81 protein-coding genes, 3 tRNA genes and 3 pseudogenes are annotated in these 80,950 nt (G+C 67.2%); 38 read left to right on the top strand and 49 right to left on the bottom strand.

Going from position 1 to position 80,950, the window contains the following annotated elements; genetic code table 11:
• Positions 1 to 99: 99 nt before the first annotated feature.
• A complete protein-coding gene (locus KB201_RS21025) occupies positions 100 to 438 on the top strand; it encodes a hypothetical protein (protein WP_033204248.1) in 339 nt (112 codons plus the stop codon).
• A gap of 171 nt (positions 439 to 609) precedes the next feature.
• Positions 610 to 1,155 (top strand): RES domain-containing protein, encoded by a 546-nt coding sequence (locus KB201_RS21020; RefSeq protein WP_223258854.1) that lies wholly within the window; start codon positions 610 to 612, stop codon positions 1,153 to 1,155.
• 181 nt (positions 1,156 to 1,336) lie between these two features.
• On the opposite strand, the gene KB201_RS21015 is transcribed toward KB201_RS21020, so the two are convergent.
• The 3 genes from KB201_RS21015 to KB201_RS21005 form a co-directional block, all read right to left on the bottom strand.
• A complete protein-coding gene (locus tag KB201_RS21015; RefSeq protein ID WP_058253051.1) occupies positions 1,337 to 1,786 on the bottom strand; it encodes an Imm63 family immunity protein in 450 nt (149 codons plus the stop codon).
• The gene (locus tag KB201_RS21010) at positions 1,783 to 2,496 is read right to left on the bottom strand and encodes a TNT domain-containing protein (protein WP_058253050.1); all 714 of its coding nucleotides are present in this window, start codon (positions 2,494 to 2,496) and stop codon (positions 1,783 to 1,785) included. Before KB201_RS21010 ends, KB201_RS21015 begins: the two co-directional genes overlap by 4 nt.
• 120 nt (positions 2,497 to 2,616) lie before the next feature.
• On the bottom strand, positions 2,617 to 3,549 hold the full coding sequence (locus tag KB201_RS21005; protein WP_058253049.1) for an AraC family transcriptional regulator: 933 nt from the start codon (positions 3,547 to 3,549) through the stop codon (positions 2,617 to 2,619).
• 238 nt (positions 3,550 to 3,787) lie between these two features.
• Between KB201_RS21005 and KB201_RS21000 the strand changes: the two genes are divergently transcribed.
• Both KB201_RS21000 and KB201_RS20995 read left to right on the top strand, forming a co-directional pair.
• Positions 3,788 to 4,999 carry a cytochrome P450 gene (locus KB201_RS21000; protein WP_211540300.1) on the top strand — a complete coding sequence of 404 codons (1,212 nt, stop codon included), beginning with the start codon at positions 3,788 to 3,790 and terminating at the stop codon, positions 4,997 to 4,999.
• Between the two features lie 2 nt (positions 5,000 to 5,001).
• On the top strand, positions 5,002 to 6,045 hold the full coding sequence (locus KB201_RS20995) for a 2Fe-2S iron-sulfur cluster-binding protein (RefSeq protein WP_211540299.1): 1,044 nt from the start codon (positions 5,002 to 5,004) through the stop codon (positions 6,043 to 6,045).
• A gap of 43 nt (positions 6,046 to 6,088) precedes the next feature.
• Here KB201_RS20995 and KB201_RS20990 read toward each other — a convergent pair whose 3' ends face one another.
• The 8 genes from KB201_RS20990 to KB201_RS20955 form a co-directional block, all read right to left on the bottom strand.
• The gene (locus KB201_RS20990; protein WP_211540301.1) at positions 6,089 to 6,991 is read right to left on the bottom strand and encodes a prolyl oligopeptidase family serine peptidase; all 903 of its coding nucleotides are present in this window, start codon (positions 6,989 to 6,991) and stop codon (positions 6,089 to 6,091) included.
• Positions 6,992 to 7,041: 50 nt separating this feature from the next.
• Positions 7,042 to 8,610: a hypothetical protein gene (locus KB201_RS20985; protein WP_211540298.1), complete on the bottom strand. Its 1,569-nt coding sequence runs from the start codon at positions 8,608 to 8,610 to the stop codon at positions 7,042 to 7,044.
• A 202-nt stretch (positions 8,611 to 8,812) separates the two neighbouring features.
• Positions 8,813 to 9,208, bottom strand: coding sequence for a hypothetical protein (locus tag KB201_RS20980; protein WP_211540297.1), 396 nt, complete (start codon positions 9,206 to 9,208; stop codon positions 8,813 to 8,815).
• A 326-nt stretch (positions 9,209 to 9,534) separates the two neighbouring features.
• Positions 9,535 to 10,374 carry a CoA ester lyase gene (locus KB201_RS20975; protein ID WP_211540296.1) on the bottom strand — a complete coding sequence of 280 codons (840 nt, stop codon included), beginning with the start codon at positions 10,372 to 10,374 and terminating at the stop codon, positions 9,535 to 9,537.
• Positions 10,371 to 11,534 carry an acyl-CoA dehydrogenase family protein gene (locus KB201_RS20970; RefSeq protein WP_211540295.1) on the bottom strand — a complete coding sequence of 388 codons (1,164 nt, stop codon included), beginning with the start codon at positions 11,532 to 11,534 and terminating at the stop codon, positions 10,371 to 10,373. The genes KB201_RS20975 and KB201_RS20970 overlap by 4 nt, the downstream gene beginning before the upstream one ends.
• Before the next feature lie 48 nt (positions 11,535 to 11,582).
• Entirely contained in the window at positions 11,583 to 12,965 is a 1,383-nt protein-coding gene (locus KB201_RS20965) for an MmgE/PrpD family protein (RefSeq protein WP_211540294.1), read from the bottom strand.
• Complete coding sequence (locus KB201_RS20960) at positions 12,962 to 14,176, bottom strand: CaiB/BaiF CoA-transferase family protein (RefSeq protein WP_058253042.1); 1,215 nt, start codon at positions 14,174 to 14,176, stop codon at positions 12,962 to 12,964. Before KB201_RS20960 ends, KB201_RS20965 begins: the two co-directional genes overlap by 4 nt.
• On the bottom strand, positions 14,173 to 14,730 hold the full coding sequence (locus tag KB201_RS20955; protein WP_058253041.1) for a MaoC family dehydratase: 558 nt from the start codon (positions 14,728 to 14,730) through the stop codon (positions 14,173 to 14,175). The genes KB201_RS20960 and KB201_RS20955 overlap by 4 nt, the downstream gene beginning before the upstream one ends.
• A gap of 258 nt (positions 14,731 to 14,988) precedes the next feature.
• Between KB201_RS20955 and KB201_RS20950 the strand changes: the two genes are divergently transcribed.
• From KB201_RS20950 to KB201_RS20940, 3 genes are all read left to right on the top strand, one after another.
• The gene (locus KB201_RS20950; protein WP_058253040.1) at positions 14,989 to 17,067 is read left to right on the top strand and encodes a hydantoinase/oxoprolinase family protein; all 2,079 of its coding nucleotides are present in this window, start codon (positions 14,989 to 14,991) and stop codon (positions 17,065 to 17,067) included.
• 1 nt (position 17,068) lies between these two features.
• On the top strand, positions 17,069 to 18,889 hold the full coding sequence (locus KB201_RS20945; protein ID WP_082652975.1) for a hydantoinase B/oxoprolinase family protein: 1,821 nt from the start codon (positions 17,069 to 17,071) through the stop codon (positions 18,887 to 18,889).
• 68 nt (positions 18,890 to 18,957) lie between these two features.
• Positions 18,958 to 20,190, top strand: coding sequence for an amidase (locus tag KB201_RS20940; protein ID WP_231742563.1), 1,233 nt, complete (start codon positions 18,958 to 18,960; stop codon positions 20,188 to 20,190).
• Positions 20,191 to 20,211: 21 nt separating this feature from the next.
• Here KB201_RS20940 and KB201_RS20935 read toward each other — a convergent pair whose 3' ends face one another.
• The 7 genes and pseudogenes from KB201_RS20935 to KB201_RS20905 all read right to left on the bottom strand — a co-directional run bounded on the left by KB201_RS20935 (position 20,212) and on the right by KB201_RS20905 (position 24,995).
• On the bottom strand, positions 20,212 to 20,937 hold the full coding sequence (locus tag KB201_RS20935; protein ID WP_058253039.1) for a FadR/GntR family transcriptional regulator: 726 nt from the start codon (positions 20,935 to 20,937) through the stop codon (positions 20,212 to 20,214).
• A 128-nt stretch (positions 20,938 to 21,065) separates the two neighbouring features.
• Entirely contained in the window at positions 21,066 to 21,320 is a 255-nt protein-coding gene (locus tag KB201_RS20930) for a hypothetical protein (RefSeq protein WP_058253038.1), read from the bottom strand.
• A gap of 301 nt (positions 21,321 to 21,621) precedes the next feature.
• A complete protein-coding gene (locus tag KB201_RS20925; RefSeq protein ID WP_065630633.1) occupies positions 21,622 to 22,056 on the bottom strand; it encodes a hypothetical protein in 435 nt (144 codons plus the stop codon).
• The gene (locus tag KB201_RS20920; RefSeq protein WP_058253036.1) at positions 22,053 to 23,234 is read right to left on the bottom strand and encodes a globin domain-containing protein; all 1,182 of its coding nucleotides are present in this window, start codon (positions 23,232 to 23,234) and stop codon (positions 22,053 to 22,055) included. The genes KB201_RS20925 and KB201_RS20920 overlap by 4 nt, the downstream gene beginning before the upstream one ends.
• Before the next feature lie 120 nt (positions 23,235 to 23,354).
• Positions 23,355 to 23,849, bottom strand: coding sequence for an Rrf2 family transcriptional regulator (locus tag KB201_RS20915; protein WP_058253035.1), 495 nt, complete (start codon positions 23,847 to 23,849; stop codon positions 23,355 to 23,357).
• A 57-nt stretch (positions 23,850 to 23,906) separates the two neighbouring features.
• Complete coding sequence (locus KB201_RS20910) at positions 23,907 to 24,161, bottom strand: DUF2510 domain-containing protein (protein ID WP_058253034.1); 255 nt, start codon at positions 24,159 to 24,161, stop codon at positions 23,907 to 23,909.
• 80 nt (positions 24,162 to 24,241) lie between these two features.
• Positions 24,242 to 24,995 (bottom strand): annotated as a pseudogene (locus KB201_RS20905) (DUF72 domain-containing protein).
• A 132-nt stretch (positions 24,996 to 25,127) separates the two neighbouring features.
• On the opposite strand from KB201_RS20905, the gene wrbA reads away from it, so the two are divergent.
• The 4 genes from wrbA to KB201_RS20885 all read left to right on the top strand — a co-directional run bounded on the left by wrbA (position 25,128) and on the right by KB201_RS20885 (position 27,983).
• Positions 25,128 to 25,727 (top strand): NAD(P)H:quinone oxidoreductase, encoded by a 600-nt coding sequence (wrbA, locus tag KB201_RS20900; RefSeq protein WP_058253059.1) that lies wholly within the window; start codon positions 25,128 to 25,130, stop codon positions 25,725 to 25,727.
• 289 nt (positions 25,728 to 26,016) lie between these two features.
• Positions 26,017 to 26,511 (top strand): FBP domain-containing protein, encoded by a 495-nt coding sequence (locus tag KB201_RS20895; protein ID WP_065630688.1) that lies wholly within the window; start codon positions 26,017 to 26,019, stop codon positions 26,509 to 26,511.
• Positions 26,512 to 26,926: 415 nt separating this feature from the next.
• Positions 26,927 to 27,355 (top strand): nitroreductase family deazaflavin-dependent oxidoreductase, encoded by a 429-nt coding sequence (locus KB201_RS20890; protein ID WP_065630635.1) that lies wholly within the window; start codon positions 26,927 to 26,929, stop codon positions 27,353 to 27,355.
• A 79-nt stretch (positions 27,356 to 27,434) separates the two neighbouring features.
• A complete protein-coding gene (locus KB201_RS20885) occupies positions 27,435 to 27,983 on the top strand; it encodes a dihydrofolate reductase family protein (RefSeq protein ID WP_211540293.1) in 549 nt (182 codons plus the stop codon).
• Positions 27,984 to 27,989: 6 nt separating this feature from the next.
• Here KB201_RS20885 and KB201_RS20880 read toward each other — a convergent pair whose 3' ends face one another.
• Positions 27,990 to 28,424, bottom strand: a complete 435-nt coding sequence (locus KB201_RS20880) for a DUF309 domain-containing protein (RefSeq protein ID WP_211540292.1) — start codon at positions 28,422 to 28,424, stop codon at positions 27,990 to 27,992.
• 153 nt (positions 28,425 to 28,577) lie between these two features.
• Positions 28,578 to 28,663: transfer RNA gene (locus KB201_RS20875), tRNA-Leu, on the bottom strand.
• Between the two features lie 277 nt (positions 28,664 to 28,940).
• Here KB201_RS20875 and KB201_RS20870 point away from each other — a divergent pair.
• The 7 genes from KB201_RS20870 to pknB all read left to right on the top strand — a co-directional run bounded on the left by KB201_RS20870 (position 28,941) and on the right by pknB (position 38,795).
• Positions 28,941 to 30,269, top strand: a complete 1,329-nt coding sequence (locus KB201_RS20870) for a DUF3662 and FHA domain-containing protein (RefSeq protein ID WP_165629289.1) — start codon at positions 28,941 to 28,943, stop codon at positions 30,267 to 30,269.
• A 222-nt stretch (positions 30,270 to 30,491) separates the two neighbouring features.
• Positions 30,492 to 30,956, top strand: a complete 465-nt coding sequence (locus KB201_RS20865) for an FHA domain-containing protein (RefSeq protein WP_058253019.1) — start codon at positions 30,492 to 30,494, stop codon at positions 30,954 to 30,956.
• Positions 30,953 to 32,467, top strand: coding sequence for a PP2C family serine/threonine-protein phosphatase (locus KB201_RS20860; RefSeq protein ID WP_068971405.1), 1,515 nt, complete (start codon positions 30,953 to 30,955; stop codon positions 32,465 to 32,467). The genes KB201_RS20865 and KB201_RS20860 overlap by 4 nt, the downstream gene beginning before the upstream one ends.
• Positions 32,464 to 33,897, top strand: coding sequence for an FtsW/RodA/SpoVE family cell cycle protein (locus tag KB201_RS20855; protein ID WP_211540291.1), 1,434 nt, complete (start codon positions 32,464 to 32,466; stop codon positions 33,895 to 33,897). The genes KB201_RS20860 and KB201_RS20855 overlap by 4 nt, the downstream gene beginning before the upstream one ends.
• The gene (locus tag KB201_RS20850) at positions 33,894 to 35,393 is read left to right on the top strand and encodes a penicillin-binding protein 2 (RefSeq protein WP_065630651.1); all 1,500 of its coding nucleotides are present in this window, start codon (positions 33,894 to 33,896) and stop codon (positions 35,391 to 35,393) included. The genes KB201_RS20855 and KB201_RS20850 overlap by 4 nt, the downstream gene beginning before the upstream one ends.
• Entirely contained in the window at positions 35,390 to 36,757 is a 1,368-nt protein-coding gene (locus KB201_RS20845; RefSeq protein WP_211540290.1) for a protein kinase, read from the top strand. Before KB201_RS20850 ends, KB201_RS20845 begins: the two co-directional genes overlap by 4 nt.
• A gap of 91 nt (positions 36,758 to 36,848) precedes the next feature.
• Complete coding sequence (pknB, locus tag KB201_RS20840; RefSeq protein WP_211540289.1) at positions 36,849 to 38,795, top strand: Stk1 family PASTA domain-containing Ser/Thr kinase; 1,947 nt, start codon at positions 36,849 to 36,851, stop codon at positions 38,793 to 38,795.
• Positions 38,796 to 38,955: 160 nt separating this feature from the next.
• Here the strand turns inward: pknB and KB201_RS20835 are convergent, their stop codons facing one another.
• Positions 38,956 to 39,615 carry an aminodeoxychorismate/anthranilate synthase component II gene (locus KB201_RS20835; RefSeq protein ID WP_159369730.1) on the bottom strand — a complete coding sequence of 220 codons (660 nt, stop codon included), beginning with the start codon at positions 39,613 to 39,615 and terminating at the stop codon, positions 38,956 to 38,958.
• Positions 39,616 to 39,764: 149 nt separating this feature from the next.
• On the opposite strand from KB201_RS20835, the gene crgA reads away from it, so the two are divergent.
• Together crgA and KB201_RS20825 are read left to right on the top strand one after the other, a co-directional pair.
• A complete protein-coding gene (crgA, locus tag KB201_RS20830; RefSeq protein WP_010843022.1) occupies positions 39,765 to 40,055 on the top strand; it encodes a cell division protein CrgA in 291 nt (96 codons plus the stop codon).
• A 115-nt stretch (positions 40,056 to 40,170) separates the two neighbouring features.
• Positions 40,171 to 40,674 (top strand): PH domain-containing protein, encoded by a 504-nt coding sequence (locus KB201_RS20825; RefSeq protein WP_159369729.1) that lies wholly within the window; start codon positions 40,171 to 40,173, stop codon positions 40,672 to 40,674.
• A gap of 13 nt (positions 40,675 to 40,687) precedes the next feature.
• Here KB201_RS20825 and KB201_RS20820 read toward each other — a convergent pair whose 3' ends face one another.
• Together KB201_RS20820 and KB201_RS20815 are read right to left on the bottom strand one after the other, a co-directional pair.
• Complete coding sequence (locus KB201_RS20820) at positions 40,688 to 41,401, bottom strand: rhomboid family intramembrane serine protease (RefSeq protein ID WP_211540288.1); 714 nt, start codon at positions 41,399 to 41,401, stop codon at positions 40,688 to 40,690.
• Between the two features lie 209 nt (positions 41,402 to 41,610).
• Entirely contained in the window at positions 41,611 to 42,132 is a 522-nt protein-coding gene (locus KB201_RS20815; protein WP_058253011.1) for a peptidylprolyl isomerase, read from the bottom strand.
• A 110-nt stretch (positions 42,133 to 42,242) separates the two neighbouring features.
• On the opposite strand from KB201_RS20815, the gene KB201_RS20810 reads away from it, so the two are divergent.
• Both KB201_RS20810 and KB201_RS20805 read left to right on the top strand, forming a co-directional pair.
• The gene (locus KB201_RS20810) at positions 42,243 to 42,422 is read left to right on the top strand and encodes a hypothetical protein (protein WP_211540287.1); all 180 of its coding nucleotides are present in this window, start codon (positions 42,243 to 42,245) and stop codon (positions 42,420 to 42,422) included.
• 917 nt (positions 42,423 to 43,339) lie between these two features.
• On the top strand, positions 43,340 to 43,585 hold the full coding sequence (locus KB201_RS20805) for a DUF4190 domain-containing protein (protein ID WP_058253056.1): 246 nt from the start codon (positions 43,340 to 43,342) through the stop codon (positions 43,583 to 43,585).
• Here the strand turns inward: KB201_RS20805 and KB201_RS24995 are convergent.
• Together KB201_RS24995 and KB201_RS25290 are read right to left on the bottom strand one after the other, a co-directional pair.
• Complete coding sequence (locus KB201_RS24995; RefSeq protein ID WP_249146173.1) at positions 43,575 to 44,027, bottom strand: hypothetical protein; 453 nt, start codon at positions 44,025 to 44,027, stop codon at positions 43,575 to 43,577. The genes KB201_RS20805 and KB201_RS24995 overlap by 11 nt on opposite strands.
• Positions 44,028 to 44,136: 109 nt before the next feature.
• A pseudogene (locus KB201_RS25290) lies at positions 44,137 to 44,310 on the bottom strand (MFS transporter); the annotation flags it as partial.
• A gap of 294 nt (positions 44,311 to 44,604) precedes the next feature.
• On the opposite strand from KB201_RS25290, the gene KB201_RS20795 reads away from it, so the two are divergent.
• The 3 genes from KB201_RS20795 to KB201_RS20785 all read left to right on the top strand — a co-directional run bounded on the left by KB201_RS20795 (position 44,605) and on the right by KB201_RS20785 (position 46,521).
• A complete protein-coding gene (locus KB201_RS20795; protein WP_058253009.1) occupies positions 44,605 to 44,856 on the top strand; it encodes a hypothetical protein in 252 nt (83 codons plus the stop codon).
• Positions 44,846 to 45,694, top strand: a complete 849-nt coding sequence (locus KB201_RS20790; protein ID WP_211540286.1) for an SDR family NAD(P)-dependent oxidoreductase — start codon at positions 44,846 to 44,848, stop codon at positions 45,692 to 45,694. The genes KB201_RS20795 and KB201_RS20790 overlap by 11 nt, the downstream gene beginning before the upstream one ends.
• Before the next feature lie 107 nt (positions 45,695 to 45,801).
• A complete protein-coding gene (locus tag KB201_RS20785) occupies positions 45,802 to 46,521 on the top strand; it encodes a type 1 glutamine amidotransferase domain-containing protein (RefSeq protein WP_211540285.1) in 720 nt (239 codons plus the stop codon).
• Between the two features lie 61 nt (positions 46,522 to 46,582).
• Here the strand turns inward: KB201_RS20785 and rpsR are convergent, their stop codons facing one another.
• From rpsR to rpmB, 4 genes are read right to left on the bottom strand one after another with little or no spacing between them, the layout of a single operon-like run.
• Positions 46,583 to 46,846: a 30S ribosomal protein S18 gene (gene rpsR / locus KB201_RS20780; RefSeq protein WP_058253006.1), complete on the bottom strand. Its 264-nt coding sequence runs from the start codon at positions 46,844 to 46,846 to the stop codon at positions 46,583 to 46,585.
• 28 nt (positions 46,847 to 46,874) lie between these two features.
• The gene (gene rpsN, locus KB201_RS20775; RefSeq protein ID WP_058253005.1) at positions 46,875 to 47,180 is read right to left on the bottom strand and encodes a 30S ribosomal protein S14; all 306 of its coding nucleotides are present in this window, start codon (positions 47,178 to 47,180) and stop codon (positions 46,875 to 46,877) included.
• Positions 47,180 to 47,344 carry a 50S ribosomal protein L33 gene (rpmG, locus tag KB201_RS20770; RefSeq protein ID WP_058253004.1) on the bottom strand — a complete coding sequence of 55 codons (165 nt, stop codon included), beginning with the start codon at positions 47,342 to 47,344 and terminating at the stop codon, positions 47,180 to 47,182. The genes rpsN and rpmG overlap by 1 nt, the downstream gene beginning before the upstream one ends.
• Positions 47,344 to 47,580 carry a 50S ribosomal protein L28 gene (gene rpmB / locus KB201_RS20765; RefSeq protein WP_004020952.1) on the bottom strand — a complete coding sequence of 79 codons (237 nt, stop codon included), beginning with the start codon at positions 47,578 to 47,580 and terminating at the stop codon, positions 47,344 to 47,346. Before rpmB ends, rpmG begins: the two co-directional genes overlap by 1 nt.
• 104 nt (positions 47,581 to 47,684) lie before the next feature.
• Here rpmB and mrf point away from each other — a divergent pair, with 104 nt between their 5' ends.
• Positions 47,685 to 49,034 (top strand): ribosome hibernation factor-recruiting GTPase MRF, encoded by a 1,350-nt coding sequence (gene mrf, locus KB201_RS20760; RefSeq protein ID WP_211540284.1) that lies wholly within the window; start codon positions 47,685 to 47,687, stop codon positions 49,032 to 49,034.
• A gap of 37 nt (positions 49,035 to 49,071) precedes the next feature.
• Positions 49,072 to 49,329 (top strand): type B 50S ribosomal protein L31, encoded by a 258-nt coding sequence (locus KB201_RS20755; RefSeq protein ID WP_165629297.1) that lies wholly within the window; start codon positions 49,072 to 49,074, stop codon positions 49,327 to 49,329.
• Between the two features lie 19 nt (positions 49,330 to 49,348).
• On the opposite strand, the gene KB201_RS20750 is transcribed toward KB201_RS20755, so the two are convergent.
• Together KB201_RS20750 and KB201_RS20745 are read right to left on the bottom strand one after the other, a co-directional pair.
• Complete coding sequence (locus KB201_RS20750; protein WP_211540283.1) at positions 49,349 to 50,626, bottom strand: serine/threonine-protein kinase; 1,278 nt, start codon at positions 50,624 to 50,626, stop codon at positions 49,349 to 49,351.
• Positions 50,627 to 50,693: 67 nt separating this feature from the next.
• Positions 50,694 to 51,263 (bottom strand): TetR/AcrR family transcriptional regulator, encoded by a 570-nt coding sequence (locus KB201_RS20745; RefSeq protein ID WP_078114059.1) that lies wholly within the window; start codon positions 51,261 to 51,263, stop codon positions 50,694 to 50,696.
• Between the two features lie 74 nt (positions 51,264 to 51,337).
• On the opposite strand from KB201_RS20745, the gene KB201_RS20740 reads away from it, so the two are divergent.
• Positions 51,338 to 51,904 carry a dihydrofolate reductase family protein gene (locus KB201_RS20740; protein WP_211540282.1) on the top strand — a complete coding sequence of 189 codons (567 nt, stop codon included), beginning with the start codon at positions 51,338 to 51,340 and terminating at the stop codon, positions 51,902 to 51,904.
• Between the two features lie 8 nt (positions 51,905 to 51,912).
• On the opposite strand, the gene KB201_RS20735 is transcribed toward KB201_RS20740, so the two are convergent.
• Positions 51,913 to 52,845, bottom strand: a complete 933-nt coding sequence (locus tag KB201_RS20735) for a saccharopine dehydrogenase (RefSeq protein WP_211540281.1) — start codon at positions 52,843 to 52,845, stop codon at positions 51,913 to 51,915.
• A 98-nt stretch (positions 52,846 to 52,943) separates the two neighbouring features.
• Between KB201_RS20735 and KB201_RS20730 the strand changes: the two are divergent.
• Positions 52,944 to 53,550, top strand: a pseudogene (locus KB201_RS20730) (helix-turn-helix domain-containing protein).
• A gap of 121 nt (positions 53,551 to 53,671) precedes the next feature.
• On the opposite strand, the gene KB201_RS20725 reads toward KB201_RS20730, so the two are convergent.
• From KB201_RS20725 to dnaA, 9 genes are all read right to left on the bottom strand, one after another.
• Positions 53,672 to 53,747: transfer RNA gene (locus KB201_RS20725), tRNA-Ala, on the bottom strand.
• A gap of 61 nt (positions 53,748 to 53,808) precedes the next feature.
• Positions 53,809 to 53,882: transfer RNA gene (locus tag KB201_RS20720), tRNA-Ile, on the bottom strand.
• A 66-nt stretch (positions 53,883 to 53,948) separates the two neighbouring features.
• On the bottom strand, positions 53,949 to 54,839 hold the full coding sequence (locus KB201_RS20715; RefSeq protein WP_211540280.1) for a DUF3566 domain-containing protein: 891 nt from the start codon (positions 54,837 to 54,839) through the stop codon (positions 53,949 to 53,951).
• Positions 54,840 to 54,956: 117 nt separating this feature from the next.
• On the bottom strand, positions 54,957 to 57,446 hold the full coding sequence (gyrA, locus tag KB201_RS20710) for a DNA gyrase subunit A (RefSeq protein ID WP_058252999.1): 2,490 nt from the start codon (positions 57,444 to 57,446) through the stop codon (positions 54,957 to 54,959).
• A gap of 44 nt (positions 57,447 to 57,490) precedes the next feature.
• On the bottom strand, positions 57,491 to 59,557 hold the full coding sequence (gene gyrB, locus KB201_RS20705) for a DNA topoisomerase (ATP-hydrolyzing) subunit B (protein ID WP_165629304.1): 2,067 nt from the start codon (positions 59,555 to 59,557) through the stop codon (positions 57,491 to 57,493).
• A 343-nt stretch (positions 59,558 to 59,900) separates the two neighbouring features.
• Positions 59,901 to 60,485, bottom strand: a complete 585-nt coding sequence (locus KB201_RS20700; protein ID WP_058252997.1) for a DUF721 family protein — start codon at positions 60,483 to 60,485, stop codon at positions 59,901 to 59,903.
• Complete coding sequence (gene recF / locus KB201_RS20695) at positions 60,478 to 61,677, bottom strand: DNA replication/repair protein RecF (protein WP_078113877.1); 1,200 nt, start codon at positions 61,675 to 61,677, stop codon at positions 60,478 to 60,480. Before recF ends, KB201_RS20700 begins: the two co-directional genes overlap by 8 nt.
• 42 nt (positions 61,678 to 61,719) lie before the next feature.
• A complete protein-coding gene (dnaN, locus tag KB201_RS20690) occupies positions 61,720 to 62,889 on the bottom strand; it encodes a DNA polymerase III subunit beta (RefSeq protein ID WP_058252995.1) in 1,170 nt (389 codons plus the stop codon).
• A 654-nt stretch (positions 62,890 to 63,543) separates the two neighbouring features.
• Positions 63,544 to 65,052: a chromosomal replication initiator protein DnaA gene (gene dnaA, locus KB201_RS20685; RefSeq protein WP_065630839.1), complete on the bottom strand. Its 1,509-nt coding sequence runs from the start codon at positions 65,050 to 65,052 to the stop codon at positions 63,544 to 63,546.
• Positions 65,053 to 65,550: 498 nt separating this feature from the next.
• Here dnaA and rpmH point away from each other — a divergent pair, with 498 nt between their 5' ends.
• The 9 genes from rpmH (at position 65,551) to KB201_RS20640 (ending at position 74,100) form a co-directional block, all read left to right on the top strand.
• Positions 65,551 to 65,694 carry a 50S ribosomal protein L34 gene (rpmH, locus tag KB201_RS20680; protein ID WP_004020968.1) on the top strand — a complete coding sequence of 48 codons (144 nt, stop codon included), beginning with the start codon at positions 65,551 to 65,553 and terminating at the stop codon, positions 65,692 to 65,694.
• A gap of 46 nt (positions 65,695 to 65,740) precedes the next feature.
• Positions 65,741 to 66,169, top strand: coding sequence for a ribonuclease P protein component (gene rnpA, locus KB201_RS20675; protein ID WP_159371767.1), 429 nt, complete (start codon positions 65,741 to 65,743; stop codon positions 66,167 to 66,169).
• Positions 66,169 to 66,594, top strand: coding sequence for a membrane protein insertion efficiency factor YidD (gene yidD, locus KB201_RS20670; protein WP_159371766.1), 426 nt, complete (start codon positions 66,169 to 66,171; stop codon positions 66,592 to 66,594). The genes rnpA and yidD overlap by 1 nt, the downstream gene beginning before the upstream one ends.
• A 27-nt stretch (positions 66,595 to 66,621) precedes the next feature.
• Positions 66,622 to 67,827 (top strand): membrane protein insertase YidC, encoded by a 1,206-nt coding sequence (gene yidC, locus KB201_RS20665; protein ID WP_058252991.1) that lies wholly within the window; start codon positions 66,622 to 66,624, stop codon positions 67,825 to 67,827.
• A 45-nt stretch (positions 67,828 to 67,872) separates the two neighbouring features.
• Positions 67,873 to 68,562 carry a R3H domain-containing nucleic acid-binding protein gene (locus KB201_RS20660; protein ID WP_159371765.1) on the top strand — a complete coding sequence of 230 codons (690 nt, stop codon included), beginning with the start codon at positions 67,873 to 67,875 and terminating at the stop codon, positions 68,560 to 68,562.
• Positions 68,563 to 70,149: 1,587 nt separating this feature from the next.
• Positions 70,150 to 70,857: a 16S rRNA (guanine(527)-N(7))-methyltransferase RsmG gene (rsmG, locus tag KB201_RS20655; RefSeq protein ID WP_058252989.1), complete on the top strand. Its 708-nt coding sequence runs from the start codon at positions 70,150 to 70,152 to the stop codon at positions 70,855 to 70,857.
• Between the two features lie 169 nt (positions 70,858 to 71,026).
• A complete protein-coding gene (locus KB201_RS20650) occupies positions 71,027 to 71,980 on the top strand; it encodes a ParA family protein (protein WP_058252988.1) in 954 nt (317 codons plus the stop codon).
• 64 nt (positions 71,981 to 72,044) lie between these two features.
• Positions 72,045 to 73,097, top strand: coding sequence for a ParB/RepB/Spo0J family partition protein (locus KB201_RS20645; protein WP_058252987.1), 1,053 nt, complete (start codon positions 72,045 to 72,047; stop codon positions 73,095 to 73,097).
• A 148-nt stretch (positions 73,098 to 73,245) separates the two neighbouring features.
• Complete coding sequence (locus tag KB201_RS20640; RefSeq protein WP_058252986.1) at positions 73,246 to 74,100, top strand: hypothetical protein; 855 nt, start codon at positions 73,246 to 73,248, stop codon at positions 74,098 to 74,100.
• Here the strand turns inward: KB201_RS20640 and KB201_RS20635 are convergent.
• The 8 genes from KB201_RS20635 to KB201_RS20600 form a co-directional block, all read right to left on the bottom strand.
• Positions 74,045 to 75,223, bottom strand: coding sequence for an N-acetylmuramoyl-L-alanine amidase (locus tag KB201_RS20635; protein ID WP_058252985.1), 1,179 nt, complete (start codon positions 75,221 to 75,223; stop codon positions 74,045 to 74,047). The genes KB201_RS20640 and KB201_RS20635 overlap by 56 nt on opposite strands.
• 269 nt (positions 75,224 to 75,492) lie before the next feature.
• Positions 75,493 to 75,831: a thioredoxin gene (gene trxA / locus KB201_RS20630; protein WP_058252984.1), complete on the bottom strand. Its 339-nt coding sequence runs from the start codon at positions 75,829 to 75,831 to the stop codon at positions 75,493 to 75,495.
• Between the two features lie 58 nt (positions 75,832 to 75,889).
• Positions 75,890 to 76,906, bottom strand: a complete 1,017-nt coding sequence (gene trxB, locus KB201_RS20625) for a thioredoxin-disulfide reductase (protein ID WP_058252983.1) — start codon at positions 76,904 to 76,906, stop codon at positions 75,890 to 75,892.
• A gap of 146 nt (positions 76,907 to 77,052) precedes the next feature.
• Positions 77,053 to 77,826 carry a hypothetical protein gene (locus KB201_RS20620; protein WP_058252982.1) on the bottom strand — a complete coding sequence of 258 codons (774 nt, stop codon included), beginning with the start codon at positions 77,824 to 77,826 and terminating at the stop codon, positions 77,053 to 77,055.
• 201 nt (positions 77,827 to 78,027) lie between these two features.
• Positions 78,028 to 78,594, bottom strand: coding sequence for an RNA polymerase sigma factor SigM (sigM, locus tag KB201_RS20615; protein WP_058252981.1), 567 nt, complete (start codon positions 78,592 to 78,594; stop codon positions 78,028 to 78,030).
• Between the two features lie 96 nt (positions 78,595 to 78,690).
• Positions 78,691 to 79,062 (bottom strand): thiocyanate hydrolase, encoded by a 372-nt coding sequence (locus KB201_RS20610; RefSeq protein ID WP_211540279.1) that lies wholly within the window; start codon positions 79,060 to 79,062, stop codon positions 78,691 to 78,693.
• 3 nt (positions 79,063 to 79,065) lie between these two features.
• A complete protein-coding gene (scnC, locus tag KB201_RS20605; protein WP_058252979.1) occupies positions 79,066 to 79,782 on the bottom strand; it encodes a thiocyanate hydrolase subunit gamma in 717 nt (238 codons plus the stop codon).
• A complete protein-coding gene (locus tag KB201_RS20600) occupies positions 79,782 to 80,636 on the bottom strand; it encodes an SH3-like domain-containing protein (RefSeq protein WP_058252978.1) in 855 nt (284 codons plus the stop codon). The genes scnC and KB201_RS20600 overlap by 1 nt, the downstream gene beginning before the upstream one ends.
• Positions 80,637 to 80,950: the final 314 nt, after the last annotated feature.

Here is an 80,950-nt window from a genome sequence, read left to right as displayed (position 1 = left end):
GTGGGTCAAGACCGCTGACCAGATCCTCGACTCCATCGCCCACTACTGCACACGAATTAATGACTCAGAACACTAGCTGCCTACGCCGAGGCGGCTCGTATGTCGCAGCCCGAACTGGTGGCTGCGTTGCGAGATCTGCTCGGCGCGCGGCTGGTCGCCTACCTGGGTCGGGTGAGCGAGACCCGGGCGGTGCGGCAATGGGCTGACGGCACCCGCACCATCGCCAACCCCGAGGACGTCGAACGGCTCCGGATCGCCTACCGCGCCGCCCGCCTGATCACCGAACGCGACACCCCCGCCGTCGCACAAGCCTGGTTCCAGGGCCTCAACCCGGTCCTCGACGACCGGGCGCCGGCATTGCTGTTGCGCGACGGCGAGCTCGCCGACGTCGGACCGCAAGTACTCGCCGCCGCCCGCCAATTCGCCGCGGTGGGATGAACCAACCACAGCCTTCGACGATCAGCACCCCGCACGGCCCGATCACCACCAGCATCCGGACTGCCACGCCCATATATCGAGTCGGATACGCGCCCAGCCCGTGGGAGTGGACACCATGGGAGTACGCCACCGACGACCGCTTCGCCGGCCGCTGGGACGACCCCGACGGGGGTGTGGCGCACCTTGTACTGCGCCGACACTCCCCTGGCCTGCTACCTCGAAGTCCTCGCCTTCGCCCGACCCAGCCCACAACTGATCGCCGAGCTCGACGACATCGTCGTCGACGAGGAAGACGAGCAGGACTACCCCGCGCTGCCGCCCGGCCACGTTCCGCGATCGTGGTGCGATCTACGGATGATCGGTCACGGCACCCTGACCGGACGGTTCGCGGTGCCCGCCGACCCGGACAGCCTCGCCACCCTCCGGACGGTGTTTCGGCCGCTCGCGATCCGCTACGGGCTCGATGACCTCGACACCGCCGCGTTGCGGGACGGCCGGCCCCGCGGGCTCACCCAGGCCATCTCCCGCTGGATTTACGCCCTCACCGACCACGGCCATGCAGCGGTCGACGGGATCGAGTTCGACTCCCGACACGGCGACCAGCTGCGCATGTGGGCGCTCTATGAACGCGCCGCCGACCCCGACATCAGCCCCACTCCGGCGTTCTCGACCACTCCCCCATTGACGCCGCGGATCCACAACTGGCCCGCGCCCTGACCCTCTTCGGACTCGAGTGGACTCCACATAACCGGCCTGAAACAGGCTGTGCCGCATCGTCGAACGAGCATGAGGATAGCTCGACCAACCGTGGTGGTCCTACGATCGTCTTCAAGTTCGGGATAGCGAACCTGCACCGCTACGCCGCCCACACCGGTGGACGCCGATTCCCAACCTCGTCTCAGCCGGGATGCCGGCCCGGCAGTTGCGCCAGTTCACGATCGTCGGCTCCCTGGTCGACCAACCTTGTCCGGGTCCGCTCCAACCACGCACGGGCCCACTCCGGGTCGGCCGCGGTCAGCATCCGATACTGTTCTGCCCATATGCGGCGCAGATAGTCGGGCGCGCCGGGCGAGTGCAGCCGATACGACGCCGCTTCGGCGATCGCCACCGCAACCCAGCTCAGAAACTCCTCTGGATCGCTGGACTGCCGGTCGAACATCACCGTGCCGCGTTCGCGGATGATCAAGTGCCACACACCGTCCGAGTCACGCACGCACGAGGGCGTCGCGTCGTCGGGGATGTGACCCAGGCGAGGCACATCGGACGGCTCCGCCGACATCGTCGCCGCGAGATCGGCTATCCGGCTGCGCATCTCGGGGTCGAGCTGGTCGTCGGCGCCCGACGTCATCCGGGGAAGACGCTCTCGAGCACACCCGAACACAGCAACCACTGGGTGTTGACGAAACCGCTTGTCTCGTTGAAACATCCGCGATGGTCCTCGATCAACCCGGGATCGAGGAGCTGCTGGTCGATCTGATATTGAATGCCGCCGCCCGGCTGACCGAAGCCCTTGGCGATACGTCCGATCCACACCTTCACCGGGCGCATGACCACGTACACGTGATAGTTGCAGAACTGAGGGTTGTCTTTGTCGACGAGGTTCTCCGGCGGAAGCGCCCGCCTCTTGTAGTGCGTGCCCGCGGGGGCCAGGAAGCGACCATTGGCGGGACCATAGCGATCTATCCGCTTGTTCGGGTTGAGGGTGGTCACCGACTTCTTGGCGGACCCGTCGGGGTTCAGCGTGTATCCGTCGTGGTCCGGATAGTCCCACTTGTCCCCTTTCCGATACGTCTGCAGGAACTCGCTCGGACTCAGACCCGCGAGCCGGTCGTAACCCCTCAACTGCGGACCCACCGGGGCATCGGTCGCCAGAATCTTCGGACCGAACAGTTCGTCGTTGTACAACAACTGTGCGGAACATCCACCCGCCTCCGGCCCGCCCAGCGATCCGAAGTCCAACGATCTCAGGGGATTCGGTGCGGCCGCCGCGACCCCTCCCCCGGACACCGCCAGCGCAAGACTGAAGAAGATGGCGAGCAGAGCATGGCGACGTTTCATGGCCGCGCCTTTCGATGGGTACGTCCGGAGGTCACGCAGTGCGGAAACTAACCGATCGACGACACGATGGGGCCTGAACTGCAAAGGTCCGACTCAGATTCGACCGGACGTCCCAAAGGGCTACCGCCGACGGTGTTCCGACGGCGGGATGCCGTAGCGCTTCTTGTACGCGGCCGCCAGCCGACTGGGGCTCGAAAAGCCCCATCGCGCAGCAACTTCGGCCACCGTGTCGGTGTTGTCCGGTTCGGTGAGGTCGTGGTGAGCCCGGTCGAGTCGGATGTCCCGCAGCGTCTGGGTCGGACTCGCACCGACGTGTTCGGCGAAGCCCTCCTGCAGTCGTCGGAGGCTCGAGCCGCTCAGTTCGGCCATGTCCGCCAGACGCCAGTCGCGTCCGGGATCGTCGTGCAACGCGTCGAGCACGCGCTTGACCATCCGCGGGCGCAGACCGGTACCCGCCTCTTCCGGAGAGACAGCGAGGAGGAACGCGCTGCTGATCGCGCTCGCCAGCTGCGGTCCGACCAGCGGGTTCGACAGGAGGTCGGCGGGTTCGCGCACCTGAGCCGACAATGCACGCACGAGCCCGAACCATGCCTGTTGGTCGGGTCCGGCGAGATCCAGCTGATCCGGCAGCCGCAACTGTGAACGCAGCGCCGACGCCCGGACCCGGTCGGCCTCACGTTCGAGGTACTCGGCGTCGAACTTCACCCCGACCACGACGCAGTCCGCCGACCACCGGGTGATCGTCGACGGGCGGTCCGCGGTGAAGACCGTGGCCGTCCCCTCCTCGGACGTCGTCTGCACCGATCCGGCGCGCGAGTCCAGGACGCCGCGGACCGGGATGTTGATCTCGTAGGCGCCCGGATAGTCGCAGGAGATGGAGACATCGGTCCCCCAGTTGAGCTTGCCGATCGTGACCGGTCCCAGCTCGACGGTCTGCAGGTTCAGATTCAGCTGATCCGGCGACGACAGCGCGGTCAGCTCATGCGGGAAGTACACCTCTTCGACGGCACGATGCGCCGTCTCCCAGTCACTGGTGGATGTGGTGCTCCGCATGGATGTCTTCCTCGTACTCCGGTCACGCAAGGGTCCCGCGTCTCGATTCAACCCGGTGACCGGTCACACTCGCCACCCTCCTCAGAGACTGCGATCACATCGTCGCGCGATCGGTGCCGCCGGCGCGCGAACCGTATCGACCGCCGGTCCGGCGGTCCCTAGTGTCACCTCGCACCGGGTCGCCGACAGCCTGCCGGCGCACACCCCCGGCCTCGAGACGAACACAGCGGAGGAACCCATGACCAGCACCATGTCGTGGATCGACGACATCACGATGACCGAGCTCGAACGCAACCCCTACCCCGTCTACGAGCGTCTCCGCGTCGAGGCACCGCTCGCGTACATCCCGATCCTGGGCTCCTATGTAGCCACGACCGCGGACATCTGCCGGACGATCGCCACCAGCCCCGACTTCGAGGCGGTCATCACCAAGGCGGGCGGGCGGACCTTCGGACACCCGGCGGTGATCGGGGTCAACGGGGCGATCCATGAGGACCTGCGGTCCATGGTCGACCCGGCCCTGCAGCCCCAGGAGGTCGACCGGTGGATCGACGACCTCGTCCGGCCCATCGCCCGCCGATACCTGAGCGACTTCGAGGATGTGGGGCGCGCCGAGCTCGTCGCCCAGTACTGCGAACCCGTCAGCGTCCGCGCGCTCGGCGACCTGCTCGGCCTCCAGTCGGTGAGTTCCGACAAGTTGCGTGAATGGTTCCACAAACTGTCGGTGTCGTTCACCAATGCGGGAGTCGACGAGAACGGCGAGTTCACCAACCCGGACGGCTTCGCCGAGGCCGACGCCGCGAAGCTGGAGATCCAGTCGATCGTCGATCCGCTGATCGACAACTGGATCGAGAATCCCGACGACAGCGCGATCTCGCACTGGCTGCACGACGGGATGCCCGACGGGCAGACCCGCGACCGCGACTACATCTATCCGACGCTGTACGTCTACCTCCTCGGAGCGATGCAGGAGCCGGGTCACGCCATGGCGTCGACACTCGTCGGTCTGTTCAGTCGCCCGGATCAGTTCGAGCAAGTCGTCGACGAGCCGGGTCTCATCCCGCGCGCGATCTCCGAGGGCATGCGGTGGACATCGCCGATCTGGTCGGCGACTGCCCGGATCAGCACGAAGGACACCGAGGTCGCCGGAGTCCACCTGCCGGCGGGCTCGGTGGTCCTGATGTCGTACGGATCGGCCAACCACGACCACTCGGTCTACGAGGCACCGTCGGAGTACGACATCACACGACCGCCCCTGCCTCACCTGGCATTCGGTGCCGGCAACCACGCGTGTGCCGGCATCTACTTCGCCAACCACGTGTGCCGGATCGGACTCGAGGAGCTGTTCGAGTCCATCCCGAACCTCGAGCGCGACGACAGCAGCGACGTCGAGTTCTGGGGTTGGGGTTTCCGTGGCCCGACGTCGTTGCACACGGTCTGGGAGGTGTGACGATGTCCGACCCGACGACCCGGTCCGACCCGACGACCTTCCGCATCGACACGCCTACGACCTCGGTGACCTGCGGATCCGGGCAGCGGGTTCTCGATGCCCTGCTGCGTCAGGGTGTGTGGATTCCCAACTCTTGCAATCAGGGAACCTGCGGCACCTGCAAGGTACGCGTCACCAGCGGGATGGTGGACGCGCCACCGGCCCCCGACACCGTGCTGTCCGACACCGAGCGGGACCAGGGATACGTGCTGTCGTGCCAGTCGACGCCCACCACCGACATCATCGTCGAGCCACCCGCAGACGAGTCCGGCACGCGACACCACGCGTTACGCGACCTCGCCGGAACCGTCAGTTCCCTCACCACGGTCGCCGACGACACGGTGTCCGTGACGGTGTCGCTCGACGAACCGTTCGAGTTCACCGCGGGCCAGTACGTCGAGTTGTCGATCCCGGGCACAGACCAGACGCGTCCGTACTCGATGGCCAACCCGCCCAGCGAATCCCGCACCCTCGAGTTTCACATCCGCCGGCAACCCGACGGTCTGGCCACCGACGGGTGGATCTTCGATTCGCTGACCGTCGGATCGCCGGTGTCGATGACGGGACCCTGGGGTGACTTCTGTCATCGTGAGGACGAGCTGGGAGTCGGACTCGTTTTGCTCGCCGGGGGCACGGGTCTCGCCCCGCTGAAGTCGATCGCACGAGCCGCCCTGGAAGCCGACCCCGGACGTGAGATCCACGTCTACCACGGCGTCCGCACCGAGACCGAGCTGTACGACGTCGACTTCTGGCGCGCACTCGCGACCGAGCACCCGAACGTCCGGTACACGCCCTGTCTCAGTCGCCAACAGTGGTCTGGCCGCACAGGTTACGTCGGTGATGCGATGGTGGCGGACTTCGACTCCTGCCGCGACCACGCGGCATATCTCTGCGGCCCGCCCGCGATGGTCGAGGCGGGGGTCCGGGCCCTCAAGCGGCGACGGATGCCCCCGCGCCGGATCAGGCGGGAGAAGTACACGCCGGCAGCGAGTCTCGTGGCCTTCTGAGCCGGCCCCGCAGTCGCGACGGTCACGGTGGTCGAGTACCCGCTCAGGCCACGTCCTGCACGTCGGCGGCCGACGCGCCGGTGATGATGTCGAGGACACGGGGGTACTCGGGCGCGTTCGAGGTGACCACCGAACCGTGGTTGCCGCCTGGGATCAGTACGGCCTCCGCGTCGCCGCCGGCCTTCACGACGGCGGCGGCGTACCGCTGTGAGTTCGCCGGGGAGACCATTCGGTCGGCGGTGCCGTGGACGGCGACCACCGGGGTGTCGGGATCGATGTTCTGGATGGGATCGACCATCGTGTACCGCTGCGGAACCTGCGTCGGGCTGCCGCCGAGGGCGGTCACGATGCGGTCGTCGCCGTGCGTTGCCGCATAGGTCATGTCGAGCGGACCGGCGAGGGAGACAACCCGGGTCGGGCGGAACAATGGTCGGGCACCGACCTCGTCGTCCTCCAGCTTGTGCCGGGTGCCGCCCCACACCGCGAGTTGTGCACCCGCGCTGTGCCCGACGATCAGCTCGTCGTCGGTGTCGATCTGCGGGAACTGCCGGTCCACGACGACGACGTGATCGAGGGCGCTCGCGACGTCGCGGAACGTCGTCGGCCATCCGCCGCCCGAGCCGACACGGCGGTACTCGATGTTGTAGACGGCCATCCCGCGGCCGGCGAGGTCTTGCGCCAGCGGCTCGAAGATGTCCGCGCCGAGAGCGCTCTGCCACGCACCACCGTGGACGAGGACCACGAGCGGAATCGAATCGACCCGCTGCTCACCCGCGGGTAGGTACAGTTCGGCCCAATTCTGGTCCGTGTCACCGTCATCCGGCGTCGGGTAATCGACCCGGTGGACGGTCACCTCGTCGAGGTACTCGGCCGGGGCCGCCGTCGCACTGCTGGACGGGGTCGTGGTCGTCGTCGATCCGCCGGAACACGCGGACAGACCGACCACGCTCGCGACGAGAACGGCCGATGCGATGCGGCCGCCGACCGACGACGTCCTCACCGCGCGCTCAGGGGCACGGGGGTGATCGACGGACCGCTACGAACGGTCGCCGGGACCGGTCCGAACCCGGGCCACAGGTTCACCGGCACCGTGATGGTCGCGCCCGCGGGCAGCGAGATCGGCCCGGGGCTGACCGCGATGCGATCGGTGAAGGTGTCACTTCGTTCGACCTCTAGACGCAGTCGCTGCGCCCGTCCCTCCGACCGGATGGTGACACCGGTACTCCCGGTTCCGACCGACACCGCCGAACCCGGGCCGACTGCCAGCTGCGACGTCTCGGTCGACAACGAGCGCAGCGAATCCTCGGTCGCGACCTCGAACTCCGCGGTCGACGGCGCCGACGAAGTCACCCTCATCCCGTGACGCGCCGGATCGGCGTCGATCGCGGCGACAGCGCCTGCGGGCACCTCGAGATCACCCATCGCAACGACACCGCCCGCACTGAGCACCGTGGCGTCGATGTCCGCGGTACGACCCGCCTCCACCCCGTCCACGATGATCTTGAACGTGCGGTTGGCGGGCACCGTGAAGGTGGCGGAATTGTCGTTGTTGAACAGGATCTTCTTGTCGACGCCCGGGAGCGTACGACCCGCGGGGTCGGTGACCCGCACATCCCAGTCGACGTCGCCGTAGCCGCGGGCGCCACCGTTGTTGTCCGAGACGATGACCACGGTCTCGTCACTGCGCAGTTCCGGATCTTGGTGACGTGCCAGGATCGGCGCCAACGGGACCAGCATCATCTTGTTGAGCGGGGAGCCCTGGAACAGCAGGGTCGGCTCCGACGGATTGGTCGCGGTCGAGTAGTACCAGCTGTTCGCGGCGGGGTCGGCGACGATCATTTTCTCGACACCGGGGAAGTTGTTGTCGTACACGACGATGCCGCGCTTGCCCTGCCCGAGGTCGCGGATCGCGATCGGGTTGATGGCGTGTCCGGCGCTCTGTTCCTCGTCGGTGTAGATCGCCAAAACGTAGTTGTCGTTGCGCGCCCACGCCGACCGCAGACGGGACAGTGCCTGGGTGACCGTGACCTCGGACTGCGCCAGGTCGGTGGGCGGGAACCCCTGGGTGATGAACATCCGGGCGATGAGTTCGTCGAGCGGTGCCGACGGGCGGATGCTGTAGACGGACTGCCACGGCATCGCCAACGGGAACGGGTTCAGACGCTTGGTGGCATACAGTCCGGCGAGTGCGGCCATTCCGAAGCAGTGCCCGCCCGACATTGACTCGTTGAATTCCTGCTGCACGAGTTCGGCCACCGTCGTCGGCGAACACACCCCGAGCACGATACGGGCGCAGACCTCGTCACCGAAGACGGCACGCATGCCCTCGATGCTCAGGCCGCGGGTGTGCAGCGCATCATTCGGTCCCCAGTTCTCGAAGGAGAAACCGTCCCGCTTCACCTGGAAATCGGCGTGCGCGACGACCTTTCCGGCCTGAGGATTCACCACCGGCGCCGCCGCGGACGGGCCGGACGAGACGATGGACAGACCTGCGGCCACGACCAGCACAAGTGCTGCCGCGGCGAGTCGGATCTGCCATCGATTTCCGCGTGCGCCAGTGAGCATTGCTAAACATTAGCGGACATTTCCGGCGTCGCCGGACGAGCTGACCAATTCGCGAAATGATCCCGGTAATGCGTCCCGAAATCGTCGCTCAGCTCTTTCCGAAATCGCACCGGGAATGTGTGTACAAAAGGTCGACTCCCGACACAGCACACCGCCGGCCGCTCGGGAGAGCGACCGGCGGCTCGGTACCGGATGGGTCGGGTCAGCTGTAAAACGTGACGGTCTTGGTCTCGGTCGTCCCGGGCTCACCCCAGTAACCGCGGATGACGGCCCGGTACTGGGTGTCCTCGTACGCGGTGGCGAGGCTGCGGCACGTGTTGCCCGCAGTGCCGCCGGCGTAGGTGTTGCGCTCGGTGAAGTCGTGGCTCGGGCCGGGGCGACTGATGGCGGTCAGGGTGACCCGGACCGTACGGACTCCCTCGGTGTTCCACGCGAACGCACAGAACCGGTCGCCTCCGTCGTCGTAACTCGCTGTGCCACCATGGGTGCTGGTGGAGAACGAGTTCGCCGACGCAACCGGCGAGCCCACCACGCTGAGGACCGCCGCGCCCATCGTCGCGGCGACCACCGACATCTTCTTCACCACAGATCGATTCATGATGCCGACCCTAGGATCAAGGTCAGCGCATCACGAGGGGCCTCGAGCAGACTTCACCGAGCCTTCACCCGGGGTTCGTCGGTGATCCCTGCGCGTCAACCCCGGGCCCGCCGGAGTTCGCCGGAATCTGCCCCGGATGACCGCAGGTGGCCTACTTGACGCCCGAGAACACGTACTGCAGGACCGCCAGTGCCAGCTCGTTGTCCTGAATCGCCTGCCACAAGATGGTGTCCACCATGTCTGTCTCCGTTTCGATGTCGCGTGAGGTGTCGGGTCCGGCACGCCGAGCGGGAACCGCGGAGTCCCCCGACCCGGCGTCACCGATCTTACGTTGGCTGCCGGGCGAGAGTTCTCCGGGCGATCCGCGCGACGGCCTCGTCGATGAGTCGCCCGGCGCTGTCGGTCGCCGCGGCACCGCCGGCCGCGTCGAACGCGGTGAGGATGTCGCGGGCCGTCGCCACCTCGGACTCGGATGGCGCCATGCCGGATCGCGCGGGCGCGATCTGACGCGGATGGATGCAGGCCCGTCCGAAGAATCCGAGACCGATCAGCTGTCTGGTCTCGACCTCGAACGCGGCGTCATCACCGATCGAGGGCGACGCCGCGGCCAGGGGCGGACGAATCTTCGCGGCGGCTGACGCCGCGACCACTTGCGAACGTGCCCAGAGCAATTCGTTGCCGACCACTGGTGAGACTCCGAGATCCGCGGCGAGGTCGACCTCGCCGATCTGGACGAACGCCACCCGCGGGCCCGCTGCAATCGCCGCCGCGTTGCACAGGCCGGCACCGGTCTCGATGAGCGGCGACACCGGCGTTCGCGGGCCGCCGAGCTCGGTTTCCAGTTCCGTCAGCAGACCGTCCACACGGTCGAGGGTCGCTGCGTCGTCGACCTTGGGCAGCCAGACCCCGTCGGCGCCGGCCCGAACCGCCATGGTCAGGTCGCCGACCAGTTCGGGCCCCGGGTTCACCCGTATCCACGTAGGCACTCCGGCGCGGTCTCGGTTCGCCAGCCATTCGCCGACCGCGATGCGCGCGGTGTCCTTGGCCGACACGGGGACCGCGTCCTCGAGATCGAGGACAATCGCATCGGCGCCAGAACCTGCCGCCTTGTCGAACCGCTCCGGCCGGTCCCCCGGGACGTACAGGAAGATCAGCGCCGGCGTCATCCGACGGTGACGGTGCCGTTGACCAGGGCCTTGGCGATGACGGTGCGCATGATGTCGTTGGTGCCCTCGCCGATGGACATGAGCGGGGCGTCGCGGTAGTAGCGCTCGACGTTGAACTCCGTCGAGTACCCGTAACCACCGTGGATGCGCATCGCCTCGAGACTCGCGGTGATCGCCGTCTCGGACGCGAAGTACTTGGCCATGCCGGCCTCACCGTCGACGCGAGCGCCCGAATCCGCCTTCGCCGCAGCCCAGTACGTCATCAGGCGGGCGGCCTGCAGCTGGGTGGCGATGTCGGCGAGCTTGAGCTGGATCGCCTGGAAGTCCGAGATCGGCTTGCCGAACGCGGTCCGTTCCCGCGAGTAGTTCAACGCTGCGTCGTAGGACGCCTGGGCGATCCCGACGCTGCGTCCGGCGATGTTGAGGCGCCCGATCTCGAGGCCCGACAGGGCCTGCTGCATTCCGCGACCCTCGACGCCGCCGAGCAACGTCGACTGCGGGACGCGCACCTCGTGGAGGAGGATCTCGCACGACTCCGTGCCCTTGTAGCCGAGCTTGCCCATGTCGCGCTGGACCTCGAAGCCGGGAGTCGTGGTGTCCACCAGCAGGATGCTCATGCCCTTGTGTGCCGGAGTGGCGGTCGGGTCCGTCTTCACCAGCACCGGAAGCACATTCGCGTGCCGAGCGTTTGTTATCCAGGTCTTGGTGCCGCGGATGACGTAGTCGTCGCCGTCCTTGGTGGCGGTGGTCTTGATGCCCTGCAGGTCGGTCCCGGCCCCCGGTTCGGTGAGGCCGATGCCGGTGCGGCACTCGCCGCTCGCCAGGCGTGGGAGCCACTGCGCCTTCTGCTCATCGGTGCCGTGGCGAGCGATCATCCAGCAGGCCAGGTTGTGGCTGCCGAGGATTCCTGCGATGCCCATCCACCCGCGCGCGAGTTCTTCGTAGACCAGGGTGAACGACACCATGTCGAGTTCGAGCCCGCCGAACTCCTCCGGTGTGGTGATCCCGAACAAGCCCATCTCACGCAACCGGTCGACGATCTCGGTGGGATACCGGCCGGTGCGTTCCCATTCGTTCGCGACCGGGATGATCTCCTTGTCGACGAGCTGACGCAGGGCCGCCCGGAAGTCACGCTGCTCTTCGTTGAAGCTGAAATCCATTGTGTGATCCTTGATTCGAGTGGGAGGAAGGTGCGCGGCGGGGCGAGCTCAGCCGGCGACGACGGTCGCCGCGAGCGTCAGGATCGGCCGGACGGACGGTGCGTCGCCCAGAGCGAACACCGCGTGCACGAGGGCTTCCGTATCGTCGCCCCCACCGGTGTTGCCCCGGAACTTCTCGGCGACCGCGGCGTCGTCCATGGGCTGTCCCGACGTCCCGCGGCTGCACGGCACCTCGCCGACGATCCGACTGCCGTCGTCGAAGGTGATGACCGCCCGGCCGGCAGCATCGGCGGCCGGGCGGTCATCGGGTACGGAAACGACCTCGACGAGGCCGGCGGTCGTGGCTACCTCGGCACGCGCGATCGAGCTCTCGGTGTAGGTGTCCACGGTCACCGCTCCGTCATGGACGAGCGCGGCGACGCTCCAGGGCAGGTCGAACTTCGCGTCGTAGACGCTGCGCGGCGCCCGGGTGCCGGTCCCCGGCCCGCACACGATTTCCAGGCTGTCCGGATGGACGTCGGCGGTGATCGCGGCGATGCGCGCCGGAGTGACATCGAGTCCCTGCGCACCTGCGGCGTCGAGCGCCGCGGAGACGGCGTCGAGCGTGGCGTGCATGAGCTGGCAGCTCGGATATGGCTTGATGCCGATAGTCGCACTCTCCCAGCGGGTTCCGAGCTCGGCGACGATCGCATCCGGATCGATGTCACGGTCGGCGAGCGCGCGGTAGAGCCCGCGCCTGCCCTCGAGCACCGACTCGGGGCCGCTGGCGCCGGCCATGGCCAGCCGCGCGGCCAGGACGCCACTGAACCCGGCGTTGCCCGGATGCAGGGTCTTGGTGTTGGCGCCGGTGTCGAGGAACTCCAGCAACCCGCCCGACGACGACGCCGCGATACCGATCGCATCGGTGAGCACGTCGGCGTCGGCACCGTAGAGGAGTCCGGCGGCCACGGCCCCGGCGAGGGGTCCGACCACTGCGGTCGCGTGCAGGCCCCGGGCATGGAACCCGTGCGGAGCCGCCGCACCCAGGCGACACGCGACCTCGAGCCCGGCGACCAGTGCGGTCACCGCCTGCGCTCCGGTGGCGCCGACCTCTTCGGCGACCGCGAGAACCGCGGGCGCCACAACGGTCGTCGGATGCACGAGAGCGCCGGCGTGCGTGTCGTCGAAGTCGAGCGCGTGCATCAGGACACCGTTGGCGAAGGCCGCCGCCGGGGCGGAGATGGCCTCGGAGTCCCCGAGCGGATGCGCCTGCGCCGGACCGCCGAGTCCGCGCGCCACCGTCAGGCCCGGACCGCCCTGATCGCGCCGGCGGGCACCGATGCCGTTGCCGAGGCCGTCGAGCAGATGCCGGAGCGCAGCGCGGCGGGTGTTCTCGGGTATGGCGTCGACGCTCAGGCCGGCAGCCCAGCTCGCGAGCCGGCGGGCGGTCACGGCTTGGCCTGTTGGGCGACGGCACCGAACGCACCGCCGTCGACGAGGTCCCGGATGTCGTCCGCGCTGTATCCCAGCAGGGTCATCACCTCGTCGAAGTTCTCGTTACGATGTGGTGCCCGACGATACTCGGGTTGCTCGGCGCCGAAGCGCACCGGTGACGTGACCTGGCGGACCTCACCCCACACCTCGTGTTCGGTCGTCGCGATGAGTCCGCGTGCGAGCGTGTGCTCCTCGGTGAGAGCCTGCTCGACGTCGTTGATCGGTCCGGTCGGCACGCCCGCAGTGGTGAGCACGTCCACCCAGTGTTCGACGGTGCCCTCGGCAAACCGCTTCTCCAGCAACGGGAGTAGCTCGTCCTTGTGCTGACCGCGTGCGGCGAAGTCGGTGAACCGCGGGTCATCGAGCAGCTCGGCCAGGCCGATCGCCTCGGCGAGACGCACCCAGAACTTCTCCTTGGCACAGCCGACGACGAACCAGCCGTCGGCGGCCTCGAACGCCTGGAACGGGACGAGGGAGGGATGCGCGGAGTTCTTCGTCCGTCCGGGACGGTAACCCGCATTGAGGTGCCAGGCCGCCGGGTAGGTGAGCATGGAGACCGCGGTGTCGTACAGCGAGACGTCGCAGTCACCGCCGACCCCGTCGCGTCGTGCGGCGTGCAGACCGGCCAGCAGGCTCAGCGCGGCGACGAACCCGCCGGAGAAATCCACCAGGGACAGACCAGATTTCGTGGGCGGCCCGTCGGGGTCGCCGGTGAGGTCCATCCAACCTGCCAGGCCCTGCAGGATGTAGTCGTATCCGGGCTGCTTCGCCCGCGGCCCCGTCATGCCGAAGCCGGTGAGACTGCAGCACACGATCGCCGGGTTCAGATGCTTGAGATCGTCGTAGGTGATCTTCATCTTCGCCGGGACGTCGCCGCGCAGGTTCGAGTACACGGCGTCGCTGGTGCGCACCAGATCCTCGAAAACCCGCCGCCCACCGGGTGTTCCGAGGTCGAGAGAGAGGCTGCGCTTGTTGCGGTTGAAGGTCTCGAAGAACAGCGAGTCCTCGCCGGAGTTGTAGGGCGGCACGTACCGGCCGACGTCGCCGCCGGACTTCGGCTCCTCGATCTTGAGTACGTCGGCGCCGAGATCGGCGAGGTGGACGCTGCCGAACGGGCCCGCGCCGTACTGCTCGATCGCGATGATCCGGACGTCCTCGAGCGGCCTCATCGGGCGGCCTCCGCCGAGCTGCCGGCGGTCAGTTCGGTGAGCGACGGCGCCTTGACCTCGGGGAAGTAGTTCTGTCCGATGCCACTCTCGCGGGTCGCGACCATCACCGAGCGCTTCCAGGAGATGACGACCTCGCCGTCCTGGTTGATCCCGCGGGTCACCATCGACACGATCCCCGCGTAGGGACGCGACTGCGACAGGCGCAGGTCGGTGCAGATGCTCTCGGCGTAGATGGTGTCGCCGACGTACACCGGGTGCGCCAGCTTGACATCCGTGAACTGTAGGTTCGCCACCGCGTTCTGGCTCATGTCGATCACCGAGAGCCCGAGCACCAGGGCGATGGTCAGGCCCGAGTTCACGATGACCTTGCCGTCGGTGATGGGATTCGTCGCGGCCAGATGTTCGTTGAAGTGGTTCTGGTTGGTGTTCATCGACAGGCACGTGATCCACGCGTTGTCGGTGTCGGTGATGGTGCGGCCCATCGGGTGTTGGTAGACGTCGCCCACGACGTAGTCCTCGAAGAAGCGTCCGAGCGTGGCGGGATGGGTGGTCAATGGTCCTCCTGAGGGGTGCGGCGTCGTGCCAAACGAGCTGACGCCGTGACGCGGCCCACCATAAACATCTGATCTTTATGCCGTCAAGGCTCGCTCATTCCTGGCTGTTCACTGAGATTCGCGGTAAGTGTTGCCGAAACCATCAGATGTATTGCATGATGCTCCCGAGCGGACCTATGGCTCAGATCACTCCGGTCATCGTCGGCGGCCTCACCGCCCCGCACCGGGTGACAGCATGGAAAGAGGAAGCGAGTTTCGATGAAGCGAATCGGCGTGGATGTGGGCGGCACGTTCACCGACCTGGTCCTGTGGGACGACGACGGGACGGTCACGGTGCACAAGACACCGTCGACCAACCACGATCCCTCGATCGGCACGATGGACGGGATCGGGGTGCTCGCCGAACGCGCGGGCATCGACGTCGCGGACATCGAGATGTTCTTCCACGGCACCACCGTGGCCACCAACATCGTGCTGGAGCACAACGGCAGTGACGTCGGCATGATCACCACCGACGGCTTCCGGGACATCCTGCACATCGCGCGTAAGAAGCGCCCCCTGAACTACTCCAACTACCAAGACCTGCCGTGGCAGAAGTGGCAGCTGGTGCCCCGCCGCAACCGACGGACCGTCGCGGAGCGGATGGATGCGGCCGGCAACGTGCTGACGCCGCTCGACGAGGACGCCGTTCGCCGCGAGGTCGGCCTGCTCCGCGAGCGTGGGGTCGAGGCCATCGCGGTCGCGTTCCTGCACGCCTACCGCAACCCGGCGCACGAGCAGCGGGTCCGCGAGATCATCGCCGAGGAGTACCCCGGTGTGTTCGTCTCGCTCTCGAGCGACGTCGCCTCGCAGTACCGCGAGTACGAGCGGTTCTCCACCACGGCCCTCAACGCCTTCGTCGGTCCCAAGACCTCCCGCTACATCGAGAACCTGGCAGGCAAGGCCAAAGACGCGCAGGTCGGTGAGGACGTCCACCTCATGACCTCCGCCGGCGGTCTCGTCACCTCCCGCAGTGCCAGCGAGGTCCCCGTCTCGCTGCTGACCAGTGGCGTCGTCGCGGGTCTGCTCGGCGGCTGCTTCATCGGCAAGGCCTCGGGATATCCCAGCGTCATCACCCTCGACGTGGGTGGCACCTCCGCCGACATCGGCGTCGCGCCCGATGGCAAGCTCCGGATGAAGCACCTGCTCGACACCCGCATCGGCGACTACCACGCGATGGTCCCGATGGCCGAGGTCGACACCATCGGCGCCGGCGGCGGCTCGATCGCCAGCATCGACGAGGGCGGCATGTTCCGCGTCGGCCCGCGCAGTGCGGGCGCGATGCCCGGACCGGCCTGCTACAACCGCGGCGGCACCGAACCCACCTCGACCGACGCCATGGTGGTCATGGGCTGGCTCCGGGAGGACAGCTTCCTGTCCGGCACCATGGAGGTCAAGACCGAGCTCGCCACCGAGGCCGTCAAGACCCACATCGCGGACAAGCTCGGCGCCGATCTCGAACACGCCGCGATGGGCATCTTCCAGATCCTCGCACACTCGATGACCGAGGCCATCTCGCTGCACTCGGTCCGCAAAGGCTATGACCCCCGCGAGTTCTCGCTCGTCGCCGAGGGTGGCGCCGGGCCGCTCTACGCCTGGCAGATCGCCGAGCATCTGGGCATCCCGCGCGTCATCGTGCCCGGGCACCCGGGGATCACCTCGGCGGTCGGCCTGCTGACCACCGACGTCCGCTACGAGGTCCCGACCACCGTGTGGACCTCGTCGGCCGAACCGGACCTGGAGCTGCTGCGTCGCGAGATGGACCGGCTGTCCGAGCAGGCCGTCGCCCAGCTTCGGGCCGACGGCATCGCCGAGGACGCGATCACCCTCGAGCGCAGCGTCGACTGTCGTTATGTCGGACAGGGTTACGAGCTCCGGGTCCCCGCACCCGCCGGCGACATCACCGACGAATGGGTCGAGCAGACCGCGGCCACCTTCCACGAGGTCCACGGTCGTACCTACTCGCAGCGCTTCGACGACAAGCCGGTCCAGCTGGTCAACATCCGCGTGACCGGGGTGGGGGCAGTCGAACACATCCGCATCGCCGAGATCGAGAAGGGCGGCGCCGACGCCTCGGGAGCCGTCAAGGCCACCACCCGGGCGCTGTTCTGGAAGAACGACTCGGCCGACCCGGAATGGGTCGACACCCCCATCTACGACCGCGCACTCTTCAAGGCCGGCAACACCTTCGACGGCCCCGCGATCGTCCAGCAGTTCGACTCGACGACCATCGTCGGCATCGGACAGAAGGCCACGGTCGACGCCGTGGGCCACATCATCATCGAGAGGAGCGCCTGACATGGCGAAAGCTCTGATGCCCACCGACGGCGTTTCGCTTGCCGCCGAGGCCAACCGGACCTGGAACACCGTCGAGGTCGATCCGATCACGCTGCGCGTCATCGGTGGTGCGCTCAACTCGATGGCCAAGGAGATGGCCCAGGTCCTGTACCGGATGGCGTACTCGAGCCTGATCCGCGAGTCCGAGGATCTCGGTGCCGGCATCTTCGACGTCAACGGCCGGGAACTGTGCGAGTCGGATTCGACTCCGATGCACTGTGGTTCGATTCCCGCCTACATCCGCGGCGTCAACCGCAAGCTCGCCGGGACCTACAAGCCGGGCGACGTGATCCTGCACAACCACCCGTATCACGGTGCCGCGCACTCCCCCGACTACGGCGTGATCATCCCGATCTTCTGGGAGGGTGAGCACATCGGCTTCGCCGGCTGCACCGGTCACGTCTCCGACATCGGCGGCAACTTCCCCGGTCTGTGCATGGACGTCGTCGACGTCTGGGCCGAGGGCAAGCTGATGGACTCGATGAAGATCTACGACGGCGGCGTCCGCAACGACATGCTGATCCAGCACATCCTGGACAACGTGCGCACCCCGGAGCAGAACCGCGGTGACCTCGAGGCGCTGATCGCCTGCTCGCGCATCGGTGAGAAGCGGTTCGTCGAACTGCTGGAGAAGCACGGGCTCGACACCGTCATGAGTGCCGCCGACCGCTGGATGGACTACTCGGAAGAGATGCTCCGCAGCCGGATCCGGCAGATCCCCAACGGGAGCTACGAAGCACCGATCGGCTACCTCGACGACGACGGCAAGAACCGCGGTGTGCCGCTGAAGGTCGCGGTGCGCGTGCAGGTCGAGGACGAAGACGTCCTCATCGACCTCACCGGTTCCAACGACCAGGTGCCGACGGCGTTCAACGTGCCGTTCGAGGGTTCGGTGCTGCCGGTCGCGGTCAGCGCGATCCGCACGATCCTGCTCGACGAGCACCTCACCGAGGAGTTCGTCCCGCAGAACGACGGTTGCTTCCGTCCGGTGCGCGCCTACGCGCCGGAGGGCACGATCTTCAACCCGGACTTCCCGGCGTCGTGCTTCGCGCGCTTCTCCCAGGTCAACCGCATCTTCGACTCGATCAACCTGGCGCTCGCGCCGGTGCTGCCCGAGCGTGCGATCGCCGGGTCGTCGGCGGCTCTGTGCGCCATCGCCTACTCGGGACTCGCCGAGGACGGCGAATCGTACTGGGTGTACATCGAGATCAACGAGGGCTCGTACGGTGCGCGCAACGGCAAGGACGGCATGGACGCCGTCGACGCCCTGATGGCCAACACGCGCAACAACCCGATCGAGGAACTCGAGCTCAACCACGCCATGCGCGCGGAACGGTACGAACTCCGCGACGAGGCGCCTGCTCCCGGTCAGTGGCGCGGCGGCATCGGCAGCGTGCGGACCTGGTACATGCAGACCGACACCTTCCTGGGCTCGGAAGCCGACAACCGCACCGACCCGCCGGCGGGCGCCCTCGGTGGCGGCGACGGCGCGTCCGGATCGTTCATCCGCAACCCCGGCACTCCAGAAGAAGAGGTGCTGTTCTCCAAGGTGACCCAGGAGGTCATCCGCGAGGGCGAGCGTCTCGAGATCCGGATGCCGTCGGGCGGCGGCTTCGGCGAGCCGTTCCTGCGCGACCCGTTCGCCGTCCTCTCGGACGTGTGGGACGAGTACCTCACCGCCGAAGAGGCACGCCAGGACTACGGTGTCGTCGTGAACACCGACGACTGGACGGTCGACGCAGCGGCCACCGAGCAGCTGCGTTCGTCGCGGGTGGCGTCCTGAACAGTGACATCGGAAGGGCCGGCAACACTGCCGGCCCTTCCGGCGTGTCCGAAAGCTGTTCTGCCGACGTGCTTTCCGTCGCCGAGCGCTTGAACACGGTCATCTCCTGGGTCCCCGACGAGTTGCGTTCCGATCCGGCTGCGGCGCCGGGTCCGCTGTCCGGGGTGCGGATCGGCGTCAAGGACAACATCGAGGTCGGCGGAGTGCTGTCCACCTGTGGGTCGGAGTATTTCGCCGACCGGGTGGCCGAGTCCGACGCCGCCTGTGTGGGCGCGCTGAAGCGTGCGGGCGGGGTGATCACATCGACGTTGAATCTCGCCGAGTTCGCTGTCGGGGTGACGAGTCAGAACTCGGCGGCGGGTGGTGCGGTGAACCCGTGGAGCCCGTCGCGGGTGCCGGGCGGTTCGAGCGGCGGGTCGGGTGTCGCGGTGGCTGCGGGAGTCGTCGACGTCGCGCTCGGTACCGACACCGGCGGGTCCATCCGCCTGCCCGCCGCGTGCTGCGGCGTGACCGGTCTCCGGCCGTCGGTCGGACTACTCGACATGTCCGGGATCTTCCCGGTCAGTGCGGATTTCGACACCGTCGGTCCACTGGCACGATCGGCCGTTCAGGTTCGGGAGACGTTCGCGGTGCTCGCGGGCGCTGATCCGGTTCCGCTGCGGACCGGTCCGCTGCGGATCTCGATGCCGTGGCCGTTCGTCACCGATGACGTGGATCCGGCGGTGCGGGACGCGGTGAGAGTTGCCGCGGAACTGCTTCGCGAACTGGGCCACAGCGTCGTCGACGTACCGGTCCGTCACAGCGAATCGGCGCAGGACGTCGTGTACACCCTCATCTACTCGGACCTGGCGAAGACCCACGCCGAACGCTTGCGGGACGAGCCGGAACGCTTTCAGCCGGCCACTCGTGAGCGAATTCGGCTCGGCCTCAGCATCTCCCACGACCAGGTCGTCGCTGCTCGGCAACAGCGTGATGTGTTCCGCGCCGGGACTGCTGAGTTGTTCGACGAGGTCGATGTGGTGCTCACACCGGCGATGCCGGGCGACGTCCCACACCTCGGCGGCGGCGACGCCGTTGTGGCGCAGGCGCGTCGGATGGGACAGCTCACGTACCCGTGGTCCCTGCACGACGGACCGACGCTCGCCCTGCCGGTGGGTACCCATCCGTCCGGCATGCCGATCGGGGCGCAGTTGACCGCGGTGAAGGGTGGCGAGGGAACGCTGTTCGCTCTCGCCGAGCAGTTCCAGGCGCAGACGGACTGGCATCGACGGCTCCCGCCGGTCCGGGTCGGTGTGGGCTGAACTCGGGCGGGGCGGGCCTGCTCAGCCCTGGCGTCTGAGCAGGTCCATCTGCTTGTAGACGTCACCCAGGTGGTCGAGGTGGCGTCGCATGAGGGTCATCGCCGTCATGGAGTCCCGCTTCTCTACCGCATCGAGGATGGCGCGGTGGTCCTCGTCGACGCACTTCCAGAAGTCCTCGGGCGCGGCGTCGCGGCTGAATCGACTGCCGATGACGCGGAAGACCGGCACGGTGATCAGGTCGAGAAGCGGATTGTCCGCGGCCCGGAGCAGCACGCGGTGGAACTCCTGGTTGTTCGCATACACCTCCGGACCGATCTCGCCCGAGGCGTCGAAGATGGTGGCGCGCAACTCTTCCAGGTGTGCGTCGGTGTGGCGGTACGCGGCCACGCCGGCGGCCGGGACCTCGGTGAGCTGCCGGACCTCCATCAGTTGGTCGACAGTCACGCCCTCGGCCGCCGCGAGCAGCGTGACCCCGGCTTCGAGGTGAGCGCTCAGTTGACTGATGTCGGGGGTGGCGACAAACGTTCCACCGGTGACCCCGCGCGTGGTGTGGACCAGGTTCTCGCTGGCGAGCGAGCGGATGGCCTCGCGGACGGTGCTCTGTCCCACGCCGAACTCGGCCCGCAACTCTGTGTCGGGTGGCAGCCGGGTACCGGGGGTCAGTTCACCCGCCAGGATACGTACGCGAAGCGCGTCGGCCACGACCTGGTACGCCGGTCGCCGGGCCGACTTATTCGCTTCCGTCACAACATCTTCCGATCGTGGATGGGGTGTGATCCAACTTACCAGATCGGCGAGGCGGAGACGACGCTGCGCCAAGGGTTTTCGGATGCGGCCTGGCGGGGGTGGACCCCGGCGTGGTCAGCTCCGGTACGTCACGCCGGTCGTCGGCGCCCTGCTCGTCGAGTCGACGCCTCCACCTCGGCAATCGCGGAACGGAGCATCTCCGCGAAGTGGCTCCAGTACGCGGCCTCGTCGTCGTAGAACCGGATGGTCCGCGAATCGGCTGCTACCAACCGGGCGCCGTTTGCTCGGCTCTGCCAGTTCTCCCACTGGTCCTCACACACTTCGAGATAACCGGCGAGCGTCGCAGCGTCGTGGTTCTGAAATGCAGCGATCCTGCTCGGCATCGAAGTCCCCTCGTCCCGGTGTCAGTCGTGCACACGCTATGCCGTGGGTACGACAATTCTGAGGTGCGAGCGAAGCGAGCCAACGTCTGCTCCCTGAGGTGCGAGCGAAGCGAGCCACGAAGGGTCTCGCAAGGCGTCTCACCAGGCCCTTCGTGGCTCGTCGCTATCGCTCCTCGCACCTCAGGGAGCAGGGGGTGGGTCGCTTGCGCTCCTCGCACCTCAGGGAGCAGGGGGTGGGTCGCTTGCGCTCCTCGCACCTCAGGGATCAATGGTCATGTCGTTCTTCCGGATTGGGGAGGGATCAGCCAGCACCGATCAGCACGGCGGTACCAAGCCAGACGAGCGCGACGACCTTCAGGACCTCGAAGCCGACGTAGACGAGGTGGGCGTGACTTCGAGGTCCGTCGTGTCCGGCGAGCACTGCGTCGGACCGCTTGGTCAGTGCCGGTCGGACGGCCACCAACTGAACGGCGAGCGCGGCAATCGCCACACCGGCGGTGATCGGCACGGCAGCGCCGGACCACGAGCCCCACACAACCGCGATCAGAATGCCGACCGCCCAGACGATCTCAGCCGCATTCAGCGCCCGGAACACCAACCGGCCGATGCCGAGACCGATGGGCAGAGTCACCCCGGGGGCACGGAACTTGAGCGGCGCCTCGATGAACGAGATGGCGAACACCATTCCGAGCCACAAGAAGGTCAGCGCGGTCACCACCGCGCCCGCGGTGCTCATCGGGCGCCGGTCCGGAGCAGTTCCGGTCCGAATGTCTCGTAGTGAATCCGGCTCTCGTCGACGTCGCGACCGACGAAGGCCTCACGCATCGACGACAGGAATCCGGTGGGACCGCAGAGCATGATGTGAGCATCCCTCTCGACGTCGAGGTTGTCGAGGGTCATCTGTCCGATGCGGATCGCGTCCGAGACGACGTGCGGCGAGGCGCTCTCGTACCACTGGATCAGCCGGCCCGACGGGAGCGAGTCGACCAGCGCAGCCAGCATGCCGCGGTGCGGCTGACGATCCCGCGAACGGTCGGCGTGGAGGACGGTCACCGGCCGGGTGTCGCGCTTCTCCGACAGGGCGGTGAGCAGCCCGATCACAGGTGTGCAGCCGATCCCGGCCGAAGCGAGCAGGAGCGGAGCGTCGTCGTCGGGCAGCACCAGGTCACCGAAGGGCGTGCTGACATCGAGGAGGTCACCTTCGAAGACGTGCTCGTGCAAATGCGCCGACACCTCGCCGGCGAGTTTGACACTGAACCGCCATCGCGACTCCGCCGGCGAGCCCGTGAGGCTGTACTGGCGGATCTGCCGGGCGCCGTCGGCCAGGGGGACCTGCAGGGATATGTATTGTCCAGGTCGGAATCTCGGCAGATCACCGTCGACTGCATCGACGGTCAGCGCGATCGTGTCGGGAGAGACCTGCACGCGGTCGGTGACCCGGACCTCACGCCAGACCTGCCCGGGACCGACGTCGGCGGCGGCATACAGTTCGGCTTCCGATGCGATGAGCAGGTCGGCCATGTCCCAGTACAGCTGATCCCAGGCATCCGCGACGTCGGGAGTGACCGCAGCGCCGAGCACTTCGACGATCGCAGCGAAAAGATGCTCGTGCACAACGGCATACTGATCGGCTGTGACCCCGAGTGAGGCATGCTTGTGTGCGATGCGGTCGAGGATGAAACGCTGGCGACGGACGTCGGGCTCGAGCTGGAGACGAGCGAACGCGGCTATCGAACCGGCAAGGGCCTGCGGCTGATCACCCGACTTCTGGTGCGTGCGGTTGAAGAGATTGTCGAGCAGATCGGGATGCGCGGCGAACAGTCCGCGATAGAAGCGCGGGGTGATCTCCGCAAGCGACCCTTCGACGGCGGGAAGCGTGGCGGCGATCGTCGCGCGTTGGGTGTCAGACAGCATGAGAACTCCTTTGTTCATCTGCTCATCGGGTTGGTGCGCAGGAAGAATGTGTGACGGGTCGAGCGCCGCCCCCGCTGGTTGAGCTTGTCGAAACCACCACCGCAGCACGCGGTTACAGCGTCAGGTCGCTGTGGGTGCGGCAGCTTCGGATACCGGTCCGTCCCGCGGCGGCCGGGACGACAGCGACAGCAACACCGCGGTCGTCGGCTCGCGGGCGAGATCGGCGACCGTCTCGGAGTCGAGACTCTCATAGAATGCGGCGACCGCTCGGGCGAGGGACCCCCGGAGCCGGCAGGCGTGGCGCAACGGGCAGGGTTGTGCGCCTTCGCATTCCACGACCTCGCCGTCACCTTCGAGCGAACGGGCGAGCCACCCGACGCGGGCATCGCGGCCGAGTTCGGTGATCGTCAGCCCGCCGGTTCGACCGCGCCGAGCGTGTACGACGCCGAGTTCCGACAGCCTTCCGACGACCTTGGCGACGTGTGTGTATGGGACGGCGAGTTCGCGGGCGAGATCCTTGGTGGTAAGAGCTGTTGCAACAGAGTCATGTTGACCCGAGACGGCCAGCCGCATCACGACCCGGAGGCCGATGTCGGTGAAGCGCGTCAGTTGCATGTCGTAAGTAGAACACAAATTGGCACCTGAGATGCCAATTAAATGAGGTGACGCCGGTCACGCGAGGTGAGCCGGCCGGCTACTAGTCTGCGCCGACGCGGGCCGCGTGTGAGCGGTCCAGGCGTGGCCGTCGTGGTACCGGTCCACGTCCGGATACTGCGGGTCCGGGTACCAGCCACCCATCCCATTCCGTCCGGCGTCGACAGCCGAGTTCTTCGACTTACGGGACACCAGTACGACGATGCCGACGATCCCGGCACCGAGAACCGCCAGCAGCACGAGCAGGACGGCGAGCATCAGGATGATCGACATGCACGTACCGTACCGAGACCGGCGGGCGGCGCCACCGGGCCGACGCTCCGATTCCGTCGAATGACGGACCGCCAATGGGGTCAGTCTCCGACGGTCTTCACCGTCGTGCCCATGCGTCGCGCGCGGCGGATCATGATGGCGGCGTTGTCGATCGCGGCGCATCCCGGGTCGTTGTTGAAGTAGACGTAGACGTCACACGAATCGTCGAAGGACTCCGACAGACGGCGTAACCAACTGTCGATCGCCCGGGTTCCCTAGCTCATCGGTCGTCGAGACGTCCCGTCGTGAAGGCGCAGGTATCCGAAATCGGCTGTGCGCCAAAGAGGGTTGAGGATTCGGTTCTTCCGGTCGGCCCAGCACAGCGCCGCGTTGTGCCGCTCGAGGACCGTCCTTGTCTCGTCGCACCACCAGGACTCGCGCCGGGGTTCGACGGCGACCTGCACCGACGTCGGAAACCTCGCGAGCGTCTCGTCGAGGGCGTCGGGGATGGCGCGGAGAGTGGGCGGCAACTCCGAGGAGCACCGGTCCCAGCCGGCCGTCGAGCCCGGCCGACCGATCGAGGAACCGCTGGACCGGTTCGGCCGGCTCGTTGAGCCGTTTGATGTGCCCCAGATAGCGACTCATCTTCGCGGCCATCCGGAAGTCGGCGGGGACCGTCTCGGCCCAGCGCTCGAACGCCTTCCGCTCGGGCAACCGGTAGAAGGTGTTGTTGACCTCGGCGGTCGGGAACCGCTGCGCGTAGTAGTCCAACCACAACCGTTGCGGGAGCTTCTCGGGATAGAAGGCACCGCGCCAGTCCCGGTACTGCCAGCCGGAGGTGCCGATGAACAGCATCGCGCAACTATCCGTTCGGGACGGGGCTACGAATCCCGTCCACGACGAGTACCCGGTATGCGCGTGGGTGTCGACTCACGGCTCGTGGGTACCCGTCGGTGGCACATGCCAATCACCGAGACGGGAGTACACATGACCAAGCTGGCGATCATCTACTACTCGGCCACCGGACACGGCACTGCGATGGCACAGGTGCTGTCGGATGCCGCTGAATCCGCCGGTGCCGAGGTCCGAGTCCGCCACATTGCCGAAACCCGGGACCCGCAGACGTTCGCCGAGAACCCGGCCTGGTCGGCCAACTACGAGGCCACCAAGGACCTACCCGCCGCGACCGGCGACGACATCGTCTGGGCAGACGGCGTCATCTTCGGGAGCCCGACGCGGTTCGGCAGCACGGCTTCGCCGTTCCAGACATACATCGACTCTCTCGGGGGACTGTGGGCCGAGGGCAAGCTCGCCGACAAGGCCTACGCCGCCTACACCTCCAGCAACACCGCCCACGGCGGGCAAGAGACTACCCTCACCGCTCTCTACACATCGCTGATGCACTTCGGCGGCATCCTCGTCCCGCCCGGGTACACGGACGGACTGAAGTTCGCCGACGGCAACCCGTACGGCGTCTCCCATGTCACGGGTCCGGAGAACAAGAACGAGCTCGACGACGCGACGAAGGCCGCGCTCGAACACATGGCGCAGCGGGTGGTGCGGATCGCGGGCCTCCTCGCTGCCTGATAGTCGTCGCTCACGAGATCCGTTCCCGCTCAGCCGTTTGGTTCGGGCGGGGACGGATCTTGTGAGCGCGCGGTCGCCGTAATCGAGTTGACAGCGAAGGTTCGGCGGTTCACCATCGGTCCTCGTGTCTGTCAGTGTGTCGCCCTCCGGGCGTGAGGAGGTCGTCGGCGTCGTGCGCGCCGACGGTTGATTAACCCGCTCCGATCGGCGCGCGTCCCCGCAGTTGTGGACCGCGCCGGTCGAATCGTGCACTCTTTTTCCTCCTCCGACACCTGAGGTGTATCCACTCATGCATTCCTTGACCGAAACCCAGATCCGTTCGTCGTTCGTCAACGCCTCGCTGCGCGAACGCAAGAGCGTGACCCTTCCACCCGACTTCGACGACTTCGACTGGGAGCGAATCGATTTCGTCGGCTGGCGCGACCCGAAACTACCGATGGTCGGATACGTGGTCATCCCGACCGACGACGACGTCGTGGGCATCATGCTCCGTCTCGGTGGCCGCCAGCCGCGAACCCGGCCCCTGTGCTCGTTCTGCGAGGACGTGCACCTGCCCAACGAGGTCGCCTTCTTCAGTGCGAAACTCGCCGGCGCCGCGGGACGCAAGGGCAACACGGTCGGGACGTTGATCTGCTCGAACTTCGAGTGTTCGGCGAACGTCCGCGCTAAGCCGTCGGCCATCTTCTCCACAGACGACCCCGAAACCGTTCGGCAACAACGCATTCAGGCATTGCGGAGCCACCTCTCCGGCTTCGCAGCGCGGGTGGCGAGCGGCGACAGCTGACGCGCGCCACTGCTCCCCGAGCTGAGAGCCGCCGAAGTTTACGGAGCCGTGTCATCCCGCCCCTGAGCAGCGAGCTTGCGAGCGTATCCCCCGCGCCCTGAGGAGCGAGCTTGCGAGCGGACCCCCGCACCCTGAGGAGCGAGCTTGCGAGCGGACCCCCGCACCCTGAGGAGCGAGCTTGCGAGCGTCACGAAGGGTCTTGGTGAGATGCGTGGCAGACCCTTCGTGACGCGCCCTCCGCAAGCTCCGGGCGCTCCTCAGGGAGCAGAGCGGGACAGTGGTTCCGCGGCTCTTTCGGATCAGGGAGCAGAACGGGCCAGCGGGCCTGCGTGTTTGTCGACTAGAGGGAGCGTGGGGGTGGGACCGGGTGTCCGCTGAGCTTTTGGCCGACGGTCAGAGCGGCGATAGTGGACCCATGACGTCGCTGTTCATCCGAGCGCTGCAGACCCACCAATGGCTCTACGAGCATTCCGGCGGACTCGTCGGCCACCGGCTGCTGATGGGCAATCCCACGCTGCTGCTGCGCACAATCGGCCGCCGCACCGGGGAGGCCAGGTGCAATGCGCTCACCTATGCGCGCGACGGCGAGGCCTACCTGGTGGTCGCGTCGAACGGCGGATCGCCGCGACCACCGGGGTGGCTCGCCAACCTCAAGGCGCACCCCAACGTCGAAGTCCAGGTGGGTCGTCGTCGGATTCAGGTCACCGCGCGGGCGACCTACCCCGATGACCCGGACTACGCCCGGCGCTTCGTTCTCGTCGATGAAGTCAACAAGGGTCGCTACGCCGGCTATCAGAAGAAGACGACGCGCCCACTCGCCATCGTCGAGCTGACGCCGCGCTAACAGCGTGCCGTTCCGATGACTATCGACCGGCCCGCCGGTCGGTATCTGGGAGACAACGTCAACGACCCCCGGGAGAAGCATGCGCACGCTGGCGATCACCCAGAACATGACGCTCGACGGTTCGATCGAGATGTTGACCAACTGGTTCGACCCGACCGTCGAGGCGCCGGACCTCATGGCCGAGTCCCACCGGCAGGACGCCGAGGCCGATGCGCTGCTCGTCGGCCGGCAGACCTTCGAGGACTTCCGCGGCTTCTGGCCGCACCAGACCGACGACGCCACCGGGATCACCGACTATCTCAACACCGTGGACAAGTACGTGGTGTCGAGCACGATGACCGACCCGGAGTGGCAGAACTCGACGGTGCTGTCCGGCGATGTCATCGACGAGGTGACCGCACTGAAGAACGCCGACGGCAAGGACATCGTCGTGACCGGCAGCATCAGTCTCTGCCACACGCTGATCGGAGCCGGTCTCGTCGACGAATACCGGTTGTTCGTCTACCCGACCGTCCAGGGGTCGGGAAGGCGTCTGTTCCCGGACGGCCTGGAGGTCCCGACGCTGCGGCTCGTCGACACCAAGAGTTTCGAGCTGGGCGTCTCGCTGCTGCGTTACCGAACGGTGTGACCCTGTTCAGGCCGGCTCGGAGTTGATCTCCGCGAACGCACGGTCGCGGATCGCCGCGAGATCCATCCCGTACGTCAGTCCGTGAGACTGCTCGTACTCCTCCAGCCGCGCAGCCGCCCGGTCGTAAAGTCGGCGGGCGCCGACGGCATTGCCGCGACGATGGTGCGTCAGTCCGACGCAGAGCTGGGCCAACCCCTGCCACAGCGGACGCTCTTCCGGCGGACACGACTTCCAGCGGGTCTCGAACACCTCGTGCGCGGAGAACGGCCGCCCGTCGTCGAGCAGTTGGCACGCGAGCGCGATCGTCTCGTCGGGCGGCAACGGCTCCTCGGACACGGGTTCGACGCCCCGCTCGCCGTACGGCAGCGGCCGCCCCAGCTCGTCGCGCGGCCGGGCCTGACGGGCGCGGCCATCGGGGTCGCGATCGCGGTCGTCGGACACCGAGCACCTCCTGGGCCGTGTGATCGCATCCTGTCGGTCAACCGGTCTCACGCAGTCGACGCAAGATCTGTGAACGACAGGACGGTACCCATCTGAAGGGTCCGGAAACGAGAAAAGTCAGGCTGCCGTGTGCAACCTGACCTTGTCCGCTCATGGTGGGCGAAGGGGGACTTGAACCCCCACGTCCCGAAGGACACTGGCACCTGAAGCCAGCGCGTCTGCCATTCCGCCACTCGCCCGTGGCCACCGATGTTCCGGTGGGCATGTCGTCGAACTGGGTGTGTCCGGCGACTGGACGACGATAGCAGCACGCCACCGCCGAAACAAAACTCGATCTCCGACGTTGCATTTGTGCAGTACGTCGGGTTACGTCAGATGCCGAATACACACCATTGGGACAGGTGTTGCAGACGGTGCACCAGTTGCCTTGGTGGCACAGTTGGCCGTTGATGTCGCTATCATCAAACAAGGCCAGATGCACGGCGACACGCTCTATTGCCGCGAAAGGAGGTCTCGGTGGGGATCCTGCAACGACTGGAACGCAAGCTCGAAGGTGCAGTTGACGACGGTTTTGCCCGTGTCTTCGGTGGTCAGGTGGCCCCGCAGGAGATCGAGAACGGGCTACAGCGAGAAGCCGAGGAGTCGCTCGAGAACCTCGGTGACGGTACGGTCCTTGCGGCCAACAGCTACACCCTGCTGTTCAGTCCCACCGATCATCAGCACATCGCTGCGGAATACGAGCTGAACCGCAAGACTTTCTCGAAGCATTTGGAAAACTTCATCAAGGACAACGGGTGGCAGACCTACGGCAAGGTCGTCGTAGAGTTCGAGCAATCGCCGTCCTTGCACACGGGGATCTTCCGCGCACGCGGCACGGTCAACCCGGACGCGCGGCCCCGCCCGGTGGCAGCACGTTCGGAACAGCCGCACGGTGCACCGGTCCCCGGCCCGCCGGCCGGACGCCCGGCCCCTGTTCCCCCACCTACCGACGCCCCCGACCAAGGAGCCCCCAAGATGACTCAGAATCCCGGATACGACCAGCGCAGGGGCGCCGATCCCGCGTACGACCAGTACGGCCAGGGATCGGGACAGCAGGGCGACCAGGGTTACGGCCAGCAGGGCTACGACCAGTACGGTCAGCAGCCCGGTTACGACCAGGGATACGACCAGCAGGGCTACGACCAGCAAGGCTACGACCAGGGTTACGGCCAGGGTTACGGCCAGCAGCCCGGCTACGGACAGCAGGGTTACAGCCAGCAGGGCTACGACCAGCAGTCCTATGGCCAGCAGCCCGGCTACGGACAGCAGGGATACGACCAGGGCTACGGCCAACAACCCGGCTACGACCAGGGTTATGGCCAGCAGCCCGGCTACGGCCAGCAGGGATACGACCAGGGCTACGGCCAGCAGCCCGCCTACGACCAGGGTTACGGCCAGCAGGGCTATGAGCAGCAGGGCTACGGCCAGCCGGCCTATGGCCAGCAGCCCGCCGGGTACGACTACCAGGGCGGTTACGACCAGGGCTACGGCGCGGGCCGGCCGGCAGCGGGGTACGCCCCGTCGTCGATCACGCTGCTGCTCGAGGACGGCAGCAACCGCACCTTCCAGCTGCACGAGGGATCCAATGTGATCGGCCGCGGACAGGACGCGCAGTTCCGTCTTCCCGACACCGGCGTTTCGCGCCGGCACGTGGAGATCCGCTGGGACGGCGCGACCGCCATGCTCACCGATCTCAACTCGACCAACGGCACCACCGTCAACGACCTCCAGGTGAACACCTGGGAACTCGCCGACGGCGACCGCATCCGCGTCGGACACTCCGACATCACCGTTCGGTTCCAGTAGACCCGCATACGCCGAGCGCACGCCCACCGCGGGCGCGCGGCAGTCGACACCGGCCAGAGACCACTCCGGCCGGTTGATACTGAACTGTCATATCCGAATGACCGGGTTCGGCGGATCTGCCCATAAGATGCAGTCGGGTCCGCTCCTTTCGATCGGCGGTCCGACGACTGCTGCCGCGGGTACGACCCGACCGAGACGGAACGCGCTGGAGGTGAACACGACATGCAGGGCTTGGTGCTGCAACTGACCCGCATCGGGTTCCTGTTGTTGCTCTGGTTGTTCGTCTTCGCAGTGATCCGCACCCTGCGCGCCGACATCGCGTCGGCCGGCGGTCTGCGTATGCCCCGGTACTCGGGCGGCTCGGAGAAACGACGCCGCGGTGGTGGCGTCCGCGGCGCGGCCCGCTATCTCGTGGTGACCCACGGTGCACTGGCGAACACTCGGATCAGCCTCGGCCAGCAGCCGGTCCTGCTCGGACGCGCGGACGACTCGACGCTCGTGCTCACCGACGACTACGCCTCCGAGCGGCATGCGCGGCTCTCGCGACGCGGCGACGACTGGTACGTCGAAGACCTCGGCTCCACCAACGGCACCTACCTCGATCGGTCCAAGGTGACGACCGCGGTCAAGGTGCCGCTGAACACGCCGATCCGCATCGGCAAGACCGTGATCGAGTTGCGCCCGTGACACTTGTGTTGCGCTACATCGCGCGCAGCGACCGCGGTCTCGTTCGGTCCAACAACGAGGACTCCTTCTACGCGGGTCCGCGCCTGCTCGCACTCGCCGACGGCATGGGCGGCCACGCGGCCGGCGAAGTCGCCAGCCAACTGGTCATCCGCGCGCTGAGCACGCTCGACGACGACGAGCCCGGCGGCGACCTGCTCACCCAGCTCGACAGCGCCACCCGCGCCGGCAACGAGGCGATCGCCGCGCAGGTGCAGGAGTCACCCGAACTCGACGGCATGGGCACCACGCTCACCGCGATCCTCTTCGCCGGTAGCCGAATCGGGTTGTGCCACATCGGCGATTCCCGCGGCTACATGTACCGCGACGGTGCCCTGACCCAGATCACACGCGACGACACGTTCGTCCAGACCCTCGTCGACGAAGGTCGGATCACCGCCGAACAGGCACACACCCACCCGCAGCGTTCGCTGATCATGCGTGCGCTGACCGGCACCGAGGTCGAACCGACCCTCACCATGCGGGAAGCGCGCGCGGGTGACCGGTACATGCTCTGCAGCGACGGCCTGTCGGACGTTGTGACCGAGGACACCATCGCCGAGACCCTCGGCTCCATCGCTGACCCCAAGGAGTGCGCGGACCGCCTCATCGAGCTCGCACTGCGCGGCGGCGGCCCCGACAACGTGACCGTCGTCCTCGCCGACGTCGTCGACACCCAGTACGGCGACTCGCGACCGATCGTCGGCGGGGCGGCCGGCGGCAACGAGGAGATCTACACCCCCGATCCCGCCACCGCCGCGGGACGCGCCGCGGCACTACGCCCGCCGCCTGCCGAACCGCAGCGTCCGACGGTGCTGACCGAGGACGAGCCCCCCGCCAAGCAGAAGAGCAAGTACCGCCGCTGGATCGTCGCCGGAGTCGCGCTGGCCGTGATCGCCGCGCTCGTCGTCGGAATCTTCGTCGTCCGCGCCATCGTGCGCAGCAACTACTACGTGGCCGCCGACGACACCGGCGATGTGCTCATCTACCAGGGTTCACCGGAGAAGGTCTTCTTCCTGTCGATGAGCAACCCGGTGCAGCGCGTCTGCGTCGAAGATCTCGACCAGGCGGAACCGAGCTACACGTTCATCTCCTACGACGCCTCCTGCGAGTTCCCGCTCAACGTCGACGACCTGGTGTCGGGACCTGCCCAGTCGGTCAAGAACGTGATGATCCGGAACAAGAGCGAAGAACAGATCCAAGGCGTCGTCACCGACGAGCTCACCTTCCGCTGCGACAACGCACCCTCGTCGCCCTCCCCCGCGCCGACTCCCCCGGCACCGGCACCGTCGGAGTCGACGCCGAGCACCGATCCGTCCGCCCCGGCACCCCGCGCCACCGCGGCGCCGGCACCGGGCATCCCGCAGCAGGGCGCCACCGAATCGGTGGCACCGTCCACCGGCAACGCCGGGCCGGCCGACACGCCCGCACCTGACCAGGACGCCGTCACGAGCTGCCGGCAGCAGGTGAGATGACTCAAGCCGCGCCCGCCCCGCACGCCCCGCCACGCCAACCCGCCACGAGCACCGGCCGCAACGCCGAACTGCTGCTCCTGGGATTCGCCATGGGCCTGGTGACGGTGGCGCTGCTCATCGTCCAAGCCGCCCAGGGCCAGAACCTGACCTGGGACATCCTCAAGTACGTCGCCGCGTACACCGCACTGTTCGGGGTCGCCCATCTGGTGGTTCGCCGCTACGCACCCCACGCCGATCCGATCATGCTGCCCGTCGTGGCCGTCCTGAACGGTCTCGGCCTGGTCCTGATCCATCGTCTCGACCTCGGCACGGGCAACACCGGGGAGTCGGTGAATGCCACCGAGGCGACCCGCAACGCCGATCAGCAGTTGCTGTGGGCAGTGCTGGGCATCGTGGCGTTCTCCGCGGTGCTCATCCTGATCCGCGACCACCGGACACTCTCGCGGTACGCCTACACGCTCGGCCTCGGCGGACTGGTCTTCTTGATCATCCCGGCGATCCTGCCCAGCGCGTTCTCGGAGATCAACGGGTCGAAGAACTGGATCATCACGCCGTTCTTCTCGATCCAGCCCAGTGAGTTCTCCAAGATCCTGATCATCATCTTCGCGGCCGCGGTGCTGGTCTCCAAGCGTGATCTGTTCATCACCGCCGGTCCGCACGTGCTCGGTGTCGACCTCCCGCGCGCCCGTGACCTCGGTCCGCTGCTGGCTGCCTGGGCCATCGCCATCGCCGTCATGGTGGTCCAGAAAGACCTGGGTACGTCGCTGCTGATCTTCGCGACCATCCTGACGATGCTCTACGTGGCCACCTCGCGCGTCGAATGGCTGGTGCTGGGCATCGGGCTCTTCGCGATCGGCGCGGTCTTCGCGTGGTCGATCTTCTCGCACCTGCAGACCCGGGTCTCGGTGTGGCTGAACCCCTTCGAGGACTTCGACGGCTCGGGCTACCAGATCGGGCAGAGCCTGTTCGGTCTGGCCACGGGCGGACTGTTCGGCACCGGACTCGGTTCGGGCCGGCCCAACATCGTGCCGTTCGCCAACACCGACTTCATCATCTCGACCATCGGCGAGGAACTCGGCCTGGCCGGCCTCACCGCGATTCTGCTGCTGTACATGATCTTCATCCACCGCGGTCTGCGGACCGGCATCGCCGTCCGCGACAGCTTCGGCAAACTCCTGGCGACCGGTCTGGCGTTCACCATCGCGATGCAGATCTTCGTCGTCGTCGGCGGCGTCACCAAGTTGATCCCGCTGACGGGTCTCACGACGCCGTTCCTGTCCTACGGCGGATCGTCGCTGCTGGCCAACTACATCCTGGTCGCGTTGCTCATCCGGATCTCGAACGCCGCGCGGGAACCCGATCCCGGGAAGAAGCGTCCCGCGGCCAAGCCCGTCGAGGCACTGCCGACGCAGGTGGTGAAGCGTCGATGAACAAGCCGATCCGCAATGTGTCGATGGCGGTGATCGTGATGATCATCGCCCTGCTCGCCAACGCCACCTACGTGCAGGTGTTCAAGGCCGACGCCCTCAAGACCGACCCCCGCAACAATCGGGTGCTGCTCGACGAGTACTCCCGGCAACGCGGCCTGATCACGACCGCTGACGGCACGGTGATCGCGTTGTCGGTGCCGATCGAGAGCCGCCTGAAGTTCCTGCGCCAGTACCCGCGGGAGGGCGCCGAGGCGTTCGCCCCGGTCACCGGTTTCTACTCGTTCCAGTACCTCGCGAGCCAGATCGAGCACTACGAGAACAGCATTCTCAACGGCTCCGACGACCGGCTCTTCGGTCAGCGGTTCATGGACATGTTCTCCGGGCGCGACCCGCGCGGCGGCAACGTCGTCACGACGATCAACCCCAAGGTGCAGCAGGCCGCGTACCAGGCCATGCTCAACGGGCCGTGCGACGGTCCGTGCCGCGGGGCCGTCGTGGCGCTGCAGCCGAACACCGGCAAGATCCTGGCGATGGTCTCGACGCCGAGCTATGACCCCAACCGGCTCGCGAGCCACGACCAGGAGGTCCGCGAGAGCAGCTGGGAGGCGTGGAACCGGCCCGGCGACACCGCGCAGCCGATGCTCAACCGCGCGATCAGCCAGCTCTACCCGCCCGGCTCGACCTTCAAGGTCGTCACCTCGGCCGCGGCCCTGCGCGACAACATCACCCCGGGCATCCGCCTCACCGCAGCTCCGACCTTCCCGTTGCCGGGCACCGACGTCTCCCTCCCGAACTACGGCGGCGAGACCTGCCCCGGGTCGTCGGGCGGAACCGTGTCGCTCGAGACGGCGTTCAAGTACTCGTGCAACACCGCCTTCGCCGAACTGGTGACCGAGAAGATGTCCGACGCGATCCCCAAGTTCACCGAGACCGCGAGCCTGTTCGGCCTCGACCAGCCCGGCCCGGACATCCCGATGCCCGTCGTCGACTCGACGGTCGGGCAGATCCCGTCCCTCGACGTCCTCGCACAGGCGTCCATCGGCCAGCGTGACGTCCGGCTCACCCCGCTACAGAACGCGATGATCGCCGCGACGGTGGCCAACGGAGGTGTGCGCATGCAGCCGTACCTGGTCGACAAGTTGCAGGCCGCGGACCTGCGGACCCTGCAGACCACACCGCCGACGACGGCCAACAAGCCGATCACGCCCGAGCAGGCCGCCGAGCTGACGTCGATGATGATCGAGTCGGAGCGGTCGACGGCCGGCGCGGGCGGCCCGGTGTCGATCGCGTCGAAGACCGGTACGGCGGAGAGCGGATCGAGCACGGACACCCCGTTCTCGTGGTACATCGCCTTCGGACCGTCGTCGAACGCACAGATCGCGGTGGCCGTCGTGGTGGAGAATGGACAATTCGGCGCGGACTCGGTCGGAGGGACCGTCGCGGCGCCGATCGGACGAGAAGTGATCAACTCACTGGTGGGAGGTGGCAGTCGATGAGCCTGCAGAACGGCACCACCATCGGCGACCGGTATCGACTCATCCGCCTGATCGCCACGGGCGGCATGGGCCAGGTGTGGGAGGCGCTCGACACGCGCCTGAATCGTCGCGTCGCGGTGAAGGTCCTCAAGGCCGAGTACACCAGCGATCCGGAGTTCATCGCGCGGTTCCGCGCGGAGGCCCAGACCACCGCGAAGCTGAACAACCCCGGGATCGCGAACGTCTTCGACTACGGCGAGACCCCGGATTACAACGGCGGCGACCCGCTCGCGTACCTGGTGATGGAACTCGTCGACGGTGAGCCCCTGAACTCGGTGATCTCCCGCCTCGGGCGGTTGTCGCTGACCAACACCCTCGACATGCTCGAGCAGACCGGCCGGGCCCTGCAGGCCGCGCACAGCCAGGGTCTCGTCCACCGCGACGTCAAACCCGGCAACATCCTGATCACCCCCGTCGGCCAGGTGAAGATCACCGACTTCGGCATCGCCAAGGCCGTCGACTCCGCCCCGGTCACCAAGACCGGGATGGTCATGGGTACCGCGCAGTACATCTCCCCCGAGCAGGCCACCGGCGACGAGGCGACCGCGGCGTCGGATGTCTACTCGCTCGGCGTCGTCGGCTACGAGGCCCTCACCGGGCGTCGTCCGTTCCTCGGCGACGGCGCGATCACCGTCGCGATGAAGCACATCCGGGAGGCACCGCCACCCCTGCCGACGAACCTGCCGTCCGGGGTCCGCGAGCTCGTCGAGATCACGATGGCCAAGGACCCGCGGCAGCGCTACGCGAACGGCGGCGAGTTCGCCGACGCGGTCGCCGCCGTGCGTGCCGGGCGTCGTCCGCCGCGACCAGGTGCGATCGCCGGTGCCGCGGCAGGCGCAGCGGGAGCCGCCGCGCTCGGCGCCGCAGTCGCTCGTGGGGCCACCCCGACGGGTGCGGCCTCGCGGCCGGTGACCCCTCGGCCGACGTCGCAGACCGCGGTGGCGCCACCGCCGCCGGACAACAGCTGGACCACCGGTCAGAAGGTCCTGGCCGGCATCGCGGCCGCCCTTCTCGTCGGTGCCATCGGGCTCATCGGGTTCTATCTGGTGAACAGCGGGAACGGGGACGCGGCGACACCACCGCCGCCGTCGACGACGGTCGTCGAGACCACGACCGCGGTGGAACCGACCGAGGAGCCCGACGAGCCGACCACGACTCGACGTACGACCCGTACGACCACCAGCGAAGAGACGACCAGCGAAGAGACGTCGACGGAGACGACCACGCCGCGTCAGCAGACCGACACCTCCGAGCCGCCGCCGGACCCCGGTGCCGCCACCGGAACCCCGTGTTTCCCCGGCGTACCGTTCTCACCGCTGTGCTGATGGTGCTGTGTGTACGAGCCGTGCGTTTGAGCCGATAGTTTCCGATTGACCCGTTCTGACCATAGATCCTGAGGGGCAACCACCGAGGCCGATGTCGACACCACACCACCTCTCCGACCGCTACGAACTCGGCGAAACGCTGGGTTTCGGTGGCATGTCCGAGGTGCACTATGCGCGCGACCTGTTGCTGCACCGCGACGTCGCGGTGAAGGTGCTGCGTGCCGACCTCGCCCGTGACCCGTCGTTCTATCTCCGGTTCCGCCGCGAGGCCCAGAACGCGGCGAAGCTGAACCACCCCACGATCGTGCAGGTCTTCGACACCGGCGAGGCCGAGACCGAGGACGGCCCGTTGCCGTTCATCGTCATGGAGTACGTCGACGGCGACACCCTCCGAGATGTGTTGCGCGCCAACGGCCCCATCTCGCCGCGACAGGCGATGACGTGGATGGCCGATGTCGCCGCGGCGATGGACTTCTCGCACCGCAACGGGATCGTCCACCGGGACATGAAGCCGGCGAACGTGATGATCGACAAGTCCGGCGCCGTCAAGGTCATGGACTTCGGCATCGCCCGCGCGATGAGCGACTCGACGTCGACGATGACCCAGACGTCCGCGGTCATGGGTACGGCGCAGTACCTGTCGCCCGAACAGGCCCGTGGCATCAAGGTCGACCCGCGCAGCGACATCTACTCGATGGGGTGCGTGCTCTTCGAGCTGCTCACCGGCGAGCCGCCGTTCACCGGGGACTCGCCGGTGGCGGTGGCACACCAGCACGTGCACGAGGATCCCCCGTGGCCGTCGCACGTCCGGCCGGAGATCCCACGCGAACTCGATTCCGTCGTCCTGAAGGCGATGAGCAAGAACAAGGACAACCGGTATCAATCAGCGGCCGACCTGCGCGCCGATCTGATCCGGGTGCTGGCCGGTGGCAAACCGTCGGCGCCGATGCTGCTCTCGGACGAGGAACGCACCGAGTTCATCGACACCGGACCGCGCCGGCCCACCCGGACGGAGACGACCGGTCCGCGTCGGCCGATCGCGGGCCGCACCTCGAACGGCAACGGCGGAAACCACCGGCGCGACGAGGACACCGAGGAGACACCCCGACGCCGCTCACGGCTCCTCATGGCCGGCGCGCTGCTCGCCGTCGTGGTGCTCGTCGGTGGTCTGCTCCTGTGGTCACCGTGGCGTTCGGGGTCGGCGCCGCAGGTGTCGGTGCCGGCGGTCTCCGGACTCAGCTCCGACGACGCGCAGGCCTCGCTGGAACGGGCCGGCTTCGAGGTCCGCGTGCTGGAGGAACCGAGCCTCGACGTCGGTGTCGGTCTCGCCACACGGTCGACCCCGGGTGAGGGCGTGATGGCGGCCGAGGGCTCCGAGGTCGCGCTCTATGTCTCGACGGGTCCTCAGCGTGTTCGATTGCCGTCGGATCTCGTGGGCAAGACGCCGGCCGAGGCGTTGGATCAGCTCAAGGTGCTCGGGTTCACCAACGTGCGAACCGACCGCGTGGACTCGACGACCGAGATGAAGGACAAGGTGGTCTCGACGGCACCGGCCGTCGGCGCCGAGGTCCCGGTCAACGGTGCGGTCGTCGTCAACGTCGGCAACGGCCCGCGCGAGGTGACGGTCCGCGATGTCGTCGGCATGTCCGAGAGTCAGGCACGAGCCGTGCTGGAAGAGCTCGGGATGATGGTCGTCGTGGTCGCGGCCGACTCCGAGCGTCCGGCCGGAGAGGTCATCAGCACCTCACCGGGTCCCGGGTCGACCACCGAGCAGGGCAGCACCGTGCAGATCAGCGTGTCGCGGGGCAACCTCTTCACCGTCCCGAATCTCCGGGGCAAGACGCCCGCCGAGGCCCAGGCCGATCTCGAGCGGGCCGGCTGGGAGCGGTCGACGCTGACGCGGCAGACCCGCAACGTGCCGCTCGGCAGCCCCGACGACGGTCGCGTCGTCGGCCAGGAGCCGAATCCCGGGTCCCAGGCCCGCAAGAGCGGTTCGATCACGATCATCGTCGGCCAGGCGAGCCTGCTGCCCAACTGAGCTTCACCGCTGGTTGAGCCGGCACCGAGCGGAGCCGCCGGGCCGAGCAAGCGACGAAGGAGCGCGTCGAGGTCGAGGAGCCGAGTCTCCGCTGGTTGAGCCGGCACCGAGCGGAGCGAGGAGCCGAGTCGAAACCACTTCGGTGACCTCGCCGCCGAAGTCAGCCGACCGCGGTCGCCATCTCGGCTTCGAGGGCGGCCACGCGGGTCTCGTCGATCTCGATCCCACATGTCTTGAGCCAGTTGGCGAGCATCCGGTGACCGCCCTGGGTCAGGACGCTCTCCGGGTGGAACTGCACGCCGTGGATGGGTAGTTCACGGTGGGCCATCGCCATCACGATGCCCGACTCGGTGCGTCCGGTGACGACGAGTTCGTCGGGGATCGTCTCGGGGAGCACCGTCAGCGAGTGATAGCGCGTGGCGGTGAACGGATCCGGCAGTCCTTCGAGCACGCCCGCGTCGTCGTGGAAGACCAGTGAGGTCTTGCCGTGCAGGAGTTCCGGTGCGCGGTCGACGGTGCCGCCGAACGCCGCACCGATCGCCTGGTGTCCCAGGCACACACCCAGCAGCGGCAGTTCCCGTTCGGCGGCGACACGGACCATCGGCATCGTCGCGCCGGCCCGCTGCGGCGTGCCGGGACCGGGGCTGAGGAGGACGCCGTCGAATCCGGCAACGGCCTCGCTCAGATGGTCGGGATCAGCCGGGGAGAGTTGCGGGTCGTCGTTGCGCCACACGACGGCCTCGACGCCCAGCTGGCCCAAGTACTGGACCAGGTTGTAGACGAAGCTGTCGTAGTTGTCGACCACCAGAATGCGACTCACGCGAGAAAGGCTACCGCCGAAGCGGGTGGTCGGCGTCGGCGACCTGGTGAGATACCGTAGATCTCGAGTGTTTGCCAGTGGCGGGGACGAGCTCACCTTCTCCCGCCCGCGTACGACCGCCCCGGCGGTGCCGCACAACGGAGGAAGTCATGCCGAAGTCAAAAGTCCGGAAGAAGACCGATTACACCATCAACCCGGCCAGCCGGACGCCGGTCAAGGTCAAGGCCGGCCCTTCGAGCACCATCTATGTAGGCGTCATGCTCGGCCTGATGGTGCTGGGTCTCGCCTGGCTCGTCGTCTACTACCTGGCCGCCACGCCCACCGCGTACGGCGGCGAGGGCCAGGTCCTGCACTGGATGGCCGAGCTCAACTCGTGGAACTTCCTGATCGGTTTCTCGCTGATGGTGGCGGGCCTGTTGATGACGATGCGTTGGCGGTAGACGCCGACGGTCGTTCGCGTGCCGAATGCGCTGAGCTGCTGAAACACACGCATGTAAGTTATCCACACTGTGGAAATCACATGTGTGTAAGTCATCCCCACTGTGAGTAACTCCTGTGGATAACTCCGAGGTCTCTTACACACATGCGTGGGCGACCCCCGTCGGCGCCGGTCTGGCCGGCTGCCTCGGCGGCGTCGCTTTGGTGGTGGCGGCGGTCGTCGCCGCTGCCGATCCGGCCGGCATGGTCCTGATGGGCGTCGCCGGGATTCTCCTTCTCGTGCTCGGCGCCTACACCCTGCTGGTGCGTCCCCGGCTGGCCATCACATCGGGGCCGAACCCCGCTCTGGTCCTCGGGACCTTGCGAGGCCAACGGACGTACCCCCCGGAACGCATCGAACGGATTCGGACGCTGTCGATCCGTCGGGTCGGCCGGCGGGTCGGACAGTTGGAGATCGACGTTCTCGACGACGATGCAGCCGGCACGACCGCGCACGACCGCGGCGTCGGCCCTCGCGACGACACCCGACTCGTGGTCTTCAGCCGCTGGGACCTCGGGACCGACCTGCCGACCGTGGTCGACGCGCTGCGCGACGCCGGCTTCGTCGTCGACGAGGGGTAGGTCGCGCCGCTGCTCAGCGGATGTAGACGAGCCCGTCGTACGCGACGCCCGCGCCGATGCCCAGCCCCAGCGCCACGACGAACAGTGCGGCGAGCGCGATCCAGCCGACGCGACTCGCGGCCTGGGGATTCCGACGACCCGCGGGCAGCACGGCGTCGGGGAGGTACACGATCGCCGCGGTGGCGGCCGCTCCGAAGGCGAGCCCGCCGAGATGCCCGAGGACCGAGATGCCGGGCAGGGAGAACGACAGCACCACGTTGAAGCCGATGATGAGCAGAACCGGGACCGGGGACACGCGGGCCTTGAGGATGATCACGAGCATCGCGCCCATGAGTCCGTAGATGGCTCCGGAGGCTCCGGCGGTCAGGGCGCGGTCGTCCTCGAAGAGCATGACGGCAGCGCTGCCGCCGAGCAGTGCGATCAGGTAGACGGCCAGGTATCGGCCGATGCCGAGGGCGAGTTCGAGATCGCGGCCGAGGATGTAGAGCGACAGCATGTTGACGGCCACGTGCATGACGCTGAAATGCAGGAAGCCCGCGGTTTGGAGACGCCAGTACTCACCGGCTGCGACGTCGCTCTTGAGGAGATCGCCGGCGCCGAAGATCGCTGCCCCGCCGGGATCGCCCACTCCGGCCTGGAGAACGCACAGCGCGAAGATCAGCAGGTTGACCGCGATGAGCGCGTACGTGGCGTAGGGCTGCGTCGGGGCCGTGCGGGTGCGCGCCATCACGGGGACACCGCGGCGTGGGCCGCCGAGCGACGGCGACCGTTGCACGCCGTCGTTGCGGAGGCATTCGAGACAGTGCTGGCCGACCGATGCCGGACGCAGGCACTCGGGACACGCCGACCGTCCGCACCGGCTGCAGGACAGGCCGGTGGGACGGTCGGGATGCCGGTAACACACCGCCCGCTGCGGGGCGGTGTGTTCCGGAGAGGTCAGTTGACCTCGATCTTCTCGATGACGACCTCGTCGAGCGGGCGGTCGCTGCGGTCGGTCGACGTCGTGGCGATCGCGTCGACGACCTGCTGCGAAGCCGGATCGGTGACCTCACCGAAGATGGTGTGGCGACGGTTGAGGTGCGGGGTCGGGCCGACGGTGATGAAGAACTGCGAGCCGTTGGTACCGGGGCCGGCATTGGCCATCGCGAGCAGGTACGGACGGTCGAACTGCAGCTCCGGGTGGAACTCGTCGCCGAACTGGTAGCCGGGGCCGCCCATGCCGGTTCCGGTCGGGTCGCCGCCCTGGATCATGAAACCGGAGATGACGCGGTGGAAGACCGAGCCGTCGAAGAACGGGCCGGAGTTGCCGCCGGACGCGTTGGGCTTGCTGTACTCCTTGCTGCCGTCGGCCAGCCCGACGAAGTTCTCGACCGTCTTGGGTGCATGGTTCGGGAACAGGTCGACCTTGATGTCGCCGCGATTGGTGTGGATGACTGCGGAGCTTTTCGGTGTAGTCATCCCTCCATCCAACCACTCACCCGGATCCGCTGGTCGGGACATGGCCCCGAGGTGCGCAGATGCACCGGGCGGGGTGGCAGCGCCGCACACCGGCTGGCACTCTTGAGCCCATGTCCAAGAACTACCTCTTGACCGCGCTGGGTGTGGTCGCCGCGTCCGTCACCGCCGCCGTCGTCGCCGGCTCGCTGCGCCGCGCCCGACGCGTGGTGGCCCCGGTGTCCCCGACCGTCCCGCGGATCGAGGAGGTCCGCGAGGCGCTCGCCGAGAGCACCGAGACGCAGGCTTCGTGACCCGCCGCGGCCGACGCGACACCGGGCCGCTCGCCACGCACGGGTAATTTGGTCTCGTGACCTCAGACGACGAGCGCTCCCCGAACCCGCCGCCGGGGTCCGGCGGCGCAGACGACCGGACCCGCGAGTCCTGGTCGGCGCCCGAGAGCTCCGCACCGACGAGCAACCCGGCGCCGTGGGAACGGTCCCCCGCACGACCTGCGGGCTCGCCGACCTCGTCGCAGGGAGCCGACGCTCCCGACCGTTCCGACGGCCGGCCGGCGCCCCGCGGTGACTTCACGCCGCCGCCCGGGGGTCGACCACCCACCAGACCCGGGCCCCCGCCGGGCCGGCGACCGGCCCCGCCGCGCAGTGACTCGTTCGGGACGTCTGGTCCCTCCGGGGGACCGCATCCGCCCGGTGCGCCGCGTCCGCGGCAGAATGGCCCCGGGCCCGCGCCGGCCGCGCCGGTGGCGGGCGCCAACCCAACCGTGCAGCGCCCAGGCGGCAATCCGCCCGGGCCGGGTCCGCGACCGCCGATGCCATCCGGTCCGCCCGGACGCCGACCCCCACCCGGTCAACGGTCGGGCCCGGGAGGAGCGCCGTTCGCCAAAGGCACTCCGCCGCAAGGCAATAGGCCCACAGATGGCTCCCGTCCACCCTTCGCCGGACCCCGGCCGGGTGCAGCGCCGGGCGGACGACCGGACTCCTCCGGTCGGGATTCCGACCGGGACGATCACGCGACACAGGTGGTGGGTGCGGGCGGGCTGGCAATCGGTCTGTCCGGCGATCCGTCCCCTAATACCCGCGTCGTGGACGGTCCCGGCACGGCCGGCGCACCTGCCGCCGACCTCCCGGACACCGAGACCTCGGGCCCTGCCTCCCCGGCGACCCAGGCCTATTCAGCAGTTGAACCCGCCAGAAGTTCGGAGGACAGCGTGGCTCCCCAGTCCGGTGCCGGTCCGCGCGTCAATCGGATGGCGTTGTGGGCCCTGGCGTTGTCGATCCTCGGGATCACCTTCATCGTGGGATTGGTCCTCGGATACCGTGCGCGCACCCAGATCCGGCAGCGTCGCGAGGCGGGTCTCCCCTTCGCCACCGCCGCCATCTGGGTCGGCTGGGCCTACGCCGGGGTCTTCGTCTTCGGGCTGCTCGTCTACGGATGGATTCTGTTCATCGCCTGAGGCCGGACTGACGAGCGGCAGCCGCCCATCCGGCCCTGAGGAGCGAGCACGTCACCCCTGCTCCCTGAGGAGCGAGCTTGCGAGCGTCTCGAAGGGGCCGCCGCGCCGGCATCACGAACACGGCCGCGAGCAGGGCACACACGAGAAGACCGGTCGTGAGGAGGTACGTGTCGGCGATCGCCGAGGCCAACTCGGGCGCAGCATCGATGCGTTCGGCGGGACTCAATGACATCGCACCCGCCACTCCCCGGCCGTCGACCGCCGTGCTGCGCGAGTTCATCAGGGCCGCAATGGTGGCCGTGATCGCTGCCGACGCCAGCGCGACGGCGAACTGGTTCGAGGTCGTGAGGATGGTCGTGCCGCCCGGGGTGTCCGCGCCCTCGAGGTCGCGGGTGGCGGCCGTCATGGTGGGCAGCATCGTCGCGCCGACACCGATCCCCATGAGAGCGAGGATCGCGACGACGGGCCGGGTAGGGGGTCGATTCGTCGAGCAGCGCGGCCATCAGAATCATCGCCGTCGTCGACAGCACGATGCCGCAGATCGCAACCCGTCGCGGGTCCACGGAATCGGCGACCCGCGTGGCGATCTGGAGAGTGATGCCGCTCAGGAGCGCGGGGAGCACGAACAGCATGCCGGCGGTCGTGGCCGAATCGGACCGGACCGACTGGACATAGATCGGCAGGATCGTCATCGACCCGAAGTACGCCCCGGCGAAGAAGATCATCACCACGACGCCACCGCGCAGACGCGCGTGCGCCAACAGCCGGAGATCCAGCACGGGCGTGCGGCTGCGCAGCGACCGACGGACGAAGTAGCCCAGCAGGATCAGGCCGATGCCGACCGGGACCAGGATCGATGCACCGTCACGTCGAGCATCACCATGAGGGTCGGGACGACGAGGATGAGGCCGATGCGCCGGCTCGCCGGGTCGGGTGTGGTCACGACGACGAGCACACAACCTCAAGTTCAGTTGAAGTCGGGCGGTGTGAAATCCCGCGTCTTGGGGCAAGGTGGAGAGATGCCGGACAACGAGAAGCCCACATGGACCACGACCGACGACGAAGTGAAGGCCGACCCCGACATGCGGAGCGACCCCGACGAGAATGACGGGCCGGCCTCGGCACTGCCCACCGCAGGGGACACCGAGATCGGCGAGACCGACCGAATCCGGGAAGACAAGGCGTCTTACGACGGAGCACAGCCACCGGCCGACCACACTGACGAGGGTCACGCGGTCGGCGGATCGGAGGGCACGACCGATGGCCAGTGACACCCCCTCCGGACAGAAACGCACCATCGTCCTCACCGGCGCCAGCGACGGGATCGGCGCAATTGCAGCGCGATCCCTGGCCGGACCCGACACCGATCTCGTCCTCGTCGGACGCTCGGCGAAGAAGCTCGCGCCGATCGCCGCCGAGACGGGTGCGCGGCAGTTCACCGCCGACTTCTCCGCACTCTCGGAGGTGCGGGATCTCGCCGCCGAGATCAACTCCGCCGTCGGAACCATCGACATACTCATGAACAACGCGGGCGGGACGTTCGACGCGTCGCACCGCACGTCCGACGGGCACGAACCCAACTTCCAGATCAACCATCTCGCACCGTTCCTGCTGACCCACCTGCTGCGGGACCGGTTGGCCGCTGCCCCACAATCGCTCGTCCTGAACACGTCCAGCGTCGGCAACCTCTTCGGAAAGGTCGACCTCGACGACCTGGATTTCGAGAAGCGACGGACCCTCGCGATGCGGCCCTACGGTACGGCCAAGCTGATGAACATCCTGTTCACACGCGGGATCGCGCAGCGCTGGACCGGTGACAAGATCTATTCCGCCGCAGTGCATCCCGGTCCGGCGGCGACGAGCTTCGGCCGCGACTCGCGCTTCGTCGGGCTCGCCTACCGGTCTCCGCTGACGCGCCTGGTGACCATCACCCCCGAGCAGGGAGCTGCCCCGCTCATCGCCCTGGCCGAGCGCGGCGCCGACCCGACGGTCAACGGCGTGTACTTCGATCGCCACAAGGCCAATGGTCGGGAGAACCGTCAGGCCCATGACCAGAAGCTGATCGACGGGTTGTGGCAGCGATCGGCGGAACTCACCGGTCTCACGTGATCTGACCCGTCTCCCCCGGCCTGACCTGGGCTGTGGCCGGGACCGCGGTTGTTCTCTACCTTGGCGGTCGGAGACCGACACCGTCTACCTGGACACAGGAGTTTCAGATGACACGCAACATCCTCTTCATCATGACCGGCGCCGGCAGCTGGACGCTGAACGACGGATCCAGTCACAAGACCGGGTTCTGGGCCGAGGAGGCCGTCGCCCCGCTGGAAGCGTTCCGCGCAGCCGGCTACACGGTGACCGTGGCCACCCCGAACGGCGTACGGCCACCGGTCGACGAGGGGAGTCTCGCGGTCGAGAGCATCGGCACACCTGAGCGCGCCGCGGAGATCCGCCACGTCGTGGAGACCGCTCCGGAGCTGCAGAAGCCGATCGCGCTCACCGACGTTCGCATCGCCGACTACGACGCTGTGTTCGTTCCGGGCGGCCACGGACCCATGGAGGACCTGGCCGTCGACGCGGACGCCGGAGCTCTGCTGATAGCGGCCGACGAGGCGCAACTGCCGCTCGGAATCGTCTGTCACGGTCCGGCGATCCTGTTGGCGGCGAACAACTCCGACGGCGTCAACGCGTTCGCCGGCCGCACGGTGACCGGCTTCAGCAACGCCGAGGAGGAACAGGCCGGGCTCGCCGACAAAGCTCCCTGGCTCCTCCAGGATCGGCTCACCCAGGCGGGGTTCAAGGTCACCCTCGCCGAACCGTGGACGGTCCACATCGAGACCGACGGCAACCTGCTGACCGGCCAGAATCCCGCGTCGTCGGAATCCTTGGCACGCACCCTGCTGGATCGCCTCGAGAACGTGCCGCAGGGTTCCAAGTAGCAGGGCACTCACCACCGAGCGCGACGCCTGCCCCACACGGGGGCAGGCGTCGCGCTCGTTCTCAGTGCCGAGAGTCGTACGGCAGCAACGCCATCTCTCGCGCGTTGCGGATCGCCGTGGCGACCTGGCGCTGCTCCTGCGGGCTCAGCCCCGTGAGGCGTCGGCTGCGGATTCTGCCCTTGTCGGACAGGAACTGCCGCAGCAATGCGACATCCTTGTAGTCCACGGGATTACGACCGTCGACCCGCACGCCTTGTGCGATGAGCAGGTTCCGCTTGCGCTTCGCCGGCACTTCCTCGCGCTGACGCTGTCTTCTGTTGGCCATCACTGTTCCTCGTTCTCGTGGGTCCGGATCACCAGCTGGACTTCTGGATTCCGGGTAGTTCGCCGCGGTGCGCGAGTTCGCGGAACCGCACGCGCGACAGGCCCGCCTTGCCGATGTACCCGCGGGGCCGGCCGTCGACGGCATCCCGGTTGCGCAGTCGAGTCGGACTTGCGTTGCGCGGCAGCCGTTGTAGGCGTCGTAGCGCTTCCGAACGCTCCTCGGGCGTCGAACTGGCTGCAACGCTCGCGCGCTTCAGTTCGGCGCGGAGGTCGGCATACCGCGCGACGACCTCGCGGCGCTGTTCGTTGCGGACGATCTTGGACTTCTTGGCCATCAGCGGTCCTCTCGGAAGTCGACGTGGGCGCGGGCGATGGGGTCGTACTTGCGCAGCACCATCCGGTCGGGATCGTTGCGGCGGTTCTTCCGGGTCACATAGGTGTATCCGGTCCCGGCGGTGGAACGCAGTTTGACGATGGGCCGGATCTCGTTGCGCGCCATCAGACCTTCTCCCCTCGGGCACGGATCTTGCGCAGCACCGACTCGATGCCGTGCTTGTCGATCGTCGAGATCCCCTTGGCGCTCACGCGCAGCGTCACGTACCGCCCCTCGCTGGGCACGTAGTAGCGGCGGCGCTGGATGTTCGGGTCCCACCGGCGCGACGTCCGTTTGTGCGAATGCGACACCTGCTTGCCGAAGCCGGGTACCCGACCGGTGACCTGGCACCTCTTGGACATGCTGCCTCCTGTTCTTATCGACAATGATTGGCATTAACTGTGCGGCCACGGTACCGTCGTCGGAGCACAAATGGAAATCATTCTCAATAGAACGGAGTGGAGTCGTGCTCGACGATCAACCCGCGAACCACCCGCAGGACACCCCGGGCGAGCAACGGACCCCGATCGTGCTGGTCACCGGGCTCGACGCGTCGTCGATCCACCGGGTGGGCGACGCGTTGGAGTGCGGCGGCGTCGGCAGCGTCCAGGTCCACCACGACCTGACACAGGTCGAGGACGGCCGCGTCGTCCGGACCCTCAGCTGGCGGGGTCCCGACGGTCGCAGCCACCATGACGTCTGCATCGTGGAACTGGCCCACGGTTGCATCTCGTGCACCCTGCGCGAAGACCTGCTCCCTCTGCTGCGGCGGCTGCATCGTCGACCGTCGGTGAACCGGATCGTCCTCACACTCGATCCCGTCCTCGAACCCGAGCAGGTCGCCTGGTCGATCGAGAACGTCATCGTCTCGGACATGCCGGGGTTCGACGACGCCCCGGCGGCCGCCGACGTCCGCGTCGATCTCACCGTTGCCTGTGTGGCCGAGGATGATTGGCTGACCTCGGCGACCGGCGATCTCTCACTCACCGAAGGTGGGCACGTCGCACTCGACGACGACCGCACCCTCGCTCAGGTGGCGGTCGGTCAGGTCGCTTTTGCCGACGCGCTGGTGGTCGCGGCATGCGACCCGACCGTCCGCGACGCCTGGGCGTCCGCGCGACTCGTCGCCGTCCTCAAGCGGCTCGCGCCGAACGTCCCGATGATGTTCGAGTTGCCGCAGCGCCCGATCACACCCGTCCTGGCCGAGCAACTGCTCGCCGCGGTACCGCCCCGTTCACGTCGCGGACGCATCGACGGTCCGCACGACCCTCTCCTCGCGGGCCAACCGCCACTGGACTCCGACTGCGGGGTCACGTGGGTCGAGTTCCACAGCGATCGACCGCTGCACCCGGATCGCTTCCACGAGGCGATCGACGCCCTCCTCGACGGGGTCGTCTGTGCCCGCGGGCGACTCTGGATCGCCACCCAGCCCGACGAGGCGCTCTGGCTCGAGTCGGCCGGCGGCGGACTGCGCGTCGCGCACGGAGGTCCCTGGCTCGCCTCGATGACCGACGACGAACTCGCGCAAATACCCGACGAGCGTCGGGCTCTCGGTGCACTGCGCTGGGACGAGACCTTCGGCGACCGGCACACGTCACTCGTCGCGCTCGTCCATCAGGGCGACCCCGCGGAGATCGAGGAGGCCCTCCGCGGCGCCTGCCTGAACGAGGTCGAATTCGCTGCCGGACAACAGTTCTGGTCGACCTTCGACGATCCGTTCGGGCAGTTCCACGCCGACCCGTGCGATGACCTCGACGTCGGCGAGTCGACCGTGGACGCATTCCCCGGCGTCGACGCTGATCCCCGGGACAACTGACCCCGCACCGACCCACATCTCACCGGAAGGCACCCACATGAAGAAGGGCATCCACCCCGATTACCACCCCGTCGTCATCCGCGACGGTTCGACGGGCAAGGAGTTCCTCACCCGATCGACGGCGACATCGTCGACGACCGTCACCTGGTCCGACGGCAACGAGTACCCGCTGATCACCGTCGACGTCACCAGCGACTCGCATCCGTTCTACACCGGGGTGAACACGATCCCCGACGTCGCCGGCCGGGTCGAGAAGTTCCGCCGGCGCTACGCGCACCTGAACAAGGACGACTGAGGGACGTCGATGGGCGACGTCAGTTCTTGTCGTCCTTCGGTTTCCCGTTCCCCTTGTTCTCGCTCTTGCCACCACCGCCGTTGCCACCACCGCTGTTGCCCCGCCCTTTTCCGCCGCTTCCGGCCGGTCCCTCCTCGGTCTGGGGGGTGTCGATCTCCGTCGCGCCGGTCGGCAGAGGGATCGGCGCGGGCGCGTCGATCGTGCTCGGCGGTGGAGTCGGCCGTGATTCGGTGGTCGAGGACTCGGCGGCCGGCAGGGAGGTCGGGGTCGCCGGAACTGGGGTGTCGTCGTCGGATCCGGTGGCGATTACGACGACGGCGACGAGAAGGGCGGTCAGAAGAGCGGCGGCGCCGCCCAGCACCGCGATCGACGTTCGACGTCGGGAGCGGTTCGGCCCTTCCGGAAGCGAAGCCGTCCCCGAGGCGGTGCGAGTTGGCGGGGACGGTGGCGGCATCGGCGCCGTGAGCCGACTCGTCCCGTCCGGGCCCATGTGGTCGCCATGCCCGGCCAGCGCCGCGCTCATCGCCGCAGCACTCGGAAACGGCACGGTGTCACCCGGACGCATGGCCCGGTCGATCGTCTCGCGCAGTGCCGGCGCGACATCCGGACGGATGTCGGCCAGCAGTGGCGGCGGCGCGTGCAGGATCGCGTGCGCGACGGCGGCAGGGTTGTCGTGGTCGTACGCGCGGCGACCCGTCAGAGCCTCATATGCGACGACCGCAGCCGCGTAGAGATCGTCGGCCGGTGTCGCCGCCCGGCCCAACACGCGACCGGGACTGAGGTAACAGATGGTTCCGACCACTTCTCCCGTCGCCGTGTGCGCCATCCCGGCCGTCTTGGCGATGCCGAGATCGGCAACCTTCACCCGGTCGCCGGACATCAGCAAGTTCGCGGGTTTGATGTCGCGGTGCAGCACCCCGGCGGAATGGGCGGCGTACAGGGCGGCCAGGACGTCCTCGAGGATCGCGGCGACGCGGTGGGGCGGCAACGGCCCGCCGGCCATGAGATCGCCGACCGTTGTGCCACTCAGCCGTTCCATCACGATGTACGGCGTTCCGTCGTGCTCGCCGAAATCGTGGACGGCGACGATGTTGGGGTGGTTGAGCGCGGCGGCCGCCCGCGCCTCTGCGATGAACCGGTCACGTGCGACCGTCGGGGTCTCCGGCTCTGAGCGCAGTAGTTTGATGGCGACCGACCGGTGGAGTCGCCGGTCCCACCCGTCGTGGACCACCGCCATGCCACCGCGTCCGAGAACTCCCCGGATCTCGTAGCGTCCGTCGAGCAGGTCTCGGTCCACCTATTCACGGTAGCGGGTGCCATTCCCGGCCATCGTCGACCCGGAGCCGGAGTCGGACGGCGTGATCTCAGCCCGGCAGCAACCCGTCGACCAGCGCGTCGACGATGTCGTCGACCGGCACATCCGGGAGCAGCGGACCGGTCAGCTGGTCCAGCAGGAGGCCGTCGACGGCGTAGTGGAAGAGGGCGATCTCCCGGGCCGTCCCCGCCAGGCCGGCTTGTTCATTGAACGCCACGTCCCCGGTGAACCCGGTCCGACGCCATTCGCCGATGATCTCCGCGACCTCAGGGCGTCGAATTCCTTCCAACCGGAGTTCGATCAGTGCGATGGTGACAGTCCGGTTTGCCATCAGACGCTCGACGATGTTGCGGAGATACTCGGCGAAGAGCTCCCGCGTCGGTGTGCGTCCGGCCCGCTCAGCGATGAACTCGTCGCTCGGTGCCAGTCGCTCGTAGATGCGCTCCACCAATCCGGTGAGAAGTGCTGAGCGAGAACGGAAGTAGTTCGTCGTCGTACCGAGGGGCACGCCGGCCGCCCGGTCCACCGCGCGGTGGGTGAGTCCCCGCGCGCCGGCGTCGGCAAGCACTTCGAGACCCGCGTCGGCCAGCGCCCGTCGGCGGTCATCGTTGCGAGCCATGAGAAAACGATAGCGCAACCACTACATGTGTTGTAGTTTCTCAACCACTACATCTGAAGTGATTGGGGAACAGCATGCGTGAACTCGTGTACTACGTGGCCGTGAGTCTCGACGGGTACATCGCCGGACCGGACGGCCAGTTCGACGCCTTTCTGATGGAGGGCGATCACATGGACGGCATCAACGAGCGGTTCGCCGACACCATCCCGACGGACTACGCCGCCGCACTCGGGATCGACCAGAGCACAGGGATTTTCGACACCGTCCTGATGGGAGCCGGTACCTATGCCGCCGGGTTGCCAGAGGTGACGAGTCCGTACCGCCACCTCGACCAGTACGTCTTCACCCATCGTCGACGCGACCCGGTGGACGGCGTGACTTTCACGGATCGCGACCCGGTCGAGGTGGTGCGTGAGCTCAAACGGCGCAAGGGAAAAGACATCTGGCTCTGCGGAGGCGGCGATCTCGCGACTCAACTGGCCGACGAGATCGACCGGTTTGTCCTCAAGCGTCAGCCGGTGATGTTCGGGAGCGGCATTCCGCTGATGGCGCCCGGCCGGTACGCGCCCAGGAGGTTTCGACGCGTCAGCGCACACGACTTCGACACCGGCGTGTCGATCGTCGAATACGCCGCAGCGTAGGAGCGGACCTACCTCAGCACCGTGAGCGCGTCGTCGAGTGAGACCAGGTCGGCCATCGTCACTATTCTCTTGGCGCCATGGAGTTCCGTCGCGGCGCGGATGGCGGCCAGCGCCGTCAGTCGGCCCGTGGCGTCGGACTGCCCCGTCCCGGAGGCCTCCCGACGCTCACCGGTGCGCCGATTCTCGGCGATGACGTGCCAGGCATCGGAACCAAGGGGAGGCGCCCACGTCAGCGTGCTGCGCAACGCCGGCACCCGCCCGATCAGGCCGAGCGCCGCGGTCATCGGGGCCGAGCTGAGAGTGAGATACGAGCAGATGTGACCCGGCCGGTTGTCGAGAAGGACATGGTCGGGGAAGTCCGCGCGTAGGTAGCGCCGGGTCCGGCCGTCGGGTCCGGTCGCTTGCCGACTGTCCCGGAGATTCCGCACCGGCCGATTCTCCGGCGGGCGGTGGACGTTGGTGCCGACCAGCCCGACGGTCCACGCGACCGCGGCGGGACCGTGTTTCTCCCCGGCTCCGAGCATCACGAGCACATCGAGGTCGTCGTCCGGGCGCGAGTCGAGTGCGGCGGTCAGGATGGTGCTGAGGCCCGGTGCCAACCCTGCCCCCAGGACGACGGGCCCGGTGGCGGTGGCACGTAGTCGGTCGAGATAGGCGCCGGAGGCCGAGATGTCGACCAGCGGCGTCTGCCCGGTCGCGGCTCCCAGCTCCGGGCGTTCGATGCCGGAGGCGTTGACGACGACATCGTGTTCGGCAGCGAGGTCGCGCAGGGTCGCGAGGTCGCCGCGCAGATCGATCCGGGCGTCCCCGCTCGCCGTGCGGCTCGTCACGGTCACGACGTGACCGTCCTGCTCGAGTTCGCGGGCAACGACGGTGCCCACCGCTCCCCGTCCGCCGAGAAGCAGGACTCGGAGGTGCTCACCCTTGTTCGATTCGTTCATCTACTCCACTTTCCTCGTTCCCGGTTTCTTCGGGACCATGCTCGGGGACGGCGGTCGCGACCGGCGAGGACTTTTGCGGAATCTGCAAAGAAGGCGCCATGATCGCTGACCTGGGGGACCTGATCGGCGCGATCGGTCCGCGGCTGCGCGACCTTCGCGTCGCGCGGGATCTCACACTGGCGACGGTGGCCGAGCAGTCGGGGCTGTCGATCAGCACGCTCCCGAGTGGAAACCGGTAGACGGCAGCCGACCCTCGACGCCCTGCTCCCCCTGGCGCGCGTCTATCGGGTGTCCCTCGATCAACTCGTCGACGCACCGCCCACGGGTGATCCTCGCGTGCACCTCGAACCGCGGTCGATGGCGTCCGGGGGTGTCATCGTTCCCCTCACCGATTACCCCGGACGTGTGCGGGCATTCAAGCACGTCCTCGGGCCGCGCGAACCGCGCCTGGCGACCCACGACGGACACGCGTGGCTCTACGTTCTCGCCGGCAGACTGCGGTGGCTCTACGTTCTCGCCGGCAGACTGCGGTTGCTCCTGGCCCACGCCGAGCACATCCTCGAACCCGGCGAGACGGCCCAGTTCGATCCGACGACGCCGCACTGGTTCGGATCGGCCGATGACAACCCGGTGGAGATCCTGCATCTGTTCGGTCCACACGGTGACCGGCCGGTGTCGCGCCTGGACGACGTCAGCCCGCAATGACGGCGACCGCGGTGACGTCCCGGACCGCACCGTGTGGCGTCGCCCGACCGACGTACGAAGACCTCGCAAACACGAAAGGCGACGAGGGCTCGTCGAGCCGCTCGTCGCCTTCGAGGTGAAGTGGTGGAGCCTAGGAGATTCGAACTCCTGACATCTGCCTTGCAAAGGCAGCGCTCTACCAACTGAGCTAAGGCCCCGTGCCGTACCGATCGGTTCGGCGGGATGCGAGATTCCGATGTCCGAAAACATCTGTCGCAGTGGGCCTAGGAGGACTTGAACCTCCGACCTCTTCGTTATCAGCGAAGCGCTCTAACCGCCTGAGCTATAGGCCCTTGAACCGAGGAGTGAGATTACCCGACCGATGCCCCAACAAACAAAACGGCTGGTCAGGGGCTCGCTCAATCGAGGTCGGCGAGAGTCACCTCGGCGCCGCCGACGAGGTCGGCACAGATGTTGTAGATGTAGCTGCCGATCGTCGCGAGCGCGGTCAGCAGGATCGCGTTGATGGCGCCCAGGAGCGCCGCGGCGCCGAAGACGGTGCCCGCCCCGACCACGTCGTTACTCGCGGCCGATTCCTCCGCCATGAGCGTTCCGAAGCTGTTGTTCACCTGATCCCACACGCCCATGCCGTCGAGGATGAGGTACAGCACGGCGACGGAGATCATCCAGATGAAAAACCCGACCACCGACAGCACGGCCGCAACCTTGAACGTCGCCCACGGGTCGATCCGACGCACCTGCACCGAGGCGCGTAGCGCGGTCCCGGCGGCGAGTACCTGGCGAGGCGCCGACCGCGGTGCGGAGGGCTTGGATCCCGGCGCCTGTGCCGTCTCGGGTCGCTTCAGGTCTGCCGTGTGGTGGATCTGATCGAGGTCGGGCAGATCGTTCTCCGGAAGGTGTCCGCGGTCGATCGTGCTGGTGGGTGACTCGACGAAGCCGGGTTCCTCGGTCGCCGTCGCCGTACCCGATCGACGCGGACTCTCCAGCTTGGTCACCGGGGCCTGCTGGCCACTCATGCTGGCGGCAGCGGTGCCGCTGTTCGTCACGACGCCACGCGGCGGCGGGCCGCCCGGGTTGTTCAGCGGCGGGCCGGCTGGGCCCTCGCCGGTGCTCGGACGCTGAGCGGCGTCGCGGTTGAACGTCTCGGTCGGGGCGGTCGACGGATCGTCGACCGGCCCCCGCTGCCACGGCGGCACCAGTCCCCCGGTCGGGGTTCCCGTTCCGGGTCCCGCCGGTCCCCCGGCGGGGCGCCCGTTCTGGTCCTGATGCGGCTCGTTCGGTGTGCTCACAGACATTCCCTCACTCAGGCGTTCCTGACGTTGCTCGCTCGGCGCCGGGTCCGAACCCACCGTTCCCGACCCGTCGACTCGCGACGGGTCGAGCAACAGTGGCCTTCACCCTAACGCCTAGGAAGAGACCTCTGTCTCGTCCGGCTCGTCGGCGTTGCGGGCGATGGCGATGACCGTGGTGCCCTCGTCGATGTTCATCAGACGGACACCCTTGGTCTGGCGTCCGGCCTTGCGCACCGATTTCGCCGTGGTGCGGATGACGCCGCCCCCCGAGGTGATGGCGTAGAGCTCGGAGTCGTCGTCGACGATGAGCGCGCCGATCAGCTCACCGCGTCGACGATCGTGGGCGATCGTCAGCACACCCTTGCCGCCGCGACCCTGCACCGGGTAGTCGTCCATACCGGTCCGCTTGGCGTACCCGCCGGAGGTGGCGACCAGCAGGTAGGTGCCCTCGCGGACGACGTTCAGTGACAACAGCGTGTCGTCGGTGTTGAACCGCATGCCCTGGACGCCGGAGGTCTGCCGGCCCATCGGCCGCAGGGCTTCGTCGTCGGCGTGGAACCGGATCGACTGTCCCTTCTGCGACACCAGGAGCAGATCGTCGTCGGCGCTGCACAGTTGGGCGCCGACCAACTCGTCCTCGCCACGCAGGTTGATCGCCGCGATGCCGCCGGAGCGGTTGGAGTCGAAGTCGACCAGTCGCGACTTCTTCACCAGGCCGTTGCGGGTGGCGAGCACCAGATACGGCGCATCCTCGTAGGTCTTCAGCTGGATGACCTGGGCGATCCGCTCCTCCGGCTGGAAGGCCAGGAGGTTGGCGACATGCTGACCACGGGCGGTGCGGTTCGCCTCGGGCAGCTCGTAGGCCTTGGCGCGGTAGACGCGACCCTTGGTGGTGAAGAACAGGATCCAGTCGTGGGTCGAGCACACAAAGAAGTGTTTGACGATGTCGTCCTGCTTGAGACCGGCACCCTGCACACCCTTGCCGCCGCGACGCTGGCTGCGGTACAGGTCGGTCTTCGTGCGTTTGGCGTATCCGGTTTCGGTGATCGTGACGACGACGTCTTCGCGGGCGATCAGATCCTCGTCGCTCACATCGCCGTCGGCCGCGATGATCTTGGTCCGACGCTCGTCACCGTACTTCTCGACGACCTCCTTGAGCTCGTCGCGCACGATGGCGCGCTGACGCTCGGGCCGGTCGAGGATGTCCTTGTAATCGGCGATCTCGAGTTCGATCTCGGCGAGTTCGTCGACGATCTTCTGGCGTTCCAGGGCCGACAGACGGCGCAACTGCATCGCGAGGATCGCATCGGCCTGGATCTCGTCGATGTCGAGGAGGTCGATCAGGCCGGTACGCGCGGTCTCGGTGTTGGCCGAGCGGCGGATCAGCGCGATCACTTCGTCAAGCGCGTCAAGGGCTTTCACCAGACCACGCAGGATGTGCGCGCGCTCCTCGGCCTTGCGCAACCGGTACCGCGTCCGTCGCACGATGACGTCGATCTGATGCGCCACGTAGTAGCGGATCATCTGGTCCAGACGCAGCGTGCGGGGCACGCCGTCGACGATGGACAGCATGTTCGCACCGAAGCTGGTCTGCAACTGGCTGTGCTTGTACAGGTTGTTCAGGACGACCTTCGCGACGGCGTCGCGACGCAGCGTCACCACGATCCGCATGCCGACGCGGTCCGAGGACTGATCCTCGATCCGGCTGATGCCCTTCAGCTTTCCCTCGTTGACCTGCTCGGCGATCGATTGGATCAGGTTGTCCGGGTTGACCTGGTAGGGCAACTCGGTGACCACCAGCGTGGTGGATCCCTTGTTCTCCTCGATGTCGACGACACTGCGCATCCGGATGCTGCCGCGCCCGGTGGTGTAGGCGTCCTTGATCCCCTGGCTGCCGACGATCAGTCCGGCCGTGGGGAAGTCGGGTCCCTTGATGCACTCCATGCACGCGGCGAGGGTGGTCTCGTCGTCGGCGTCGTGGTTCTCCAGCGCCCAGAACACCGCATCGGCAACCTCGTTGAGGTTGTGCGGGGGCATGTTCGTCGCCATACCGACGGCGATACCGCCGGAACCATTGATCAGCAGGTTCGGGATACGCGACGGCAGGACCGTCGGTTCATTGGTCTTGCCGTCGTAGTTGGGGACGAAATCGACTGTCTCCTCGCCGATGTCGCGCAGCATCTCCATGGCCAGCGGGGTGAGCCGGGCCTCGGTGTAACGCATCGCCGCGGCGCCGTCGTTGCCCCGCGAGCCGAAGTTGCCCTGACCGTCGATGAGCGGGTACCGCATCGACCACGGCTGGGCGAGGCGCACCAGGGCGTCGTAGATCGCGGTGTCGCCGTGCGGATGGTAGTTACCCATCGTCTCCGCAACGGGTTTCGCCGATTTGACATAGCTGCGGTCGGGACGGAACCCGGCGTCGAAAGACGCGTAGAGGAGGCGGCGGTGCACCGGCTTGAGACCGTCGCGGACCTCGGGGAGCGCACGGCCCACGATGACGCTCATCGCGTAGTCGATGTAGCTCTTCTGCATCTCCTGCCCGAGATCGACGGGCTCGATGCGATCGCCTTCACCGCCGGCGGGCGGCAGGGTGGTGTCAGTCATGTGTGTACTTTCTCCGATCGGAGCGGAATCGCAGGAACCCGCGATCAGACATCGAGGAAGCGAACGTCTTTCGCGTTGCGGGCGATGAAGCTGCGTCGGGCGGCGACGTCCTCACCCATCAGGATGGAGAACAGTTCGTCGGCGGCCGCGGCGTCGTCGAGGGTGACCTGACGCAGGACACGCACGGCCGGGTCCATCGTGGTCTCCCACAGTTCCTTGGCGTTCATCTCGCCGAGGCCCTTGTACCGCTGGATGCCGTCGTCCGGGTTGATCTTCTTGCCCGCCGCACGCCCGGCCTCGAGCAGTCCGTCCCGCTCGCGGTCGGAATAGGCGAACTCCGGCGCCGACTTCTGCCATTTGAGCTTGTACAGCGGCGGCATCGCGAGGAACACGTGACCGTGCTCGATGAGCGGCCGCATGAAGCGGAACAGCAAGGTGAGCAGGAGGGTCGAGATGTGCTGACCGTCGACGTCGGCGTCGGCCATCAGCACGATCTTGTGATAGCGGAGCTTGCTGATGTCGAACTCGTCGTGGATGCCCGTGCCGAAGGCGGTGATGATCGACTGGACCTCGGTGTTCTTGAGTACCCGGTCGATTCGCGCCTTCTCGACGTTGATGATCTTGCCGCGCAACGGCAGGATCGCCTGGTACATCGAGTCACGGCCCGACTTGGCGCTGCCGCCGGCCGAGTCGCCCTCCACGATGTAGACCTCGCACTTGCTCGGATCGTTGCTGCGGCAGTCGGCGAGCTTGCCGGGGAGACCACCGATGTCGGTGGCGGTCTTGCGGCGCACCAGATCGCGGGCATTGCGCGCTGCCATCCGGGCCCGCTGCGACTCGACGATCTTCTTGATGATCGTCTTCGCCTCGGCCGGGTTGGCCTCCAGCCAGTGCCCGAGGTGCTCACTGCACACGCGCTGGACGAATCCCTTGACCTCGGTGTTGCCCAACTTGGTCTTGGTCTGACCCTCGAACTGCGGATCCCCGACCTTCACCGAGATCACCGCGGCGAGGCCCTCGCGGATGTCGTCACCCGAGAGGCGGTCTTCCTTCTTGTCCTTGATGAGCTTCTTGTCCACCGCGTACTTGTTCACGGTGAGGGTCAGCGCGGCGCGGAATCCCTCTTCGTGGGTACCGCCCTCATGGGTGTTGATGGTGTTGGCAAAGGTGTGAACCGACTCGGAATAGCCTGCATTCCACTGCATCGCGACCTCGACCTCGTGGCCGGTCCCCTGGCCGGTGAAGCCGACGACGGTGGTGTGGATCGACTGCTTGGTCCGGTTGAGGTGCTTGATGTAGTCGACGAGGCCGTCGGGGTAGTGATAGGTGCGGGTCTTCGGCTTGGCCGCGGCGGCGGCCTTCTCCTCCTCGGACTTCACCGCCTCGGCGGCCTCGGTGGTGCCGCTCTCCTCGTCACCGTCGGCGTCACCCGGCGGCTCGATGGCCTGCGGACGCTGATCGGTCAGCGTGATGGTGAGGCCCTTGTTCAAGAAGGCCATCTCCTGCAGACGACGCGCCACGGTCTCGGCGTTGAATCGGGTGGTCTCGGTGAAGATCTCGGGGTCCGGCCAGAACCGCACCGTGGTGCCGGTCTTGCGCGTCGGGGTCCCCTTCTCGAGGGCGCCGGGTGTCGCGTAGGTGTAGGTCTGCTCCCAGTTGAATCCGTCGTTCTGGATCTCCAGCTCCACCTTGGTGGACAACGCGTTGACCACCGAGATGCCGACGCCGTGCAGACCACCGGACACCGCATAGGCGTCGGAGTCGAACTTGCCGCCGGCGTGCAGCTGGGTCATGACGACCTCGACCGTCGGCACGCCCGTGCGGTGCATGCCGGTCGGGATGCCGCGGCCGTCGTCGACGACCTGGACGCCGCCGTCGGCCAGGAGGGTCACGTCGACGCGCGAGGCGAAGCCGGCCATCGCCTCGTCGACCGAGTTGTCGACGACTTCCCAGATCAGGTGGTGCAGCCCTCGCTCACCGGTGGATCCGATGTACATGCCGGGCCGTTTGCGGACGGCTTCCAGACCTTCGAGGATGTTGATCGAATCGGCGCCATACTCTGACGGCTTCTTCTTGTTCTTCTTCGGTCCGGTGTCGTTGGTGTCGGCCACGAGGTGCGTCCGCTCCTGTTCTGCTCATCGACGGATCAGGTGGTCTCCGGATCCGTCGTCGATCCTTCTCGACGGGGGCACACGGCGGTTGCGCGCACAGGAATACCCGGTGGGTACATCCGGGTAGCCTGGAGGCGCTGTCTGTCTGCTGTTGTGCACCCCTGTCGGGACAACTCTCCACAGTGTACTGCCTGACTCGCCCTGGAACGCGCATCCGGGGCCGCTAACAGGCCCTCAGAACGATTTTTTTGCCTCGATCCCGGTTCGATCGTGGCTTGGGGATGGAAAACGGCCCACGAGGCTCTGCAACTAGTAAAGTGCGGTCGAGTCTGCTAGCGGCGCGTCAGCCGTAGGTGTCGCGTGGGCCGCGCCCGCGCACATGCCGTTCACCCTTACGCCACGACGGGCCCTTCGGACCGCTGATCCGCAACGAGGTGACCTGGCCGTTGCCGATGGCGGCCGCGATCTTGGCGAGGATCTGGGCCTGGATGTAGCGAAGTTGCGTCGCCCATGCCGTCGACTCGGCCTGCACGTGGAGGACGTTGTCGCGCAACGCAACCGGCTTCGCATGAGCGGCTATGTCCGAACCCACGATCTGTTCCCACATCCCGAACAGGGTGCCTTCGCCGATCTTCTCCTGCCACCCGCGATCCTTCGCCAGACCTCCGACGAGCCGGCCGAAGGGCTGCGGATCCCGCGGATCCGGACCGGAGCCGGACCAGCGTCGACGCCCCTGGGATCCGCGCGGGACCCGACGGACGGGTGACGCCCGGCCCCGGCCGACCGACTTACCCGCGGCGCGGGCCTGGGCCCGGGCCTCCTCGAGCGCCTTGCGGGCACGCTCGTACCCGCCGAGTTCGCCGGGCGGTGTCGGCCGTGGTGCGGGGTCGGCAGGATCCGGGGACCCGGACGGGCGATCGTCACTCATGGGCTTCCTCCCCCGCTGCCGTCACATCGTCGAGCGCAGAGTCGACGATGTGCGACCGCCGGCCCGCATCGTCGTCGACCACATCGACGCCGATCCGCCGGCCACCGATCCGCCCGGGGATGTCCTCGGCGACGGCGGCGGTGATGAGGAGTTGCTCGGCGTCGGCGGTGAAATCGACGAGTTGCGCGCGCCGCTTGGCGTCGAGTTCGGCGAACACGTCATCGAGCATGATCACCGGCTCGACACCTTCGGCGCGGGTGAGTTCGACCGAGCCGAGGCGCAGAGCCAGCGCCAACGACCAGGATTCCCCGTGTGAGGCAAAGCCTTTCGCGATATCGCTGCCGAGGACGATGTCGATGTCGTCGCGATGCGGACCGACGAGACACAGGCCCCGCTCGATCTCCTTGTCGCGCAACTCCGTCAGGCGTAGTGCCAGCACGTCGGCGATCGCCTCGGGTGTGTGCTCCTCGATCTCCACACCGCCCGCGGGACGATACCGGAGCACGGCCGGCCGTGAATGCGGCGCGATCGACGCATACGAGCCGGTGAAGTGCGGCTCGAGCTCGGCGAGCACCGACAACCGTGCGGCGATCACCTGACCGCCGAGATCCGCGAGCTGACCGTCCCAGACATCGAGCGTGCTGACCACCGAATCTGCCTGTTGCCCACCACGTCTCAGCGCCGCGGCGGCAGTCTTGAGCAAGGCCGACCGCTGACGCAGGACCCGGTCGTAGTCCGCGCGGGCGGCGGCGAAACGGGGACCCCGCTGCGCGACGAGCTCGTCGACGAAGCGTCGTCGGTCGCTCGGGTCACCACGCACCAGGGACAGGTCCTCCGGCGCGAACAGCACCGTACGGAGGATGCCGAGCAGGTCGCGGGGCCGCCGCGCCGGGCTGCGGTTGATCGTCGCCTTGTTGGCGCCCTCGGCATTGATCCGCAGCTCGGCGGTCAGCTCACGGCCGTCGTTCTCGACCGTCGCGGTCACCGACGCCGACGCCGATCCCGCGTGTACGAGCGGTGCATCGGAACTCACCCGGTGTGAGCGCAGCGTCGAGAGATAGAACAGCGCCTCGAGCAGATTGGTCTTGCCGAAGCCGTTGCGGCCGGTGAAGACCGTCGGCCCGGGTGCCAGATCGAGGTCGACGGCCCGCCACGATCGGAAATCGCGCAGATGCAGCTCACGGACGAACACGAGTCGGCGTCGATCCTGAGGACGGTGAGGCCGTGGCGGCCGTCAGCCCGGGAGGCGGACGGGCATCAACAGGTAGCTGAACGCGCTCTCGGGAGCGACGAAGGCGCCGGACTCGTCCGCGACCGGATCCTCTCCGCTGGCCGGGCGGAGGACGGCAGGCCGACTGGGGGTGGTGAATCCGAAGTCCACCGCGTCGGCGTTGATCGCCGACAACCCGTCCTGCAGGTACCCGGGATTGAACGCGATCGTGAGGGGCTCACCCTGGAACGACACGGGCAGCTCTTCCTCGGCCTTGCCGGCCTCGTCGCCGCCCGCGGTGAGCAGCACGGATCCCTCGGAGAACTCCATCCGGACCTGCGCGCCGCGCTCGGCGACCAGGGCCACACGCCGGATCGCCTCGATCAGCGGGCCACTGTCGATGGTGGCGACGGCGGTGTGGCTGGCCGGGAGCAGCTGACGGAACTTCGGGAACTCCGCGTCGAGCAGGCGGGTGGTGGTCTTCTTGGTCTCTCCCAGGATGCCGAGGATGCCGTCGGATCCGATGGCCGCGCCACCACCGAACGCCAGCGAGACGACGCCGGTGCCCTCGGCACCCGCGGTCTTGGCGCTCTCCGAGAGCGTCTTCGCGGGCACCAGGACGGCCCCCTTGGTGTCGGGATCGGAAGGCTCCCACTGCAATTCACGCACCGCGAGGCGGAAACGGTCGGTCGCGGCGAGGACGACGGAGTTGCCCTCGATCTCGACGCGGACACCGGTGAGCATGGGCAGGGTGTCGTCCTTGCCGGCCGCCACGGCCACCTGCGAGATCGCCTCGGCGAAGAGCTGCGACGGGATCGTTCCGGTGACGGAGGGCACGTCGGGCAACTGCGGGTAGTCCTCGACCGGCATCGTCGGGAGCGAGAACTTCGCGCTGCCACAGGTGATCGCGACGCGTGCACCGTCGAGGGTCACATCGACCGGTTTGTTCGGCAGGGCCTTGGTGATGTCGGCGAGGAGCCGACCGGAGACCAGGACCTGTCCGGGCTCGGCGACCTCCGCGCCCAGATTTTCCTGGGCCGAGACCTCGTAGTCGAAACCCGAGACGGTCAGGCCCGTTTCGCCGACGTTGAGCACCACACAGCCGAGAACCGGGACGGGCGGACGAGACGGGAGACTGCGGGCCACCCAGGCGACGGAATCAGCGAACTCGTCACGCGCGACACGAAACTTCATGCTGGGAGGTTGCCCTTCTCTCGTTCTCGTTCCCGCCTGGATCGCCGGGTCGGCGCCGCAGCGGGTCGGCCGGCCTGGAGTGGGATCCCGCATCCGGGAATCCCACTGTAGAACGCCGCCGCCCGAGCCGGAGTGGTTGGGGCCAAGTCAGACCGTCTTCGGAGCCGGCCGCGGGCGACCCGATCGGCGACGGTCTGTGCACAGACCTTCTTACAAAAGAATCTCTTTCTAGAGGGATCCATCTCAGTAATAGGAGTTGTGCAATCTGTGGACAACCATGACATCGGGCCAGTCCGGGCGGGTGTGGACGTGTGCATGACCGGTGGAGCAACGTCGAGCGGATCCGTCCGGGGATGTGGAGTTCTCATGTTGTTCGCGCGGCGTCCACCGGCGATGCACATGCCGACCCCGGTTATCCCAAGGATTGTGCACAGCTGGTGATCGATCGTGAGCAGGGTCGATGTCGGCCGAATCCGACTGTGGGAAGGCAGTCCACGGCGGCGAAGACTCTCGACCCGAGGACCAGACTTGGCATTCGGAGGGGCCATCGCAGTCGCCATCGGATGCCACTGCGGGCGGCGGAACACCCCCGGACGACCGCACCCCCGGGCCGTCGTGGCCTCGGGGGTGCGGAGAGCTGTAGGTGTGCGCGTGTCAGCCCACGGCGCGCTGCTTGATGCGGGCGGTGAGTTCCTGGACGTGGTCGTACACCCGGCGGCGCTCGGCCATCTCCTTGCGGATCTTCCGTTCGGCGTACATCACCGTCGTGTGATCGCGGTCGAAGGTCTCGCCGATCTTCGGCAGCGAGAGGTCGGTGAGCTCACGACACAGGTACATGGAGATCTGGCGGGCCTGGGCGATCGACCGTGTCTTACCGGGACCTCGTAGTTCCTCGACAGAGATGTCGAAGTACTCGGCGGTGATCGCGAGGATGCTCGCCGCGCTGACCTCCAGGGTCCCCGAGTTGGGCAGCAGGGCCTGCAGGACGACGTCGGCCAGGGACTTGTCGAGAGCAGCGTCGTTGAGCGACGCGAACGCCGTCACGCGGATGAGTGCACCCTCGAGTTCGCGGATGTTGCGCTCGATCTTCGACGCGATGAGTTCGAGAACGTCGTCGGGAACCGCGATGTTGTCCATCTGCGCCTTCTTGCGCAGAATCGCGATCCGGGTCTCCAGATCGGGTGGCTGGACATCGGTGATCAAGCCCCACTCGAACCGTGTACGGAGCCGATCTTCCAGTGTCGCAAGCTGTTTCGGCGGTCGATCAGAGGAGATGACGATCTGCTTGCTCGCGTTGTGCAGGGTGTTGAAGGTGTGGAAGAACTCTTCCTGGATACCTTCTTTGCCCACGAGGAACTGGATGTCATCGACAAGCAGCACATCGACGTCGCGATACCGGCGCTTGAACGCCACCCGCCGGTCGTCGCGGAGCGAGTTGATGAAGTCGTTGGTGAATTCCTCGGTGGACACGTACTTGACCCGCATGCCCGGGAAGAGGCGCTGCGCGTAATGGCCCGCGGCGTGCAGCAGGTGCGTCTTGCCGAGTCCGGACTCTCCCCAGATGAACAGTGGGTTGTAGGCCCGGGCGGGGGCTTCCGAGACCGCCACCGCCGAGGCGTGCGCGAAACGGTTCGACGCGCCGATGACGAAGGTGTCAAAGGTGTACTTGGGGTTGAGGTTTGCGCCGGTGGCCGGCGGCGTCGAGGTGGGCCGCTCGGCGAAGTACGACGCCCAGTCGCCGGACGGGCGCGTCGACTCCGGCATCGGGGACGGCGCGCGGCCCGCGCCGACGGGGGCGGCCGTGTAGTCGACCGCTGCGGCCGCTCCGGCGATGGGCCGCACGTCGGGAACGGGTGTTTCCGCCACCGGCTCGTCGTTGCGCGGGGTGGCGATACGGACGCCGAGATCGACGGGTTCGTCGAGGTGGCGGCTGAGGACCGAGCGGATGGTCTCCCGGAGATTGCGTTCGATCTGTTCCTGGACCAGCGCCGTCGGCACGGTCAGCAGGGCGAAGCCTTCGGTGAGGGTCAGGGGTCGAACCAGTGACAGCCACGCCTTCTGCTGGCGTGTCAGTGGTTCGTGGTCGCGTGCGGCTTCGTCGTCGTTGAGTTCGGCGACGACTTGCTGCCACACCTCGCCGAAAGTGTCTCGGTCTGAAGTCACGGGGCTGGCCTCCTGGTCCGGAAAACTACCAGCGATCACGAGAGCGGTGGCATCTGCGCCGGAGTCCCCGTCTCTCCACAGGGTTATCCACACCTGTGTACAAAGGTGACGAACTGGGGACTTCGGTCGGAGCCAGGTCCTCGAAGATCTACCTCGACGGGAGGGGTGGCCGACGCTGTGAGTGAACGTAACAGAGGTCGGGGAGGGCCACAAAGCGATCGGGACGTTTGACTCGATTCTGCTGACAATCTTGCTTTCGTGGCCCAGAACACACTGGTCGCGAACGGTCCCGGAGAACGGACGTCGCCGTTTGATTTGGACGCCCGGTGTCAGTAGTCTCGACTGGTCATCCAGGTTGCGGATTTGCGCGGCGAACTTCCGTGTTCGCCGAGTCATCACCGACACCAGTTCGGCACCGTCCTGGATCAACAGACCAACGACAACATGTGGGTCATGCCCGGGTAACCGGCGTGCCCACAGGGAGCACAAGGAGTCACCGTGGCCAAGGGCAAGCGTACTTTCCAGCCGAACAACCGTCGTCGCGCGCGCGTGCACGGATTCCGTCTGCGCATGCGGACCCGCGCCGGACGCGCGATCGTCAGCGGCCGTCGTTCCAAGGGCCGCGCGAAGCTCACCGCCTGATCGTCGGCTCTCACCGGGTCCCGCACGGGGCCCGGTCAGCTGTTCGATGACTGCGCCCCTTCATCGGATCTCACGGGGATCCGACTTCTCTCGCACCCTCAAGTCCGGTGCGCGGGTGAACAGTCGTGACTTCGTCGTCCATCTCGCGATGGTCGGCCGTGAATGGCCCGACCCCCGCGGCCTTCGACGGGACGTGGCGATGTCCGGTGGTCCCTGGTTCGGTCTCGTGGTCAGCAAATCCGTCGGCAATGCGGTGACGCGCCATCTCGTCGCCCGCCGACTGCGCGCGGCATTCGCCGGCGCATCGCATCTGCTTCCCGCCGAGACCTATGTGGTCGTCCGTGCCCGCCGAAGCGCGGCCGAGCGATCCAGCGACGAGCTCGCCGACCAGCTCCGCGACGCCTTCACCAGTCGTCGTGTCCTGGCCCTGACCGAGGCCGTAGCGGCGTCGGCCGACGGAGCGGGACCGCGGTGATGAGCGGCACCACCGACACCACGCCATCGCCTGAGACCGAGGCGGATCCGACGACTCCGCACGCGGCCTCGAGTGGAACCGGCGCGCGCCTGTGGCGCGGACTCCGCCTCCTCCCCCGCCGCACCGTCATCTTCCTCATCGAGCTGTACCGCACGTGGGTGTCGCCGATGCGTCTGCCGTCCTGCCGGTTCGAACCCACCTGCTCTGGATATGCGGTCGAGGCACTGGACCGGCACGGCTTCCTCTACGGCTCGGTGCTGTCGGTCATCCGGCTCGCGAAGTGCGGGCCCTGGCACAAACCCGGTTACGACCCGGTTCCCGAACGCGGCTTCGGCGAACTGTGCCGCGACCTGTGGCGCTCGGCGACCGGCACACACCGACCTCGAAACCATCAGCACGCGTCCGGCGAGACGCGTGCTCTGTGAGTACAACAAGTGAGGGGTAACTGACCCGTGCTCGACTTCATCTATTACCCGGTCTCCGGGATCATGTGGGTCTGGCATTGGCTCTTCAGCCATGTCACACCGAACTCCCCCGGTGGCGACGGCATCGCCTGGGCCCTGTCGGTGGTGTTCCTCGTGTTCACCCTGCGTGCGATTCTCTACAAGCCCTTCGTGAAGCAGATCCGCACCACGAAGAAGATGCAGGAGATCAACCCGCAGCTCCAGGCGATCCGTAAGAAGTACGCCAAGGATCGGGTCAAGATGACCGAGGAGATGCAGAAGCTGCAGAAGGAGCACGGGTTCAACCCGATGCTCGGCTGCCTGCCGATGCTGCTCCAGATCCCGGTCTTCATCGGTCTGTTCCACGTGCTGCGCTCGTTCAACCGTATGGGCACCGGCATGGGTCAGCTCGGCATGAGTGCGGCAGAGACCCGGTCCCAGGGCAACTACGTGTTCAGCGCCGAACAAGTGCAGAACTTCCTCGACGCCCGCCTCTTCGGTGTCCCGCTGTCGTCCTACCTCGTCGAGCCGGCGACCGAGTTCCAGGCCTTCGTCGAGCCCGGCTCCCCCATCGACTTCACGCGCCCGCAGATCGCGTTCGTCGTCATCCCCATGATGATCGTCGCCTCCATCGCGACGCACCTGAACTCGCGTGCGTCGGTTGCCCGTCAGCCCGAAGCGGCGCTGGAGAATCCGCAGACCCGGATGATGAACAACCTCGCGCTGTACGTCTTCCCGATCGGCATCCTCGTGACCGGTCCGTTCTTCCCGGTCGCCATCCTCCTGTACTGGATGAGCAACAACATCTGGACCTACGGTCAGCAGCACATCGTCTTCGGGCACATCGCCAAGGAAGAGGAAGAGGCCAAGCTCCTCAAGCAGGAGAAGCTGAAGGCCAATGCGCCGAAGCCGGGCGCGCGACCCGACCGGAAGAAGAAGCCCGCGGCGACGAACACCAACGGCGCCGACTCGACGAACGTCTCCCTCTCGAAGGACGGATCGTCGGACAAGGCCGGGACCGACGGTGTCGACGCAGATGCATCGCCCGACGAGTCGACGACCGCCGCAGCGGACACCGGGGCGGGAGCCAAACCCAAGCCGGGTCAGAAGCCCACACGTCCCGGCGCCGGCGCCGCCCCGGGCAAGAAGCAGAACCACAACCGCGGAAGCCGTTCGACAGCCAAACGCGGAAACAAACGCGGTGGCAAACGATGACCGCCCCAGACTTGTTCGATGAAGCACAGAAGTTAGGTGAATGAGATGACAGCAGAGACTGCAACTCAAGCCGGTACGGACGCCGAGACCACGGCGGGACCCCAGACCGAGGACCAGGCCGATACGTCCTCGTCGGCCGTCGGCGACGACGGTGCGGTGGCGGAGAACGCCGTCACGGAAGCGGTGGATAGCGACGCCGACGAGGACGAAGCGGACGCGACCGACGTCGACGACGAGACCGATGACGACGACTCGGATGAGGACGAAGACGACGAAGACCGTCTGGTCGAAGAAGGCGAGATCGCCGGCGACTACCTCGAGCAGTTGCTCGACGTCCTCGACTTCGATGGCGACATCGACCTGGATGTGGATGGCGACCGAGCAGTCGTCAGCATCGATGGCGGCGACGACCTGACGAAGCTCGTCGGGCGCAAGGGCGAGGTCCTCGACGCGCTCCAGGAGCTGACCCGCCTTGCGGTCCAGCAGGCGACAGGTGAACGCAGCCGCCTGATGCTCGACATCGCCCGCTGGCGGGCTGATCGCCGCGATCGGCTGGCACGCCTCGGTCGTGAGGTCGCCGAGCGAGTCCTGTCGTCCGGCGAGCGCGAAGCGCTGGATCCGATGACCCCGTTCGAGCGGAAGATCGTGCACGACGCGGTCGCGGTCGTCGACGGCGTCGTCAGCGAGAGCGAGGGTGCAGAGCCGAAACGTCGCGTGGTGGTCCTCCCCTCGTAGCAAGTACTCCCCTCCCCCACGGAGGTGAACAGGCCCCGACCGGTCTCGGTCGGGGCCTGCTTTGTTTCCGGGTAGTGCTTGGTTGTGTGCCGCGATAGCGGGTGGCGTTTCGACGGCGCTGCGCGCTGTGGGCTACTTACACGGTTGTTGTTTCACGTGAAACACGACCCGTCCGCTGAGTCGGCGAACAGAACGGATGCGCGCGGGGCGTTGTTGTGCACGATCCAGTCGACGGTCGGCGCCCCTAGCAACTCGGGTTGCGGTCAAACGTCCCGGGATGTCGCCGACGGAATGCGTAACCGTCACCTTCGGATGCCTCGATCCCCCGCGCCCGGTGGCCGACTCAGTCGGCGACGTTGCTGCACATGGCGGTAGCGCCAACTCGCACCATGGACGTCCTCGTAGCGCGGTGGATGGCCACGTATGCCGGACGCGGCGAGAGAGCCCAAAGCCGTTCATTGCCCGGACCGGGTCGAGGCCCGTTCGGTCGAGCGGCTGCCGAGTTGCAGTCTCGGCGGCCGCTGTGGCGCCAGGGCAGTTCCGGGTGTTGGCAGCGCGGACCGCGGCAGTGAGTCTCCGGCGCGTTGGCATACCCGCGCCACGCGTCGCCACTGGCCAACGACACCGCTCGCTGCTCGGTCCAGACGCAAACTGGTCGAATTGTCACGTGACGCTTCCTTCCGGGACCGGAGTGTCAATCGAAACGGTCGTCATCAGACCCTTCGAGGCTCGCTTCGCTCGCACCTCAGCGAGCTGGGTGGCGCAGGGCTCGCACGTCACTATCTTCAGCCTGGCGACTGTTGTGGATCATGGAAGAACACTCGTGAATATCCGAGTCCGTGCTCCCCTGATCCGACAGATCGACCTGCCCCTGCCCCCAGAGGTGTCCCCGGAGCTTGCGGAGGCCGCGTCTAGTTCCGCCCCTGCGGAGTGTCCGGAGCTTGCGGAGGGCGCGTCACCCCCTGCTCCCTGAGGAGCGTCCGGAGCTTGCGGAGGGCGCGTCACGAAGGGTCTTCGCAACCCGGCCCACCAAGACCCTTCGTGATGCTCGCAGGCTCGCTCCTCAGGGAGCGGGTGGTGATGCTCGCAGGCTCGCTCCTCAGGGAGCGGGGGTGATGCTCGCAAGCTCGCTCCTCAGGGAGCGGGGGTGCCGCTCGCAAGCTCGCTCCTCGGTATCTGCGGCCTGGCCGGCCGTCGTGGGCTACGAGGGAACTACCGCTCCCTGAGGAGGCCGGAGCTTGCGGAGGCCGTCACGAAGGGTCCTGGCGAGATGCGTCGCGAATCTATCAAGGCTCGTCGACCTCGACCACATTCGTCGCTTGCAGTGCCTGGTGGCTTGCACTTCTGACACCCCAGGGGGCCGCAGTCTTGAGGACCTCTCGGACTAGGGGGCGGAGGGGGCGTATGCGACGCAGTGTCGATCTCGGATTCGACGGGACGCCGCGTTCTGATCCGCCGGTTTGTCGTCGAATCACACCGATGTGTTTCACGTGAAACATGGCGCCTGGACCCGATGTGCACCGACCTGCCAGAGGGTTGGGTTTCACGTGAAACACTGTCTAGGAATCCCACTCGAACGGAGGCGAAGTGCCGTCTGACGCACAACCCGAGCACGAGCACGATCTTGATGTGTTGGCGGTTCCGCCAGACATCGCGACTGATGTCTTCGGTGAGCGGGTGGCGCTGGCGGTGGACTACTGGCGCATCCTCGCCACCGACGGGATCGACCACGGACTCATGGGTCCGCGAGAGGTCCCGCGACTGTGGGATCGTCACATCCTCAACTGCGGCGTACTCGGCGAGCTCATCTCCGACGGATCGCGCGTGATCGACATCGGCAGCGGTGCCGGCCTCCCTGGCATCCCCCTCGCCATTGCACGCCCGGATCTCTCGATCACTCTCATCGAACCGCTCCTCCGACGCAGCACCTTCTTGGACCGTGCTGCTGCCGCGCTCTCGTTGGACAACGTGATCGTGATCCGTGGGCGAGCCGAAGAGAAGGCGGTACGCGCCGTCGTCGAGCCCGCCGATGTGGTGACGTCGCGAGCCGTCGCGCCGCTCGAACGATTGGCGAAATGGTCCGCTCCCCTGGTCCGGCCCGGAGGCCAGATGATCGCGATCAAAGGGTCGTCAGCAGCCGAAGAGATCGAACGAGATCGGGCGGTGGTCGGGCGCTCTGGGATCACAGAACTGACGGTTCACACGTGTGGCGATCGCGTTCTCGAAACGCCGACGACCGTGATCGTGGGAACCAAGACCGAGCGGTCGCGCGGTGGCCGTTCCGGACGGCGCTGAGGAGGCGATCGGATTGGTGTGGAGTCCGCGAAGGGCGCAGAATAGGAAGCGTTCTGTCGGCACCCCCGAAGGTGCTGCAATGGACGCTTCCGCGACCGTGGGGTCGGCAGCTACAGCCGCCGGCGGTACGGACGCGAGTCCGTACGAGGTCGGTCAAAGGAGTCCACGCGTGGTCGATCAAGACCCGAATGTTTCACGTGAAACCCCGGCAGGGGGTCACCCCGGAGTTGACGGCCAGCCCTTCGCCGACACCCCTATCGCCATGGCCGCAGAGCGCGCGAGCCAGGTACTGACTCCCGGGGGTGCGGGGCAACTACCCAAACCGCCGCATACACGGATCATGACCGTCGCCAATCAAAAGGGCGGCGTCGGGAAGACCACGACGACCGTCAACCTCGCGGCCGGGCTCGCACTGCGCGGTCTTCGCGTTCTGGTCGTCGATCTCGACCCCCAGGGCAACGCCAGTACCGCGCTCGGCATCGATCATCGTGCGCAGGACATCGCATCGGTGTACGAGCTGTTGCTCGGTGAAGTGACCCTCGAGGAAGCGATCCAGGAGTCGCCCAGCCAGCGCGGCCTGTTCTGCGTGCCTGCGACTCTCGATCTGGCCGGCGCCGAGATCGAACTCGTGTCGCTGGTGGCCCGCGAGAATCGGTTGCGTAATGCGCTCGCCGACGATGTGCTTGCCAAGTACCAGATCGACTACGTGTTCATCGACTGTCCCCCATCACTGGGTCTGCTGACCGTCAACGCGATGGTGGCAGCCCGTGAGGTTCTCATCCCGATCCAGTGCGAGTATTACGCACTCGAGGGCGTCGGACAGTTGCTGCGCAATATCGAACTCGTACAGGCGCACCTCAACCGTGAGCTCCACGTCTCCACGATCGTGCTGACGATGTACGACGGCAGGACGAAACTGGCCGACCAGGTGGCCGAAGAAGTGCGGCGCCACTTCGGCGACAAGGTGCTGAGCACGATCATCCCGCGAAGCGTCAAGGTGTCCGAGGCCCCCGGCTACGGGATGACGATCATCGAGTACGACCCGGGCTCTCGCGGCGCAATGAGTTACCTCGATGCCGCACGCGAACTGGCGTTGCGGGCTGCCGAGGGGGCGCCGGCGTGATCCGGTATCGCCTCGGTTCACGTGACACGCCGACTCACGACCATCATCGCGAAAGGGAGCACCAATGAGTCAACGAGACGCCGCTCAGCGCCGGGGTGGACTCGGACGAGGGCTCGCGGCGCTGATTCCGACGGGGCCTGCCGACGACCAATCGGGCGCCCCGCGCCTCGGCAACGCCGCAGCGGATGTCGTCATCGGCAAGGGTCCGACGACAGCTGATGATGGCGTCAAGACCTCGTCGACTGCCGCTACGCAGGCGACCGGGACGCAACCTCTCAGCCCGGAAGAGGCGGGCGCGGTGTACCGCGAGTTGCCCCCGAAGGAGATCCAGCCGAATCCCAGTCAGCCCAGAACCGTCTTCGATGACGAGGCGATGGCGGAGCTCGTGCACTCGATTCGAGAGTTCGGACTGATGCAGCCCATCGTGGTGCGCCGACTCAAGCAGCCCACCGCGGATGGGATCGCCTATCAGATCGTCATGGGTGAGCGCCGGTGGCGGGCAAGCCAGGAGGCAGGGCTCGAGGCCATCCCCGCGATCGTGCGGGAGACGCCTGACGGTGACATGCTGCGCGATGCTCTGTTGGAGAACATCCACCGTGCGCAGCTCAACCCACTCGAAGAAGCGGCGGCCTATCAGCAGCTGCTCGAGGAGTTCGGTGTGACGCACGAGGAGCTCGCCTCTCGCCTTGGCCGTTCTCGCCCGCTGATCAGCAACATGATCCGGTTGCTCAAACTCCCGATTCCGGTGCAACGCCGGGTCGCGGCGGGGGTGCTGTCGGCCGGCCATGCCCGCGCTCTCCTGTCCCTCGAGACCGGAAGCGACGCTCAGGAAGCTCTCGCGGCGCGGATCGTCGCCGAAGGGTTGTCGGTGCGGGCGACCGAAGAAGCTGTCACGCTCGCCAATCGTGGCGACGGTCCGGAAGCGAAATCTCCGTCGGCACCGAAACGCCGTCCGATGCAGATGCCAGGCCTCCAGGATCTCGCGGAGAGACTGTCCGACAGTCTGGACACCAGGGTTACAGTCAGTCTAGGGAAAAGAAAAGGCAAGATCGTGGTGGAGTTCGGCTCGGTCGACGACTTGGAACGCATTGTCCAGTTTATCGATCCGAAGAAGTGAATTTCGGCGCGGGATTTCCGGTACCACCTAGACGCGGAAGTAATGTCACAGTGACGATTGAGGTAGCCAGCGGGCGCTCATGCAGCGAAAGCTGTTGTTGCGCTGCTACATTCGGCATCCGTGGAATTCTCGACCGGGGCGCATCGACATGAGTGTGTCCGTCACTCGGTTGGAACTGGGATCCTTCGCGTCGCTCCCCCACCACACCCGCAAATGCGTCTTCTGGGAAGTCGAGCCCGTGGCGCAGACAAGCCGCGGCACGGCACCGGGCCCCGGCGATCTCGAACCCTACGAGAGCGAGTTCGACAAGGAGGCGTGGATCTCGGGTCTTCTCCTCGATTGGGGTGCGTGCGGGCAGGTCGCGATCGAGTCGAGCACGAACACTGTCATCGGTACAGCCTTCTACGCGCCGCCCAATCGTGTTCCGCGGTCGCAGCACTTCCCTACGTCGCCGGTCAGCCACGACGCCGTGCTGCTCACCAGCATCCGTACCGAGCCCGGCCACGACGAAGTCGCCACCATCCTGCTGGACGCGGTGCTGGGCGACCTGATCCGGCGAGGCGTCCGGGCGGTCGAATCGTTCGGTCTGGTACGGAACGGGTCCGGCGCGGATCCCTTTGTGCTCGCCGGGAGCGCGGGCGGGGTGGCCGACGATCTCGAGCTCTGGTCGGATGAGGCGATCGTCGAAGTCGCGCGTGAGATCCTCGACGACCCCCAGGCCGATCTCTGCACGAACTGTATGAATGACGCGTCGTTTCTGAAAGATTCCGGGTTCGACGTCGTGTCGTCGCACCAGAGGTTCCCGCGTTTCCGACTGGAGCTCGACGAAGGGCTCGGCTGGAAGGTCGAGGTGGAGAGTGCGCTGCAGAAACTGGTGGTGATGGCCGAGATGGATCTGGCCGGTCGGCAGCGGACGGCGGTCCCGGTGGGAACCGGGCCGCAGCGGATCAGCGGGAGCTGTTCTCCGCGGCCAGCAGATCCGCGAAAGTATAAGTGCCCGTAGGACGATCGTCCTGATCGAGCAGGTACAGTCGCTTCACCGCCACCACGATGGCGTCGGCGATGACGTTGCGCCAATCCGAATCAGCAAGCACTGCAGCGTCGTTCGGGTTCGTGATGTAACCGACGTCGATGAGGGCCACGGGCATCTTGGTGAGCCGGAGAACGTCCCATGTGCGCTCGTGGGTTCGGCAGTCCGACAATGGCGTGCGTGCCGCGATCTCCCGCTGGATGAAGCCGGCGAGGTTGCGCCCGATCGTCGAGTACGAGTCGTTGTTGCCGAAGTAGAACGACGCGACACCATTGGCGCGCGCGTTCCGGTAATGGCCGCAGCGGAGCGAGATCATGAGGTCGGCGTCCATCAGATTCGCGACGCGAGCGCGCTCGTCGTCCCCGGGACGTCCCCGACCGTCATGCGACAGGAACGTCTGCATTCCGGCGGCCGCCATCCGGCCTTCGAGACGAGCACCGAGGTCCCACAGCAGTTCCGACTCGCGATCGGCGACCTCACTCGTCGACAGGGCATGGAGTCCACCGGAGCCGGGGTCGATGAGGATCCGCTTTCCGGACAACTGCGGTCCGGAACGACGGACGTGCTCTTCTTCGCGGATCGCGTACGGCGAGCCGCCGGTCACTCTCGTGCCGAGGCGTTCCAGTGAACGCAGGGTGGCCGGACCGCAGATGCCGTCGGAAGCGAGACCGTATTCACTCTGGTAAAGGCACACTGCGTTATGAGTGGTGAGGCCGAAGACGCCGTCGACCAGCGACGTGAAGTAGCCGAGGTTCTGCAGCCGGCTCTGCAGGGTCGCGACATCGTCGCCGACCATGGGCGCCGACAGCTGATACGAGAGCACTCGAGCGCCGAGCCGGTAGGACGCCTCGCGCAGGACGCGGTAGGTAGCCGGACCGACGATGCCGTCGACGATCAGTCCGCGCTCCTGCTGAAACGCACGGACGGCCCGGTCACACGCCTCGTCGAAGACGGCTTCGGGTGGATTCCACCCGTTCGCCGGCCCACCGTGTGTGGCGCTGGAGGATCCATCGTCGGGCAACAGACCACGTCCGACGAGGATGGCGCGGATCTCGGCCACCGCCGAGCCGTGATCACCAAGTCGGAACAATGGCATCTGGTCACCCCTCGTACGAATCGCGGCAGGTGCGGCTCTGCGCGATGTCCGATGTAGCCATGCGGTACACCGGTGAAACGTCAGCCTGCATTCTCGCAGCTGGACTTCACTACACCAAACTGCACGAAGCCGAATCGGTGTGATCCGGCGTGCAGGGGTCTCCGGTCGAGACCACGGCCGACACTACCAACGCAAACAGTCCGCGGGTGGAACGGCAACGTCGTTCACCCGTCGGACTGTCGCGTCGATGTGCGGGAAATCGCAGGTCGTCAGGCCGACTGGCCGACGACCGAGTCGAGCTCACGAAGCAGGGCTGCCTTGCCCTTGGCACCGACGATCGTCTTCACCGGCTGACCCTTGTCGAACAGGATCATGGTCGGGATGGACATGATCTGGAAGTCACGCGCGGTCGACGGGCTCTCGTCGACATCGAGTTTGGCGACCGTCAGCTTGTCGCCGTGGTCGCGAGCGATCTCCTCGAGAACCGGAGCGACCATGCGGCAGGGACCGCACCAGGTGGCCCAGAAGTCCACCAGAACCGGCTTGTCGGCGCCGAGAACGGCGTCCTTGAACGTGGTGTCGGTGACGGCAACGGTGTGTGCACCCATGATCTGATCTCCTTGGTCGGACCGGGCCGGGTGGCCCAGGGGGTAAGTGGTTGACGGTTCAGGCGGGTGCCTGAACAGCGTCGATCTCGGAAACGGAGGCCGCCTCGGCATCGTTCACGCTGAGGTCGGCTGCCTCACCCTGCTCGGCCAGCCAGCGCTCGGCGTCGATGGCCGCCGAACATCCACTGCCCGCGGCGGTGATGGCCTGTCGGTAGGTGTGGTCCACGAGGTCCCCGGCGGCGAACACGCCGGGAAGAGAAGTGAGGGTCGTACGTCCCTGAACCAGGACGTAACCCTCGGAATCCAGGTCGACCTGCCCGCGGACCAACTCGCTGCGCGGATCGTGGCCGATCGCGACGAACATGCCGGTCACATCGAGGGTGCTGACCTCGCCGGTGCGCGTGTCCTCGACCTTCAGACCCGACACCGAACCGTCGCCGACCACGGACTGCACCGCGGCATTGGTGACGAAACGGATCTTGTCGTTGGCACGTGCGCGCTCGAGCATGATCTTCGACGCCCGGAACTCGTCACGACGGTGGACCAGCGTGACACTCCGCGCGAACTTGGTCAGGAACGTGGCCTCTTCCATCGCGGAGTCGCCGCCGCCGATGACGGCGATGTCCTGGTCCTTGAAAAAGAAACCGTCACAGGTGGCACAGGCGGACACACCGCGGCCGAGGAGCTGCTGCTCCCCCTCGATGCCGAGATAGCGCGCCGCCGCGCCCATGGCGAGGATGACGGCGCGGGCCCGGTAGATCTCCCCGCCGACCTCGACCTCCTTGATCCGGCCGGTCAGCCGAACGGTGTCCACGTCCTCCATGCGCAGGTCGGCGCCGAAGCGGATGGCCTGCTCACGCATCTCGTCCATCAACGCCGGACCCTGGATACCGGTCTGGAAACCGGGGAAGTTCTCCACCTCGGTGGTCGTCATCAGGGCGCCACCGAACTGGGTGCCCTCGAAGACGATGGGAGATAGCTCGGCGCGCGCGGCGTAGATCGCTGCGGTGTACCCGGCAGGACCAGATCCGATGATGATCAACTCGTGGATCTGCTGGGTCTCTGGCTGGCTCACTTGTCCTCCGTGCTGTGGGTTTAGCGAGACCCGCCCAGTCCAGGCGGGTCACGGCTGCTTCAACACCAGGGTAGGCGGAGATGTTCCCGCTGACGCGACGCGTGCCCCGGCCGGTCGGCGCAGCCCTGGGCCTCGTGACGTGCCGGTCACCCGCCGACGATGCCTCGTGAGATCAGCGCCGGGTTTCCCAGGTCACAGTCGAGGCCGACGATCAGCGCGTCGAAACGTCCTGCCACGCCCGTCGACAAGAGAATCGCGGCGGCCCCGGTGCCGTCGACGAGGATTCGACCGGAACCGACGATCACCACCTCGACCGGTACCAGGTGCGCGGCGGTGCAGCGGCGGAGCGCCTCCACGGAACCAAAGGGTGCTCCGTCGGTACGCCCGAGGACCGAGAGTGCGGTCGCGATGCCCGCGGGACCCGCCGGGGTCGGGACCGACGACGACTGAGCGCGCGGCGTCTGCCCGGGATTGGTCGCGTCGGGCGCCGAGACCAGCCGCAGTATTCCGACTGTTCCGACCGCGACGACGACGACTGCGGCGGCAGCCAGCAACAGACGGCCGGCCATTCGACGGTCGTCGCGCGATCGGGAGCGGGCGGGTCGACGCCCGCGGCGTGCGGCCGAGATGTCGACCGGTGCGGGATCCCGGCCGAGCGCGGCGAGGGTGGTCGCGACGTCGGCGCGGACCTGGTCGGGAACGGGTGCGGGCGCCGGACCGGCGGAGCGTAGATCGTCGGAGGTGTGATCCAGCGCGGCCAGGATCGATTGTGCGGCAACGTCATCGACGATGCGGGAACGGATATGTGCGGCTGTCCGGTCGGGCAGTGCACCGGCGTGCAGGTCGGCGAGGATCTCCGCCGAATACGGCGGGTCCGGTAGATCGCCGGTCTCGTGGTCGTCGGGTCCCCGAGGGGTCATGGTGTCAGTCTTCCATTCCGGGGGATGGCGGGCGTTCGTGGAGTTCGGCTCGGTTCGGCGTGGTTCACGAGCGGAGTCGGGTCAGAGGAGGCGGTCTCCTGGTCGCGATCCGTCGAATACTTGGACGCGGCCCGCCCCGGTTCGGTTCCCCCCGGCCGCGATCTGTCGGGAACGGTATGGACCAGTCGGGGTGATGGCGGGTCAGCCGCTCCGCAGATGTCCGAGGACCTGGGCGAGTTTGAGGCGGCCGCGAGCGCATCGACTCTTGATCGTGCCCTCGGCGACACCGAGGATCTCGGCCGCTTCGGCGACCGTGTAACCCTCGATGTCGACGGCGACGATGGCCGCCCGTTGCCCTTCGGGGAGGACGTGCAGCGCTCGCCCGATCGACACCGACAGGTCGACGGCGGCGATGTCGTCGGTGGTGTCGGCGATGGAGACCACGTCCCATTCCGGCAGCGGCACGGTTCTGCGGACCTTGTTCCGTCGGATGCGATCGAGGCCGGCGTTCACGACGATCCGGTGCAGCCAACTCGTCACCTTGGCATCGGACCGGAAGTCGTGTGCGGTCCGATGCGCGGCGAAGAGGGCGTCCTGCAACGCGTCTGCGGCATCCTCCGGATTCTGGCTGGTCCGCAGCGCCACCGACCACAGGTAATCGAGATGGCGGCTGATGAGATCGGAGAAGGCGTGTGGGTCGCCGGCGAGGTGAGCGTGCAGAAGCTGCTCGTCGCTACGCGTGTCGATCGCGTCGTTCCCCCCGGGCATGGGCTGAGAGTAGTGGAGCCGACACCGCGTCATCCGTTGGAGCGACGGCTGTGCACAGCTGTCGCCGGTTGACGAATTTGTCCTCAGGCCGGCCGGTCAGGACTCCAGGCGGGCGCGCACCGCAGCCATCCGCGTCCGCAACTCACTCTCGTCGATGACCCCGCGGTCGAGCAGAGTGTGTGCCAGGGCGACCAGTTGGTTCTCGGGGTAGGGCAGGTCGGCGTAGATGGTCGCCGACAGCCGGTCCTCCTCGTCGCGTCGTTCGACGACGCCGGGGGCGCCCGCGTTCACCGCGGTGGAGTCGGCGACCCGGTCGAGCGCATCGCAGAGACCGTCGAGGCTCGTCTTCCACGGTGGAACAGGGTTCTCCACACCGTATTTCGCGACCATTCGGTGCCACACCTGGTTCCGGTCGACGATCTCCTCGAGTGGTCCGTGGGATGATCCGGTGCGTCCGTCCTCGGTCATCGGCTACTCCCCCGCCGGGTGGACGGCCGGACGGATGGCCGAGACGACGTTGGTGGTGACCCCCGGTCTGGGGAGCGCGACTCCGATGAGGCAGTCGCGGGTGATGATCTCCGACAGCTGCTGCTCGGTCCATCCGTCGGTGCCTGCCGGGCGCCGCGGCATCACCATGAAGCGGTGCTTCTGATTGGAGTCCTGCACGCGTACGGAGACACCCTCCGGGAGCTGGAGTCCGAACTCGGACAGCACCTGTCGCGGCCACCGCACCATCCGGCGACGGTAGTTCGGCGTTCGGTACCACTCGGGCGAGTTCCCCAGGATCGGGCGCGGATAGCACGAGCACAGCGCACACACGATCACGTGATGGATCGTGGGGGTGTCGGCGAGGATCTCGAAAGCCGTGAAATCGCTGGGTGTTCCGAAACCGGTCGGTTCGAGCCAGTCGACGCCGACCTCTTTGCTGGCGGCCATCGGATCGTCGAGTGCCAATCGCTCGAACTCGGGGTCGAGCCAGGCCCGGGCGACGAGCGTCGCCGCGGGCGTCGGCCCGATCTGTTCGGCGAACTCGGTGAAGCGGCGGTGCTCCTCGGCGGTGAAGAGTCCCTTTTCGATGCACAGCTCACGCAGCGCGATCTCGAGTACCTCGAAGTCGGTGATCTCGTCGACCATCGGCTTGACCGTCCGGTCGTGGTCGTGGTCGTGGTCGTGGTGATCGTCGCTCATCAGCGGTCGTCCTCTCCGCCGGCGGATTCGAGCCAGCGTTCGGGGATCTCGGTCTGCAGGGTGTCGTCGGCGGGCCCGGTGTAGCCGTGCCAGAGGTCGCCCATGGTGAACCGGACCACGTAGAACCACTCCGGTTGGGCGTCAGAGAGACCCCAGGTCTCGTCCTCGGGCGCTGGGCTCTCGTAGGCGACGGCCGCGACCTCGCCGACCGCGCCCCGGACGTATTCCGGTGTCCGGGTGTACAACAGGACGGGCAGCTCGCGGACCCGGACCCGGTCCCCGATGCCGAATGCGGCGTCGCCCGCCCGCCCGGCGTAGATCTGCGGGTCGCCGATTCCGATGGCGTGCCGGTGGTGTGTGTTCCGCGGGACGTCGGATCCGTCTCCGACGCTGCGCGGGCGGGCCTCGAGACGCCGGCCGTCCAGGCCGCCCGCGTATCGCTCCCGGACCTCGAGCATGCGTTCACTGAGCTCGCCGAGCGCGATGTGGTGCTTCTCGACGAGAATTCTGGCGACCGCCAGCAACCAGCGTCCGTAGTACGGGATTCCGAGGTAGACCGCGCGACCGACGTCGACGTTGCCGATCCGACGCCGCTCTTCGGACAACCAGATTCCGCGCCAGGCGAGCACCTCACACATGACATAGGTCATGTGCTCCCATTCTTCGTACGCCTTGCCCTCGTAGGTGATCGGTGCGTCGGGCTCACCCCCGACGTCGTGAACCGGCTTCATGTAGGCGACGAATCGATCGTGGTCGAGGAGATCGGGCGTCGGGGCATCCGGCAGCTCGGGATACGAGGACTTAAGTCGCGCAACGAGTTCGAGTTGTCTCGCACGTTCTTCGGCAGTGCTCACCGGACACCTCCCGGACCCTTGTCCGACGGTTGCAGCGCAGTTGCAGGAGAACCTACACGCCGGCCGCGGGGTTCAGGAGCGTTTTCGGCACGCCCTTGCTCCCCGATCCGAACGAACGACAGCCGCGAGCGCATCAACCCTTCGTGGCTCGTCGCTTGCGCTCCTCGCACCTCAGTATCTGCGGCCTGGCGGCCGTCGTGGACTACGAAGGAACCCGTTGTGTTCGAGCAAGCCCAACCACTGCTCCCTGAGCCTGGATATTTCACTGATGTTGCTGGTGTTCGGCGTGTGATACGCGAAAGTGCCTGTCTGCC

The organism is Gordonia sp. SCSIO 19800, assembly GCF_018132775.1.
Classification (GTDB): Bacteria; Actinomycetota; Actinomycetes; order Mycobacteriales; family Mycobacteriaceae; genus Gordonia; species Gordonia hongkongensis.
The sequence above is the reverse complement of the archived record's forward strand: the minus strand, read 5'-3'. Positions and strand labels throughout refer to the sequence as shown.

Coding starts and splice junctions, on each gene's coding strand:
- KB201_RS21025 (WP_033204248.1), top strand. CDS start 100: ATGTCGCAGCCCGAACTGGTGGCTGCGTTGCGAGATCTGCTCGGCGCG.
- KB201_RS21015 (WP_058253051.1), bottom strand. CDS start 1,786: ATGACGTCGGGCGCCGACGACCAGCTCGACCCCGAGATGCGCAGCCGG.
- KB201_RS21010 (WP_058253050.1), bottom strand. CDS start 2,496: ATGAAACGTCGCCATGCTCTGCTCGCCATCTTCTTCAGTCTTGCGCTG.
- KB201_RS21005 (WP_058253049.1), bottom strand. CDS start 3,549: ATGCGGAGCACCACATCCACCAGTGACTGGGAGACGGCGCATCGTGCC.
- KB201_RS21000 (WP_211540300.1), top strand. CDS start 3,788: ATGACCAGCACCATGTCGTGGATCGACGACATCACGATGACCGAGCTC.
- KB201_RS20995 (WP_211540299.1), top strand. CDS start 5,002: ATGTCCGACCCGACGACCCGGTCCGACCCGACGACCTTCCGCATCGAC.
- KB201_RS20985 (WP_211540298.1), bottom strand. CDS start 8,610: ATGCTCACTGGCGCACGCGGAAATCGATGGCAGATCCGACTCGCCGCG.
- KB201_RS20980 (WP_211540297.1), bottom strand. CDS start 9,208: ATGAATCGATCTGTGGTGAAGAAGATGTCGGTGGTCGCCGCGACGATG.
- KB201_RS20975 (WP_211540296.1), bottom strand. CDS start 10,374: ATGACGCCGGCGCTGATCTTCCTGTACGTCCCGGGGGACCGGCCGGAG.
- KB201_RS20970 (WP_211540295.1), bottom strand. CDS start 11,534: ATGGATTTCAGCTTCAACGAAGAGCAGCGTGACTTCCGGGCGGCCCTG.
- KB201_RS20960 (WP_058253042.1), bottom strand. CDS start 14,176: ATGAGGCCGCTCGAGGACGTCCGGATCATCGCGATCGAGCAGTACGGC.
- KB201_RS20950 (WP_058253040.1), top strand. CDS start 14,989: ATGAAGCGAATCGGCGTGGATGTGGGCGGCACGTTCACCGACCTGGTC.
- KB201_RS20945 (WP_082652975.1), top strand. CDS start 17,069: ATGGCGAAAGCTCTGATGCCCACCGACGGCGTTTCGCTTGCCGCCGAG.
- KB201_RS20930 (WP_058253038.1), bottom strand. CDS start 21,320: ATGCCGAGCAGGATCGCTGCATTTCAGAACCACGACGCTGCGACGCTC.
- KB201_RS20925 (WP_065630633.1), bottom strand. CDS start 22,056: ATGAGCACCGCGGGCGCGGTGGTGACCGCGCTGACCTTCTTGTGGCTC.
- KB201_RS20920 (WP_058253036.1), bottom strand. CDS start 23,234: ATGCTGTCTGACACCCAACGCGCGACGATCGCCGCCACGCTTCCCGCC.
- KB201_RS20915 (WP_058253035.1), bottom strand. CDS start 23,849: ATGCAACTGACGCGCTTCACCGACATCGGCCTCCGGGTCGTGATGCGG.
- KB201_RS20910 (WP_058253034.1), bottom strand. CDS start 24,161: ATGTCGATCATCCTGATGCTCGCCGTCCTGCTCGTGCTGCTGGCGGTT.
- wrbA (WP_058253059.1), top strand. CDS start 25,128: ATGACCAAGCTGGCGATCATCTACTACTCGGCCACCGGACACGGCACT.
- KB201_RS20895 (WP_065630688.1), top strand. CDS start 26,017: ATGCATTCCTTGACCGAAACCCAGATCCGTTCGTCGTTCGTCAACGCC.
- KB201_RS20890 (WP_065630635.1), top strand. CDS start 26,927: ATGACGTCGCTGTTCATCCGAGCGCTGCAGACCCACCAATGGCTCTAC.
- KB201_RS20885 (WP_211540293.1), top strand. CDS start 27,435: ATGCGCACGCTGGCGATCACCCAGAACATGACGCTCGACGGTTCGATC.
- KB201_RS20865 (WP_058253019.1), top strand. CDS start 30,492: ATGCAGGGCTTGGTGCTGCAACTGACCCGCATCGGGTTCCTGTTGTTG.
- KB201_RS20855 (WP_211540291.1), top strand. CDS start 32,464: ATGACTCAAGCCGCGCCCGCCCCGCACGCCCCGCCACGCCAACCCGCC.
- KB201_RS20850 (WP_065630651.1), top strand. CDS start 33,894: ATGAACAAGCCGATCCGCAATGTGTCGATGGCGGTGATCGTGATGATC.
- KB201_RS20845 (WP_211540290.1), top strand. CDS start 35,390: ATGAGCCTGCAGAACGGCACCACCATCGGCGACCGGTATCGACTCATC.
- pknB (WP_211540289.1), top strand. CDS start 36,849: ATGTCGACACCACACCACCTCTCCGACCGCTACGAACTCGGCGAAACG.
- crgA (WP_010843022.1), top strand. CDS start 39,765: ATGCCGAAGTCAAAAGTCCGGAAGAAGACCGATTACACCATCAACCCG.
- KB201_RS20820 (WP_211540288.1), bottom strand. CDS start 41,401: ATGGCGCGCACCCGCACGGCCCCGACGCAGCCCTACGCCACGTACGCG.
- KB201_RS20815 (WP_058253011.1), bottom strand. CDS start 42,132: ATGACTACACCGAAAAGCTCCGCAGTCATCCACACCAATCGCGGCGAC.
- KB201_RS20810 (WP_211540287.1), top strand. CDS start 42,243: ATGTCCAAGAACTACCTCTTGACCGCGCTGGGTGTGGTCGCCGCGTCC.
- KB201_RS24995 (WP_249146173.1), bottom strand. CDS start 44,027: ATGGGGATCGGTGTCGGCGCGACGATGCTGCCCACCATGACGGCCGCC.
- KB201_RS20795 (WP_058253009.1), top strand. CDS start 44,605: ATGCCGGACAACGAGAAGCCCACATGGACCACGACCGACGACGAAGTG.
- KB201_RS20790 (WP_211540286.1), top strand. CDS start 44,846: ATGGCCAGTGACACCCCCTCCGGACAGAAACGCACCATCGTCCTCACC.
- KB201_RS20785 (WP_211540285.1), top strand. CDS start 45,802: ATGACACGCAACATCCTCTTCATCATGACCGGCGCCGGCAGCTGGACG.
- rpsR (WP_058253006.1), bottom strand. CDS start 46,846: ATGGCCAACAGAAGACAGCGTCAGCGCGAGGAAGTGCCGGCGAAGCGC.
- rpsN (WP_058253005.1), bottom strand. CDS start 47,180: ATGGCCAAGAAGTCCAAGATCGTCCGCAACGAACAGCGCCGCGAGGTC.
- rpmG (WP_058253004.1), bottom strand. CDS start 47,344: ATGGCGCGCAACGAGATCCGGCCCATCGTCAAACTGCGTTCCACCGCC.
- rpmB (WP_004020952.1), bottom strand. CDS start 47,580: ATGTCCAAGAGGTGCCAGGTCACCGGTCGGGTACCCGGCTTCGGCAAG.
- KB201_RS20755 (WP_165629297.1), top strand. CDS start 49,072: ATGAAGAAGGGCATCCACCCCGATTACCACCCCGTCGTCATCCGCGAC.
- KB201_RS20745 (WP_078114059.1), bottom strand. CDS start 51,263: ATGGCTCGCAACGATGACCGCCGACGGGCGCTGGCCGACGCGGGTCTC.
- KB201_RS20740 (WP_211540282.1), top strand. CDS start 51,338: ATGCGTGAACTCGTGTACTACGTGGCCGTGAGTCTCGACGGGTACATC.
- KB201_RS20735 (WP_211540281.1), bottom strand. CDS start 52,845: ATGAACGAATCGAACAAGGGTGAGCACCTCCGAGTCCTGCTTCTCGGC.
- gyrA (WP_058252999.1), bottom strand. CDS start 57,446: ATGACTGACACCACCCTGCCGCCCGCCGGCGGTGAAGGCGATCGCATC.
- KB201_RS20700 (WP_058252997.1), bottom strand. CDS start 60,485: ATGAGTGACGATCGCCCGTCCGGGTCCCCGGATCCTGCCGACCCCGCA.
- dnaN (WP_058252995.1), bottom strand. CDS start 62,889: ATGAAGTTTCGTGTCGCGCGTGACGAGTTCGCTGATTCCGTCGCCTGG.
- rnpA (WP_159371767.1), top strand. CDS start 65,741: ATGACTGCGCCCCTTCATCGGATCTCACGGGGATCCGACTTCTCTCGC.
- yidD (WP_159371766.1), top strand. CDS start 66,169: ATGAGCGGCACCACCGACACCACGCCATCGCCTGAGACCGAGGCGGAT.
- KB201_RS20660 (WP_159371765.1), top strand. CDS start 67,873: ATGACAGCAGAGACTGCAACTCAAGCCGGTACGGACGCCGAGACCACG.
- KB201_RS20645 (WP_058252987.1), top strand. CDS start 72,045: ATGAGTCAACGAGACGCCGCTCAGCGCCGGGGTGGACTCGGACGAGGG.
- KB201_RS20640 (WP_058252986.1), top strand. CDS start 73,246: ATGAGTGTGTCCGTCACTCGGTTGGAACTGGGATCCTTCGCGTCGCTC.
- KB201_RS20635 (WP_058252985.1), bottom strand. CDS start 75,223: ATGCCATTGTTCCGACTTGGTGATCACGGCTCGGCGGTGGCCGAGATC.
- trxA (WP_058252984.1), bottom strand. CDS start 75,831: ATGGGTGCACACACCGTTGCCGTCACCGACACCACGTTCAAGGACGCC.
- KB201_RS20620 (WP_058252982.1), bottom strand. CDS start 77,826: ATGACCCCTCGGGGACCCGACGACCACGAGACCGGCGATCTACCGGAC.
- sigM (WP_058252981.1), bottom strand. CDS start 78,594: ATGCCCGGGGGGAACGACGCGATCGACACGCGTAGCGACGAGCAGCTT.
- KB201_RS20610 (WP_211540279.1), bottom strand. CDS start 79,062: ATGACCGAGGACGGACGCACCGGATCATCCCACGGACCACTCGAGGAG.
- scnC (WP_058252979.1), bottom strand. CDS start 79,782: ATGAGCGACGATCACCACGACCACGACCACGACCACGACCGGACGGTC.